The 88,015-nt window shown below is 63.3% G+C and carries 75 protein-coding genes, 7 tRNA genes, 1 pseudogene and 1 riboswitch (1 of these 84 only partly in view); of the genes and pseudogenes, 39 read left to right on the forward strand and 44 right to left on the reverse strand.

All coding sequences use genetic code 11. The features are described 5' to 3' along the window. The 11 genes from ribA to ACR30Z_RS08510 all read right to left on the reverse strand — a co-directional run. Positions 1-307: the 5' end (the start) of a GTP cyclohydrolase II gene (gene ribA / locus ACR30Z_RS08460; protein WP_144652398.1), read on the reverse strand. Its footprint begins 398 nt before the window's first position; only the first 307 of its 705 coding nucleotides appear in the window; it begins with the start codon at positions 305-307; its stop codon lies beyond the left edge, outside the window. Beyond that, on the reverse strand, positions 304-996 hold the full coding sequence (gene ribB, locus ACR30Z_RS08465; protein WP_434372094.1) for a 3,4-dihydroxy-2-butanone-4-phosphate synthase: 693 nt from the start codon (positions 994-996) through the stop codon (positions 304-306). Before ribB ends, ribA begins: the two co-directional genes overlap by 4 nt. Next, positions 993-1,622, reverse strand: a complete 630-nt coding sequence (locus ACR30Z_RS08470) for a riboflavin synthase (protein ID WP_434372095.1) — start codon at positions 1,620-1,622, stop codon at positions 993-995. Before ACR30Z_RS08470 ends, ribB begins: the two co-directional genes overlap by 4 nt. Continuing rightward, positions 1,622-2,698, reverse strand: coding sequence for a bifunctional diaminohydroxyphosphoribosylaminopyrimidine deaminase/5-amino-6-(5-phosphoribosylamino)uracil reductase RibD (ribD, locus tag ACR30Z_RS08475; RefSeq protein ID WP_434372165.1), 1,077 nt, complete (start codon positions 2,696-2,698; stop codon positions 1,622-1,624). Before ribD ends, ACR30Z_RS08470 begins: the two co-directional genes overlap by 1 nt. 41 nt (positions 2,699-2,739) lie before the next feature. Further along, a complete protein-coding gene (gene pnuC / locus ACR30Z_RS08480; protein WP_144652401.1) occupies positions 2,740-3,432 on the reverse strand; it encodes a nicotinamide riboside transporter PnuC in 693 nt (230 codons plus the stop codon). Positions 3,433-3,521: 89 nt separating this feature from the next. After that, positions 3,522-3,676, reverse strand: a riboswitch (FMN riboswitch). A 77-nt stretch (positions 3,677-3,753) separates the two neighbouring features. Next, entirely contained in the window at positions 3,754-4,431 is a 678-nt protein-coding gene (rpe, locus tag ACR30Z_RS08485) for a ribulose-phosphate 3-epimerase (RefSeq protein ID WP_144652402.1), read from the reverse strand. An 85-nt stretch (positions 4,432-4,516) separates the two neighbouring features. After that, on the reverse strand, positions 4,517-6,067 hold the full coding sequence (locus ACR30Z_RS08490) for an RsmB/NOP family class I SAM-dependent RNA methyltransferase (protein ID WP_434372097.1): 1,551 nt from the start codon (positions 6,065-6,067) through the stop codon (positions 4,517-4,519). After that, a complete protein-coding gene (fmt, locus tag ACR30Z_RS08495; protein WP_434372099.1) occupies positions 6,064-6,984 on the reverse strand; it encodes a methionyl-tRNA formyltransferase in 921 nt (306 codons plus the stop codon). Before fmt ends, ACR30Z_RS08490 begins: the two co-directional genes overlap by 4 nt. After that, positions 6,981-7,553: a peptide deformylase gene (gene def / locus ACR30Z_RS08500; RefSeq protein WP_144652405.1), complete on the reverse strand. Its 573-nt coding sequence runs from the start codon at positions 7,551-7,553 to the stop codon at positions 6,981-6,983. The genes fmt and def overlap by 4 nt, the downstream gene beginning before the upstream one ends. Before the next feature lie 48 nt (positions 7,554-7,601). Continuing rightward, complete coding sequence (locus ACR30Z_RS08505; RefSeq protein ID WP_434372100.1) at positions 7,602-8,504, reverse strand: cytochrome; 903 nt, start codon at positions 8,502-8,504, stop codon at positions 7,602-7,604. 844 nt (positions 8,505-9,348) lie between these two features. Further along, a tRNA-Val gene (locus tag ACR30Z_RS08510) sits at positions 9,349-9,423 on the reverse strand. Positions 9,424-9,672: 249 nt separating this feature from the next. Here ACR30Z_RS08510 and ACR30Z_RS08515 point away from each other — a divergent pair. The 9 genes from ACR30Z_RS08515 (at position 9,673) to ACR30Z_RS08555 (ending at position 13,638) form a co-directional block, all read left to right on the forward strand. Then, a tRNA-Gly gene (locus ACR30Z_RS08515) sits at positions 9,673-9,745 on the forward strand. A 46-nt stretch (positions 9,746-9,791) separates the two neighbouring features. Next, a tRNA-Cys gene (locus ACR30Z_RS08520) sits at positions 9,792-9,862 on the forward strand. A gap of 38 nt (positions 9,863-9,900) precedes the next feature. Continuing rightward, a tRNA-Val gene (locus tag ACR30Z_RS08525) sits at positions 9,901-9,975 on the forward strand. A gap of 57 nt (positions 9,976-10,032) precedes the next feature. Beyond that, a tRNA-Gly gene (locus ACR30Z_RS08530) sits at positions 10,033-10,105 on the forward strand. Between the two features lie 24 nt (positions 10,106-10,129). Beyond that, positions 10,130-10,204 (forward strand) — tRNA-Val (locus ACR30Z_RS08535). A 57-nt stretch (positions 10,205-10,261) separates the two neighbouring features. Beyond that, positions 10,262-10,337 (forward strand) — tRNA-Gly (locus ACR30Z_RS08540). Between the two features lie 179 nt (positions 10,338-10,516). Further along, entirely contained in the window at positions 10,517-11,971 is a 1,455-nt protein-coding gene (locus ACR30Z_RS08545) for an amino acid permease (RefSeq protein ID WP_144652407.1), read from the forward strand. An 84-nt stretch (positions 11,972-12,055) separates the two neighbouring features. Next, positions 12,056-12,289 carry an antitoxin gene (locus tag ACR30Z_RS08550; protein WP_018778655.1) on the forward strand — a complete coding sequence of 78 codons (234 nt, stop codon included), beginning with the start codon at positions 12,056-12,058 and terminating at the stop codon, positions 12,287-12,289. Positions 12,290-12,420: 131 nt separating this feature from the next. Further along, complete coding sequence (locus tag ACR30Z_RS08555) at positions 12,421-13,638, forward strand: benzoate/H(+) symporter BenE family transporter (RefSeq protein WP_434372101.1); 1,218 nt, start codon at positions 12,421-12,423, stop codon at positions 13,636-13,638. 1 nt (position 13,639) lies between these two features. On the opposite strand, the gene zapE is transcribed toward ACR30Z_RS08555, so the two are convergent. Next, positions 13,640-14,680, reverse strand: a complete 1,041-nt coding sequence (zapE, locus tag ACR30Z_RS08560; RefSeq protein WP_434372102.1) for a cell division protein ZapE — start codon at positions 14,678-14,680, stop codon at positions 13,640-13,642. Between the two features lie 207 nt (positions 14,681-14,887). Here zapE and ACR30Z_RS08565 point away from each other — a divergent pair, with 207 nt between their 5' ends. From ACR30Z_RS08565 to ybaK, 3 genes are all read left to right on the forward strand, one after another. Beyond that, positions 14,888-15,814 (forward strand): sulfurtransferase, encoded by a 927-nt coding sequence (locus tag ACR30Z_RS08565; RefSeq protein WP_434372103.1) that lies wholly within the window; start codon positions 14,888-14,890, stop codon positions 15,812-15,814. A 74-nt stretch (positions 15,815-15,888) separates the two neighbouring features. Next, positions 15,889-16,356, forward strand: coding sequence for a SufE family protein (locus ACR30Z_RS08570; protein ID WP_208760036.1), 468 nt, complete (start codon positions 15,889-15,891; stop codon positions 16,354-16,356). Positions 16,357-16,374: 18 nt separating this feature from the next. Then, complete coding sequence (gene ybaK / locus ACR30Z_RS08575; protein WP_434372104.1) at positions 16,375-16,872, forward strand: Cys-tRNA(Pro) deacylase; 498 nt, start codon at positions 16,375-16,377, stop codon at positions 16,870-16,872. Positions 16,873-16,874: 2 nt separating this feature from the next. Here the strand turns inward: ybaK and ACR30Z_RS08580 are convergent, their stop codons facing one another. Next, positions 16,875-18,161, reverse strand: coding sequence for an alpha/beta hydrolase family protein (locus tag ACR30Z_RS08580; protein ID WP_434372106.1), 1,287 nt, complete (start codon positions 18,159-18,161; stop codon positions 16,875-16,877). A gap of 122 nt (positions 18,162-18,283) precedes the next feature. On the opposite strand from ACR30Z_RS08580, the gene ACR30Z_RS08585 reads away from it, so the two are divergent. The 9 genes from ACR30Z_RS08585 to ACR30Z_RS08625 all read left to right on the forward strand — a co-directional run bounded on the left by ACR30Z_RS08585 (position 18,284) and on the right by ACR30Z_RS08625 (position 28,403). Beyond that, the gene (locus tag ACR30Z_RS08585) at positions 18,284-18,775 is read left to right on the forward strand and encodes a hypothetical protein (RefSeq protein WP_144652414.1); all 492 of its coding nucleotides are present in this window, start codon (positions 18,284-18,286) and stop codon (positions 18,773-18,775) included. Positions 18,776-18,789: 14 nt separating this feature from the next. Then, entirely contained in the window at positions 18,790-19,230 is a 441-nt protein-coding gene (gene msrB, locus ACR30Z_RS08590; protein WP_434372108.1) for a peptide-methionine (R)-S-oxide reductase MsrB, read from the forward strand. A gap of 207 nt (positions 19,231-19,437) precedes the next feature. Continuing rightward, on the forward strand, positions 19,438-20,805 hold the full coding sequence (locus tag ACR30Z_RS08595) for a DUF6421 family protein (RefSeq protein ID WP_144652416.1): 1,368 nt from the start codon (positions 19,438-19,440) through the stop codon (positions 20,803-20,805). Beyond that, positions 20,805-21,554 carry an SDR family NAD(P)-dependent oxidoreductase gene (locus tag ACR30Z_RS08600; protein WP_144652417.1) on the forward strand — a complete coding sequence of 250 codons (750 nt, stop codon included), beginning with the start codon at positions 20,805-20,807 and terminating at the stop codon, positions 21,552-21,554. Before ACR30Z_RS08595 ends, ACR30Z_RS08600 begins: the two co-directional genes overlap by 1 nt. A 10-nt stretch (positions 21,555-21,564) precedes the next feature. Then, positions 21,565-22,665, forward strand: a complete 1,101-nt coding sequence (locus tag ACR30Z_RS08605; RefSeq protein ID WP_434372110.1) for a threonine aldolase family protein — start codon at positions 21,565-21,567, stop codon at positions 22,663-22,665. Between the two features lie 71 nt (positions 22,666-22,736). Then, positions 22,737-23,393, forward strand: coding sequence for a DUF3000 domain-containing protein (locus tag ACR30Z_RS08610; protein ID WP_434372111.1), 657 nt, complete (start codon positions 22,737-22,739; stop codon positions 23,391-23,393). 56 nt (positions 23,394-23,449) lie between these two features. Continuing rightward, complete coding sequence (locus ACR30Z_RS08615; protein WP_144652420.1) at positions 23,450-24,793, forward strand: HRDC domain-containing protein; 1,344 nt, start codon at positions 23,450-23,452, stop codon at positions 24,791-24,793. Positions 24,794-24,981: 188 nt separating this feature from the next. Beyond that, on the forward strand, positions 24,982-26,262 hold the full coding sequence (locus tag ACR30Z_RS08620; protein ID WP_434372112.1) for a thiolase family protein: 1,281 nt from the start codon (positions 24,982-24,984) through the stop codon (positions 26,260-26,262). After that, the gene (locus tag ACR30Z_RS08625) at positions 26,259-28,403 is read left to right on the forward strand and encodes a 3-hydroxyacyl-CoA dehydrogenase NAD-binding domain-containing protein (protein ID WP_434372114.1); all 2,145 of its coding nucleotides are present in this window, start codon (positions 26,259-26,261) and stop codon (positions 28,401-28,403) included. The genes ACR30Z_RS08620 and ACR30Z_RS08625 overlap by 4 nt, the downstream gene beginning before the upstream one ends. Positions 28,404-28,534: 131 nt before the next feature. Here ACR30Z_RS08625 and ACR30Z_RS08630 read toward each other — a convergent pair whose 3' ends face one another. The 8 genes from ACR30Z_RS08630 to ACR30Z_RS08665 form a co-directional block, all read right to left on the reverse strand. After that, complete coding sequence (locus ACR30Z_RS08630) at positions 28,535-29,512, reverse strand: aldo/keto reductase (RefSeq protein ID WP_434372115.1); 978 nt, start codon at positions 29,510-29,512, stop codon at positions 28,535-28,537. Between the two features lie 65 nt (positions 29,513-29,577). Beyond that, the gene (locus tag ACR30Z_RS08635) at positions 29,578-29,796 is read right to left on the reverse strand and encodes a hypothetical protein (RefSeq protein ID WP_144652424.1); all 219 of its coding nucleotides are present in this window, start codon (positions 29,794-29,796) and stop codon (positions 29,578-29,580) included. Positions 29,797-29,825: 29 nt separating this feature from the next. Then, the gene (locus tag ACR30Z_RS08640) at positions 29,826-30,386 is read right to left on the reverse strand and encodes a hypothetical protein (RefSeq protein ID WP_144652425.1); all 561 of its coding nucleotides are present in this window, start codon (positions 30,384-30,386) and stop codon (positions 29,826-29,828) included. Next, positions 30,383-30,952 carry a DUF402 domain-containing protein gene (locus ACR30Z_RS08645; protein WP_434372117.1) on the reverse strand — a complete coding sequence of 190 codons (570 nt, stop codon included), beginning with the start codon at positions 30,950-30,952 and terminating at the stop codon, positions 30,383-30,385. The genes ACR30Z_RS08640 and ACR30Z_RS08645 overlap by 4 nt, the downstream gene beginning before the upstream one ends. Next, positions 30,949-32,922: a 1-deoxy-D-xylulose-5-phosphate synthase gene (gene dxs, locus ACR30Z_RS08650; protein ID WP_144652427.1), complete on the reverse strand. Its 1,974-nt coding sequence runs from the start codon at positions 32,920-32,922 to the stop codon at positions 30,949-30,951. The genes ACR30Z_RS08645 and dxs overlap by 4 nt, the downstream gene beginning before the upstream one ends. A gap of 175 nt (positions 32,923-33,097) precedes the next feature. Then, positions 33,098-35,905 carry an aconitate hydratase AcnA gene (gene acnA / locus ACR30Z_RS08655; protein ID WP_434372118.1) on the reverse strand — a complete coding sequence of 936 codons (2,808 nt, stop codon included), beginning with the start codon at positions 35,903-35,905 and terminating at the stop codon, positions 33,098-33,100. A gap of 245 nt (positions 35,906-36,150) precedes the next feature. Next, positions 36,151-37,518 carry a class I SAM-dependent RNA methyltransferase gene (locus ACR30Z_RS08660; RefSeq protein ID WP_434372120.1) on the reverse strand — a complete coding sequence of 456 codons (1,368 nt, stop codon included), beginning with the start codon at positions 37,516-37,518 and terminating at the stop codon, positions 36,151-36,153. Beyond that, positions 37,519-39,492, reverse strand: a complete 1,974-nt coding sequence (locus ACR30Z_RS08665; RefSeq protein WP_434372121.1) for an APC family permease — start codon at positions 39,490-39,492, stop codon at positions 37,519-37,521. A 114-nt stretch (positions 39,493-39,606) separates the two neighbouring features. On the opposite strand from ACR30Z_RS08665, the gene ACR30Z_RS08670 reads away from it, so the two are divergent. Together ACR30Z_RS08670 and ACR30Z_RS08675 are read left to right on the forward strand one after the other, a co-directional pair. Further along, positions 39,607-40,278 carry a potassium channel family protein gene (locus tag ACR30Z_RS08670; protein WP_144652466.1) on the forward strand — a complete coding sequence of 224 codons (672 nt, stop codon included), beginning with the start codon at positions 39,607-39,609 and terminating at the stop codon, positions 40,276-40,278. Next, positions 40,278-41,012: a potassium channel family protein gene (locus ACR30Z_RS08675; RefSeq protein WP_144652431.1), complete on the forward strand. Its 735-nt coding sequence runs from the start codon at positions 40,278-40,280 to the stop codon at positions 41,010-41,012. Before ACR30Z_RS08670 ends, ACR30Z_RS08675 begins: the two co-directional genes overlap by 1 nt. On the opposite strand, the gene ACR30Z_RS08680 is transcribed toward ACR30Z_RS08675, so the two are convergent. The 4 genes from ACR30Z_RS08680 to dut all read right to left on the reverse strand — a co-directional run bounded on the left by ACR30Z_RS08680 (position 40,982) and on the right by dut (position 43,570). Further along, positions 40,982-41,761, reverse strand: a complete 780-nt coding sequence (locus tag ACR30Z_RS08680) for a DUF3159 domain-containing protein (RefSeq protein ID WP_144652432.1) — start codon at positions 41,759-41,761, stop codon at positions 40,982-40,984. The two genes, ACR30Z_RS08675 and ACR30Z_RS08680, sit on opposite strands and share 31 nt — an antisense overlap. Continuing rightward, positions 41,758-42,135: a hypothetical protein gene (locus ACR30Z_RS08685; RefSeq protein WP_434372123.1), complete on the reverse strand. Its 378-nt coding sequence runs from the start codon at positions 42,133-42,135 to the stop codon at positions 41,758-41,760. The genes ACR30Z_RS08680 and ACR30Z_RS08685 overlap by 4 nt, the downstream gene beginning before the upstream one ends. Then, a complete protein-coding gene (locus ACR30Z_RS08690) occupies positions 42,128-42,871 on the reverse strand; it encodes a DUF3710 domain-containing protein (RefSeq protein WP_434372124.1) in 744 nt (247 codons plus the stop codon). Before ACR30Z_RS08690 ends, ACR30Z_RS08685 begins: the two co-directional genes overlap by 8 nt. 117 nt (positions 42,872-42,988) lie before the next feature. Beyond that, complete coding sequence (gene dut / locus ACR30Z_RS08695) at positions 42,989-43,570, reverse strand: dUTP diphosphatase (RefSeq protein WP_144652434.1); 582 nt, start codon at positions 43,568-43,570, stop codon at positions 42,989-42,991. A gap of 79 nt (positions 43,571-43,649) precedes the next feature. Between dut and ACR30Z_RS08700 the strand changes: the two genes are divergently transcribed. Continuing rightward, positions 43,650-44,147, forward strand: coding sequence for a DUF3093 domain-containing protein (locus tag ACR30Z_RS08700; protein ID WP_167510517.1), 498 nt, complete (start codon positions 43,650-43,652; stop codon positions 44,145-44,147). A gap of 31 nt (positions 44,148-44,178) precedes the next feature. Here the strand turns inward: ACR30Z_RS08700 and ACR30Z_RS08705 are convergent, their stop codons facing one another. After that, on the reverse strand, positions 44,179-44,478 hold the full coding sequence (locus ACR30Z_RS08705) for a DUF4193 domain-containing protein (protein WP_144652435.1): 300 nt from the start codon (positions 44,476-44,478) through the stop codon (positions 44,179-44,181). A 288-nt stretch (positions 44,479-44,766) separates the two neighbouring features. Between ACR30Z_RS08705 and sepH the strand changes: the two genes are divergently transcribed. Further along, positions 44,767-46,107, forward strand: a complete 1,341-nt coding sequence (sepH, locus tag ACR30Z_RS08710; protein WP_434372125.1) for a septation protein SepH — start codon at positions 44,767-44,769, stop codon at positions 46,105-46,107. 16 nt (positions 46,108-46,123) lie between these two features. Here the strand turns inward: sepH and ACR30Z_RS08715 are convergent, their stop codons facing one another. From ACR30Z_RS08715 to ACR30Z_RS08730, 4 genes are read right to left on the reverse strand one after another with little or no spacing between them, the layout of a single operon-like run. Continuing rightward, positions 46,124-46,834, reverse strand: coding sequence for a thymidine kinase (locus ACR30Z_RS08715; RefSeq protein WP_434372126.1), 711 nt, complete (start codon positions 46,832-46,834; stop codon positions 46,124-46,126). After that, a complete protein-coding gene (locus ACR30Z_RS08720; RefSeq protein ID WP_434372127.1) occupies positions 46,827-48,056 on the reverse strand; it encodes an alkaline phosphatase family protein in 1,230 nt (409 codons plus the stop codon). Before ACR30Z_RS08720 ends, ACR30Z_RS08715 begins: the two co-directional genes overlap by 8 nt. Beyond that, positions 48,053-48,778: a DUF5998 family protein gene (locus tag ACR30Z_RS08725; RefSeq protein ID WP_434372128.1), complete on the reverse strand. Its 726-nt coding sequence runs from the start codon at positions 48,776-48,778 to the stop codon at positions 48,053-48,055. The genes ACR30Z_RS08720 and ACR30Z_RS08725 overlap by 4 nt, the downstream gene beginning before the upstream one ends. Before the next feature lie 57 nt (positions 48,779-48,835). Continuing rightward, positions 48,836-51,523 (reverse strand): GNAT family N-acetyltransferase, encoded by a 2,688-nt coding sequence (locus ACR30Z_RS08730; protein WP_434372130.1) that lies wholly within the window; start codon positions 51,521-51,523, stop codon positions 48,836-48,838. Positions 51,524-51,578: 55 nt separating this feature from the next. Between ACR30Z_RS08730 and ACR30Z_RS08735 the strand changes: the two genes are divergently transcribed. Beyond that, the gene (locus ACR30Z_RS08735; RefSeq protein ID WP_434372131.1) at positions 51,579-54,095 is read left to right on the forward strand and encodes a DNA gyrase/topoisomerase IV subunit A; all 2,517 of its coding nucleotides are present in this window, start codon (positions 51,579-51,581) and stop codon (positions 54,093-54,095) included. A gap of 79 nt (positions 54,096-54,174) precedes the next feature. On the opposite strand, the gene ACR30Z_RS08740 is transcribed toward ACR30Z_RS08735, so the two are convergent. Continuing rightward, a complete protein-coding gene (locus ACR30Z_RS08740; protein ID WP_144652442.1) occupies positions 54,175-54,558 on the reverse strand; it encodes a VOC family protein in 384 nt (127 codons plus the stop codon). 128 nt (positions 54,559-54,686) lie between these two features. On the opposite strand from ACR30Z_RS08740, the gene ACR30Z_RS08745 reads away from it, so the two are divergent. After that, entirely contained in the window at positions 54,687-55,205 is a 519-nt protein-coding gene (locus ACR30Z_RS08745; protein ID WP_144652443.1) for a DinB family protein, read from the forward strand. Between the two features lie 10 nt (positions 55,206-55,215). Here ACR30Z_RS08745 and ACR30Z_RS08750 read toward each other — a convergent pair whose 3' ends face one another. Genes ACR30Z_RS08750 through ACR30Z_RS08765 form a run of 4 tightly spaced genes read right to left on the reverse strand, consistent with a single transcriptional unit; the run spans position 55,216 to position 62,380 of the window. After that, entirely contained in the window at positions 55,216-56,226 is a 1,011-nt protein-coding gene (locus tag ACR30Z_RS08750; RefSeq protein ID WP_434372132.1) for a GNAT family N-acetyltransferase, read from the reverse strand. A gap of 9 nt (positions 56,227-56,235) precedes the next feature. Then, complete coding sequence (gene cydD / locus ACR30Z_RS08755) at positions 56,236-59,634, reverse strand: thiol reductant ABC exporter subunit CydD (protein WP_434372133.1); 3,399 nt, start codon at positions 59,632-59,634, stop codon at positions 56,236-56,238. A gap of 7 nt (positions 59,635-59,641) precedes the next feature. Continuing rightward, positions 59,642-60,751 (reverse strand): cytochrome d ubiquinol oxidase subunit II, encoded by a 1,110-nt coding sequence (gene cydB / locus ACR30Z_RS08760; RefSeq protein WP_434372135.1) that lies wholly within the window; start codon positions 60,749-60,751, stop codon positions 59,642-59,644. 18 nt (positions 60,752-60,769) lie between these two features. After that, positions 60,770-62,380, reverse strand: a complete 1,611-nt coding sequence (locus ACR30Z_RS08765; RefSeq protein ID WP_434372167.1) for a cytochrome ubiquinol oxidase subunit I — start codon at positions 62,378-62,380, stop codon at positions 60,770-60,772. Positions 62,381-62,660: 280 nt separating this feature from the next. Here ACR30Z_RS08765 and ACR30Z_RS08770 point away from each other — a divergent pair, with 280 nt between their 5' ends. After that, a complete protein-coding gene (locus ACR30Z_RS08770) occupies positions 62,661-63,047 on the forward strand; it encodes a BlaI/MecI/CopY family transcriptional regulator (protein WP_011774471.1) in 387 nt (128 codons plus the stop codon). 5 nt (positions 63,048-63,052) lie between these two features. Further along, positions 63,053-64,039, forward strand: coding sequence for a M56 family metallopeptidase (locus tag ACR30Z_RS08775; RefSeq protein WP_144652447.1), 987 nt, complete (start codon positions 63,053-63,055; stop codon positions 64,037-64,039). Positions 64,040-64,048: 9 nt separating this feature from the next. On the opposite strand, the gene ACR30Z_RS08780 is transcribed toward ACR30Z_RS08775, so the two are convergent. Continuing rightward, the gene (locus ACR30Z_RS08780) at positions 64,049-64,591 is read right to left on the reverse strand and encodes a Chromate resistance protein ChrB (RefSeq protein WP_434372136.1); all 543 of its coding nucleotides are present in this window, start codon (positions 64,589-64,591) and stop codon (positions 64,049-64,051) included. A 52-nt stretch (positions 64,592-64,643) separates the two neighbouring features. Here ACR30Z_RS08780 and ACR30Z_RS08785 point away from each other — a divergent pair, with 52 nt between their 5' ends. Then, a complete protein-coding gene (locus ACR30Z_RS08785) occupies positions 64,644-65,840 on the forward strand; it encodes an MFS transporter (RefSeq protein WP_434372137.1) in 1,197 nt (398 codons plus the stop codon). Here ACR30Z_RS08785 and ACR30Z_RS08790 read toward each other — a convergent pair. Continuing rightward, positions 65,837-67,945 (reverse strand): DNA gyrase/topoisomerase IV subunit B, encoded by a 2,109-nt coding sequence (locus tag ACR30Z_RS08790; protein ID WP_144652449.1) that lies wholly within the window; start codon positions 67,943-67,945, stop codon positions 65,837-65,839. The two genes, ACR30Z_RS08785 and ACR30Z_RS08790, sit on opposite strands and share 4 nt — an antisense overlap. 268 nt (positions 67,946-68,213) lie before the next feature. On the opposite strand from ACR30Z_RS08790, the gene ACR30Z_RS08795 reads away from it, so the two are divergent. Then, entirely contained in the window at positions 68,214-68,435 is a 222-nt protein-coding gene (locus ACR30Z_RS08795; protein WP_018778705.1) for a DUF7455 domain-containing protein, read from the forward strand. Positions 68,436-68,670: 235 nt separating this feature from the next. On the opposite strand, the gene ACR30Z_RS08800 is transcribed toward ACR30Z_RS08795, so the two are convergent. The 4 genes from ACR30Z_RS08800 to ACR30Z_RS08815 form a co-directional block, all read right to left on the reverse strand. Beyond that, on the reverse strand, positions 68,671-69,984 hold the full coding sequence (locus ACR30Z_RS08800) for an RNA polymerase sigma factor (protein ID WP_144652450.1): 1,314 nt from the start codon (positions 69,982-69,984) through the stop codon (positions 68,671-68,673). Between the two features lie 244 nt (positions 69,985-70,228). Then, positions 70,229-71,488, reverse strand: a complete 1,260-nt coding sequence (locus ACR30Z_RS08805) for a DUF4192 domain-containing protein (RefSeq protein WP_434372139.1) — start codon at positions 71,486-71,488, stop codon at positions 70,229-70,231. 95 nt (positions 71,489-71,583) lie between these two features. Next, positions 71,584-72,951, reverse strand: a complete 1,368-nt coding sequence (locus tag ACR30Z_RS08810) for an MFS transporter (RefSeq protein ID WP_434372140.1) — start codon at positions 72,949-72,951, stop codon at positions 71,584-71,586. A gap of 35 nt (positions 72,952-72,986) precedes the next feature. Next, positions 72,987-73,925: a proteasome assembly chaperone family protein gene (locus tag ACR30Z_RS08815; protein ID WP_434372141.1), complete on the reverse strand. Its 939-nt coding sequence runs from the start codon at positions 73,923-73,925 to the stop codon at positions 72,987-72,989. Positions 73,926-74,248: 323 nt separating this feature from the next. Here ACR30Z_RS08815 and ACR30Z_RS08820 point away from each other — a divergent pair, with 323 nt between their 5' ends. From ACR30Z_RS08820 to ACR30Z_RS08835, 4 genes are all read left to right on the forward strand, one after another. After that, positions 74,249-75,772 carry a leucyl aminopeptidase gene (locus tag ACR30Z_RS08820; RefSeq protein ID WP_434372142.1) on the forward strand — a complete coding sequence of 508 codons (1,524 nt, stop codon included), beginning with the start codon at positions 74,249-74,251 and terminating at the stop codon, positions 75,770-75,772. A gap of 295 nt (positions 75,773-76,067) precedes the next feature. After that, complete coding sequence (gene lpdA / locus ACR30Z_RS08825; RefSeq protein ID WP_144652455.1) at positions 76,068-77,450, forward strand: dihydrolipoyl dehydrogenase; 1,383 nt, start codon at positions 76,068-76,070, stop codon at positions 77,448-77,450. A 113-nt stretch (positions 77,451-77,563) separates the two neighbouring features. Further along, on the forward strand, positions 77,564-79,300 hold the full coding sequence (gene sucB / locus ACR30Z_RS08830) for a 2-oxoglutarate dehydrogenase, E2 component, dihydrolipoamide succinyltransferase (protein WP_434372143.1): 1,737 nt from the start codon (positions 77,564-77,566) through the stop codon (positions 79,298-79,300). A 137-nt stretch (positions 79,301-79,437) separates the two neighbouring features. Continuing rightward, positions 79,438-79,791, forward strand: a complete 354-nt coding sequence (locus tag ACR30Z_RS08835; protein WP_144652457.1) for a hypothetical protein — start codon at positions 79,438-79,440, stop codon at positions 79,789-79,791. Between the two features lie 94 nt (positions 79,792-79,885). Here the strand turns inward: ACR30Z_RS08835 and ACR30Z_RS08840 are convergent, their stop codons facing one another. Further along, positions 79,886-80,269 carry a VOC family protein gene (locus ACR30Z_RS08840; RefSeq protein WP_144652458.1) on the reverse strand — a complete coding sequence of 128 codons (384 nt, stop codon included), beginning with the start codon at positions 80,267-80,269 and terminating at the stop codon, positions 79,886-79,888. Between the two features lie 133 nt (positions 80,270-80,402). Here ACR30Z_RS08840 and ACR30Z_RS08845 point away from each other — a divergent pair, with 133 nt between their 5' ends. Beyond that, entirely contained in the window at positions 80,403-80,834 is a 432-nt protein-coding gene (locus ACR30Z_RS08845; RefSeq protein WP_144652459.1) for an OsmC family protein, read from the forward strand. 85 nt (positions 80,835-80,919) lie between these two features. On the opposite strand, the gene ACR30Z_RS08850 is transcribed toward ACR30Z_RS08845, so the two are convergent. Beyond that, positions 80,920-84,408 (reverse strand): S41 family peptidase, encoded by a 3,489-nt coding sequence (locus ACR30Z_RS08850; protein ID WP_434372146.1) that lies wholly within the window; start codon positions 84,406-84,408, stop codon positions 80,920-80,922. An 85-nt stretch (positions 84,409-84,493) separates the two neighbouring features. Between ACR30Z_RS08850 and ACR30Z_RS08855 the strand changes: the two genes are divergently transcribed. Continuing rightward, entirely contained in the window at positions 84,494-85,393 is a 900-nt protein-coding gene (locus tag ACR30Z_RS08855; protein ID WP_434372148.1) for a TIGR01777 family oxidoreductase, read from the forward strand. A gap of 21 nt (positions 85,394-85,414) precedes the next feature. Here ACR30Z_RS08855 and ACR30Z_RS08860 read toward each other — a convergent pair whose 3' ends face one another. Next, a complete protein-coding gene (locus ACR30Z_RS08860) occupies positions 85,415-87,067 on the reverse strand; it encodes a serine/threonine protein kinase (protein ID WP_434372150.1) in 1,653 nt (550 codons plus the stop codon). 149 nt (positions 87,068-87,216) lie between these two features. Here ACR30Z_RS08860 and lipB point away from each other — a divergent pair, with 149 nt between their 5' ends. Together lipB and ACR30Z_RS08870 are read left to right on the forward strand one after the other, a co-directional pair. Further along, a complete protein-coding gene (lipB, locus tag ACR30Z_RS08865) occupies positions 87,217-87,885 on the forward strand; it encodes a lipoyl(octanoyl) transferase LipB (RefSeq protein WP_144652463.1) in 669 nt (222 codons plus the stop codon). Continuing rightward, positions 87,882-88,015, forward strand: a pseudogene (locus tag ACR30Z_RS08870) (lipoyl synthase); the annotation flags it as partial. The gene lipB and the pseudogene ACR30Z_RS08870, both read left to right, overlap by 4 nt.

Below are 88,015 nucleotides of genomic sequence, written 5' to 3' on the forward strand. Positions count from 1 at the left end.
GCAGCGTTCCACCCTCTTCGTGGATGAGTTCCAAGGCGAACGCGAGTTGTTCGCCGCAATCGCAACGATAGGAACCGAAAACATCGCCTGTCAGGCACTCCGAGTGAAGGCGGACCAGCGGCGCACGTCCACCTTTGGGAGGGTTCGGCGAGCTGACGGCAAGATGTTCAACGCCGGTGACGTGGTCCGTCCAGGCCTGCGCCACAAAGTCGCCAAAGGCAGTGGGCAGTTGGACGATCGGCCCACCGCTTACCGGGTGTGGCGAGGGGTCCGTGTGGTCGCCACTGCGTGTTGTCGATGCGGTCATCGCTTCTCCTCGTCTGCCCGTGAAATATGTCCCGCCTGGGACTCTACCGCTTCAACGTATGACACCAGGTCCTCGATGGAGATGAGGGGGCATCCGTGTTCTGCGGCAAACCCTCGCAGGCTGTCCAAGCGCATCATTTCACCGTCGTCATGTACCAACTCTGCGATCACACCCACCGGGGCAAGCCCGGCAAGACGACACAAGTCCACGGCAGCTTCCGTGTGTCCCGGACGTTCACGCACTCCACCCTTAACGGCCCGCAACGGAAAAATATGCCCGGGCCGCGTAATGGAGGCCGGAGTGCTGCTCGGATCAGCCAGGATGCGGGCCGTCAAAGCACGGTCCGTTGCCGAAATGCCGGTGCTGACCCCCATCGCGGCGTCGCAGGAAACAGTGTAGGCAGTTCCCTTGGCGTCCTCGTTGATCTCCACCATGGGCGGCAGGACGAGGGCGTCCGCCCGTTCCCCTTCCAACGGGACGCAGATGACGCCGGATGAATACCGGATGGTCCATCCCATGAGGGCGGGGGTGGCGTGCTGGGCGGCGAAGATGATGTCGCCCTCGTTTTCACGGTCCTCGTTGTCCACAACAATCACGGCCTGGCCCGCAGCCATCGCGGCGATGGCCGTTTCCACGGGATCGAGTCCGGTACGCCGCACGGGGGCAGACGTCTTGGCCGGGGCGCTCATCGCTTTGCCCCCTGCGTCGGCGCGAACGACAAAAGCCGCTCGGTGTATTTGGCCAGCACATCCACTTCCAGGTTGACGCGGCCTCCTACGGCCTTGGCTCCCAGCCCGGTTTCTTCCAGGGTGGTGGGAATCAGGCCCACTTCGAACCATGGCTCCGCTTCGGCAGCTGCACTGACGGCAGTCACCGTCAGCGAAACACCGTCGACGGCGATCGATCCTTTCTCGGCAATGTAACGTGCCAGCGGGGCCGGGACGCCAAACCGCAGGCGGTCCCAGTTGCCCAGCGGCTCGCGCTCCAGCAACTCGCCCACGCCGTCCACGTGCCCTTGGACCACATGGCCGTCAAGGCGTCCACCGGCAGGAACACAGCGTTCCAGGTTCACCGTGTCTCCTGGCGCCAGTTCCCCAATGGTGGTGCGGATGAGGGTTTCGCCCATGACATCGACGCTGAAATCCTGGCCTTTGATCTGCGTAGCTGTCAGGCAAACTCCGTTGACTGCGATGGATCCGCCCAGAGCCAGGTCGCCTGTGGTGGTTGGGGCTTTCAAGCGCAGGGTCGCGCTGGCACTGCCGTCATGTTCAATGCCCAGCACAGTGCCTTGTTCTGCAACGATTCCGGTAAACATCAGTGTCCTCCTGTGACATATTCCGCAGCTTCACTGCGCGGAATCGAATTTTTGGTGGTGCTGGCGGCGGTCCTTGTGGACCGCAAGTGCAGCCGAAGGTCGTTTCCGAGGGTCTGGACCGCGCCGCCGCCCGCCTCGTCCCAGGACCAGTGCTGGGCATCGGCCAAGGTGGTGATCCCCAGGTCATTGAGGGCGGGCGTTCCGGAGCCAAGGAGCGTGGGTGCCAGGTAAATAATCAGTTCATCCACCAGCTCGGCGGCCAGGAAGGTACTCAAGATGCTCGAGCCACCCTCCACCATCACGTGGCGGACTCCTTCATCGAAGAGCCTGCTGAGGGCTTCCACCGGGTCCCTTGTGGGAAGGTGCACGAAGCGCCCGTCAGCCGCACGCACGGCTGCGTCTTCGGGTACATCCCTCAGGCCCATGACTGCCCGAAGTGGCTGGCGTTCGGAGAGTTCACCGTCAGGTGTGCGGGCCGTAAGCCGGGGGTCGTCGATGAGGACCGTCCCCGTCCCCACCAGGATCGCGTCGATAAGTCGGCGCAACCCATGATTGTCCGCCAGCGATTCCGGGCTGGAAATCCACTGGCTGCTGCCGTCTGCAGCGGCTATCCGGCTGTCCAGCGTCTGTGCGATGTGCAAGGTGACGAAGGGGCGTTTGGAGGCAACGGCGTCGAACCACTCGCGGTTGAGGTCCAGCGACTCGGCAAGCGCCAGCCCGGACCGGACCTCAACGCCCGCCTCGCGGAGGGTACGGGCGCCGCCCGCGGCAGGATCGTGGGGATCGTCGACGGCGTAAATCACCTTTGCGATTCCGGCTTCAATGATGGCCTGCGCGCAGGGACCGGTGCGGCCCACGTGGTTGCACGGCTCAAGTGTGACCACCATGGTGGTCCCACTGGTGTCGATACCCTGCCGACGGGCCTCAAGGATCGCGTCGGCTTCGGCATGGGCGGTTCCCGCGCCGCGATGGTAGCCGGTGGCAAGTCGCTCGCCTTCCGGGCTGAGGATCACTGCACCAACCAATGGATTCGCACCGCGGGGACCAGCCAGCGCGGCCGCCAGCGCTGCGTCCATGGCGGTGCTTTCCGCGCTGGTGAAGACAACGTCTGAAATGCTCACTGGGCAGCTCCCACGGGAACGGCTGCTGGCTTGGGGCGGTCACGTTCACGCTTTTCCGCCCGCCACCACACGAAGAATCCAGTGAGGGTGAAGAAGCCGTAGAACAAGTACATGACGGCGCTGGCATAGTAGCCGGCACTGAAGAGGAGGGGGACACCCACGATGTCCACGGCAACCCAGATCAGCCAAAACTCGGTCCATCCACGAGCCATCCCGTAGGTAGCCAGGAGCGATCCCATGAAAGTCCAGGCGTCAGCCCAGACGGGTGGGTAGGAGCCAAGGGAGTCGAACACCGGTGTCAACGCCGCGGTGCCTGCCACCATCGCACCAATCAGGGCAATGCGGACCTTGTTGCTGGCCCAGCCCGGGACAATCGCTCGTCCTTGGGTGCTGGATTGCCTTCCTTGCTGCCAGCGGTACCAGCCATAGACTGCGACCGCTATGAACATGACCTGCCGTGCGGCCTGGCCCCACAGCGTAGCCGGAGCGGCCGCGCCAAAAACGTTGCCGAGGAAGACCGTCAGCAGCAGGATGTTGCCGAGGATACCGATCGGCCATGCCCAGACTTTTCGGCGCATGCCGCCGAGGGCGCTGAGGAGCCCAAAGATGTTTCCAAGCACTTCGCGTAAGACAAGAGCAGATCCTCCAACGGGGATCTGTGCTTCGAAGAGCCATCGCAGAAAGTCCATGCCGTTCCTTCCCAGTAAGCCGCGATGACTCCGGGGGTGTACGACAGCGCAATACCGGGCGTCGCTCAAGGAACGCCCACGGCATGACTGTACGTGCTTCTCCCATCCAGACTTTAACTGTCGGTACCGGAATTCCACCGGTTCAACCGTCTGCCACCGAATCCCAATCACTTGGAACCCACTGGCGCGCGGGTCGCGGACTATAACCGCCGGTTCGGACTTACACCGACCCCGGAGCACGTATGTGTGTTGTTATTCTGCCACAACCACCCTGATGGCCGGGCTATTCCCGGCCATCTTCGTAACATGTGGTGACGGTCGTCAGGCTTTCGTCGAAGCAGCAGCCGCCTGACCCGCAGCGCGGAGCAGGTCAATCGCCACTGCGGGATCCTCGTGCCCGTAAACTGCCGAACCTGCAACGAAAACGTTCGCACCGGCCTCTGCCGCCCGAACAATGGTTTCTTCGGTGATTCCGCCATCCACTTGGATGGCCACTCCAATACCCGAACCTTCGATTGCTGCCCGGGCCCGCCGGATCTTGGGCAACGTGATGTCCAGGAACGACTGTCCACCGAAGCCGGGCTCCACCGTCATGATCAACAGCATGTCCAACTCACTGAGCATGTCCAAGAAGGGCTCCACCGGGGTGGCAGGGCGCAACGCCATGCCGGCCTTTGAGCCACGGGCCCGCAGTTCGCGAGCCAGTTTGACCGGAGCCATGGCAGCTTCAGCATGGAACGTCACCGACGCGACTCCTGCGTCCGCGTAGGCAGGAGCCCATCGATCGGCGTCGGAAATCATCAAGTGGGCGTCCAAAGGGATGGGACTGACAGCCTGAATCCGCTGCACCACCGGTAAGCCGAGGGTCAGGTTGGGCACAAAATGGTTGTCCATGACGTCCACATGGACGGCGTCGGCGTTGCTGATCCGCTGTAGCTCCGCCTCAAGGTTGACGAAGTCCGCGGACAGGATGCTCGGGTTGATACAGCACTGAGACAAGGCAGCCCCTTCGGGTGAGTGGTTGTCGAGGGAGTGCTGCGGCGGCCGGGCGTAGGGCCCCACCTGCTGCAGCCGGTGTTTGCGGTTACGCCTTCTTACGGATGATTGCCATGAACATGGCGTCCGTTTGATGGACGTGGGGCCAAAGCTGGGCCGTGAGTTCGTGACCGGCGCCCAGGTTGCCGGTGAGGCTGACATGGTCCAGTGCCTGTCCGGCGTCGAGCAGTTCCAGGTCGTCACGCTTGCCGAGCACGTCACCCACAACAGCGGTGGTTTCAGCCGGATGCGGCGAGCACGTCACATAAGCCACTACACCGCCGGGTTTAACGGCGTCAATGGCGGACTTCAACAGCTCGCGCTGCAAGGGACCGAGGTCGCCGATGTCCTTGGGTGAGCGGCGCCAGCGAGACTCCGGCCGCCTGCGCAAGGCACCGAGACCACTGCACGGGACGTCCACCAGGACACGATCAAAAGTCTCAGGCTGTTCAGCGCCGACTTCGCGCCCATCACCGGTCCGCACAGTCCAGGAATCGTGAGGAACAGCAGAGAGCGCCTGCTGAACCAGCTTGGCCCGGTGAGGTGCGGGCTCGTTGGCCAGGAGGGTGGCCCCCTCGCGATGTGCCAGCGCGGCCAGGAGCGCAGCTTTGCCGCCGGGGCCAGCACACAGGTCCAGCCACTTTTCACGTTGGCCTGGAGACCCCGCCAACTCGACGCCGGCCAAAGCACGTGCCACCAACTGTGATCCGACATCCTGGACACGGGTAGTGCCGCGGCGGACCGACTCAAAACGGCCGAGGTCGCCGCCGGCAGAGAGGGCTGAATCTTCCACCAATTCACCAGCGGTGGCACCATTGTCAAAGGCTTCATCCAAGTTGCCCAAGCCCGGCAAGGCCACGAGGTTAACCACCGGCGCGGCGTTGTCGGCCTCCAGGAGATCGTTGATCTCGGTCTTGGGCCGACCATGGTTCACCAGCGATTGGCGCAAGGCCCGGACAATCCACTCCGGGTGGGCATGGCGCAGGGCAGCAATTCTAGTCTCGTCCGTTTCCTGGTCCAGCAGGATGTCCAACCACTCGTCCATGCTGTGGGCAGTGACTTTGCGGAGCACGGCGTTGATAAGGGCCGACGGTCCGGCCCCAATGACCGCCCGCGCCAGGCCGACCGTCTGGTCCAAGGCGGCGTGGGCGGGAACGCGCGTCGATAGGAGCTGGTGGGCACCGATCCTCAAGGCATCCAGGATCGCTGGATCCAACTGCTCGAGGGGACGGTCCACACAGCGGGCCAGGATGGCATCGTAGGTGCCCTGACCGCGCAGGGCGCCGTAGCTCAGCTCAGTGGCGAATCCGGCATCGCGCCGATCGAGGCGGTGTTCGCGGATGCGTGCTGGAAGGACAAGGTTAGCGTAGGCGTCCTCGGAAGCGACGGCGCGGAGCACTTCAAAAGCAACCAACCGCGCTGGGTCAGCACGGCGTGTGCGCTGCGACGGGGCGTTATTGGAGAAGCCCCTTTGGGGCCCCCTGTTCCGCTCCCGCCCTTGGGCGTTGCGTCTGCTCTGCCCCCCGGCACCACGGTTTCCTTGCCCTCCGCCGTCCCGGCTCCCGCTGTTGTTGGGGCCTCGACGGCCGGACTCACTCATTCGAATACCACTCTCTCAGGCGATGCCAAGCCGCGGGCCCAATCGGCCGACGACATCATTTTCTTGCCGGCCGGCTGAATTCGGCCAAGCTCCACGGCGTGGGAACCAGTGCCCACGAGTACGGATTTACCATCCACCCGGATGGCTCCTGGTGCGAGATCCTTGACCTCGGGCCTCAGCTTCACAGGTTCAAGCTTTACCCGTTGGCCCTCCAACATGGTCCATGCCCCGGGCTCCGGGGTGACTCCACGTGCACGGCGGTTCAAGGCGAGCGCTGGCAGCTGCCAGTCCAAGCGCCCGTCGTCCAGAGTCAGTTTGGGAGCCAATGACACCTCCCCTGCTTGCGGCTGCGGAGCAGCTTGTCCGGCGTCGATGGCGGAAAGGGTCTGGCTCAGCAGTACAGCCCCGCTGATGGACAGCCGCTCAAGCAGGTCACCGGCGGTGTCTTCCGGGCGGACAGTTTCGGTGAGCGTTCCAAACACGGGGCCGGTATCAAGGCCTTCCTCGAGCTGGAACGTGGCGGCGCCGGTGATGTCATCCCCGGCTATGATGGAGCGCTGAACAGGGGCCGCGCCCCTCCAGGCGGGCAAAAGTGAGAAATGCAGGTTGACCCAACCATGAGTGGGGACACCAAGGGCGGCGCGCGGAACAATGCCGCCGTAAGCAACGATGGCCGCTACATCCGGCGAGTACTCCGCGATGCGCGCCGTGGTGGCGGCGTCAACCTTGGCCGCTCGAATGACCTCGATGCCCAACTCTTCGGCGCGGGCCGCTACAGGAGAGGGAGTCATGACACGCTTGCGGCCCAATGGCGCGTCCGGTCGGGTGAGGACGGCGACGACGTCAAAGCCGGCCTTAACCACCGCGTCCAGAGAGGGTACGGCGACGGCGGGGGTTCCTGCGAAGAGTACCCTCACTCGGGAACCCCGAAACTGCCGCCACCGAAGCTGGAGCCCACAGTGTTGGCTCGCTTGGACGTGGTCTGTTCGGTGATGGCGTGGTAATTGGCGTTGCGGATGGCGCGAAGGGCGGCTTTACGGTCCTCGCCTTCCAACCTGTCCGTGTACAGCACACCGTCAAGGTGGTCCGTTTCATGCTGGAAGCAGCGGGCCAGCATGCCTTCGGCCTCCACCGAGACCGGGTTGCCGTTAAGGTCCACGCCGGTTGCGCGTGTAGACCTGTACCGGCGCACGGGAAAACCAAGACCTGGAATAGAGAGGCACCCCTCGACTTCGTCAGGCTGGAAGTCCTCGCTGTTTTCCAGGACGGGGTTGATGATGTGGCCTTCCACTCCCCCGATGCGGTACGTAAATACTCTTTGGCTGACGCCCACCTGCGGCGCGGCCAGGCCAGCGCCCTCCACGTCCTCCATGGTTTCAGTCATGTCGGCTACCAGCTTGGCGAGCTCCGGACCGAAGTCAGTGACGGGGTCGGCCACGGTGCGAAGCACCGGATCCCCGATGATTCGGATACTCAAAATTGCCATGTGCTGTCAGTCCTCACGATCGTCAAACTGGTCCGTGCGTTGCGGAGCCTAAGCCAGTTTAGTTGAGGTCATCGCACTGCCGGTGTTTGTGGGAGCAGCACCGGCCGTCGCGAACACGGGCGGGGCGATCGGCAGCAGCGCTTGCCCTGCCGCAGTGACGTCCGCCGACATTTCCCATACCCGCCGCAAGGCACAGAACTTCCACCAATGGTGTTTAAGGATCTCCGGGTTGGCCCGCTGCGGACGGACTTCCGTCTCACCGATGGCAACCGCAAGCAGCATGGGGTTGTCCCCGTACTTCCACGCTTCCCATTCGCCGGCCACGGGATCCACCAGGCTCTCCTCGGCTTTCATGCCTGCCACCAGCTGCATGACCACTTTGTCGTCCAGTGCCTTGACTGTGCCGTCCCGCGTGGTGCCTTTGGTCTTGTAGTCGATGAGGCAGATGCGCCCGTTGATTCGGGCCACGAGGTCAAGTGTTCCGGCATAACCAACGGTCTTGTTCCAGACGGTGATTTCCGGGGCCAGTGGCTCCACCTGGTAAAGCTCCCACCACTCGTCGAAGCGGGCGGCAAAGGCCTGCTCGCCGTTGGCTGCGAGCTCGTCCCGGCATTCCTGCATTCGGTGCGGACGTCCGAGCGCGCGCAAGGCTACCTGCTCGCAGTAGGTGTGGACGCGATCACCGCGGGCCGCAGCTTGGTCCCGGTAAACTTCAGCGGCCTTGGATGCTTTGTTGATGGCTTGGCGGGTCTTGGCTGGACTTCCAAGGATCGCTGGAAGCTCGGGATCAGCGGCCAAGCTGCTCGCGCCCATGTAACTGAACCAACCGTCCAAGGCGTGGGCCTGTTGTCCGATCACTGTGGTGATGGATGGCACGGAGAAGTGTTCTGTGGTGGAGCGGGCGTACATCCGGCCGTAATCAGTAGCGTGGGCAAGCAGTGGAGCAGTCATACAAAGACTTTGTCACAGAGGGCCGACAGAATTCTCCCGCGCGAAGATCATCGTCAGCTGCTCCGGGGATAGCCGGGCCAGCTTTCGCGCCAGGATAGGGGCAGTCGAGGAAAGATCCCCAAAGGACGGGACTGGTGCCTCGGCGGATGGGGGGCGCTCAGGTTCTGCTTGCTCACGCATATAGGGAATGTGCTTCGTGCGCCTCCTTCGTGACGCAGAAAGACCAAACGAAGCACGGAAGTGTTGGCTCGAATTTCACTCCTTTGGGACAGGGCGCCCGGGCCCGGTGCGATCGGAACGCTCGGCGAAGCGGGCTACGGATTCTGTTTGGCGCTCTGGGCGCCGCTGTTTATGTTGGCTGCGCCCGTCGGACTCTTGCTGCCTCCAACCGGCGACTCGCAATATTCCTTGCCATCATCACGATCATCAACTCGGTCCTGCTGGTTGCAGGCGGTTCAGCCTGAACCCAGGCCGGGGCGGTTGCCTGCAGCCCGATGCGCAGGTGTCCGTGCATGCTCGTTTTCGATGTCGATCACGCAGTCCAGCCCTGAAGCTCAGTGTCTCAGTGTCTCAGTGGAGAGGATTGCTTCACTTCGCCCGGAAGTAAGTCCGCCCGGTCCACAACGGGAGCGCGGAGGGGGCCATACATCAAGCCTCCCTTTGGGGGCCTCCTGCTCTTGACGAGCGAGGAAGCAGCAACCCAGGTGGAGCGCAGCCGGCCAGGTGGAGCGCAGCCGGCCAGGTGGAGCGCATCCGGCCAGGTGGAGCGCAGCCGGCTTGAGATGTCAGCGCCGGCGAGAATGCCGGAGAAACAAGAAACCCCCGGAGGTCCGGGGGTTTCTATTGGTGGGCGATACTGGGTTCGAACCAGTGACCTCTTCGGTGTGAACGAAGCGCGCTACCACTGCGCCAATCGCCCGGGTGCATAGAAAACACTAACGGACGGTGGCCGGAATGCAAAACCCATCGGAACCCCACAACCTCGAATGAACTACAACCATGGAATTACAGCCATGAAACTCCTCGGATTCCGCGCAAAATCAACGATCCAACGGCCTTCGAACCCCAAAGCAAGCTGCCGATTTGGAGTTTGCCGGAACCTCCTATAGAGTTTTTACTCGTCGGAAAGCGACGGAATGCCTGCAGGGCTGCCCGCCGATACGACACTGCGGACGTAGCTCAGCTGGTAGAGCACCACCTTGCCAAGGTGGATGTCGCGAGTTCGAATCTCGTCGTCCGCTCGCAAGGCACTGTCAAGGCATGAATTCCTCGGAATCCTGCTTACACGGTGGGTTGGCCGAGAGGCGAGGCAGCGGCCTGCAAAGCCGTATACACGGGTTCGAATCCCGTACCCACCTCGGTGAAAACCATGTCTTCCAGCTTCTGCTGGATGCATGGGCGATTGGCGCAGCGGTAGCGCGCTTCCCTGACACGGAAGAGGTCACTGGTTCGATCCCAGTATCGCCCACCAGAACAAGGCAACTTGTTTGTTGTTGACGGCCAGGCATCAGCCAGGCAGGCAGCATGTGCGGACGTAGCTCAGCTGGTAGAGCACCACCTTGCCAAGGTGGATGTCGCGAGTTCGAATCTCGTCGTCCGCTCTCCTTATTGAAGGACCCGGCAACGGGCGATTGGCGCAGCGGTAGCGCGCTTCCCTGACACGGAAGAGGTCACTGGTTCGATCCCAGTATCGCCCACCAGAACAAGGCAACTTGTTTGTAGTTGTTGGCCAGGCATCAGCCCGGCCGGCAAAGTATGCGGACGTAGCTCAGCTGGTAGAGCACCACCTTGCCAAGGTGGATGTCGCGAGTTCGAATCTCGTCGTCCGCTCCAGAATAAGAAAAGCAGCTCTTCGGAGCTGCTTTTTTTATGCCCGCAAACGCAGGCTATCCAATTCATCAATTGAAGTAACCGATACCCCTCAGAAGAATTCGCTTTATCTAATGTGATTCGGCTCGCATAATGTACTGCGAGCTCATCACCGTTCCACGCCAACTGGCAGGAGTACCCCCATGAATCAACAGACGGCTTCCAAGTCCGTCCTCAGGCGCAAGCCGATCGACGACATCGAGGAAGAAAACAAGCACAGCGGACTCTTCAAGAGTCTTGGCCTGTGGCAGCTGACCGCCATCGGCGTCGGAGGAATTATCGGCGTCGGCATCTTTTCGCTTGCCGGCCTTGTGGCCCACGGCAGCGAGGGCAATCCGGGCGTAGGCCCCGCGGTCCTCTTTTCCTTCCTGATCGCCGGCCTGGCTTCGGGTGCGGCGGCACTGTCCTATGCCGAATTCGCCGGCATGATCCCCCGCGCAGGTTCGGCCTACACCTACGGCTACGTGGCGTTGGGCGAGATCATCGGCTGGTTCATTGGTTGGGACCTGCTGCTTGAATACATCGCGATCGTCGCCGTGGTGGCCATCGGCATCTCCGGCTACTTCGATGCCTTCCTGTCCGGCATCGGAATCCACATGCCCACCTGGATGACATCCACGGCCGATGAGGGCAAGGGCGGCATCATCAACCTCCCAGCAATCCTCGTTTGCCTCCTGGTCACGTGGATCCTGAGCCGTGGAACCAAAGCATTTGGCCGCTTCGAACTCGTGGCCGTGGCCATCAAGGTCATCTTGATCCTGTTCATCATCGGCTTGGGCATCTTCTACGTGAACACCGAGAACTACAACCCGTTCATGCCCAGTGGCTTCGGGCCTGTTGTTGCCGGTGCTGCGACGGTCTTCTTCGCCGTGTTCGGCTATGACGCCATGAGCACCGCGGCGGAAGAGGCCAAGGACGGCAAGAAGCACATGCCCAAGGCCATCATTCTGTCCCTGATCGTTGCCATGCTGCTCTACGTTGCCGCCACACTGGTCCTCACGGGCATGCAGAACTACAAGGACATCGATCCCACCGCCGGCTTCGCATCTGCGTTCACCGGCGTCGGATTGCCGGTCATCGCCACCATCATTTCGGTCTTTGCCGTGCTGTCCATCCTGACCGTGATGCTGACGTTCCTGCTCGGTGTCACCCGCGTATGGTTCTCCATGAGCCGCGATGGCCTCCTGCCCGGCTGGTTCGCCAAGACGGACCGCCACGGAACCCCGCAACGTGTCACGTGGATCGCAGGCGTCGCTTCTGCGTTCCTCGCCGGCGTCTTCCCCATCAAGGAAGTTGCCGACCTCACCAACATCGGCATCCTGGCCGCGTTTGTGGTGGTCTGTGTCTCCGTAATCGTGTTCCGCTACACCAAGCCCAACGCACCGCGCACCTTCCGGCTGCCCTTCATGCCCGTCGTTCCCGCGTTCGGCGTGCTCGCCTCTGCGTTCCTCATGTTCCAGTTGCACTGGGAAACGTGGCTTCGATTCGGTGTGTGGCTGGTCATCGGCTTGATCATCTACTTCGCCTATGGCCGCAGGCACTCCCTCATGAACCCGGACAGCCCGCGCCACAAGGTGGACAGTCAGCCGTTGGCGTAGTCCGCGACAGAACCCTTGGCACCCCAGTGAACTGGTGTTAGGGTCGGACGCGGAGGAGCGAACTGGCTCCGCGATGGAAGGGAGGTGCCCGTGGGTTTAATTGACGACCTGAAGGGCAAGGCTCAGGGTCTCATTCAAGGCAACGAAGAAGCCATCAAGAATGGCATCGAAAAGGCCGGGGATTTTGTGGACGAGAAGACGGGCGGCAAGTATGCCGGTCACGTCGACAAGGTCCAGAATGCCGCTTCCGACTTCGTGGCCAAGAACGACGGTCAGCCTGAGCAGGCTCCCGTCACGGATGAGCCAAAGCAGCCGTAGCTGCCTGAGCCGCCGTACCAGATACGTCAAGGGGGCACCGGTCCCGCCGCGAGGCGCCATCGGTGCCCTTGGCGTTTAACTGGACTTCGCCCGTCACAGGATCCACCCATGGGTCGGGTATTTTGGACCCTATGCCTTCCGTCTCCCCGCCAGCCACCAACAGCCACGCCACGAGGGAAATGTTGGGACCGCCGATTACTGCAGGCGTCGTCACCGCCTTGGTGGGATTCACTTCGTCCTTTGCCGTAGTACTGGCCGGATTGCAGGCTGTGGGCGCCAATCAGGCACAGGCATCAAGCGGTCTGCTGGCATTGACCCTGACCTTCGGTGTGGGCATCCTCTGGCTGTCATGGCGATCCAGGATGCCAGTGACTCTCGCGTGGTCAACGCCCGGCGCGGCACTGCTCGCCTCAGCAGGAATGGTCGACGGCGGCTGGCCGGCTGCCATCGGTGCGTTCCTGATCGTCGGGGCGCTGATCCTCCTCACGGGCCTGCTCCCGTCCCTCGGCCGCGTCATGTCGAAGATCCCCACCGCCTTGGCACAGGCCATGCTCGCCGGGGTCCTGCTCCCCCTCTGCCTGGCACCGTTCAAATCGCTGGGATCGGCTCCCTTGTTCATTGCCCCTGTGGTTCTATGCTGGATAGTCCTCATGAAATTTGCGCCACGCTGGTCCGTGCCGGCGTCCCTGATGGTGGCCTTGGGGGTCATCGGCATCCATATCGCCTCCAACGGCGTTCATGTCCCGGCCAACAGTCTCCTCCCCCGGCTGGAGTGGACCACCCCGGCCTTTACGTTGGAGGCCGCGGTAGGCCTGGCCCTGCCCTTGTTCATCGTCACCATGGCGTCGCAGAACATTCCCGGCGTCGCAGTCCTCAAATCTTTCGGCTACACCACGCCGTGGCGTCCCTCCATGCTGGTGACCGGAGTGGGGACCATCGCAGGGGCTCCTTTCGGGGGACACGCCATCAACCTGGCCGCGCTGAGTGCGGCCCTGGCCGCAGGCGAGGAGGCGGGCAAGGACCACAGCCGACGCTGGATCGCTGCTTTCGTGTCCGGTTTTGCCTACCTGATGCTGGCTGCAGTCTCTGCCGCCCTGGTTACCTTGGTGGCTGCGGCTCCGCCGGGACTCCTTGAGGCCGTCGCGGGCCTCGCACTCCTCGGGACCTTGGCGTCGTCCATTTCATCTGCCCTGGCTGTGGCCGAGGAACGCATCCCGGCCTGTATTACTTTCCTGCTGGCAGCGTCCGGCCTGAGCTTCGCCGGTGTCGGCGCTGCTTTCTGGGCTTTGGCCGGCGGCATCCTGGTGCGCTGGATGCTGAAGAGCCGCGAGCCCCTTCAGAAGGCCTGAATCAGGCGGGCTCGTGGTTTTGTGCCTCGCGTGCCAAGGCAGTCAACCGTGACACTGCCCGGAAGTATTTCTTCGTGTAGCCACCGGTCATCATCTCTTCGGTGAAGAGCTTGTCGAAGGCTACGCCGCTGGCCAGGATGGGGACATCCTTGTCGTAAAGGCGATCTGCGAGGACAACAAAGCGCAACGCGACGGCCTGTTCGGTGATGGTTTCCACGTCGCTCCACACCACTGCCTCCACGCCGGAGATCAGCTGACGGTAGCGGCTGGGGTGGACTGCGGCCAAGTGGTTGACGAGGGTCCGGAAGTCATCCACGGCCACAGTCTTGCCATCGAATTCGGCCCGCATGCGGTGCTTGAGTTCTTCGGTCTTGAGCGGTGCAGGGGCGGCCGGCAGGCCACGGTGGCGGAAATCCTCGCCGTCGATCCTCACGACGTCAAATTGATCTGCGAGGACCTGGATCTCACGCTGGAAGTCGACGGCGGCAAAGCGGCCTTCGCCGAGCGAGCCGGGCAGAGTGTTGGACGTGGCGGCAAGCTTGACGCCGGCGTCGGCCAATTCGCGCATCAGGCGCGACATCAGCACCGTATCGCCTGGATCGTCGAGCTCGAACTCATCGATGCAAACCAGCTTGTAGCTGCTGAGCGCTTCCACGGTCTTGCGGAAGGAGAGCGCACCCACAAGGTTGGTGTATTCCACGAAGGTGCCGAATGCCTTGGGCCCAGGGGACCTGTGCCACAGGGACGCCAGGAGGTGGGTCTTACCAACACCGAAGCCACCATCGAGGTAAATCCCAGCCCTGGTGGCGGGCGCTTTCTTGGCGAACAGCTTCTTGAAGAGCCCACCGCCGTCGTCGTTGCCCACGCCATCGGCGAAGGCGGACAGCAGCTTCACTGCATTGGCCTGGCTCGGCTGCGAAGGGTCTGGCCGGTAGCTGTCGAACGATACCTCTCCGAATCGCGGAGACGGGTAGAAACCCTTGAGGAGTTCCTCCACGGAGACTGCCGGTGTGCGGGCAGCCAGTTGTTCGATCTGTACCACGGTGGTCCGTTCCTTCAGTATTAGGTCCCCAGCAAGAATACCGGCATCGGACGCCCTGGAACGGACACGTGACCAAGCCCATGTTTCACCGTATGACCCCGGGGAAGCATTCACGGGAGCCCGTGGTTAGTGTTGAAGCACGCCGGGCCGGCGTCTGCACCATTCCCGCGGCCTGGCTCCGTCCGTTGTCAGTGAAAGGCCATCACCATGTCCTACCCCGTTGAACAGAACGAAAAGTTCGCGTCGTACGCGAACCCTGAACGCCTTGTGTCCACCGAGTGGCTCGCGGCAGCACTTGCTGAGGGCGCCATTGCCGATGGCAAGCTGGTTGTCGTCGAGTCCGATGAAGACGTTCTCCTGTACGAAACCGGCCACATCCCGGGCGCCGTCAAGATCGACTGGCACACCGACCTTAACGACGAGGTCACCCGAGACTATGTGGATGGCGCAGCATTCGCCGCCCTCGCTGCGTCCAAGGGCATCTCCCGGGACAGCACCGTGGTGATTTATGGTGACAAGTCCAACTGGTGGGCAGCCTACGCCCTCTGGGTCTTCACGCTGTTCGGCCACGACGACGTCCGCCTCCTGGATGGCGGCCGCGACAAGTGGATCGCCGAAGGCCGCGAGTTGACCACCGATGTGCCGACGCCCGCTCCCGGCGAGTACCCCGAGGTAGAGCGCAATGACGCTCCCATCCGCGCGTTCAAGGACGACGTCCTGGCGCACCTGGGCAATCCCCTGATCGATGTCCGCTCCCCCGAGGAATACACAGGCCAGCGCACGCACATGCCGGCCTACCCGGAAGAGGGCGCACTGCGTGGCGGGCACATTCCCACCGCTGCCTCCATTCCGTGGGCCCGTGCAGCAGCGGAAGACGGCACCTACCGTAACCGCGAAGAACTCGAAGCCCTCTACCTGGGTGAGGCCGGCCTGAAGGCCGGCGACGACGTCGTGGCCTACTGCCGCATCGGCGAGCGTTCCAGCCACACGTGGTTCGCCCTGAAGTACTTGCTGGGCTTCGACACCGTCCGCAACTACGACGGCTCGTGGACCGAATGGGGCAACGCCGTGCGTGTTCCCATCGTCAAGGGTGCCGAGCGTGGTTCCGTTCCTGCGGCCTTCGCAAGCAACTAGTCCCGTTCTTCAAGGCCCCGTAGTGTTCCGGCACACAAGATGCAATCGCCGCCGTTGTGCGTAAGCTGGAAGAGATGAGTACCAACACTTTGCCCGCCGCGCTGGCGGAAATCGTCGATGACTTCCAGGCACTGACGGAGCCTGACCGTTTGCAACTGCTGCTCGAATTCTCAAGGGGCCTGCCGGAGCTTCCAGAGCGCCTCAAAGACCACCCCGAGTTGTTGGAGCAGGTCGTCGAGTGCCAGTCCCCGCTGTTCCTCACCATTGAGTCGGAGAAGAACACAGAGGTGCCCAATGGCCCCCGCGCCTACCGCCTCTACTTCAAGGCACCGCAGGAGGCGCCCACCACCCGTGGATTCGCCGGTGTCCTGCATGAGGGACTCGATGGGCTGACGGCCCAGGAAATCCTTGCGGTTCCGGATGACATGCCGGAACTGCTGGGGCTGACCCGGGCCATCACTCCCCTGCGCATGCGGGGCATGACGGCAATGCTCGGCCGTATCAAGCGGAAAGTCTCAGCCGCCAGTCGGCTGGAGCACTGAAAGGTTCCGCCGCGCGGCATGGCCAAAAAAATGGCTTCGCAGGGAACGCCGGCTACAGCAGCACTCGCTGCGGCCGGCGTTCCTTTCGTGCTGCACCCCTACGCCCACGATCCCGCGGTGGCCAGCTACGGGCTGGAAGCTGCAGAGGTCCTGGGTATCGAGCCTGCACGGGTTTTCAAGACCTTGATGGTGGAGGTAGAGGGCCGATTGGCTGTGGCCATCGTCCCGGTGTCCGGGAACCTGGATCTGAAATCCGCAGCAGCTGCCTTGGGATCCAAAAAGGCGGCCATGGCGGATCCCAAAGCGGCAGAACGCCGCACGGGATATGTGCTCGGTGGGATTTCTCCGTTGGGGCAACGCCAGTCCTCCCCCACCGTCCTGGACGAATCGGCCCTGGCCTACGACACCATTCTGGTTTCCGGGGGAAGGCGGGGTTTGGACATCGAACTCGCTCCGGTTGACCTCATCCGGCTCACACAAGCCGTTACCGCCGCGATAGGTTCCGGCAAAGGCTGACTTCAAGCGCCCTTATCTGCCCCGGGGGCCGGCGCCGTTGCACTCGACTGGCCGGGGTTGTTCCGCGGGGCGAGTTGTCGCTGGAGCCACGAACGCACCACTCGCTCCCACCGCTCGGGATCAACGTTCCACTCCTTGGTGTGCCGCGCGCCGTCGAAGGGTTCGAATGTAACCATCTCCGGGTTCTTTTCGGCCAGACTTGCCGACGGTTCGAATGGAACATAGTCGTCGTCCACGCTGTGGATGAGCAACGTCGGCGTGCGCAACTCAACAGCCCGCGCTTCCCAGTCCATTGCCTTCAGATCCACGGGAGCGGCAAGGCCTGTGAGCCGGCGTCCCAACGGATGGCTGAGCATCATCTGCCCATAACGCCCCACGTTGTAGGGAATCCTGTTCATTTCCGCGTGATGGGCCATGACGTTGACCCAATTGATGACCGGGGCGTCCAGGACCAGGGCCCGGATGACGAGGCGGTGCTTGGAGAGGTCGGCGGTCTGCAGGCTGATCGCCCCGCCCATCGACCACCCGAAGAGCACCACCTCCTGCGCCCCGTGGTCCATTGCGTACTCGATGGCAGCCTCGACGTCACGCCATTCCGTCGACCCCAGGCCGTACCGTCCATCCAGGGCGGACGGCGCCAGCCCATCGTTACGATACGAAATCAGGAGGCTGTCCAGTCCGAGGTCGCGTGCGGTGCGTACGGCCCGGAGGCCTTCGAGACGCGTAGCCCCGCGGCCATGCACCATGATCGCCCACACCGGTGCCGACGCTGACGCATCGGCGCGGATCAACCAGGCAGGTGCCTTCCCGCCGTCGACGTCTATTTCAACGTCTTCCGCCGCGAGGCCGATTGCGGCCGGATCCGGATAGGTTGCGCCGCTCCACCAGGCGCGGCGGGCCTCGGAAAGATTGCCGCTGTAGACCTCCTCCACCTCGCGCAGGACAGTTTGTTCGGCCGGTGAATAGGACACAATCCGACCAATGCGCGCGTGCCCCTGGCCGCCGGAGAAGAAGAGGCTGAAAACGCCATCAATGATGGTGTCCGGGGTGGCGGCCAGGATGACTTGCAGTCCTTTGTCCCCGCGGATCACCGCGAGGATTTCCTGGTCCTCGTGCCGCGCGGCAGGGGTAATGACACGACGGGCAAAGTACACGGCGAGCGCGGAGGACCCGGCCCCCACAAGCCCTGCAAGGGTTCCGCCGGCAAGGAAGCCTGCGATCGCCCATTTGGTGCGGGGGGACAGTTTGGTGTCTGCAGCGTCTCTCGCTGACCGGGAATTCGATGCCATGCTTCCATTGTTGCCGTTGATCAGCGCTGCCTGGTGCAGGTGCGGACCGCGCGGCGGACCGTTCCTCGGAATCGGCACCCGAAAGCCTGCGGACTCCCGTTCCCCGGGACTACGCTGTAGCCATGAGTGATCCCATAGTCATCCTGACTGAAGAGCCCCTGGGCCCCGACGACCGCATCAACATCGCCAAGCTGCTCGACGGCGGCGACGCGCCACTTGTGGTGCTGGTCCCCTCCAATACTGAGCGACACCTCCTGGTGGATTTCCTGGAGAACCTCTCGCTGCTTGATATTGCCAAGGCGTTCCGTGAACTCACTGCGCAATCACCGGACCCGGAGGCGGAGCGCGCCGAAGCCGCAGAGACGCTGGCTGCATCCTTGGCAGCCTTGGATGGCTTGGGTGGCGGCGTCACCGGTGAAATCGTCGACGGCGGTGCCGTGGCCGGCTTGGTGGCGAAAGTTCGGTCCTTGGACGCGGCGCAGGCCGTGGTGGTGACCCGTCCGCATGCCATCGCCGACACGTTCCATACGGACTGGGCCAACAAGGCTCAGGACCAGCTTGGGCTTCCGGTCCTTCACTTGTATGCAGGCTCGGGATTTATCGGCGACTCGTGAGCGTTGCACAAGACATGAACACTCCTGACAACACCAGCAAGACGTCTTCCGTGCCTGTGGAGAAGAGCGATTCCCAATGGCGTGAGGAGTTGACGCCGGAGGAATACCGCGTCCTGCGGCAGGCGGGAACGGAACGGCCGTATACGGGCGAGTACTGGGACACGCACACTGAAGGCGTCTACCAATGCAGGGCCTGCGGCAGCCAATTGTTCACCAGCCGGGAAAAGTTCGACTCCCACTGCGGCTGGCCGTCCTTCTGGGCGCCGCTGGCTGAGGGCACCGTCCGGTACCTCCATGATCGGACGATGGGGATGGACCGGGTTGAAGTCCGTTGCGCCAACTGCGATTCCCACCTAGGGCACGTCTTCGAAGGCGAGGGCTACGGTACGCCCACGGACCAGCGGTTCTGCATTAATTCGATTTCACTTCGTTTGGTGAACCCGGACGAGGGCTAGGGCCTTTCGGGCGGACCGTCGTCGGTGGCGGTCCGCCCGGAGTGGCCCCGCCACGCCGCATCCTCTTCCCGAACTGAATCTCAGGGCTCACTCAGGGGCCAAATGAGCAAGAATTACTTATGCTCAGCTCAATCTTGGATTAGCGATGCTATCCGCTTGCTACGCTCGGCCCAGAAGCAATAACCACTTCGGAAAGGGCCGAGCACCATGACCACTATCGCCACCCCCACCCTCCCGCGTGTCACCGCCGACAACGCAGAGTGGACCGCCCTCAAGGCCGCAGCAACAGCCCTCCAAGCGCACCAGGAGCAGGATGGTTCCATTGCCGATCCTGCAGTCCATGGTGAAGCAGCCGGCCTCGTCGCCACGATCACCAACGCCATCAAGGCCCTCGCTCCGCACTTCCGCCACGACGCGCAGTACCTGTCGCTCCTGGTTGAGGACTTTGACCGGTGGGTGAACAGCGGGTTCGGAGTCCCGGACTTCCTGGACTCCCTCCAGGCGTTCCAGCCCCAGGAGCAGCGGATCGATGGCCTCCAGCATTTGGTGGTCTTCCCCATGTACACGCAGAACGGCAGCACCAACAGGCTGGTCGAAGCGGTGTTGATCGAAGTCATCTGGCCCGAGTTCATCGGCGGCCTGGAAGCCGGCGACTACTCCAACAAGCTCTTCGTTCCTATCCGCTTTGTTGATTTCACGCCCGGCTACGACACCAATTCCGCGGTCCTCTTCCCCGAGACCGTCGCCGTCCGTGAGACACCTACCTTCACGTGGGGCGCCATCTTCGCCGACCGCGAGGCCGCCCGCTTCCGGCGCGTCCTCAAGGCAGCCGCGGAAACAACTTCCCTGGAGTTGCCGGAGGATGCAGCACAGCTGATCGAGGACCAGGAACTGACGCAGCGCACGTTCGTGATGTGGGACCTGATTCACGACCGTACCCACATGAGGGGCGACCTTCCGTTTGATCCGTTCATGATCAAGCAGCGCATGCCGTTCTTCCTCTACTCCCTCGAGGAATTGCGCTGCGACCTCACGGCGTTCCGCGAGTCCGTACGCATCGAGAAGGACGAAGAGGCCGATCCCGATGCCCGTAAGCACGCAAAACTCGTTCAGTATGCCGTCATCTTCGACCGGATTTTCCGTTTCGCCATCACCGGCAGCCGAGTCCGCAACTACGACGGCTTGGGTGGACAGCTCCTGTTCGCCTGGATGCACCAGCACCACGTACTCCACTGGACGGACAGCAAGCTCTCCATCGACTGGGATGACGCAGCAGCTGTCGTGGTTGAACTCGGCGCCAAAATTGAAGAACTATACTGGCGTTCCATTGATCGTCCCAAGGCTGCCCACTGGCTGGCGGCTTACGAGCTCATCTCCAGCACCGTGACTCCCCACCCCGCATCCATCTGGGCCAAGGGACCTGACGCGCTGCCCCTGGACGGCCCGCCCCGCGGACTCACCGATCAGGTCCTGGACGATGAGTTCCCGCTGTCCATGTTCTACGAAGCACTGGAGAAGAAGATGCGCCCCGTTATCGAATCCACCACCGGCATCACCGGCGCAACGGCGGCCTGATGACCGTTTTGACTGTTCTGGTGACGGGCGGCAGCAGCGCTTCCGGCGTCGCTGCCGCCCGGGCGCTGGCTGCGGCTGGCCACAGGGTGCTCACCGTGGGCTCGGACGAAGACAGAATCCAGGCTGCTGCCCTTGAGGCCGGCGACGGCGTTACGCCACTGGTCTGCGATCTCGCCAGTCTTGAATCCGTACGTCAACTGGCTTCAGCCATCGAGGGCCTCGGCATTGGGGGCGTCGACGGGGTCATCCACCTCGTCGGCGGTTGGCGCGGAGCGAAGGGCATCGAGGACCAAAGCGATGAGGACTGGGAAGCCTTGGAGCGGGGCGCGATCACCACGCTGCGGAACGTCTCCAGGGTTTTCTACAGCCAGCTCGAAGCTTCTGCGCGCGGACGATTCGCCATGGTTTCGTCCACCAGCGCCTCGGCTCCCACCGCCGCCGTCGCCAGCTACGCAGCGGCGAAGGCAGCGGCGGAAGCCTGGACCATGGCAGTGGCCGACGGTTTCCGTCGCACCCAGTCCGGTAATGGCGACGCAATCACCGAGCAGCCCCACCCGACCACCGAGCAGCACAGCGCAGCAGTCATCTTCGTGGTCAAGGCTCTCGTTGACGATGCCATGCGTCGTGAGCATCCTGAACGTCGATTCCCCGGTTACACGGACGTCGAAGACCTGGCCGCTGCCGCCGTCGGACTTTTTGAACAACCGGCAGCAACCCTGAACGGCCAGCGCATCCTGCTGGCCAAATAGACTTGAAAGCGTGAATGAACAAGTGACGAGCACAACAGAGGCAATCCAGAGCGGGACAGCAGCATCAGGACAGCTGCATGACCCTTCGGTCCGCGGCTTCGCGTCGGACAACTACTCCGGTGTCCATCCCGAAGTCCTGGCAGCGCTGGCCACAGCCAACGGGGGGCACCAGGTTTCCTACGGTGAGGACGTGTACACAGCCCGCCTCCAGGAGGTCATGGAGCAGCAGTTCGGCCAGGGCATCGAGTGCTTCCCGGTGTTCAACGGTACCGGCGCCAACGTCCTGTCCCTGCAGTCCCTGCTGCCCCGCTGGGGAGCGGTGATCTGTGCCTCCACTGCCCACATCAACATGGATGAGAACGGCGCACCGGAGCGCATCGGCGGGATCAAGCTCCTGCAGGTGCCCACCGATGATGGAAAGCTCACGCCCGAACTGATCGACCGGGAAGCATGGGGCTGGGGCGATGAACACCGTGCCCAACCACTGGTGGTCTCCATTACCCAAACCACCGAACTAGGCACGTGCTACACGCCGGAGGAAGTGCGCGCCATTGCCGACCATGCGCACGCCAAGGGCATGAAACTGCACATGGACGGTGCCCGGCTCGCCAACGCAGCGGCGTACTTGGGCGTCCCCCTTCGGGCATTCACCCGCGACGCAGGCGTGGACATACTTTCCTTCGGTGGCACCAAGAATGGCCTGATTTTCGGTGAGGTGGTGGTGGCCCTGAACCCTGAAGCCGCCTACGGCCTGAAGTTCCTGCGCAAGATGAACATGCAGCTGGCTTCCAAGATGCGCTTCATCTCCGCCCAGTTCATCGCCTTGCTTGAAGACGGACTGTGGCTGCGCTCGGCAGCCCACGCCAACGCTATGGCGGCGCGCCTGCGCTCCGCCGTGGAAGAAATCGACGGCGTGGAACCCACCCAGGCCACACAGTCCAACGGCGTCTTCGCCATTCTCCCCGCCGGGGTTGCCGATCGCTTGCGTCAGTCCTTCGCTTTCTACGACTGGGACGCTGCACGACGCGAGGTCCGGTGGATGTGTTCCTTCGACACTACAGAGGAAGACATTGACGCCTTTGTGGCGGCGATCAAGGGCGAGCTGGCCTGACGCGCAACCCTATGCAATCCGGGGCGGCGAGCCTGCACAGAATCGCCGTCCCGGGCGCATAACCTGCGAGGGTGAACGCCCTCGCACAGGTTCCCGCGGACTTTCTCTTCGCCCTGGGAACGCTACGAAAAGCACAATGCCGCAGCGAACTGCGGCTTGACGAGATCCCCGCACCCGCACGTCTGGCACCCTACGCAGTTGCCCTGGGCGCAGAAGTCTTCAGCCCCACCGCGGCCACCCGGCAGGTCCCCGTCCATGGGCCCGTGGCCAAAGCCTTCGCCGCGAGCCAGAGCAACGCTCCGGCCAGTGAAGAGGACGACGAGTTGGCCACGGGCCGCTTTATCCTTCTGCACGACCCCGATGGTTCCGCCGTTTGGGAAGGCGAGTTCCGCATCGTCACCTACATCCGGGCCCAAATGGACGCCGAGATGGGAAACGACTCCATGCTTGGGTCGGTTGCCTGGACGTGGCTCGTGGACGCCTTGGAAAACCACGCAGCCCCGTACCGCGCTGCTGGAGGCACTGCCACCCGGATTCTCTCCGAAAGCTTTGGCACCCTGGCTGACCGTCCGGACACCATTGACATCGAACTTCGCGCGTCCTGGACTCCCGCCAGTGCCGACGTCCAAGCACATTTGGAGGCGTGGTCAGACATGGTCTGCACGTTCGCCGGCCTTCCGCCCCTTCCGCCAGGGGTCACGGGGCTACCCAACAGGAGGCTCAATTGACTGGCCACAACCCTAAGGCACCCTGCTCCGGCGGGAATCGGTAAGCTTAAGCCACCATGACCCCTGAAAATCTGGATAAAACCACAGCCGGCGATCCGGTTGCTGATCCCACCACCCACATCAAGGTTGACGGCTTCGACAGCCACGTTCCTGAAGTTATCGATCTCGATACCCCACGCGAAGGCGTGCCGTTGGTCATCGACACAGCGGCCGGTTTGGAGCGGTGCGCAGCCGCCATCGCCGCCGGCACAGGACCTGCCGGCGTGGACGCCGAGCGCGCATCCGGATTCCGTTACGGCCAGCGCGCCTTCCTGGTGCAGATCCGGCGTGAGGGTGCGGGCACCTGGCTGATCGATCCCGAGCCCTTCGACAACCTGGACATCATCAATGACGCCCTCCGTGGCGTCGAATGGATCCTGCACGCAGCCACCCAGGACCTGCCTTGCCTGTCGGAGCTGGGGATGTGGCCGGACAAGCTTTTCGACACAGAACTGGCGGCCCGGCTCGCCGGACTCCCCCGCGTCGGGCTGGCAGCTGTTATCGAGCAGCTTCTCGGCTTCGGACTCGCGAAGGAACACTCTGCCGCAGACTGGTCCACCCGTCCCCTTCCGGAACCGTGGCTGCGGTACGCCGCCCTGGACGTCGAAGTCCTTGCTGAACTCCGCGAGGAACTCATTGAACTGCTGGAAGCGGACGGCAAGCTGGAGTACGCAGAGCAGGAGTTCGCGGGAATCCTCGCCGCCGGCATCTCCCCGCCGCGGGTCGATCCATGGCGCAAAACCTCCGGGCTCCACCAGATCCGTGACCGCCGCCAACTGGCAGCCGTCCGTGAACTGTGGCAGGAACGCGATCAACTCGCAAGGAAACGCGACGTAGCGCCCGGTCGACTCATCCCCGACTCTGCCCTCGTCGCTGCAGCAAAGGCCATGCCCACAACGGTCCCGCAACTTCTGGCGACCAAGGGGTTCCACGGCAGGTCCGCCCAACGTGAAGCGCCCCGTTGGTTGCGCTGCATCACGAACGCCCGCACCATCACGGACCTCCCGCCCCTGCATTTGCCCACCAACGCGCCACCCCCACCACGGGTGTGGGTTGACCGGGATCCGGAAGCGGCGGCACGGTTGGCCACCGCCCGGCCGGCCCTGCAAGCCAAGGCCGACGAACTCAACCTGCCCGTCGAAAACCTGCTGACTCCCGACTACTTGCGTCGGGTTGCCTGGCGACCCCCGGCTGATGCCTCGTTGGAATCCATCTCGGCGGAGCTGCGGGCGCTCGGTGCACGCGAATGGCAAATCTCCTTCGCCGCTCCGATCCTCACCGAAGCATGCCTGAACCCCCAACCGCTTCCGGCCAAGGAGTCCAAATCCAAGGAAGCGCAACAATCCAAGGACTCCGACTGATTGCGTTGGTCTGCAGGCCCGTCACCCGAATCTCCCTTCGCGGTGGCGGGCCTTTTGCGTGCCAGCACCTTCCTCCCGCCGCGGGCTTAACAGACCTTGCAAGCTAAGTTACTCATGAGTAACATTGCAGTAATGCCAACGGGACCCGCCTTGCGGATCCTGTGCCATGTCTCAACGAGGAGTAATACATGAGTCCAACACGCAGTGCTCAGAGGATCGTCCGTGACGTTGTCTTCGTGGACGGGGTCCGCACCCCTTTCGGCAAGGCCGGAGAGAAAGGCATCTACGCCGGTACCCGCGCCGATGACCTCGTGGTCAAGTGCATCCGCGAACTCATGAGGCGGAACCCCTCGTTGCCCGCGGACCGCGTCGACGAGGTGGCCATCGCAGCCACCACCCAGACCGGAGACCAGGGCCTCACCATCGGCCGCACGGCCGCTTTGCTGGCCGGACTCCCCCGCACCGTCCCCGGCTTCGCGATAGATCGCATGTGCGCCGGAGCCATGACGGCAGTGACGACGACGGCGAGCGGCATCGGCTTCGGCGCCTACGACGTCGTCATCGCCGGAGGCGTTGAACACATGGGCAACCACCCCATGGGCGCCGGCGCCGACCCCAATCCTCGCTTCATGTCCGAGCGACTGGTAGACCCCGCAGCGCTGAACATGGGCAACACGGCCGAGAACCTGCACGACCGCTTCCCCGCCATCACCAAGGACCGCACGGACACCTACGCGGCAGCTTCCCAGGCCAAGCTCGCCGCGGCCTACGCCAACGAGCAAATCCAGCACGACCTCGTGCCCGTGGCCACCATGAAGCCGGGCCAGGGCTGGACTCTCCACACGACAGACGAGCCTCCGCGCCCCGGAACCACTGTGGAAGACCTGGCCGAACTGCGTACTCCATTCCGCGCTCACGGCCGGGTCACCGCAGGCAACGCCGCGGGACTGAACGACGGCGCCACAGCAGCGGTCCTGGCATCGGCCGAAGCCGCCGAGGAACTCGGCCTGCCCGTCAAGATGCGCCTGGTCTCGTATGCCTTCGCCGGCGTCGAGCCTGAGGTCATGGGCATAGGCCCGGTTCCCGCCACGGAGAAGGCCCTCAAGAACGCCGGGTTGGGCATTGAAGACATCGGACTGTTCGAGATCAACGAGGCCTTCGCCGTCCAGGTCCTCAGCTTCCTGGACCACTTCGGCATCGCTGATGACGACCCCCGCGTCAACCGCTATGGCGGGGCCATCGCCGTCGGGCATCCGCTCGCATCATCCGGCGTTCGCCTCATGAACCAGCTTGCACGCCAGTTCCAGGAGGATCCCTCGGTTCGCTACGGCATCACCACCATGTGCATAGGCTTGGGCATGGGAGCCACGGTGATCTGGGAGAACCCCCACCACGCCGACTACGCATCTTCCACCTCTGACCAAGCCACCACAGCCGTCACAGCCGTCACAGAAGGAGCCGCAGCATGAGCGCCGCCGAATTCCAGAAGCTCGCCGCCCTGTTCCCCGATGAAATCGTGACGCATTCCTACGTCCAGGACATCCAGCTCCCTGGCGGCGCCGGGACGTTTGCCCTGATTACCCTGGACAACGGGCTGGACCACTCCAAGCCCACCACCCTGGGTCCCAACACCCTGGTGGAACTCGGCGGCGTCCTGGAGGACCTCAAGGACCGGGCCTCCCGCGGTGAAATCGTGGGCGTCGGAGTCACAGGCAAGCCGTATTTCCTGGTGGCAGGTGCCGATCTCTCCGCGGTCAAGACGCTCAAAGAACGCGAACACGGCCTCTGGATGGCCCAGCTCGGCCACGCCGTTTACGCTACGTTGGCCGATCTTGGCGTTCCCAGCTTTGCCTTCATCAACGGCCTTGCCCTGGGCGGCGGGCTTGAAATAGCACTGCAGTCCACCTACCGGACCGTCTCCACAGGTGCGGGCGCACTTGCCCTGCCTGAAGCGTTCATCGGCCTCGTGCCGGGGTGGGGCGGCGTTTACATCCTGCCGCGCCTCGTCGGTCCCGAGAACGCAGTCAAGGTGATGATCGAGAACCCCCTCAGCAACAACCGGACCCTCACCGGACCCCAGGCCTTTGAACTCGGCGTTGCGGACGCTATCTTTGAACCGGCCGACTTCGTGGAGCAGTCCCTCGCCTGGGCGGCCAGCGTCATCACCGGCGATGTGACGCCGGATCGTGACAACGCTGTTGATCCCGCTGACCAAGGTGTCGCCGCGCGCTGGGCGGCCGCGATTTCTGCAGGTCGCGCCTTCGTTGAGGCCAAGACGTCCAACGCCTCACCCGCGCCGGCCAAGGTTCTTGACGTCATGGAGGCAAACCGCACCATGACGCAGGCGGACTCTGCTGCGCTGGAATGCGAGACCCTCGCCGGCCTCATGCAGACGGACGAGTTCCGTTCCACGGTGTACGCGTTCCTGGACCTCGTCCAGAAGCGCTCCAAGCGCCCGGCAGGCGCCCCCGACCGTAAGTTGGCCCGCCCGGTAACCAAGATCGGCGTCGTTGGTGCCGGCCTCATGGCCAGCCAGCTGGCGTTGCTTTTCGCTAGGCAGCTGAAGGTCCCTGTGGTGATGACGGATATCGACCAGGCCAGGGTGGACAAGGGAGTGGCGTACGTGCACGCCGAAGTCGACAAGATGCTGGCCAAGAAACGGATCAAGCCCGACGCCGCCAACCGGACCAAGGCCCTTGTTACAGGTTCCGTGTCCAAGGCGGTGTTCGCTGATGCCGATTTCGTCATCGAAGCCGTCTTCGAAGAACTCCACATCAAGAAGCAGGTCTTCGCCGAGGTGGAGGAAATCGTCTCACCGGAGTGCATCCTCGCCACCAATACGTCCTCGTTGTCCGTCACGGCCATGGCCGAGGACCTAAAGCATCCGGAACGGCTGGTGGGCTTCCACTTCTTCAATCCGGTTGCAGTGATGCCCCTCCTGGAGATCGTGCGGGCCCCCAAGACCGACGACGCCGTCCTGGCCACCGCTTTCGAACTCGCCAAGGGTCTGAAGAAGACGGCTGTTCTCGTCAAGGACGCTGCCGCGTTCGTTGTGAACCGCATCCTGCTGCGCCTCATGGGCGAGGTCATCGCCGCATTCGATGAAGGAACACCTGCCGAAGTGGCGGACACCGCCCTGCGACCCATGGGCCTGCCCATGTCTCCGTTCACCCTCAGTGCAATGGTGGGCCTGCCGGTAGCCCAGCACGTCCAGGAGTCCCTGCACGCAGCCTTCGGCGAACGGTTCCCTGTATCGCAGAACTTGCAAAAACTCATCGACAACGGCGTCAAGTCCCTCTGGGTACCCGGCCCGGACGGAACGCCTGTCATCCCCGCTGAGACGCTGGCCATCATGTCCTTCGGCAACACGCCGTCCACTGGCGAGGAGGTCCTGCGGCGCACGCAGGATGCGCTGGCGGAAGAGATTGGGCTCATGCTGGAAGAAGGGGTCGTGGCTGGCCCCGAAGACATCGACCTCTGCGTCATCATGGGTGCCGGCTGGCCGATGTTCCTGGGCGGAATCACACCATACTTGGATCGGGTGGGCGCCTCAGAGCGTGTCAACGGCAAGCGATTCCTTGCTCCGGGCGTTGCTTCGGCACCTGCCTAAGCAACAGGACGCTTAACGCAGGAGGGCCGTGGCTGGAGCACCTGCTCCAGCCACNNCCCCCCCCCCCCCCCCCCCCCCCCCCCCCGGCCCTCTTGCGTCCTGCGTCCTGCGTCCTGCGTCCTGCGTCCTGCCTAGAAGAGTGCCACCTTCGGAGCGCGGGGGAAGATGTCGTCGAGTTCCTCGCGGTCCTCCTGTGTTGGCACCCAGCACACTGCTTCGGCGTTCTCACGGATTTGCTCGGGACGGGTTGCACCGGCGATGACGCTGCTGACACCTGGTTGCGCAGCCAACCAGGAGAAAGCCAACTGGAGTTCGCTGATGTCACGTTCCTTGGCGAACTGGCCAAAGCGGCCCAGCTGCTCCCAGTCGGCGTCGTGAACCAAGTTGGTGCGGGTGTGGCTCAGCCGCGAGCCTTCCGGGGCCTTTCCAGCGGAGTACTTTCCAGTGAGGAGTCCATTGGCCAAGGGGAAGTACGGGAGGACACCCAGGGAGAACGCCCCGGCGGCCGGAAGTACTTCCAGCTCAGCGCGACGGTCCAGGAGGTTGTAGTGGTTCTGGGTCGAAATGAACCGTGCACCACCGCCTTGTCGTCCCACATACTCAGCCTCGGCGATCTGCCAGCCCGCAAAGTTTGAATGTCCGATGTAGCGAACCTTCCCGCTGGACACCAGGTCATCCAGGGCGGAGAGCGTCTCCTCGATGGGAGTCCGCGGATCCGGGGTGTGGAACTGATAGAGATCGATCCATTCCGTATCCAAGCGGCGAAGCGACGCTTCAACCGCTTTCACGATGTACCGACGCGAGCCACGGGCGTCGAAATCGTTACCGTTGACGCCACGCATGTCCATGCCGAACTTGGTACCGATCACGACGTCGTCGCGGCGACCTTTGAGTGCCTTCCCCAGCATGACCTCGCTGAGGCCCGGCTCACGACCATAGACATCGGCGACGTCAAAGAAGGTCACACCAGCGTCAACGGCGGCATGGACAACAGCGTCTGTTCCTTCCTGGGACTCTGTAGGGGTGTTGGCACGGCCCAGATTGTTACAGCCCAGCCCAACAGCTGAGACGGTGAGTCCGGAATGGCCAAGGCGTCGGTATTCAGTCATGGATTCAGCCTATATCGCGCCTGCGGGCAGATTGTCACCTGAGGCAACAAAAAGATCACACGACGCTACCGAGGCCCATACGAGATTCCGGACTCTTCCATAGCGTCCTCCAGTTGGGCAATGGCCGCCGGACCCATTCCGTGGAGCTTTGACACTTCCACTTCACCGAACTCAGCCAACTGCTCCAATGTCTCAATCCCCTCGTGGGCCAGCGCCCTCTTTGCCGGCGCAGCAAGTCCCTTGGGGAGGGGCGTATGGCCGGGCCAGTTGCTCTTGGACGGCATGGAGATCCTCCTGGTGCGTTGGGTGCTACTTAGAGAGTAAAGCCCACGCCCTGCTTGGGCGAGTGCTTGACCTTGAACGCAGTGGGATCGCTGTGGGGTGCTGCCGCGATGGTGAGCTTGGTGAAATCCAGGTCCTCGCCACGAACGCAGATCTTGATGGCGTTTACTGCCTTGCTGACGTCCGGGCAAAGGCAGAAGATGTTCAGGCGGCTGTTGCCAATTTCGGAGCGATCCACGATGCCGAGGCCCCGCCACGCCAATTCACCAGTGAGGGCTGCCTTTGCCTTTCGTTCAAGGTGCCGATCCCGCTCGGTACCGTCCTTGGTCTTAAGGGCCAGCTGGGCAACAACCCAAAACTGCTCGGACTCGGGAATTTCGGCGTATCCATCTTCTTCGCATTGGGCGGCAAAGGCATCCATCAGCCCTTCCACCGTGGAGTCGTCGTCCACGCCTGTTTCATCAGTCTTGCTCTGGTGGCCAACCACGCCGTGGTTGACCACGAACTGCTGGTCTTCGTCGTCGTACCAGGCCTCCCGGAAGTGAAGGACTCCCTCTTCGTCCCGCTTGTACGTACGGATAATGCCGCTCATGCTCGTCCTTTCCTGAACCACTCAGCACTGGTGCTGTTATGGCCGGTGATGTCGAATGGTGCTTTCATGGTGTCCACTGCTTCGAAAAGGGCCGTGCATTCTGCCCGCATGGCGGCCACCATTGGTTGTGGATAGCCCATGGCCACCCTGTGATCATCGAACTCGTCTTCGTCATCCACGAACACCCCGTGCTTGGTGGAGCGGATGACGTCCAGGTCCATGTCGATCATGTGGAACTCAGTGACACCCGGTCTGATCGGGTTCCAGGCGTGGGCAGTGGCGAGGTCTACGTAAATCCGGAAGTCGCCAGGATATGAGTCGTCGTAGAACGTGGCCACGAACTCCCCCGCTCGCGGGACCAGCAGGACCGCGTCCGAGGCGGTGTAGAAGGCCGCCCCCGGACGGGAACAAAACTCACCTGCTCCCTGAAAGATCCACCAGCCGTGGATGTCTTCACCGAGGTAGGTGCCGGGCACAACCCAATGCGCGGTGCCGTTCCACTTCCTGTTTCTCGCCACAACCAGATCGCCGGGCTGCAGTGCGCCCGGACCGCGACCGTCGCTCACAACGTGGGCAGACTGCCGGTGGTCGGGTGCTCCTGGCCCGGGAGGGGCCTGGCAAAGGGGACCTTCGTGCCCAAAACCTGGGCTACGACGTCGTGGGTGATCTTCTGGGCGGTGAGCCCTACGCGCTCAAGTACTTGACTGCGGGAACCGTGGACCAGGAATTCCACCGGCAGACCTACTTCGTTGAGGGCAGTGTCTACCCCTGCGGCGCGCATTTCCTGGCGAATTCGCGATCCTACGCCGCCGGCCCTGACGCCGTCCTCAATGCAGATCACCAAGCGGTGGCGTGCAGCGAGGGCAATGATGGATTTGCGGACAGGAAGGACCCAACGGGGGTCCACCACCGTTGAACTGATGCCTTGGGCGCCCAAGCGAGCGGCAACATCGAGTGCGAGCTCCGACATGGCACCCACGCTGACGATCAGGACGTCGTTCTCTGTGGAACCCTCCGGGCGCCGGGCGAGGATGTCCACGCCGTCGTGGAGACGCTCGATGGCCTCCACCTCGGATCCCACGCTGCCTTTGGAGAACCTCACCACCGTGGGGGCGTCATTGATGGCGACAGCCTCCCGCAGTTCCTCGCGGAGCCGGCTGGCATCGCGAGGGGCGGCCAAGTGGAGTCCCGGCACGATCTGGACCATGGCCATGTCCCACATGCCGTGGTGGCTTGGACCATCCGGTCCGGTCACACCGGCACGATCCAAGACGATCGTAACGCCGGCCTTGTGCAACGCCACGTCCATGAGGAGCTGGTCAAAGGCGCGGTTCAGGAAGGTCGCATAAACCGCCACCACCGGGTGCAAGCCGCCGAAGGCCATGCCCGCAGCGGAAGTGAGGGCGTGCTGCTCGGCAATGCCAACATCAATGACACGCTCCGGGTGGCGCTCAGCGAACTTATGCAGCCCCACAGGAATGAGCATGGCGCCGGTGATGCCTACGATGTCGGGACGCTCGTCCGCTATGTCCGCGATCTCCTCGGCGAACACTGAGGTCCAGGACCTGGCACCCGGCATTTCGGTGGACTCGCCCGTTTCGGGGTCGATGATTCCCACCGCATGGAATTGGTCGGCCTCATTGGCAAGTGCCGGAGCGTAGCCATGGCCCTTCTCCGTCATCGCGTGCACGATCACGGGTCCGCCATAGGCTTTGGCTGTATTCAGCGCATGCTCCATGGCCTGAAGGTTGTGTCCGTCCACAGGCCCGATGTACTTCATGCCAAGGTCTTCGAACATCCCTTGAGGTGCCCACCAGTCCTTGATGCCCTTTTTCATGGCATGGAGGCTCTTGTACGTGAACTGTCCTGCAGGGCCGCCATTCTGCAGCTTCCGCTTCCACCAGTCCAACATTCCCTCGTACGCCGGGGCGGTACGCAGCGAGTCGATGGTGGGTCGCAGGGACGCAAGGTAATCGGCAAGGCCACCGACGGTAGGGGCATACGAGCGCCCGTTGTCGTTGACAACAATGACCACGCGTCGCCGCTTGTCAGCGGCAATGTTGTTGATTGCTTCCCACGTCATGCCGCCTGTAAGGGCGCCGTCCCCGACAACCGCGACGACGAACCGGTCGCCTTCGCCGGTCAGCTGGCGGGCACGTGAAATGCCATCGGCCCACGAAAGCGACGACGACGCGTGCGAGCTCTCCACAATGTCATGCTCGGACTCAGCCCGTTCCGGATAACCGGACAGTCCGCCCTGCTGGCGGAGCGTGCTGAAGTCCTGGCGGCCGGTCAGGAGCTTGTGCACATAGGACTGGTGCCCGGTATCGAAAACGATGCTGTCCCGCGGGGACTCAAAGATCCGGTGGACAGCCAGTGTGAGCTCAACGACACCCAGGTTCGGACCGAGGTGTCCACCCGTAGCGGCTACGTTGGTGATCAGGAATTCCCTGATTTCTCCGGCCAGTTGTTCCAGCTCCTGGCCGGACAGTTTGGCCAGGTCCTGTGGATCCTTGACGGTTTCCAAAAGTCCCAACGGCCCTCCTTAGGGTGAATGACGTGCTCGTTAACTTTAGCGCGTGCCGGGGCCCGCGCGTTTGCCCTTGGCACCGATCTCCGGGAGCCGGTGTTCCGGACGCCAACAGCCCCGGCTGGTCGGGCGACCAGCCGGGGCTGTCTGGCTTGGAATCAGCTGGTAACCAGCCGGTTCGCTACGCGGAGATCTGGCGCAGTACGTACTGCAGGATGCCACCGTTGCGGTAGTAGTCCGCTTCACCCGGAGTATCGATACGCAGGACAGCGTCGAACGACTTTGACGTTCCGTCTTCTGCCGTAGCTGTCACCTTGAGCGTCTTCGGCGTGGTGCCGTTGTTCAGCTCGGTGACGCCCTCAACTGCAAAGGTTTCCGTACCGGTCAGGCCCAGCGTTGCAGCCGACTCGCCGGCCGGGAACTGGAGCGGAAGGACACCCATGCCGATCAGGTTGGAGCGGTGAATGCGCTCGTAGCTCTCGGCGATGACTGCCTTGACACCCAGGAGCGCAGTGCCCTTGGCTGCCCAGTCACGGGACGAACCGGAACCGTATTCCTTGCCTGCCAGGACAACCAGCGGCGTTCCCGCAGCCTGGTAGTTCTGGGCGGCGTCGTAGACGTAGGCCTGCGGTGCGCCTTCCTGGCTGAAGTCGCGGGTGAAGCCACCTTCGACGCCGTCCAGGAGCTGGTTCTTGATGCGGATGTTGGCGAAGGTACCGCGGATCATGACTTCGTGGTTGCCACGGCGTGAGCCGTAGGAGTTGAAGTCCTTGCGCTCCACGCCGTTGGCCAGGAGGTACTGGCCGGCAGGAGTGTCCGACTTGAAGGAGCCGGCCGGGGAGATGTGGTCCGTGGTGACGGAATCGCCAAGCTTCAGGAGCACACGGGCGCCGGAGATGTCCTTGACGGGATCCGGCTGCGCCTTCATGCCCTCGAAGTATGGGGGCTTCCGTACATAGGTGGAGTCCTCTGCCCAGGCAAAGGTGTCACCGGCAGGGGTGTCGAGCGCCTTCCAGCGGTCGTCCCCGTCGAAGACGCCTTCGTAACCCTTGGCGAACATGGCCTCGTCGATGGAGGAGTCGATGACTTCCTGCACCTCGGTGGGGTTCGGCCAGATGTCCTTGAGGAAGACCTCGTTGCCTTCGGAGTCCGTGCCCAGGGCGTCAGTCTCGAAGTCGAAGTCCATGGAACCGGCCAGGGCGTAGGCGATGACCAGCGGCGGCGAAGCCAGGTAGTTCATCTTGACGTCCGGGTTGATGCGGCCTTCGAAGTTACGGTTACCCGACAGGACAGCCGTGACAGAGAGGTCGTTGGCTTGGATGGCCTCGGAGATTTCCGGCTCAAGCGGACCCGAGTTGCCAATGCAGGTGGCGCAACCGTAACCCACAATGTAGAAGCCGAGCTTCTCCAGGTAGGGGGTCAGGCCGGACTTCTCGTAGTAGTCGGTGACAACCTTGGAGCCAGGAGCCACGGAGGTCTTGACCCACGGCTTGGATGTCAGGCCCTTGTCCACGGCGTTGCGTGCCAGGAGGGCAGCAGCCAGCATGACCGACGGGTTGGACGTGTTGGTGCAAGAGGTGATCGAGGCGATCGACACAGCGCCGTGGTCCAGTTCGAATTCGCGGCCATCGGCAGTCTTGACGTGCACAGGCGCGGACGGGCGGCCGTGCGCACCGTTCGCAGCGGATGCAACGCGTGCCGTCTCCGTGGTGTGCGAATCGGCGTGCGTGAACGACGGCGAATCGGATGCCGGGAAGGATTCATCCAGGGCCTCGTCCACACTGCCGTCTTCAATGGAGACGTAGTTGTGGATGTCCTTGCGGAACTGCTCCTTGGCGTCCGTGAGCTCGATGCGGTCCTGCGGACGCTTCGGGCCCGAGATGGACGGAACGACCGTGGACAGGTCCAATTCCAGGAACTCGGAGAAGCGCAGTTCGCGGGAGGGATCGTGCCAGAGGCCCTGTTCCTTGGTGTATGCCTCCACGAGGGCGACATTTGCTTCGGAGCGGCCGGTGAGGCGCAGGTAGTCCAAGGTGACATCGTCGATCGGGAACATGGCAGCCGTGGAACCGAATTCCGGGCTCATGTTGCCAATGGTGGCGCGGTTGGCCAGCGGCACGGCTGCAACGCCTTCGCCGTAGAACTCAACGAACTTGCCAACGACACCGTGCTTGCGCAGCATTTCGGTGATGGTCAGAACGACGTCGGTAGCGGTGGCTCCGGCCGGGATGCTGCCGTTGAGCTTGAAGCCAACAACGCGGGGAATCAGCATGGAGACGGGCTGGCCGAGCATTGCTGCCTCAGCTTCGATACCGCCAACGCCCCAGCCCAGGATGCCGAGGCCGTTGACCATGGTGGTGTGGGAGTCGGTGCCAACGCAGGTGTCGGGGTAGGCACGCAGAACGCCGTCGATTTCGCGGGTCATGACGGTCCGTGCCAGGTACTCAATGTTGACCTGGTGGACGATGCCGGTTCCCGGGGGAACAACCTTGAAGTCGTCGAAGGCCGTCTGGCCCCAGCGAAGGAACTGGTAGCGCTCACCATTGCGCTGGTACTCGATCTCCATGTTGCGCTCCAGTGCGCCGGAGTTACCGAAGGCGTCAATCTGGACGGAGTGGTCAATGACCATTTCTGCAGGAGCCAACGGGTTGACGCGCTTGGGGTCACCGCCGAGTTCCTTAACGGCTTCGCGCATGGTGGCGAGGTCAACGACGCAGGGCACGCCAGTGAAGTCCTGCATGATGACTCGTGCCGGGGTGAACTGGATTTCCGTGTCGGGCTCCGCATTGGGATCCCAACCGGCCAGGGCGCGGACATGGTCCGCCGTAATATTGGCGCCATCCTCAGTCCGCAGGAGGTTTTCAAGCAATACCTTAAGGCTGAACGGAAGGCTGTCTGCGCCTTCTACGGAGTTCAACCGGAAAATTTCATAATCGGTGCCGGCTACATTCAGTACGCCTTTGGAACCGAAGCTGTCCACAGTGCTCATGGCAGGACTCCTCTCGCAACAGTTTCATCTTTGTCGCGTGGTTGGCCGCTAGCCAGTTAGGCGCACCTTACTTAGCCGGGCGGCACATCTCTCTTGGTCACCCCTGTCCGCGGCGCGGAACTGCGCGGGGCGGGACTACTACAGCCATCGTAGTGGCATACATCTCCATTGCGGCACTGCCGTGGCGTAAGCTCCGAAACCCGCGGTCCCGCCCGCTGCACCGCGGCGGGCGGGCGGGGTCGCGGTTATGCTGCCGGGACGATGAGGCCCACGGTTTCCAAGTGATGGGTATTGGGGTACAGATCAAAAGCCCGCAGCGACTCCAAGCGCCACCCGCCCTGATGGAAGTAACCCAGATCACGCGCGAACGAGGCGGGGTCGCAGGACACATACGCAATTGCGCGGGGCCCGGTTGCCATCAACTGCTTGACCACAGCCTTGCCTGCGCCGGCACGAGGTGGGTCCAAGACCACTGAATCGAAGCTGCGGGCTCGCTGATGCAGCACGCGTTCGACGCGTCCTTGGACGATTTCCACCTGTGGTTCGCCATGGAGGTTCTTTCGGGCGTCGCGGCTGGTTCCGGGTGCGCCTTCAACGGAAAGCACCGACCCTGTGACTCCCACTGCGTCGGCCAAGGGGGCCGTAAAGAGGCCTGCACCGGCGTACAGGTCGGCAACTGCGGCGCCCGGCTGCAAGTACCCACCTCCGGAAAGGTAGTCCGTTACGGCGCCTACCAGCGTGTTGGGCGCATCCTTATGGATTTGCCAGAAGCCTTCCCCCGTGACGCGGTATTCATGGCCTGCGGCCGTCTCCTGCACCCAGGTCCTCCCCCGCAACTGCAGGACCTCGCCCTTGCTGGGGTCGAAGCTCGCCACCGAAATGTCATGCGGCAGTTGCGCCAGGATGCTGTGCAGCCGCTTGGGGCTGGTGCCTTCCTCGGGCGCCAGCAGCACCAAGGGCCGGGAACCGTTGGAGGGAACAGCGACTTCCACGCGGGCGATGCCCGACAGGTCAAGGTCCCACAGCCGGAGCTCGTTGATCCCCTGGACCGCCAAGGGCATTTCCTTGACAGGAACCACTACGTCCGAGCGGTGGGCATGCATGCCCAACCGCCCTTTGGTGGTGACCGCGAAACTGGCGCGAGTACGCCAGCCCAGTCCGCCGTCGTGGTTGTTACCCACGGCTTCCACCTGGGTGGCGAGGTCCAATCCGGCCAGCCGCTTGAGCTGTTCGGCCAGGACGTCGGCCTTCAGGGCCCGCTGCCGCTGAAGTGATATGTGGCCCAGTTCGGCGCCGCCCACCGGCGGACCGCCCCACTTCCAGGAGCCCAGCGAGTCCGCCAGCTTCCAGAAGTGCGCCACGCGGTCCGGAGAAGCTTCCAGGACCTCGACGACGTCGGCGCGCCAGAAGCGCGATGAGTCGCCTGAGTCGGTCAGTCGGACACGAACCTTCTCGCCCGGGATGGCATGGCGGACGAAGATGACGCGGCCTTCGTGGCGGGCGACGAAGTGCCCACCGTGGGCGATGGGCCCCACGTCCACGACGATTTCAGTGCCATTGATGCCCTGACCTTCGCTGTGTTCGGTTGGGGAGGAATTGCTGTGGGAGGTCATTTAGGTATCCTGCAGTGCCTTTGCTTCTTCGGACGACTTCAGCTGCCACGGAACGCTGGCAACCATGACGCCGGGCTCGAAATGGAGCCGGGTCTTGATTCGGAGTGCGGTCTGGTTATGGACCAATTGTTCCCACCACTTGCCCACCACGTATTCGGGGATGTACACCACTATCAAGTCCCGCGGTGAGTCACGGCGCATGTTCTTGATGTAGTCCATGATGGGGGTCACGGTCTCACGGTAGGGGCTGGCCAACACGGTCAGTGGGACGGGAATCTCCAGTTTCTCCCAGTCCCTGACAGTGTGTTCAGTCTCTTCGGTGTTAATGTCCACGGTCACAGCATCCAGGCGCGATGGCCGCGAAGCCCGTGCATAGGCCAGGGCCCGAAGGACCGGCTTGCGGACGTGGGAGACGAGGAGCACAGCGTGGACCCGTGTGGGGAGGGCACGCGGTGACGAGTCTTCATCCACGGCAAGTTCCTTCGCCACGTTGTCATAGTGTGCGCGGATGCTCCACATGATCAGGAACAAGACGAACATGGCGAGGAGTGCAATCCAGGCACCTTGCTCAAACTTGGTGATCAGGACAATGACAAGCACCAAGGCCGTCATGCCGAACCCCAGCATGTTGATGGTGCGCGACTTGAAGATCCGGCGGCGGACAGCTTTGTCCTTGGCCAGCTTCAGTTCCCGGCCCCAATGCCGGATCATGCCGAGTTGGCTGGCCGTAAACGAAATGAAGACGCCCACAATGTACAGCTGGATCAGTTTGGTGACGTCGGCGTTGAACGCCAGGATCAAGACCAGCGCGCCTGCCGCAAGGGCGAGGACGCCGTTACTGAACGCCAGCCTGTCACCCCGCGTGCGGAGCTGGCGTGGAAGGTAGCCGTCCTGGGCGAGGATGGAACCCAGCACCGGGAAACCATTGAAGGCCGTGTTGGAGGCAAAAACCAGGATGACGCCCGTTGCTGCGACGACGACATAGAAGAGGATGGAGCCGGAACCGAAAATGGTGTCGGCTATCTGGCTGATCGCAGGGGTCTGGATGTAGCCCTCAGGAAGCGGTTTGCCATCCACCAGGAACTCCCTGGCGGGATCCAGGACAATGTGCACCTTGGTGGCGTTGGCCAGGTACAGGATTCCGGCAAGCATGGATGCCGCAATGACACCCAGGAGCAAAAGCGTGGTAGCGGCATTCTTGCTTTTCGGTTTCCGGAAATTCGGCACGCCGTTACTGATGGCTTCCACCCCTGTCAGGGCTGCGGCGCCAGAGGAGAACGCCCGCAACAGCAGGAATGCGCCAGCCAAGCCCACCAGTCCTTCATCGAAGCCGGGTTCGGGAACAATGGTGAAGTTCGCCGAGGGCGCTTCCCCCAGCTGGCCCGTGATGGCCTGGAAAATACCTACCGCGGTCATGCCGAGGATGGAAGCCATGAAGATGTAGGTGGGGACGGCGAAGAGTGTCCCGGCTTCCTTGACACCACGGAGGTTCACCAGCGCGAGGATGACGACACCAATCGTGGCGATCAGCGCCTGTTGTCCATGAAGCGACGGGATGGCGGTGGTCAGGTAGGTAGCCGCCGACGACATGGACACCGCCACAGTCAGCACATAATCCACCAGCAGGGCGGAAGCGACGGTGAGTCCGGCGTACTTGCCGAGGTTGACGTTCGCAATTTCATAGTCGCCTCCCCCGGACGGATACGCATGGACGTTTTGGCGGTAGGACGCCACGACTGTGAGCAAAACCACCATGACCGCCAGCCCAACCAGCGGTGAAAACGCCACGGCGCTGACGCCTGCCAGGGCCAGCGTCAGGAGGATTTCATCGGGGGCATATGCCACCGAGGACAAGGCATCCGAGGCGAAGATCGGCAAAGCGATGCGTTTGGGCAACAAGGTGTGGGACAGGCGGTCATTCCGGACAGGCCGGCCCACCAACACCCGCTTTGCGGCATTCAGAATTGTCAGCACTCCGCAAAGCTACTCTGAATCACCAGCGATGTCATGACGGCGGTCGCGGGCTTACGCACGACGCACCGGTAAAGTCATACCGAGCGGCAGGGACAACACACATTAGGAGACATGGTGGCTCACTTCGTGATCATGGGTTGCGGCCGCGTCGGCGCGACCCTTGCACACACTCTGGAGGATGCAGGCCATTCGGTGGCCATCATCGATCAGGATGAGCGGGCTTTCCGCCGGCTCCGCAACACGTTCACCGGGCGCAAGGTCACCGGCGTCGGCTTCGACCGGGACACCTTGAAGCAGGCCGGTGTCGAAGAGGCTTACGCTTTTGCCGCCGTTTCCAGTGGAGACAATTCGAATATCCTGGCTACCCGAGTGGCCCGCGAGACGTTCCACGTTGCCCACGTCGTTGCCCGCATCTACGATCCCGGCCGCGCCGAAATCTACCAGCGCCTCGGTATCCCTACGGTTGCGGCCGTGCGATGGAGCGCCGACCAGGTTCTACGCCGTATTCTTCCCGAGCAACACCTGGCCGGGGATTACCGCGAGCCCTCAGGACGCCTGGTCCTGGCTGAAGTGGATCTGCACCCGGACTGGATTGGACACAGCCTCAACTCCATCGAGGCCGCCTCGGGAATCCGCATCGCCTTCCTCACCCGGTTCGGCGAGGGCCTGCTGCCCCAGACAGGCACGGCCTACCAGGAAGGCGACACCGTCCACGCGATGGTGAGCCTGGACAGGGCATCCGAAACCAGCCGGATCCTCGCCAAAGCACCCGCCAAGGAGTCTTAGTGAAAGTTGTCATCGTTGGCGCAGGAAGCGTCGGCTCGTCCATTGCCCGTGAGCTCCTCGCCCACAACCACCAGATCCTGCTGATAGACCTCAAACCCGAGGTCATCGGTCGCAGTGGACTGCGTGGTGCCCGCTGGCTGGTGGGCGATGCCTGCGAACTGAGCACCCTGCAGGACGCCAAACTTGAGGATGCCGACGTCGTGGTTTCCGCCACGGGCGACGACAAAGTCAATCTTGTCGTGTCGCTGCTCGCCAAGACTGAATTCGGCGTGGGGCGAACCGTTGGCCGTGTCAATAACCCCAAGAATGACTGGATGTTCAACGATTCCTGGGGCGTCGACGTCGCGGTCAACACGCCGCAGCTCATGACAGCCCTGGTGGAAGAGGCCGTGGAGATCGGCGACATCGTCCGTTTGCTGACCCTTCAGACCGGTGTGGCCTCGATCGTCGAATTCACCGTCCCGCACGACTCGCACATCATTGGCAGCACGGTGGGAGGGATCGAATGGCCGGAGGATGCAACACTGGTGGCCATTCTTCGCGACCAAGCCCCCATCACACCCACCCGAGACGACGTCCTGGACGGCGGCGACGAGCTTTTCTTCGTCACCACCATAGCCGCAGAGGACGGTCTGCGAGCCCTGCTGTCACCGGGATCCGCTGACGGGCAGGAACCCCGGGAAGGCGGTCCCGAAGTAACCGATCAGACCGCGGACGACGGCTTCGACGGCTGAGGCGCGGGCTTGGTGACCAGCCAAGCCACCCACAGGCCAAGGATGTAGAGCGGGGCACCCATGAGAAGCCTGGTGGTGGCCAACGCTGTCAGGCCGCCCTCCCCCATGAAGTACAGCGGCACCTGCACCACCAACCGGAGCGCCAGGACAGCCACGACGATCCAGGTACCGAGTTTGTAGGCCTTCAGGCGTTCGGGATCCTTTCGCCACTCCAGTCCCTCGTTACGAACGAAACCAAAGAGCAGGCCTGCCACCGGCCATTTGAGCGCGATGGAGAGGACCATGGCTGCGATGTAGGCGATGTTGGTGAAGAAGCCCAGGACGTAGAAGTCCTCCGCCTTTCCGGTGGTATTGGCCAACCAGGCGGAAATTCCGACGCCGACCACACCGGCAAGCGCCTGCGTCAGGGGACGTCGCTGGATCAGGCGAACAACCGTGAACACGGCTGCGGCAGCCAAGGCCGCGATCAGCGACGGCGTCAGGTCACGGGTGATGGTGAACGCCACCAGGAAGACCAGGCCGGGGATGATGCTCTCGGCGATGCCCTGAACTCCACCCGCGGATTTCAGCATGTCGACGTGGCCCGCGCTGTTCCGGTGAAGCCCGGCCTTTTCGGCGTATCCGGCAGCGAGATCCGACATGCTGGGCCCTTCCACGCCGGCTTTGGCGGCATCCGACAACGGTGCCTCGTCATCGTGCGGCGTCGGCCGCACGGTGTCCTTCGGTTCCGAACCGTTGGCCGGGGTCATAGATGCTCCTGACGGGAAAGAATTTCGTAGCGTGGATTGAACATGGCCGGGAGACCGTCCACCCGTGTCACCATGCCCTTGAGTCGAAGCCGCACTCCGGCTTCAATTCCCGGAACACGGGTTCGGCCCAACCAGATCACCCGGAGGCGGTCGTTGGGCTTTCCAGTCCCTCCAGGGGACACAGCCGAGCGGGCTCCGGGCCTCAGGGCGTCCACCACCACAGCTGAAAAGAAAGGCTGTTCGCTGGGTGGTTGGTGCGTCACCGATTCAATGAATCCGGTGCACACGGCCCTGCCCCGGGCAGGAAGGTCGCGCACTCCCTGCCTGTGGGGCTGCTGGTCGGCGAATCCGCCAAGACCCGGGGAATCAGCCAATCTGGGTGATCTCCGGGCCCCGCTCCGGCTGCTGCAACTCGGGAGCATTCTGGGGAGCACCGGCCTGTCCTGGCACAGCTGCGTCCTTGGGCAGGCGGAGCTGCAGCAACTCGCGCGGCGGCATCGGGTTGTCACCGCGAACCACCACCACTCGGCGGAAGAGCTCTTCCAACCCGGCTGCGGCGTCGCGGTCCAACGCCGCTTCCCCGCCGAGGACGCCACGGAGGAACCAGCGGGGTCCGTCCACGCCCATGAAGCGGGCTGCCCGGAATCCGCGGCTGCCATCAGCGGCTTCTGCGGGGAGTTTGGCCACGAGCTCCGTGCCGAACGTTCCGGCAATTTCCTCGGTTTCACCGCCCTGGCTGGCCACAGACTGGTTGATCTGTTCCCGAATCTCCTCCCACAGCCCCTCGGAACGGGGAGCCGCGAAGGCTTGGAGCTGGAGGCTGGATCCGGCAAGGTCCAATGTCACAGCGACCACGCGCTGGGTGGCTTCTTCCACCTCGAGCCTTAGCTGAAGACCTTCTGCCGGCGCGATCAGCAGCGCACCAAGATCAACGTAGCCATCGTGGCTTTCAATCTCATCTACGTCCAGGGGGCCTTTACCCAGCCGGAAGTCGCCTCGCGTGCCCACCCCGTCCGGTTCAGGGCTCTGCGCCTCGGTACCGGATTCGTCGACGGTACCGGCGGTCTCCGACCGCTCGTCCTTGGACTTCTTGCCGCGCCCAAAAAGCATTGGGTTTTCTCCTTAGTAGTGGTCTATCCCCAAGTAAACCGCAACCACGTTCAACCACGTAAACCAAACCAATGAGCCAAGTCCCGGTCTGCAACGCACGCCGATTGAGTGGTCTGCTCAGGCCTTCGGTGCGTTGAAGCCGCCGGTGGAACCGAAGCCGCCGGTTCCTCGAACGGAATCAGTCAATTGGTCTACCGGCACGAACCGCGCGTATTCAACGCGCTGAATCACCATCTGTGCAATTCTATCGCCGCGCTTGAGGTCGATGGCATGGTTTTGGTCAGTGTTGAGCAGCGTGACCGCGATTTCGCCGCGGTAACCGGCATCCACCGTCCCGGGGGCGTTCACGACGGTCAGTCCGTGCTTGGTGGCCAGGCCCGAGCGCGGGTGGATGAGGGCCACGAATCCGTGGGGCAGCGCAATGGAAACACCAGTGGGAACAAGCTTCCGCTCGCCCGGGGCGAGGTAGACATCCTCACGGGCACGGAGGTCGGCGCCGGCATCGCCAGGGTGCGCATACGAGGGTGCTTCCAACCCGGCGTCGAGCATTTTCAACTGCACGTCCAATGTGGGGGCTCCGTATCCTGCGGGGGTGCTGCTGTCCGCGGGGGTGCTGCTGTCCGCTTTCGCGGGGGCTTCGTCTGTACTGAATACTGCGGTCTCGTTGCTCACAGTGGACCATTCTACGGTGAGTGGCATCTCCTGTGCCCTACCTCCCAGCCCACGTGATCACCGGACATGGACGCAGCGGCAGTCCATCGCCGGATAAGCTGGACCCATGCCTACGCCTGACCAGTCCGTCCCTGTGCCTGCCCGGAACTCCCCCTCGTCCTCGGAGGTCCTGTACACGGAGAAACTGTGGCCGTCCGTGTGGATATGGATTGTGGTTGTTGGCCTGTCGGGCGCCGGCGTCCTCATGTTTGGTCCCATCAGCGCCGCCACTGGCATCATCGCCGCCCTCGTCTTGCTGGCCATCATGACCATCATGTTGGTGCTTTCCACTCCCACCATCACCGTCACACCTGACACCGTTCGTGTGGGCCGGGCGAGTATCGACCGCAAGTTTGTGGGTTCGGTCCAGGCATTCAAGAAAGCGGAAGCCACGGCAGAACGAGGCCCCCGCCTCAATGGGCTGGCATATATGTGCTTCCGGGGTTGGATCGACCCTGTGGTCAAGATCGAGATCACGGACCCGGCGGACCGGACACCTTACTGGCTGGCGTCGTCCCGGAGGCCGGATGAGCTCGTTTCGGCGCTGACGGCACCGCGAAAATGACAGCTACCAGCCACACGGCTTGTCCTGTCTTTTAGCTCTCGCACTCGGTGCAGTACAGGTGCCCACCCCTCTCGGCGGCGATCTGGGACCTGTGTTTGACCAGGAAGCAGTTGAAACACGTGAATTCGTCCGCCTGGGGCGGCATGACCTGAATCAGGAGTTCCTCTCCTGAGAGGTCGGCTCCCGGCAATTCGAAGCCATCGGCGAGCTCGGTTTCATCGACGTCCACCGCGGAGGATTGCTTCCCCGACTGGCGCGTCTTGAGCTCCTCCAGGGAATCCTCGCTGACATCTTCCTCGGTCTTCCGAGGGGCATCGTAATCGGTGGCCATGGTCCTTCCTTGTCCTCCGTACCTGTTGCGGGTGGAATGCCGGCCGTGGCGGGACCTCCCGCCGCCGGTGTATGGGTGCAACGCCGGACGCACCGGTTTTCTGCCCGATATCGGGCAGATTGTCCTCCCCCCGTCCACGAAAGTCCATAGACACTGTCCTGGACCGGAAACCCCGATATTCGGAAGGTTTCACCGGAATATCACGGCACGCCCTCTGTCCTAGTAGGAAAAGGCCCCGGCGGGTGGCAGAGTTTCGAATGTCAGTTATGCCATGTGGTGGAGGGTGTTATGCAGGATCTACGACTGGTAGGCGTCCACGACGACGGCGGGCATCTGCTCCTCAGCGGTCCCGGTGGTGCGATGTTCCAGCTTCCGATCGACGAGGCCCTCCGGGCTGCAGCGAGCCGGACCCCCGCCCAAGTGGCTGCGCGTGCCTCCAATACTCCGATTGCCATGTCCCCGCGGGACATCCAGTCCAGAATTCGAAGCGGAGCCACTGCGGCTGAAGTTGCCGAGCTTTCCGGCCTTCCGTTGGCCAACGTCCAGCGCTACGAAGGCCCTGTGCTGGCAGAGCGTGAGTACGTGGTGCGGCAGGCCCGCAACATCGAGGTCGCTTCCCCTGCCCCCGGCCATGACATCTATCGCTCGGCTTTCGGTGACACCCCGGCCACTCTCGGCGACATGGTGGATCACCGTCTTGCTGCCCACGGTATTGATACCGCGACGGTCGAATGGGACTCCTGGCGCCGCCCCGATGGTTCCTGGACGGTGGTTGCACGGTTCGAGACAGTACCGGGCGCCCACGGGAGCATCGGCGAGGAACCTCCCGCGATGTGGACTTTCAGCCCCCAGCGCAAGTCGCTGCAGAATGCCAACCGGTGGGCCCAGCAACTCAGTGAACTCGAGCCTCTGGACGGTCCTGTACCCGCACGAAGGCTTGCTGCTGTCTCTGACAGGCCATTCGATTTCGAGAGCGACGCCGAGGCAGCTGCACGCACGTCCGCGAAGGAATCGGACAGCCTCCTGGAAATGCTCCGATCACGCCGCGGCCAACGCCTGGGGGTAGACGAGGACGGCGACGACGCCTTGGCCGTCCTGCTAAGTAACGTTCCGGCAGCCCACCCGCGCCCCGGTGACGACGCTGACGAGATCTCCGAAGAATCCGTCATTGCGGACGCGGAACCAGCTGCACCGGTGGCCGAGGAACCGGCGCGGAAGGACGCGCGGCCATCGATGCTTTCCCGGCTGAGCCTGGCTCCCCGGCACTTTGACACCCATGATGATGACGACGATTCCCTCAAACTTCACAATGGCGTCAGCACGGATACCCGCGAAATTACAGTGGTGGCCAGCCCGCTGCGACCCGTCACATCGCTAACGCCACGCAAGCCCGCCGGGCTCGACGAACTGCTCGGCGGCAGCGTGAATGCCCAGCCCCAGGTGGGAGGCGAGACTCCGCGCGCGGAGTCACCGCAGGAGAACCCCCGTGGCGAATCTGCCGCTGATGTTACAAAGGACCCCGAGGTCGCAAAAGACCCTGACGCCCCCGCAGAACGTCAGCCGTCCCGACCGAAGAGGTCCAGCATTCCCAGCTGGGATGAGATCGTTTTCGGGGCTCGCGGAGACTAGCCGCAGGCCCCGGCAGTCACCCCTGCCGAAGTGCTCCTGCTCCGGGCCAAAGACAAGCATCAACGTCGAATGGCAGTGGCTGGTCGGCCCCTGCCATCACGTTGGCGCCGTGTGCGGTGACACGCCTCATGTAATGGCGGCGGCAGAGCGTCTCATATCCCACGGCGCCCGCATCGGAGATGTCGTCGCCTGTAGCGGGGGCGACGTCGCCCACCATCACTTGCTCGCCTTCCACCACCATGATGCCGTTCACCGTCCGGGCATTCTGCGTTGCCCGGCGGCCGCACCAGCACAGGGCTTCCACCTGCAGCACCTGAACCTTGTCGGCGAGCTCAATGAGGCGCTGCGAGCCGGGGAACAACCTGGTGCGGAAGTCGGAGGTAATCCCGAAGGCAAAGACATCCACGTCCATTTCGTCCACCACCCGTGCCAACTGCTCCACCTGGGACGCCGAGTAGAACTGCGCTTCATCACAGATCAGGTAGTCAACGCGAAGGCCGCTGGTGCGTCGGGCAACAACCTCGTCCCAGAAATCAGTGTCGCCACCAACTTCCACGGCGTCGGTCTGCAGGCCCAGCCTGCTGGAGATCGTCGAATCCCCCGCGCGGTCGTTGCAGCTGAAGCGGACGCCTCCGCGGCCGCGTGCTCGGTGGTTGTAGTCCATTTGGAGGGCCAGTGTGGACTTGCCGCAGTCCATGGTCCCTGAGAAGAAGACCAGCTCAGCCACGCTTGCCCTTTCGGCCGGCAGCAGTAAAGCACAGCAGGGGTACTTCGCGTTCGGCCTTGGTCAGCGAACCGTGCTGACCCACCACCTCCAGTGATGCCGGCCTGGCCCGGCGGGTGTCATACAACGCCAGGGTATCGCGGGCTGCGATCATGACGTCGCCGATGCGGGGTGCCACCTCGGGGCGGACTGTGCCAAACAAGCCGGCCTCGGAAGCCTGGCCGCGGGTGAAAACCCAGATCCGTTCGCCGAAGCGCCGACGCCAGGCGGCAATCAGTGAGTCCCGGTGGGCCTCGGTGGCATCCGGTTCAAGGTAGAGGTGCACCATGCGAGGTTCTCCCGCTGTGTGCCGGACACCGGCAACCAACGATTCGTCAGCGGAGTAGTCCAGGCGTTGGGATTCGGGGACGTCCAGCATGCCGTGGTCTCCGGTGAGCAGGATGGTGGTCCCCGTCGGCAATGTGGCGGAAAGCCTCTTGACCGTGGAGTCGAGCTCTTCAAGCTGGTGCTCCCACCGATCCGATTGGCAGCCGTAACGGTGCCCGGCTTTGTCGAGCTCGTTGACGTAGAAGTACATCAGTGATTTTTCGCCGCCGGACATGGCTTCCGCAGCTGCGGCCGTCCGCGCGTGGAGCGTGGTGCCGCCAACGAATCGGCTTCCCCGGAGCGCCGCCTGGGTCATCGGGGAATTGCCAAATTGCGGCAGGCTGACCGTCACGACGTCCAGCTCCGAGGCCACGCGTTCAAAAACGGTAGCGTGAGGTTGCCACTTGGCCGGGTCCACCAGCGGATCCCAGTTGCCCAAGAGGTTCACTACCTTGTCCTGTGCGGGATCGAGGACGTCGTAGCCCACCATGCCATGCTGCCCTGCCGGCAGCCCGGTACCGAGGCTCGCGAGGGAAGCCGCCGTGGTGCTGGGGAAGGCGGAGTCGATCCACTGCGGGACGTTTCGCTGTCCGCCAGCAAGGACTGAACGGAGGAAGGGCGTGTGGGAGGACTTCTGCTTGAGCAGGTTCCGCCCCAGTCCATCGGCCAGAACAACGCAGACACGCTGAGCTGAAGGCAACTGCAGCTGGTTGGTGAAGCCGGGCACGCCGAGCGCGGCAGCGGAACTCGTGAAGACCTCAGCGATCGACTTGCTCCCGAAGAGCGGGGCCGAGGGGAGGTGGTCGTGAGAGGCTGCCCCGGGAGCTGGGTCCACGTGGTTCTGTGCAGTTTCCCTCAACGCTGATGTCCGCGGCTGAGGCGGTTGCTGAAGACGCCCGAACGCGGCCTGGGCGCAGGGATACTGGCATGCTGGACAGGGCTCGGGTTACCCGTGTTGACCGCGCGCAGTGCACGGGCAAAGAGCTTGGCGTCCTGGACGGCCTGGAGGCCATCGGCCTCGGCGCTGATGCGCAGTACGATGTCTTCCTGGGCGATGGTTCCGCTGTAGCCGTGATCGGCCTCGCACTGCGGATCCCCGCAGCTCGCCGGTCCCATGTCCAGCCGTTGCCCGCCGGACCATGCAATGGACACGGTCAGCTCGCGGACGGGATCGGACGGCTTGTAGTCCTGGGGCTGGGAGTACATGTAGCTCAGGACCACCGAACGGATTTGGGCCACCGGGACGGACTCGGTGGAAATCTGGGCAACGATTTGCTCACCGGCTTCGTCCAACTGCTGGTCGTCCACGTGGGTGATCACCAGCATGTCCTCCGTCAGGACCAGCACGGTAATGTGCCGGCGAACTTCGGCACGGTCGAAGTGCGTCTCCAGATGCACCAGGTGTGACAAGCACTCGCGGCCGTCCAAGGCGTCGTCCACGACGTCGGCAACCAACCGCGGGTAGAAACCTGCTTGCTGCAGTGCCTGGTCCAGACTCTGTCCCTGCGAGCTGTGATGATGCGCGGTGTGGTGCCCGGTGTTGGACGGGCGGGATTGAGGCGTCGGAGACTGGGTGCTCATCCCCCCATTTTCACAGATCGCTTGGTGACTTCCTAACCGTGCGGTTCGCCTCTGTGGCTAACCGCGCATCGCCCGGCGGGCGCTGTCCGTCCGCTGTGCTGCGTTGCCGATCCACACATCCGCACCCAGGATGGTGGCGCCCGAGGGACCGGCAAGGACAGGGTTGAATTCCACCAGCGCAATTCCGGGGTGGTCGTCTTTGAGCTTGGCGAGCCTGGCCGCGACGTCCTCCAGCGCTGCCACGTTCACTGCCGGAAGCCCTTGATAGCCAAAGAGCTTCCTGGACGCTCTGGGCGAACGGATCACATCATGCAGGTCAGCAGCTGAGAGCGGCGGGACCCGGTGGGCCCAATCGTCAAGGAGGTTTACGGCGTCGCCTGCCAAACCGAACGACAACACCGGCCCCAACAGGGGGTCCTCCATCGCGCGGAAGGTGCAGGCCTGCCCGACAGGAGCCATCGCCTGCACCTCAAGGGACGGCGACCCGTACGGTTCAAGGGCACGGCGCATCTGCGCGATGTTCTGGCGCAGCGATTCGGCATCCTGGATGTCGAGCCGGACGCCGCCGAGGTCCAGGCGGTGCCGCAGTGCAGGATCAGTGGTCTTCAGGACCACTGGCCATCCCACAGTGTCCGCGGCCCGGACTGCTTCCTCCGGCGTACCAAATCCGAACGTTGGCACCACCTCTATGCCGTAACCGGCCAGCAGCGCGGCGGCAGCACCGGCGTCGAGCTTCCTCAGCTTCTCCCCCGTTACCCCGGCGAGCATGGCAGCCAAGGTCTCGCGGGTGCCATCCACGTCGCAGCCGTCAGGCTCGATGAACAAACCCTGGTCGCGATCACGCCACTGGGCGTATCGAACGATTGCGGCAAGGGCGGCCACGGCGGCACCGGCGTTGGAGTAGCACGGCAGCACGGGCTTGCCCGGGGAACCCACCATGCCCTCCACGTGGATGGAAGGATCCAAAATTCCCGTGAAGGCCGCAACAACCGGCTTACCGGCTTCCGCAGCACATTCTGCGAGGACGCCGGCCAACGACTCCTGGGTGAGACCACGGGCAGGCAGCAGTGCCGCCACCACCGCGTGGACGGAGTCATCCGCGAGGCTTTCCTGGAGGCTGGCCCGCAAGGCCGGAAGCGCGAGCGACTGACCGGCGTCGAGGTCCACCTCCGTCACGAGGCGGTTCACATCCAGTCCGAGTGGGACAGCGCTGTCAGCCACCACTTTCCCCAAGGCGACGGAATTGGAATAGACAGCCAAACCTGGCCCTTTGGGCAAAGCCTGGGAGGACACGATTTGGGCGATGTCCATTAATTGTTCGATGGTCTCCACACGGATGACGCCGGATTGGCGCATCATGGCATCCACGGCCGCGGGCGGCGCCTGCGTGGTGCGGACCTCATGCCCAGGCGGCAGGGTGAGACCCGTGACATCGGACTTGGCCACGATGACTGGCTTGCTCCGCGACAACCGCCGGGCCAGGCGGGAGAACTTTCGCGGATTGCCGATGGACTCCAGGTACAGGCCGACGGCGGAGGTATCGGCGTCGTCCTCCCAATACTGCATGGCGTCGTTGCCCGAAACGTCGGCGCGGTTGCCGGCGGAAAGGAAGGACGACAGGCCGAGTTGGCGCCGGCTGGCTGCCGCGTAGACCGCCACCCCGACGGCGGCCGACTGGCTGAACAGGCCCAGGCTGCCCCTCGGCGGCATGCTGGGAGCCATCGACGCGTTCAAGGAAACGGCCGGGTGGGTGTTCAGAATTCCCAAGGATTCGGGCCCGATCACCCGCATGCCGTTCGCCCTGGCGCGCCGCACCAGTTCGTGCTGGCGGGCCAGTCCCCGCTCTCCGTCGTCGGCAAATCCGGCGGTGGCCACCACAATGCCCTTGACGCCCGCTGCAGCACAGTCGTCCACCACCTTGGGCACTTCGCCGTAGGGAACAGCGATGATGGCCAACTGCACTGGCCCAGGGATTTCGGACAACTTGGCGAAGGAGATCATGCCGGCCAGTTCGAAGGCCTCGGGGTTGACGGCGTAGACCGGCCCCTTGAAGCCTCCCTCGATGATGTGCTCCAGCAGCTGGTATCCCACGGTGCCCCACTTGCGGCTGGCGCCGATGACAGCCACCGACGACGGCGACAACAGGTCACGCACGCTGCGCGCCTCTGCGCGGTGCTCACGGGACTCCATGACGGCTCGGGATTTCTCCGTGGGGTCGATGTTGAATTCGACGCTCACCACGCCGTCGTCGAACTGGCGTTTGAGGTCGTATCCGGCGTCGGCAAAGACCATCAGCATCTTCCGGTTGTCGGGCAGAACCTCGGCCGTGAATCGCCGAATGCCGTTCTCGCGGGCAGCCACGGCCAGATGTTCCAGGAGGATCGAGCCAATTCCGCGGCCCTGGTGGGCGTCGGAGATGTTGAAGGCCACCTCTGCCTCGGTGGGGTCGTCCAGCCTGTCATAGCGTCCGATGCCCATGATTTCGCCGCCAATGGTGATAACGAAAGCCACCCGGTTGATGTGGTCAACTTCCGTGAAGCGCCGCACTTCCTTGCCGGAGAGCTTGGGCTTGAAGGAAAAGAACCTCATATAGATGGAGGCCTGCGACTGGCCCGCGTGGAACGCCTGCAAAGCCTCCGCGTCCTGTGGCCGGATAGGACGAAGGTGGGCTGTTCCGCCGTCGCGCAGGACGACATCGGCCTCCCAATATTCCGGATAAATGCCGACGCCGGGCTGATCCACCATAGGCTTAGCCTAGCTAAAACATCCGCAGTACAACTTTCAAGGATTCACCGACCCCATGGCCCGCAGCCAAACTCCCGCACGCAAAGGCGAGCCCCTCGGCGATTTCACCGAGAACATCGTCGATATCGACGTCACTTCCGAGATGGAAGGCTCCTTTCTGGAGTATGCGTACTCCGTGATCTATTCGCGCGCCCTCCCGGACGCGCGAGACGGCCTGAAGCCTGTCCAACGGCGCATTCTCTACATGATGTCCGACATGGGCCTGCGCCCGGACCGCGGACACGTCAAGAGCGCCCGCGTGGTGGGCGAAGTCATGGGTAAGCTCCACCCGCACGGAGACGCGGCGATCTACGATGCCATGGTGCGCATGGCACAGGACTTCTCCCTGCGCCTGCCGCTGATTGACGGCCACGGCAACTTTGGTTCGCTCGACGACGGCCCGGCAGCACCGCGTTACACCGAAGCGCGCCTCGCTGCCGCTGCTTTGACCATGACGGACCACCTCGACGAAGACGTGGTGGACTTCGTCCCCAACTACGACAACCAGCTGACGCAGCCGGACGTCCTCCCCGCCGCCTTCCCCAACCTGCTGGTCAACGGCACCACGGGCATCGCTGTGGGCATGGCCACCAACATGGCTCCGCACAACCTGGTGGAAGTCATCGCCGCAGCACGGCACCTGATCGCCAACCCCGATGCCACCCTGGAAGAGATCATGCGGTTCATCCCGGGGCCGGACCTCCCCACCGGTGGACGGATCGTGGGCCTGGACGGCATCCGCGACGCGTACGCTACTGGCCGCGGTTCGTTCAAGACCCGGGCCAAGGTTGAGGTGGAACAGCTTTCTGCCCGCCGCACCGGACTGGTGGTCACTGAGCTCCCCTACATGGTGGGTCCGGAAAAGGTCATAGAAAAGATCAAGGACGCCGTCAACGCCAAGAAGTTGACAGGCATCAGCGACGTCGTGGACCTGACCGACCGCAACCATGGACTTCGCCTGGTCATTGAGCTGAAGAACGGCTTCAACCCCAACGCCGTGCTCCAGCAGTTGTACCGATACTCCCCCATGGAAGACTCCTTCGGCATCAACAACGTCACGCTGGTGGATGGCCAGCCGCAAACCCTTGGCTTGTTGCAGCTGCTTCAGGTCTATGTTGCGCACCGGCTGAACGTGGTGCGCCGACGCACGTCGTTCCGCTTGGGCAAAAAGAAGGACCGCCTCCACTTGGTGGAAGGTTTGTTGATCGCGATCGTTGACATCGACGAGGTCATCCAGATCATCCGCTCGTCCGATGAAGCCTCGGCTGCGCGCGAGCGGTTGATGTCCATCTACGACCTCACCGAGATCCAGGCCAATTACATCCTGGAACTGCGCCTGCGGCAGTTGACCAAGTATTCCCGCCTTGAACTGGAGAAGGAGCAGGACGAACTCCGCCGCGAAATCGAGGCACTTGAGGCCATCCTGGCGTCCGACGAACTTCTTCGCGACCTCGTGTCGGGTGAACTTGCCGAGATCTCCGAAAAATACGGCACACCCCGCCGCACGGTCTTGCTGGAGTCCGAAGCCGTCTCACCGACCGTCGCTGCCGCCCTCGCGGCTGCCGTCCCCGGTCCCAAAGGCAAGGCCGCCGCGCTGCCGCTGGAGATTCCGGACGACCCCTGTTGGGCGTTGCTCAGCGTTTCCGGCCAGATCGCCAGGACATCAAACCAGGAGCCGCTGGCCGAGTCCGGGCCACGCACCAAGCACGATGTCTTCCGCTCGGTAGTGAAGACCACGGCTCGTGGAGAAATCGGCGCAGTGACCTCACAAGGCCGCATGTTGCGGCTGCAGGTCATGGACATGCCTGTCCTGCCTCCCGTCTCGGGCCTTCCGAACCTGGCCGGCGGTGTGCCGGCGAAGGACTTCATCACTTTGGTCAAGGGCGAAACCTTGGTGGCGTTCGTTCCGCTGGATGCCATTCTGGCCATTGGCACTGTCCAGGGCGTCGTCAAGCGGGTGCAGCCGGACTACCCGCTGAACCGCGAAGATTGGGAGATTATTGCCCTGAAGGACAAGGATTCGGTCCTCGCCGTGGAACCGGCGCAGGATGACGACGTCGATCTTGTCTTCGTGACGAGGCAAGCCCAATTGCTGCGTTTCAGTGCGTCCAACGTCCGTCCGCAAGGACGCACGGCGGGCGGCATGGCCGGCATCAAACTGGCCGCCGGTGACGACGTGATCCACTTCGGCACCGTTCGTGCCAACGATCCTGCCGCCGTCGTGGTGACCATTGCCGGCACCAACGGCGCCCTGCCTGGGACCGCCCCTGGAACTGCGAAGGTCACGGCCTTCGAGGAGTATCCGGCCAAGGGCCGTGCCACCGGTGGCGTGCGAGTCCACCGCTTCCTGAAGGGTGAAGACACCTTGCTGATGGCGTGGGCCGGACATGGCCCCGCCAAGGCGTCATCCGCTGCCGGGGTGGCCAGGGCGCTCCCACACGAGCATGGCCGCAGAGATGGCTCGGGCGTGCCGTTGTCCCAGCCCGTGGAAGCCATCGGCCCGAGCATGGCATGGGCTGAGCCCGCAGAGTAATGACGTGCCACAGCAGGGGCCGGCGATCACAACCGCCGGCCCTTGCTGTTGTGGTGGTGTGGGAGCCACACCACCTGGGCTAGCCGGTTTGGGTGAGGCTCAGAATGTTTCCTTCAGTATCAAGGAACCACGCCGCGGCGCTTCCGTCGGGCATCGTGGCGATGCCGTTCTCTGTCTTCAGCCCGGGGAAATCGTAGTCTTCGAACGTGACTCCTTTATCCCGCAGCTCCGCTACCGTGGCAGCGACATCGCTCACCATCCAACCCATCTGCGTGTTCCTGGCAGTGCCCGCATTGGGTGTTTGATACAGGAAGAATCCGGTTCCATCGCCACACTTGTATTGGAGGTTGTCGTCGTCGTCCGGATTTTCGGGTTCCAGTCCGAGCTTTTCGCTGTAGTACGCACGGGCCCGGGCTATGTCCTGTGCCGGTAGGACGGCACCAACCTGCTGATCCTTGAGCATGATTTTCTCTTTCCGGCTCTCCCCCCGGAACGAACTTTACTCTTGGGCGGGCAGCTAAGTCATTGGAAAACGACACCATATTTCATCGCCTGCAATGGACGCGGGGCAGATCGGCTTAGACTGGCCGCATGCCGATCATCCCCGATGAAAAAGACTGGACGTGGGTCCTCTCAGAGCCCTGCCCCGAGTGCGGTTTCGACGCCGCCACGGTGACACCTTCAACGGTGCCGGGCACCGTCCTGAACATGCTTCCCCGGTGGCGGGCCGTCCTGCGCCGGGAGGACGTTTCCAAACGGCCCAATGACCACACGTGGTCCAACCTGGAGTACGCGTGCCACGTCCGCGATGTCTTCAGCCTCTTCGACCAGCGCCTGAATTTGATGCTGGCTGAGGATAACGCCACGTTCGCCAACTGGGACCAGGACCAAGCCGCCATCGATGGCGACTACGCATCGGCGGATCCACGAACCGTGGCTGATGAAGTGGAAGCCGAAGGCAAGGAAATTGCTGAGTCGTTTGCCCGGGTGGTGGAGGACGACTGGCAGCGCACCGGAACGCGCAGCAACGGTTCCTCGTTCACGGTGCTGACGTTCTCGCAGTACTTCCTGCACGACGTTGTGCACCACCTGCACGACGTGGACGGCTAGGAAACATGCCTTAGAGCATCTTCTCCCACGTCATGCTGCGGTTCACCGGCGTGTAGCCCATGCCAAGGTAGAGTTCCAGCGCACCTGAGGGGTTGGCGGAATCCACGTCAAGGGAAGCCACGTCCATTCCGGCGTCGGTGTACCGGCGCATGGCGTCCGCCAGCAGCGCTTGGGCGATGCCCCGGCCCCGGTAGGCTCGCCGAACTCCCAGGAGCCCGGTATAGCCCTCCTTGAAACCGCGGTCTGCGGCCGAGTCGGGATCAAAACTGGTCAGTTGGTACCCGGCGATTTCACCTGTGGCGGTGTCAATGACCACTGCGCTGAGATCGTGCCGCCCTGTAGGTTCCTCCATGGTGAAGCGCCACGCCTCCTCGTCCCTCGGTTCGCTCCCCCAGTGGTCCCTGAAAGCATCGTTGTGCGCCAAGCGCATCGGCTCGAACAGTGAAGGCTCCAAGGTCCTGAGTTCAAACCCGGCACCGAGCGGAGCGTGGGGCAGCTCCGTGGACAGGGGCCGATGCATCTCGTTGAACCAGCGCACCGCCTTGTAGCCGTGGCCCATCAGCAGAGCAGCCCGGTGCTCATGCTGTTCTTCGGTTTGGATTCGGAGCCGGGGCGGAGCCTTGGTGTGTCCGGCGTCTTGATCCGACTGGAAACGGTGCCGAACCTGGGCTTCCTGCCAGACCAGGACAGCGGAACCTATGCCGCGGAGCTGCCACTCCGGGTCGACGCAAGCCAGGCCAGTGGCTTTATCGCCTTCAGGGTTCTTGGTGATTCGCCCATAGGCACGCGCCACGCCTTTGGCATCCAGGCCCAGAAGCGTGCTGGTCGCCGCAGGGTTCTTGGTGGATTCCAGGATATGGATCAGGTCACCGCGTTTCTCATACCAGACGGGATGTTCAACGGCGGCAGTACGGGCAATCAGGCCGGCCCAGTTATCGAGGTCGCCCATGGTGGCACACCGCCACTGAAGGCCGGTCACGGTGTTGTCGGGCATCGCTTGGCTTGCGGCTTCGAAGGGCATGCCAACAGGCTACTGAGGAGTAGGCCTCCCCACCAGCTCCGCCGCGCCCGCGCTTTGCTTCACGGCTCTGGGGGTGCTGGCAAGCTCAAGCCGCGCGTCTGAAGGATCGATGTCCTCGGAATTGTGGGTAACCAAAACAACAGTGACATCTTTGAGCCCCTTGCGCAGGATGGCCATCATTTCCTGTGCCGAACCCGCATCCAGGTGGGCGGTTGGCTCATCCAGCAACAACACTGAAGCGCCCGTCAGGAGCGTCCGGGCCATCGCGAGCCGCTGCCGCTCTCCACCGCTGAGGAAGGAGCCTCCGGCTCCGATCCGCGCGTCGAGACCACCAGGCAAAGACTCCACCAAGGCATCAAGGCCGACGTCGGCCAGGGCCTTGTGCATGTCGCCCTCGCTGGGTTTCTCCCCCGCGGGCCGGCTCAGCAGGAGGTTACCCCGGATGGTTGAGTCGAACAGGTGTGCCTCTTGGGGGCACCAAGCTGCCGTGCCGGTCAGCTTGGCCGTTCCTTCCGTGAGCGGCAGAAAACCAAGGAGGACGGAAAGAAGCGTGGACTTTCCGGCTCCCGATGGTCCGGTCACGGCAAGCCAGCGGCCAGGTTCGGCTACTGCGGTCAGCCCCGCGAAGACGTTGGAGCCGCCGGGCCACGCTGCTGCGGCACCGCGCAACTCCAGCCCCGCTTTTCCGGGGCGGTCAGGCAGCGGCCGCGTGCCGCCGTCGAGGTTCCCCTGGTGATTGCCCGGCGCCGGGGCGTCCAAAGCACCGGACGCTGCCACCCGTCCCAGGACGGCGGCGAGCGCCGGAGCCTGGCGCACCGCGGACACGATGCCTCCGAACGGTTCCACCAGTGCGAGTTGCATCAGGACGATGACAGCAACGAGTTCCGGTGCGGCGGTCCCGTTGAATACGGAGGGTGCACTGAGGGCACCGGCCCACAGTGCCGCCAATGAGCAGCCCAAGACGGTCACTGCCTGGCCGAGGCCTTCAGCCCACGCCGAGCGCTGGGCAGAGTCAGTGGCCGCGCGGTCTTTGGCGCGCAGCGATTCAAGGACTGGTTCCCCTACTCCGTTGGCGCTCAGCTCCGCACGGGCGTCCAGTGCCGCAGCTACTGCTCTCAGCACCACAGAGCGCATCAGTTGTTCGGCCTTTGCGGCGTTGCGGTCGGCAAGGACGGCGAGAAGCGGAGCAACGCCCAGCCCCACCACGGCTGCGATCACCACGGCAGGCAGCGCGGCCGGCAGCACGATGGCCGTGGCGACGATTGCCGCACCGCCCACTCCCACTGCGGTGACGGGCGGCAGGGCCACCCTGGGCAGGAGGTCTCGGAGGGTGTCGACATCGTCCACGATCGACCCGAGGACATTGCCGCCTTGGAGCAGGCGACGGAGGGACAGTGCGCGGCGGCTGAGAGTTGCCCAGAGCGAGCCGCGGAGTCGTGTCATGGCGGCAAAGACGGCGTCGTGGGTCAGCAACCGCTCGCAGTAGCGCAACACGGCCCGGCCAATGCCGAAGAACCTGACGCCGACTATTGCGCCCAGCAGATAGAGGATGGGCGGCTGTTCACTGGCCCTGATGATGAGCCAGCCGGACAACCCGGACAGTGCCACCGCAAAGAGTGCCGCCAGGACGGCAACCACCCCGGCGGCGGCGAACTTGCCTCGAACGGGTTTCAGTATTCCCAGTAAGCGCGTCAGGCTGCCGTGACCGTCACCTGCGTTGGGGGCACTGTCCGCGGGGACCACCGCCGCCGGTTCTGTGGGCGCCATGGCCGGCACGCGTAGGGCGCTCGCTCCCGGGACTGTGGAGGCGTCACGGTGACGTTTTTCTCCGACCTGCACCACGTGGTCGGCGAGCGCACGGGTGTGGGCGTCATGGGCCACCAGGATCACCGTGACGGTACCGCGGAGCGACTCGATCGCCCGGCGCACCACGCTCGCGGTGTGCTGGTCCAAGTGCGCAGTGGGTTCGTCAAGCAGCAACAGTGTCGCCCCCGCTTCCAACCGGGCGAGGCCACGGGCAAGGGCAACGCGGCGCAACTCGCCAGGGCTCAGTTCGGCGGGATGCTTTGAAACCAGGTGCTCTGCGGAAGCCCCGCGGAGGACTCGGGTCACGGCCTCGGCGGTGTCGCCTTTGAAGCCGTCCAAGTAGAGCTCGATCTCCTGCTGCACCGTGTCGGCTGCCATCACAGGGTGTTGCGGCACCCATGCCATGGTTCCCGGCGCAACTCCAGACACTGTTCCCGTCACTTCGGCGCCCGGCCCTTGCCCGACAAGTCCGGCAAGGACTCCCAGGACAGTGCTCTTGCCGGCGCCGCTGTCGCCGTCCAGGGCTGTGATGCTGCCGCCTGGGGCGGTGAAGTCAAGAGGTCCGACGGCGGCCGCGGACCTGCCGTGGTACGTCACCGACAATTGGGTGACCACGACGTCGCTGGGACCTGCGCCTGCCGCGCTGCCACGCAGGGGCTGGTGCTTGGGGGCTTCCAGCACGGCAGTGGTTGTTTCGAGGGCCGCCCTGCCGTCGTCGCTGGCGTGGTGCGCGGTACCGAGCTCCCGGAGGGGCAGGTAGCAGTCCGGGGCAAGGATGAGGGCCAGGAGTCCGGCTTCCAAGGCCATATCTCCCGCTACCAGCCGGACCCCGATGAAGACCGCCACAACGGCAACTGAGATGGTGGCAATGAGTTCAAGGGCCAGCGCGGAGAGGAAAGCGGTACGAAGGGTGCCCATGGTCCGGCTCCGGTACTGCTCGGAAATGTCCTCCAGGGCTGCACGCTGCTCAGTGGCACGGCCCAAGCCCACCAGGACAGGCAAACCCTTGGCGAGTTCCAGGATGTGGCCGGACAGTTTCCGGAGCGTGGTTTGCGCGTCCCGAACGCTGTCCTCGGTGTGCCGGCCTATCAGGACCATGAACAGTGGCACCAACGGAACGGTCAGGACAATCACCACAGCACTGACCCAATCAGCAAAGAGGATCCTGGCACCGATCAACAGCGGGACGGCTGCGCAGTTCACCAAGGCGGGCAGATACTGGGTGTAGTAGTCGTCCAGCGCGTCCAGGCCTCGAGTCGCCAGGATGGCCAGGCCGCCGTCGTTCATTCCGTCGACTGGAGCGGAGCCACCGTCGGCCAGTGAGCGCCTCAACAGCCGCGCCCGCAGCTCTTCCTTCACGCCCAGGGCCGCACGACGCGAGGCGATGCCCTGCCCCCATACAGTCAAAGACCGAAGGACCGCGCCCACCGCACCCCAGACGAGGCTGTCCCTCCAGTCCCCCGACCCGGAGGCCAGACCGGCCAGCATTCCCGCTACTGCTTGTGCCATGAGCACCAGCGACAAGGCCTTCAGGGCTGACATCAGGCCAAGTGCATAAAGGGCTGAACGGGTTGCCGGGCCGGACGGGAACACTGGCTTCATGGGGTGCTTACGCTCCTGGCCGGGAAGGGTCGCCGGACCCGTCGTTTGACTGATTGCTGGACGGGCCGGTTTCCTTGGAGACCAGCACCTTGGCGGCAATCGCGGGCAGGAAGCCGTGGGCCTCCGGGATGTGGGCTGCGCTCACGCGTCGCCGGAACACCCAGTAGGTCCAGGACTGGTAGGCAATCACCAAGGGCAGTCCCACGGCGGCCACGATGCTCATCAGCCCCAGGGTGTAGTCCGAGGAAGAGGCATTGGAGACTGTCAGGTTGAACGCCGGGTCAAGGGTGGATGGGATGACCACGGGGAAGGCCGCCCCGAAGATCGAGGCAGTGGCGCAGACGATGAATGCACCGAGGGCACTGAACGCGCGCCCCTCGGAGCCTGCCCGGGCAAGCATCCACGCCACGACCACGGCCCCGACAGCGGCGGCCACCAGTGCCCAGGTCCAGGGTTTACCACTGAGGAACTGGACCGCGACCATCCAGCCGAACATGGGCAGTACGGCCACCGGAACCAACCGCACAAACCAGCGACGGGCCCGGTGCCGCACGTCGCCGTCGGTCTTCAAAGCCAGGAACGCGAGGGCGTGGACCAGCGCGAACGCCACCACACCGAAACCGCCCAGGAGCGCGTAGCCACTGAACCAGGACATCGGGCCGCCGCTGCGGTCGCCGTTGGCGTTCAAGGGCAGCCCGGTGGTGGTGAGGGCGAGGGCGGCGCCGATACCGAAGGCAGCCACGAACGAGCCGATGGCGATCGCCCAGTCCCAGCGGTTGCGCCACCGCGCGGAGTCCACCTTCCCGCGGTATTCGAAGGCGACAGCACGGAAGATCAGTGCTGCCAGGACGCAGAGGAGAGGGAGGTAGAGCGCCGAGAACAAGGAGGCGTACCAGAGGGGAAAGGCCGCAAAGGTGGCCCCGGCCGCGGTGAGCAACCAGACCTCGTTGCCGTCCCACACGGGTCCAATGGTGTTCAGCAGGACGCGCCGGTCAGTGTTGTTGCGGGCGAACAGTTTCATCAGCATGCCCACGCCGAGGTCAAAGCCCTCAAGGAAGAGGTAGCCGGTCCATAGGACGGCGATGGCCACAAACCAGATAGTTGGCAACAGTTCCATTGTCAGTTTCCCTTGGTTCTAGTAGGCGAATGCCAGGACGTCGTCGCCGGACTTGCCCGGACCGGCGTCGCCGTCGTTTTTGTCGCTCTGGTCCTTGGAGTCCGTTCCGTGCTTCACGCTGGCCAGTTCAGGCATCGCCGAGGCCACGCCACCGCGGATGTATTTGACCAGAAGCTTCACTTCCACCACCAGCAGCACGGCATAGATGGCTGTCAGGACCACCAGCGACGTCATAAGTTCACCGGCACTCACGCCGGGAGACACCGCTGCGGCAGTAAACATGAACACCTGGTCAATACCGTTCATATCCGGGTTGGGCGCCACCACGAACGGTTGCCGGCCCATTTCGGTGAAGATCCAGCCGGCTGCATTGGCACCAAACGGTGCAAGGATTCCGAAGACAGCCAGGCGCATGAGCCACTTGGACTGGGGCACCGCTCCCTTGCGGGTCACCCAGAGGGCCAACAACGCGGCGAATGCCGCAATTCCGCCGAAACCGATCATCATCCGGAAGCCCCAGTAGGTCACTTCCATCACGGGCACGTACTGGATTTCCTGTCCTGCGCGCTCACCGTAGAGGGGGTTGTCCGGCAAGTGGGTGCCGTACTTTTCCTTGTACTCACCCAACAGGCTGTTCACGCCCTTCACTTCCGTGGTGAAGTCGCCTTTCGCCAGGAAGGAGAGGATGCCGGGCACTTCAATTACGGCCACGACATCTTCACAGTTGGAAGAGCCCACGTTTCCGACGCTGAGTATCGAGAATCCTGTTCCGTCATGGCAGGCCGCTTCGGCTGCAGCCATCTTCATGGGCTGCTGTTCGAACATGAGTTTGCCTTGGAGGTCACCGGTGAAGGCCGTTCCTGCGAAGGAGATCATGGCCACGACGGCGCCGATGCGCAGGGATTTCATCCAAACTGTGTAGTCGGCCTTGTCCCGTCCGGGGATGTGCGGAGCGTCACCGGGAATGATGCGGCCGTCCTTGCCTACGGTGTCGATCCCGTCGTGCCGGCGGCGCCACAAGTGGTACCAGGCGATGCCGAGAAGGAAGGCACCGGCAACCGCCAACGCGCCGAACAAGGTGTGGGGCACCGCTACGAGGGCAGTGTTGTTGGTGAACACGGCCCAAGCGTCGGTCATGACGGGGCGTCCGTCCACCATTTCAACGCCCACAGGGTGCTGCATCCAGGAGTTCGCCACGATGATGAAGTAGGCGGAGAAGACGGAACCGATCACGGCGATCCATAAGCAGGCCAGGTGCACACCGCGTTTGAGCTGCTTCCAGCCGAAAATCCACAGGCCGAGGAACGTCGACTCTACGAAGAACGCCAGAAGCGCTTCGAGGGCAAGTGGGGCACCGAAGACGTCTCCGACGAACCGGCTGTATTCACTCCACGCCATGCCGAACTGGAATTCCTGCACGATGCCCGTCGCTACACCCATGATGAAGTTGATAAGGAAGAGCTTTCCCCAGAACTTGGTCATGCGCAGGTACTCGGGTTTGCCCGTTCGGTACCAAATGGTCTGGATGATTGCTACCACCAGGCCGAGGCCAATAGTGAGCGGCACCATCATGAAGTGGTAGACGGTAGTGATACCGAATTGCCAGCGTGCGATTTCCAAGGCGTCCATGGCTGTCCTTTGTGCGGTGGACCGAAGTGCGATGACCATACTTCTACGTCACGTAGAAAACTTCTCTTCTACACAGTGTAGAACAAATGCCGGCCGACGAAATCCATTCTTCAAGTGGCCTTACACACGCGCAAGGGCCCCCGCAGCGCCGCGGCGCGCCGATAGTTCTACCTCACGTAGAAAGCCGGCCGGAAAAGCGGTAGATTTATGGTGGAATATTGGATCGTCGCTCCCAACAGCAGTTGCTCTGCATCGGGAAGCGGAAGGTAGGGACGAATTGATGGCAAGTCTTGGGGAACTGGAACGGGCAGTGATGGATCTGCTCTGGGCAGGCCAGGAGGCTGCAACTGCCAACACGCTGCGCGATCTCCTCGCGCAGGATTCCGAGGCCGGCGACGGCACTGCGGGCCACCAAGGCAAGGACCTGGCTGTGACCACGGTTCTTACCGTGCTCTCGCGCCTGGAGAAGAAAGGCTTGGTGGAGCGTGAACGTGGAACGCGTCCGCACCGCTACCAGGCTGTTTCGAGCCGCGCGGACCACACCGCTGAGCTGATGCACGAAGTACTGGGCTCTGCCCCGGATCGCGAGGCCGTCCTGGCCCGCTTCATTGGTTCCGTCACCGAAAGCGAAGCCGCTACCCTGCGCAAACTGCTCGGCTACAATTAGCCACTATGTTCTGGACCTCATACCTGCTTGCGGTCCTGGCATTGATTCTGGCGTGGCCGGTGCCCGTTCTCCTCTCGCGTGCACAGTGGCCGGCGCGTTCACCCTTCACGGCCATGGTCCTGTGGCAGGCGATAGCCCTCGCCGGAGGCCTGTCCATGATCGGGGCAATGCTTGTCTACGGCCTGGAGCCCATTGGGGACAACCTCATTGCGGGACTCAAGGGCCTGGCCGGAATGGTCTTCAACAACGAGCCCACCACGGCACTGGGCTTCTGGCACTTGTTTGCGTTGTCCGCGGCTGCGCTCCTCACTGCGCACCTGGTGTTCACCCTCCTGCTGACGTACTACAAAATTGAACGCCAGCGGCGACGCCACCGCGAACTGCTGGCCCTGCTGGCGTCACCGTCCGACGACGGCCCGGGAACTGTGGTCATCAACCACGACTCCCCCGTGGCCTACTGCCTGCCCGGCGGCGCCCGCTCCGTAACAGTGCTGTCCGACGGCCTCATGGCAGCTCTTGAACCTGCCGAGCTCAGGGCCGTTCTCATTCACGAAAACGCTCACCTGTCCCAGCGCCACGATCTGCTGCTCTGGGCCTTCGCGGCCTGGCGGCAGGCCCTGCCCTGGTTCCCCACCACACGACTGGCCCAGACGGCCGTGAATTCCCTGATTGAGATGTTGGCCGACGACGTCGCCCTCCGGACCGAGAGCAAGGGGACACTCATCAAGGCCATAGCGATCGTCGCCAGCGGAAACTCCCAGCCGGCCATCGGCGCGCCGGCACTCAACGCAGGCGGGGCCGTCGTCGAAGGTAACGGCGTCAGCGCCACCGGCGGTGCCGATTCACCACGTACGACGGCGTCTCGCGTCAGCCGCCTTCTCTCGCCTCAGCCGCCGCTCACCAAGGGTCTGCGAGTACTGGTCCTGGCGGCTTCGGCGCTGCTGCTCGCTGTGCCAACGGCACTTTTGATCGTGCCGGGGTTGTTGGGGTAGCTGCGGCCCCTATTGCGGCAGCGTGGCGTCGTACACCATGGACGCATACTCCTCCAACGCTTCCGCGCAACACGCAAGTTGCTCAGCGGCGTCCACGGCCTGGGGAAGGAGAAGGACATCGCGCGATTTCAGGTCCCTGTACCAGCGTCGCAGGCGTTCCAGGCTCTGCTCCTCTTCCTCAAGCTCGGCAAACGTGAACTTCCGCTGTGAAATCTCTTTGGCGATCTCCCGTTCGAACTTGCCGCAGTCCGAAGTGAACTCGGCCCATTCCTCCAAGCGGGCAGCCTGGAAGGCATTCCTGAAAGCCTTTGCCCCTTGATCGCGCGGTGAGGCGTCCACCAAAGTCCAGGAGCCCCCGCCTTTGGCCACGAGTCCCTCTGCCCGGCCCAAACCATCATTGAAGACGGGATGCGCAGGCAGCACCCACGTTCCGGGCGACAATGGCACGGCGCCGATACGGCGCAATTCCCTCCAGACAGCAACACGATGCCTGGATGGTTGCGACGGCATGTGGACGAGGATCAGCAACCACCGCGCATCAATCACAGTCATGAATGTAGCAGCTGTTACATTGTGAGGCGTGAAAGCAACCGACGCCCCGCCAATGCCAGCTCAAGCTAGCCAGCGTTGGCCGCTCTACGCCGCCGGGTTCACCACCGCTTTCGGCGCCCACGCTGTCGCTGCCGGGCTGGGAGCCGAAAGCGCAGACATTGGTTTGAACCTGCTGGCCTTGGGCTTCTTATTGGCCCTGTACGACATTGCCGAGGTTTTCCTGAAACCGGTCTTCGGTTCCCTGAGCGACCGCATCGGGCCGAAGCCAGTCATCGTGGGTGGGCTGTTGGCATTCTCGGCCGCATCCTTGATCGGTTTATGGGCTGACCAGCCCACCATGCTCGCCGCCGCGCGGCTCGGGCAGGGAATGGCGGCGTCGGCCTTCTCGCCCGCTTCGTCCGCCACAGTTGCCCGCCTCGCAGGAAAAAGGAACGCTGGGCGCTATTTTGGACGGTATGGCTCCTGGAAAGGTCTCGGCTACGCCATAGGACCGCTGCTGGGCGCCGTGGCCATCATCAGCGGCGGATTCACGCTCCTGTTCGGGATCCTGGCCGCGCTGGGCCTCATCGTTGCAGTGTGGGCCATGGTCTCAGTGCCTCGCCTGCACCCTCTTCCCCGGCCGCGTTACACCATCGTGGACGTGTGGCGCCAAAGCACCGAGAGCTCATTCCTTGGCCCCACGTTGGTCCTTGCCGCTGCAACAGGGGCGCTGGGCGCCGCAGTCGGATTCCTTCCTGCTTTGGCGGCACGCGAAGGACTGGACACTGCCGGGAGCGTTGCCGTGGTGACCGCGTTGGCCATCACGTCGTCGTTGATACAACCACTCATCGGCAGGTTGCGCGACCGGGGCGTACTCGCCGACAAGCCAGGCATGGTGGCCGGCCTGCTCGCCGTCGCGGCGGGCACACTGACAGCCGGGCTGTTGCCGGGAGCGGCGTGGATCTATCTTGCAGCCGTCCTGATCGGGGCTGGAATCGGAGTTGCCACACCGCTGGCATTCGCGCATCTGGCCGATTCAACCCCCGCTGAGAGGCTGGGTAGAACCATGGGCTCAGCCGAGCTCGGCCGGGAACTTGGTGACGCCGGCGGTCCCTTGCTGGTGGGCGGTATAGCCGTCGCGAGCGGGCTCCCCTGGGGCTTGGGCGCCTTGGCGTTGGTGGTGGGCCTCACGACATTCGCCGCTCCCGGTATCAGACCCCCCGGCTCCACTGCCCGAAAGGACTCACCAATTCCGCCAACATCAGGCTAGGCGTCGATGCGCTCCCGATCCAGGGTGGCGGCACCGGCGATGATGAACTCCTTGCGCGGCGCCACATCCGAACCCATCAAAAGGTCGAAGACTTCTTCAGCACGCTGTGCGCTTTCAATGCCCACTTTTCGAAGTGTCCGGTGGCGCGGATCCATGGTGGTTTCAGCGAGTTGCTGTGCGTCCATTTCGCCCAGGCCCTTGTAACGCTGAATGGGCTCCTTGTAGCGCTTCCCCTCCTTGGCAAGGTTGGCCAGAAGGACGTGGAGTTCAGCCTCCGAGTAGGTGTAGATCATCTCGTTGGCTTTCTGGCCCGGGTTGATGACCTCCACGCGGTGCAGAGGAGGGACGGCGGCAAAAACTCGTCCCGCCTCGACCATGGGCCGCATATAACGGAAGAAGAGCGTCAGCAGAAGTGTGCGGATGTGGGCGCCATCAACGTCGGCGTCTGTCATGAGGATGACTTTGCCATACCGGGCTGCGTCGATGTCGAAGCTGCGGCCGGAGCCTGCACCAACCACTTGGATCAGTGCCGCACACTCTGCGTTGGAGAGCATGTCCCCCACAGAAGCCTTCTGGACGTTGAGGATCTTGCCGCGGATGGGCAGCAGAGCCTGGAAATCCGAGGAGCGCGCAAGCTTGGCGGTACCCAGCGCGGAGTCGCCTTCCACAATGAACAACTCCGAACGAGCGACGTCGTCGGTGCGGCAGTCAGCTAGCTTGGTGGGCATCGAGGAGGTTTCCAGAGCGTTCTTGCGACGCTGCGTTTCCTTGTGCACGCGGGCCGAGATGCGCGACTTCATTTCGCTGACCATCTTCTCCAAGAGAAGCGCAGACTGGGCTTTGTCGTTGCGGTTGGCCGAGTTCAAGCGTGTGGTGATTTCCTTTTCAACCACCTTGGCCACGATGGCACGAACCGCAGACGTACCCAGGATCTCCTTGGTCTGACCCTCGAATTGCGGCTCTGCCAAGCGGACAGTCAGCACGGCCGTCAGTCCTGCGAGGATGTCGTCCTTCTCAATTTTGTCGTTGCCGGCTTTGAGTTTGCGGGCGTTCGTTTCCACAGCTTTGCGGAAGGTCTTCAGCAGGGCAGCTTCAAAGCCGGATTGGTGCGTTCCGCCCTTCGGCGTGGCGATGATATTGACGAAGCTGCGCATGGTGGTTTCGTAGCCAATTCCCCAACGAAGGGCGATGTCAACCTCGCAATCACGTTCGACTTCAGCGATCTTGCTGTGGCCATTCTCGTCGAGGACTGGGACGGTTTCCTTGAACTTTCCGGAACCATGCAGACGCCAGACATCCGTCACCCCCGAGTCGGCCGCGAGGAACTCAACGAACTCACTGATACCGCCGTCGTGGTGGAAAACTTCCTCGTGGACACCATTCTCGCCGGGGGTTCCCGCCAGCTTGCGCTCATCACGGACGGTGATCTTCAAGCCCGGCACAAGGAAGGATGTCTGGCGCGCGCGCGACGCAAGATCGTCGTACGAGAATTTGGCATCAGGCGTAAAGATCTGCCGGTCCGCCCAGTAGCGCACCCGGGTTCCCGTCACACCACGCTTCGCTTTGCCTACGACGTCCAGCACCGAGTCCTCAACGAAGGGTTCAAACGGCGCATTCGGGCCTGGCTTGGACCCCGAATCGACGAACCTTCCGGGTTCGCCGCGACGGAAGGACATTTGGTAGGTCTTGCTTCCGCGATCCACTTGGACATCCAGACGACTGGACAAAGCGTTTACCACAGATGCGCCCACACCGTGGAGGCCGCCGGAGGCTGTATACGAACCGCCGCCGAACTTACCGCCGGCATGCAGCTTCGTGAACACGACTTCGACGCCGGACAGGCCGGTCTTGGGCTCTACGTCAACCGGAATACCGCGGCCGTCGTCATGGATTTCCACCGAGTTGTCGGCGTGCAGGATCACCTTGATGTCATGGCCGAAACCAGCCAGGGCTTCGTCGACGGCGTTGTCGATAATTTCCCACAAGCAATGCATGAGTCCGCGGGAGTCCGTGGAGCCGATGTACATGCCCGGGCGTTTGCGGACGGCTTCCAAGCCCTCAAGGACAGACAGGTGCCGGGCGTTGTATTCAGAACTCGGTGCCACTCGGGGTGTGCTCCTTCGGGGAATATCTTGGGGTACATCTTCAGGGTATTTCCCAGCCTTGTTATTGCTGGTAATTCAGGGCAAACACTGCTCATACTAGGCTAGCCGCGGGCACCGACAGGCGCCGGTTGCCACTCCCGGCCCAGCCCAAGCTGCATAGTTACGTTACGCACATGTGATACGCGGACAGCGAAAGTGACCCATCCTTGCCATGGTTCTGCGTCGAATGCTGGTTATATGGATGTACAGAACTACTAAGGAGGCCGACATGACAACAGCAGTTGCAGACCGCACGCTGAACGCAGCTGACCGCTGTGACCGTTGCGGAGCCCAGGCGTACGTCCGCGTTGTACTCGAGTCCTCCGGCGGTGAGCTGCTGTTCTGCGGCCACCACGCACGTGCAGTTGAAGCTACGCTTCGGCCCATGACTTCCGACTGGCACGATGAGACCGAGCGCCTCAACGAGAAGGCTCCCGTCCCCGTCGACTAGACAGGGCAGTCCGGCACGTCCGGAACCACTTTGAGCGTACAGGGCTCCTCCCGATCGGGAGGGGCCCTGTTGCTTTGTCGTCGCGTGCGTGCTGCTTCGTCGTCGCGTGCGTGCTTCATCAATGGGCGCGTGCAGTCTTTGCTGCTGCCAGCCGCGGCCTGCATCATGACCAGCGATACAACGAAGCGGCCCAGCCGGGAGTCCGACTGGGCCGCTGCGCCGATGCTGGGACTGTTTAGTCCAGGTAGTCCCGGAGGACCTGCGAGCGGGACGGGTGCCGCAGCTTGGACATGGTCTTGGATTCGATCTGGCGGATGCGCTCACGCGTGACTCCGTAGACCTTTCCGATTTCGTCTAAAGTCTTCGGCTGGCCATCGGTCAGGCCGAAGCGCATGGCAACCACTCCCGCCTCGCGCTCGGACAGGGTGTCCAGGACGGAATGCAGCTGCTCCTGCAGGAGTGTGAAGCTGACCGCGTCAGCGGGAACCACTGCTTCCGAGTCTTCGATGAGGTCACCGAACTCGGAGTCACCATCCTCGCCCAAGGGGGTGTGCAGCGAGATCGGCTCGCGTCCGTACTTCTGGACCTCGACGACCTTTTCGGGCGTCATGTCCAGTTCGAGCGCCAATTCTTCCGGCGTAGGTTCGCGACCCAGGTCCTGAAGCATCTGGCGCTGTACACGGGCCAGCTTGTTGATGACTTCCACCATGTGCACCGGGATACGGATGGTGCGGGCCTGGTCTGCCATGGCCCGGGTGATGGCCTGGCGGATCCACCACGTGGCGTAGGTGGAGAACTTGAAGCCCTTGGTGTAGTCGAACTTTTCCACTGCGCGGATAAGGCCCAAGTTGCCTTCCTGGATCAGGTCCAGGAAGAGCATGCCACGGCCCGTGTAGCGCTTGGCCAATGAAACGACCAGGCGAAGGTTCGCTTCGAGGAGGTGGTTCTTGGCACGTTTGCCGTCATGGATGACGAATTCAAGCTCGCGCTTGAGCTTGGGATCCATGGATCCGTCGTCAGCGTTGATCTTTTCCTCGGCGAAGAGTCCTGCCTCGATGCGAAGCGCAAGATCGACTTCCTGCTCGGCATTCAGCAGGGCAACCTTGCCAATCTGCTTCAGGTAGTCCTTGACGGGGTCGGCGGTAGCACCGGCCGACATGACCTGCTGGACAGGCGCGTCATCGTCATCGGCATCCGAGTAGACGAAGCCCGAACCGGATGGAGCAGCTTTGTCCTTGGTGGTCGCTGCGCTGTCCTCGGCGTCGTCGTCTCCGACTTCGACTTCCTCCGCAGCTGCGGGGTCAAAGTCCTCGTCCTCGGCGTTGGCATCCTCGGCGTCGGAGCCTGAGGACTTGTTCGCGGCTTCAGCGGCGGCCTTCGCGCCGGGCTTGGGTCCACGCTTCTTGGGTGCCGGCTTGTCAGAGTCACCCTCTGAGGCCTTGTTGGCGGCACGTGTGGCCGCGCGCTTTGCCGACGTGGCCGCCTTCTTTTCCTCAGCGGTCAATTCGGCCTGGGCGGCGGGTTCCTTCTCGACGGAAGACGGAGTCACAGAAAACCTTTCTAGCGGCGGTCTGTGGAATCACCATACGGGCAACACCACTATGACCCTGTCAAGTCCGCGATCAATTTCAAATGCGATCGCCGTCTGCAGAGTCTTTAGGTAGAACTCCCGACGACGCTGAATTGTTCCCGAAATTCGGGCCAACTCAGGCATTCGAACGCGGACCCAACCGGGTCTCGGCATCCATTGTCTCACGGTTTTGCGAAACGTACGCCGGATAAAGCAGCATCCCCTATAGGACCGCGTCCTTCGGCCCTCGCCAAGCGGACGAAGGACGGCGTGCCCATTCGCAGACATTTCCCTGCCCCAGAATGTCCATCATCAATTCGGCCAATCGGTAGCCTGGGTGGGCAGCCTCCGCACGACTCAGGAAGGCGTGGGCGATGGAGCCGCTTCCCTTGCCCCAGGAGATCCATCCTTGGAGCGTCAGTGCCGCGGCGGCGACGACACCCGACTCGCCCTCAATGCTCAAGCCAGCGAGAACTTGCTGCAAAGCATCAAGATGGACCCAACTGGGCACCGGGGGCTGCATTCCCAACAGGACATCGCCGTAGGTATGAATGTCAGTCATCCAGTCCGACCCGCTGGGCTGTGTGGACTCAGGCTGAGCAAGAGGTGCAGCAATGCCTAGCTCTGTTGGATCGAAAGGCAGGATATCCACACCGTCCTCGACAAACAGCCCGAAGGCTTCAGCACCCGACTTCGCCGACTGAATGCCGGCCGCCGCCATCACCAGTACCGCATCACGCCACGCCGGGACCTTCAGCGTGGTTCTGAGGAATCCCATGAGCCCGGCGTCATTCCCCTGTTGCAACAGATCACCGTTCACGGCCCTCGTCAGCACGTGCTGCCACACTGCGAGAACGGCATCCAAACAAAGCTCGCTGCGCCACCTTCCCAGAATGCGCTCCCCGAAGCGGGCCTCAGACTCAAGCACCTTGGGATTGAGTGCGCCGGACATGGCTGGCAGTGGTTTTCCGAGCCCGTTCTTGGGGGACGGCCCGATGGTACTCCCCCGGAACACCAGTTCCGCACTCAGTCGGCTGTCCTTAATACGTTGAACGGGGAGCCCGGGAAAGGGACAGCACGTCGTATCCGAGCAGTATGCGCTTCGCCAGTACACCGAACCGACCAGCCACGCATCCCGAACCGAAAGGTCAACCTGGTCAAGGCACTCCCGGAGGGCCTCAAGCAGGGGCATGTTCTTCTCAAGCACGGCGCCTTCAGTCCAGCCATCATCGGTATAAAGCGCAAGAACGACGCCGTTGGCGTCTTCGTCGGCGATGAGGTAACTCCGGACCTGTTCGGCGAAGGCGGCGACGGCCCGCCGTGATGTGCCGGACGGCAGGTCTACCCGCAGCGTGGCACCAAGGACCTTCCCCTGCATTGTGATGGCCACAAGGCTGTCTTCCGGCCAGTAGCCCAACATATGGGGTATGTAGCCAAGGATGTCTTCGGGCTGGTGGATGCTGAGCGTTCTCTTCGTGGTCATGGCTCAAGCCTGCGCAACTCGCACCAGTAGTGACAGGGAGCATTCCGCCTATGTGGAAAAGCTACGGAGGTTGGAAGCAGCCGCCGCGTTTCGAGCTACCGGCTGTCCTGCTGACCGCCCGCAGGACTGGAACGGCCTGCGCGTCGCCGCTCGATCCGTTCGCGGCGCTGCTTGGCGAGAGTGGTCACCAGAGGAGGAACGTGGATCCCTTGGGTCGCCATTTGCCGGCGAACCTTGCGCCTGGTCACCAGGATGAGCACTGTGCCAATCCCCAGCAGCACAAACTGGACGCTGAGGGCAATCCGGAACGGGGCAAGGCCGTATAGATCACCGCCCGAGAAACCGCTGGCGTACAGGAGGTCAAGTACCAGTCCAATGAGGTAGATCGCAACGAGCGCGGCAATGAAGCCTCCCACGTTGACGATGCCCGTTGCCGTGCCGATCCGGTGCGAGGGGTTGAAGGTCCGGGCAAAATCGAAGCCAATCATGGAGCCCGGCCCGCCGACGGCCAGCACTACCACCAGGATCACCAGGAGCCACAACGGGGCACGTTCCGGAAGAACGAGCACTGCGGCCCAAGCCAGGGCAGTGGCCATGGTGATCAGAAGGACCATCGCAGATCTGCGCATGGGATGCTTCGACACAAAGCGGCCAAAGCCAGGACCAGCCACAATGGCCGTTCCCACGAACAATGCCATCAAGGCCGACACGGTCCCGGCGTCGAGGCCCTGTGCTGATAAGAGAAACGGGTAACCCCAGGTCATGGCGAACAGGTTTCCGCTGAACTGCACGGTGAAGTGGCTCCATAGCCCAAGGCGGGTTCCAGGCTGTTTCCATGCCCGGGACAGTGAGACGCCGGTGGCACGCAGCCCCTGGCCCGCTTCCCTGGGTGGGTGCCCTGGAGGAGCGTCCCGAAGCACCGCAAGGACCAGGATGACGGCAAGCACGGACATGGCCGCGAGTGTCAGGAACGCTGGTGTCCAGCCAGCCGTGTGAAGAAGAAGCGCAAACGGAACCACGCTGAAAAGCTGGCCCAGCTGGCCGCACATACCTGTGAGCTGGGTGATCAGCGGAACTCTGGCCGGAGCGAACCAAAGCGGAACCAGCCGAATCACGGAGATAAAGGTCATCGCATCGCCGGCACCCACCAGGACACGGCCCAGGACACCCGCGGGGATGCTGTCCGCAAACGCCAGCTGCAACTGCCCCAGCCCCATCAATACGGCGCCCCCGGCCACCATGGCCCGCGAACCGAACCTGTCCACCAGGACACCGACGGGTATCTGCAGCCCGGCGTAGACCAGGAGTTGAAGGACGGTGAAGAAGGATATGGCTGCAGCGCTGGCATGGAAACGTTCGGTAGCTTCCAGTCCTGCGACACCGAATGAGGTCCGTTGCGCCACGGCCACCAAGTAGGCGAACACGCCGATCGTCCAGATAAGCCAGGCGCGGGGAGCATTCACTCCTCAATTATGCCTGTCGGCGCCTCAAAGATGATTTATTGGGGCGAGTCTTTACGTGCCAGGTAAGCCTCGACCGCCGCACCAATGTCCTCGGCATTGGGCAGTTCATCATTCTCGTCCGCCAGTAGCGAGCGGCGGACGACGCCTTCGGATTTCTCGTCGTACCGCGTCTCAAGATTGGAAACCACCGCTTGTACTTCTTCGGAAGACTCGATCTGCTCTGCGATCTGACGCCCCACCTCACGGCCCGCTTCGCGGAGCCGGTCGGTGGGCAACATCAGTGACGTTGCTGCCCCCAGATACTCCAAACCCGCCACGGCGGCCGGAGGGTACTCGGCCTCGGACAGGTAGTGCGGGACATGGATAACATAGCCGGCAACATTGCGTTCGGCTTCCGTCAGCCTGAGTTCGAGGACATGACCAATGGCCGCCGGTACATCCACCGTGGGCTTCCAGCTGGAGATGCCTTCGATCAGATCCGGGCGGTTGCCGTGGACGGTCACACCTACTGGCCGGGTGTGGGGCACCGGCATGGGGATGGAGTGGATCCACGTCACCAGGTTGACGTCGAGCTTTTCGACGATTCCGACAACCGCGCGGGAGAACCGCTCCCACTGCAGGTCCGGCTCAAAACCGGCAAGCAGCAGAAATGGCTGCCCGAGGCCATCGTGCAACTTGTACAGGCCGAGCTTGGGAGCGTGGTAATCCTGCAAGTGGTCCTCCACGAAGCTGATGTGGGGACGTCGCGAACGGTAGTCGATGAGCTGGTCGGCGTCGAACATGGCGATCACTTCGGCGTCGAGTTCCTCCAACAGTTCCGCGTTGATCTGCCGGACCACATGACCGGCATCAGCAAAGCCCGTGAACCCCATGACCATGTTCAGCCCACAGAGTTCAGGGCTATGGAAGGTCTCGATGTTGCTTGCGTAGAGGGACTCGGGGTCCAGGAGGTAGCCGGATATCCGTTCAAACACGGCGTGTTCCTTTCACAGTGGCAAAGTTCGGGGTGGTTTCCGCACGCCGTCATCATGGCGTCAAAAGGACACCAAGGGGTGGCGGCGGATCCTACGTATCTGTACAACGCTGCACGTCCGACGGGCATTCCTGCCCATGGTGTGCCGCAGCTCTCATTTAATTGCTGTCCGCAGTGCTCTAGAGACTACGATCGAAACGGGCCGCCCCGGCGGCCCCTAAGACCAAGGCCGCCGTCGCAAGAGGACGTCGGGCGCGTACCGGGGCAGGCCGCCAAACATGCGGCCCCGCCATGCAATGCAGAGAGAAGTGAGGAAACATCCTCGTGGTCAAGACTACTGACATCATCCTGGGCATCATCGCCAAGGACCTGAAAAAGTCCCCCAGCGACGCACTTGTGATTGGAGTTGCGCAAGGAACTGACGGGCCGGTGCTGCTCCCTAACCCATTGAGCGCCAAGGCCGCCGAGTCCATCGCGGCTTCCCTCAAGCTCCTGGGGATCACCGGCGCCGCCGATCAGGCCCACCGCCTCCCGGGCCTGCCGGAAACGGGCTCGGGAATCCTGGCCCTGGCGGGCGTCGGCAAGTTGTCCGACGACGGCAGCCTCACCGCAGAGGCGCTTCGCCGGGCATCCGGATCCGCCGTGCGGCAGCTCGCCGGTGTCCCTTCGGTGACTCTCGCCTTCCCGACGCCTACCTTGGCTGACGTCGCGGCGGTCGCCGAAGGCGCGGCACTTGGCGCCTATTCCTACACGGAACACCGCTCCAGCACCGATGGCTTGAAGGCCCCGGTGGCGAAGGCCTTGGTTTTCACGGATGTCGACCCCAAGTCCGCGCAGCCCGCGCTGGACCGGGCCATCGTGCTTGCGCGGGCAGTGAACGCTACCCGAACCCTCGTCAACCAGCCGCCCAGCCACCTGTACCCCGAGTCCTTTGCCGAATCCGCCAAGGAACTTTCCAAGGGCCTCCCGGTCAAGGTGACGGTCTGGGATGAAAAGCGCCTGGAAAAGGAAGGCTTTGGCGGCATCCTCGGCGTTGGCAAGGGCTCCACCCGCCAGCCTCGCCTGGTCAAGGTCGAATATTCGCCCGCAAAGGCCACCAAGAAGATCGCGCTCGTCGGCAAGGGCATCACCTTTGACACCGGCGGCATTTCCATCAAGCCGGCCCTCGGCATGGGTGACATGAAGAGCGACATGGCGGGCGCCGCCGTCGTACTTAACACCGTCTTGGCCCTCGCTTCGCTGGGCCTGCCCATCAAGGCGACCGCGTGGCTCTGCATCGCAGAGAACATGCCGTCGGGCGCCGCGGCGCGTCCCGCCGACGTCTTCACCATCTACGGCGGCAAGACCGTGGAGGTCCTCAACACCGACGCCGAGGGGCGCCTGGTGATGGCCGACGGGCTGGTCGCAGCCAGCCTGGAGAACCCGGACGCCATCATTGACGTGGCCACACTGACCGGCGCGCAACTGATCGCACTGGGATTGCGAACAGCCGGCGTCATGGGCTCGGATTCCGTCACGGCGGCACTGAAGTCGGCAGCCGACAGGGCAGGCGAGCTGGTGTGGCCCATGCCGTTGCCGGAGGAACTGCGCCCTAGCCTTGACTCGCAGGTCGCAGACCTCGCCAACATCGGTGAGCGCAATGGTGGAATGATGACCGCCGCCGTCTTCCTCCGCGAATTCGTCGGCAAGAACGGCGACGGCCAGCAGATCCCGTGGGCCCACGTGGACATCGCCGGACCGTCCTTCAACAACGGCAGCCCGTACGGCTACACCCCCAAGCAGGGAACCGGCTGCACCGTCCGAACCCTGGTCGCCTACGCCGAGGACCTCCTCGCCGCATCCGCCTAAGCGCCACCCCCACGCCCCCGCGGTGTGCGCGGGCCCCTGAGATCACTCTTCAGGGGCCCGCGCAGCCCCGGAATTATGCGGCGTGTAGCGCTGTGTCACAAGTGAACGTGAGTCTCGACACAAGCGCTCCACAAACGCCCGCAGAGGGTGGAGCATGGGTAGGTGGTTCGCTAAGGTGAACTCGATAGTCACAAATGCAAGAGAACTTAGGTGCTGGCATAATCACGGCAGAACAAGTTCCAAAGACCAGATGGCACGCAGTCCCGTGTCATCATTCACGCGAGGGAGCGTTTTAGTGGCCGATCAGGCAACTGCGCAAGAATTCGACATCCTGGTACTCGGTGGCGGCAGCGGCGGCTACGCCACTGCCCTGCGGGCCGTACAGCTTGGGTTCACCGTTGGCCTTGTGGAAAAGGCAAAGCTCGGCGGAACCTGCCTGCACAACGGCTGTATCCCCACCAAGGCACTCCTGCACTCGGCTGAACTGGCCGACCATGCACGCGATTCCGCCAAGTATGGCGTGAACGTCACGCTCGACAGCATCGACATGTCGGCCGTGAACGCCTACAAGGACGGCATCATCGCCGGCAAGTTCAAGGGCCTCCAAGGACTCATCAAGTCCAAGGGCATCACCGTCATCGAAGGTGAAGGCAAGCTCCAGGGCAACAACACCGTCGTCGTGAACGGTACCGCCTACACGGGCAAGAACATCGTCCTGGCTACGGGTTCCTACTCCCGTTCACTCCCCGGGCTGGAAATCGGCGGCAAGGTCATCACCTCGGACCAGGCCCTCACCATGGACTACATCCCCAAGAGCGCGATCGTCCTGGGCGGCGGCGTCATCGGCGTTGAATTCGCTTCCGTGTGGAAGTCCTTCGGCGTGGACGTCACCATCATCGAAGGCCTCCCCTCCCTGGTCCCCAACGAGGACGCCTCGATCGTCAAGAACCTTGAGCGCGCCTTCAAGAAGCGCGGCATCAAGTTCACCACCGGCATCTTCTTCCAGGGCGTGGAACAGAACGACGACGGCGTCAAGGTCACCTTGGTTGACGGCCAGACGTTCGAAGCCGACCTCCTGCTCGTAGCCGTCGGTCGCGGTCCCGTGACCGCCAACCTGGGCTACGAAGAAGCCGGCATCACCATCGACCGTGGCTTCGTCATCACCAACGAGCGCCTCCACACCGGTGTCGGCAACATCTACGCAGTGGGCGACATCGTCCCCGGCGTCCAGTTGGCACACCGTGGCTACCAGCAGGGCATTTTTGTCGCCGAGGAAATCGCCGGCCTGAACCCGGCCATCGTCGAAGACATCAACATCCCCAAGGTCACTTACTGCGAGCCCGAAATCGCCACGGTTGGCTACACCGAAAAGGCCGCCAAGGAGAAGTTCGGCGACGATCAGGTCCAGACCCAGGAATACAACCTTGCCGGCAACGGCAAGAGTTCCATCCTTGGTACCGGTGGCATCGTCAAGCTCGTACGCCAGAAGGATGGCCCCGTGGTGGGCATCCACATGATCGGCTCCCGTATCGGCGAGCAGGTGGGCGAAGCCCAGCTGATCGTGAACTGGGAAGCCTACCCGGAGGACGTGGCCCAGCTGGTCCACGCCCACCCCACCCAGAACGAAGCTTTGGGCGAAGCCCACCTCGCCCTCGCGGGCAAGCCGCTCCACGGCTAAGTCTTTACCCAAGACAAACGGGTCGGGTGCATGCGGCGGAATCTGCCGGATGCACCCGGCCCGGACCAGCAGAATTCATCCGCACAAAGATCAATAAGGAGAACGGGGACGACATGTCTGAATCCGTTAACTTGCCCGCCCTCGGTGAGAGTGTCACCGAAGGAACCGTCACCCGCTGGCTCAAGCAGGTTGGTGACCGGGTGGAGATCGACGAGCCGTTGCTCGAGGTTTCAACCGACAAAGTAGACACCGAAATCCCTTCTCCGATCTCAGGCGTCATCGAAGAAATCCTCGTCGCTGAAGACGAGACGGCTGAAGTCGGCGCCCCCTTGGTCCGGATCGGCGATGGCTCCGGCTCCGCCGCTCCGGCTGCTGAGGCTGCACCGGCAGAAGAGGCACCCGCGGCACCCGCGGCACCCGCAGAGCAGGTTGCTCCCACCGAAGAAGCTCCCGCGGCCCCGGCAGCTGAAGAAGCACCGGCTGCCGAGGCTCCGGCTGCATCCGGTGGCGAAGGCCACGAAGTAACCCTCCCCGCCTTGGGCGAGAGTGTCACCGAAGGAACCGTCACCCGCTGGCTCAAGGCTGTTGGCGACACCGTCGAGATCGACGAGCCGCTCCTCGAAGTTTCCACTGACAAGGTGGACACCGAGATCCCGTCCCCCGTTGCCGGTACCCTCCAGGAAATCCGTGTCAACGAAGACGAAACGGCTGAGGTAGGTTCCGTCCTGGCCGTCATCGGTTCCGGAGCAGCTGCACCGGCCGCCGCACCGGCACCGGCCGCTCCCGCACCTGCCGCCGAGGCTCCCGCAGCCCCCGCCGCTGCGCCTGCCCCGGCTGCTGCTCCTGCCCCGGCTGCACCGGCACCGGCGGCTCCCGCGCCTTCCGCTCCTCCTGCTGCCGAGGCACCTGCTTCGGAATCCGGCTATGTCACTCCCCTGGTCCGCAAGCTTGCAAACCAGCACGGCGTGGACATCGCCGCTGTTTCCGGCACGGGCGTTGGTGGACGCATCCGCAAGCAGGATGTCCTCGCAGCCGCCGAAGCCAAGCAGGCCGCAGCAGCTCCCGCAGCATCGGCTCCGGCGGCAGCTCCCGCCGCCAAGGCTGCCGCTCCGGTAGTCGCCTCTTCACTGCGTGGCACCACTGAGAAGGCCCCGCGCATCCGCCAGGTCATCGCCCGCCGCATGCGCGAGTCCCTCGAGGTCTCAACCCAGCTGACCCAGGTGCACGAGGTCGACATGACCAAGATCGCCAAGCTCCGCCTGAAGGCCAAGAACTCGTTCCAGGCCCAGAACGGCGTCAAGCTCACCTTCCTGCCGTTCATCGCCAAGGCTGTGGCCGAGGCCCTGAAGCAGCACCCCAAGCTGAACGCTGCCTACGACGAGTCCAAGCAGGAAATCACCTACCACAACGCCGAGCACCTCGCGATCGCTGTCGACACCGACAAGGGCCTCCTGGTACCCGTCATCTCTGATGCCGGGAACCTGAACCTTGCTGGCCTGGCCGGCAAGATCGCAGACGTCGCAGGCCGTACCCGTGATGGCAAGATCGGCCCGGACGAATTGTCCGGTGGCACCTTCAGCATCACGAACATCGGCTCTGTCGGCGCACTGTTCGACACTCCGATCATCAACCAGCCGCAGGTAGGCATCCTCGGCACCGGTGCGATCGTCAAGCGCGCCGTAGTGGTTGCGGACGAAAACGGCGATGACTCCATCGCCATCCGCTCCATGATGTACTTGTCGCTGACGTACGACCACCGCTTGGTGGACGGCGCGGACGCCGGCCGGTTCCTGCAGACGCTCAAGGCCCGCCTTGAAGAAGGTGCTTTCGAAGCAGACCTCGGTCTCTAAGTCATTGCACCTGTAGGCATTGCCTGCAGGATCAGAAGGGGCAGGTTGCCGGGGAAACCCGGGAACCTGCCCCTTCGTTTTGCCCACTCCGCGTGGCTTTGCTACGTGACGTAGAAGCAACTGGATAAGCTTGGGCCATGAGTATTCTCTTCAACATTTTGGTGTTCTTGCACATCGTCGGCGCAGCCATGATTGTGGGCTACTGGATCGCCACCCTCAAGGAGCCAACGGTCCACCCGCGCCAGCGCGATGGTGCGTTCCTTCAGCTCCTGACCGGCATCGCCATGATGGGTGTGATCCCCTTCCTGCCGGACGCCGATCCCAACTACTTCAAGCTCGGCGTGAAGTTCGCCATTGCCGTGGCCGTGGCCGTGCTGGCGGTCATCGGCTCGCGCAAGGTCAAGAACGGTGAAGCCGTGTCCACCGGATTGGCTCACGGTGTGGGCGGGCTTGCCTTGGTGAACATCGCAATCGCCACTCTCTGGAACTAGCTCCCACGCCTGCATCCCGGCGGCAACATGATGCAAGAGGCCGTCCCATCGTGCGCACAGCTCGGTGGGACGGCCTCCGCCGTTAAATACGCTGCTACTCCTGGGCTATGCAGAACTCGTTTCCCTCAGGATCATGCATGACGTCCCAGTGGAAATCCTCGATGTCGTGCCCCTCAACAAAGGTAGCCCCGAGCGACTCGGCCTTACGCCTCAGCGCCGCGGCATCGGCGTCGTGAAGGTCCAAGTGGAGACGGCGCCGCCCTTCCGTAGGTAGGTTGACCTGCTGAAACGCCAGTTGAGGAAGACCCGGTTCGGCCGAACGCAGCCAGATAAAGCCTTCGTGCTCCGCTGCAACGGGCATGTCCAGCAGTTCCGACCAGAAGGCGGAGAGACGGGCTGCATCCACGGCATTTACCATGATCGACGCGATTCGTGGGCCTCGGCGTTGCACGCCGTCAGCGTGTTCTTCGGTATCCATGTGGCCAGTTTAGGGGTCACAATCCACTGACAGCGGAATGGCCGTGCAGTCCGTAAGCCAAGTCCCTAGGATGGGTTCCGGTGGCACCTGCCTACGGCTGGGTGCCGACTCACAACGACCCTAAGGAGTGGACATGGCAGCAACACGCACCGCACACACGGTTTGGAACGGCAACCTCATTGAAGGCGCCGGCAACACCACGCTGGACAGCTCCGGCCTGGGCACGTTCGACGTTACGTGGAAGGCCCGTACCGAGCAGTCCGGTGGTAAGACCAGCCCCGAAGAGCTGATCGCTGCTGCACACTCTGCCTGCTTCTCCATGGCCTTCAGCCACGCCCTGGCCGGCGAAGGCTTCACTGCCGAGGAAGTCAATACCAAGGCTGACGTCACGTTCGTCCCGGGCACCGGCATCACCGGCAGCCACCTCACCATGACCGCCAAGGTTCCCGGCCTGTCCGAAGAAGACTTCCGCCGCATCTCGGAGGACGCAAAGACTGGCTGCCCCGTTTCGGGCGCGCTGGCCAGCATCGAGATCACCCTGGACGCAACGCTGGCGGCGTCGTAACCCTCAGGTTCAGCTGCTGTACGCAAGAGAGCCCCGTTGCCTCCCCTCCACGGGAAGCAACGGGGCTCTTCGGCGTCCTGGCCCTTTACTGGGTCTTCTGTGGCCGCGAGGGCAACGGCGCCGGCCGCACTTTCCGGTAGCCCTCGCGGAGGGGAGGCCGGTCAGTAGGCAGTTCCTGGATCATTTCCTTGAGTGCGCCGATGCCGTACTCAAGCTGGGGATCCGTTCCGGCAGCGTAGGCATGTGGCGGGAAGAGGACTTCGATGTCGGGCTCGACACCCCGGTTCTCCACGTCCCACCCGATCCCGCCGCTGAACCAGGTGGCGTATCGGGGCTGCGTGACGCCCGTACCGTCGGCCAGGGCGAAGCGGTTGTCGATTCCCACGACGCCACCCCAGGTCCGGGTTCCGATCACAGGCCCAATGCCCCTCAGCTTCGACACCTGGGTGATGATGTCTCCATCGGAACCGGCAAACTCGTCGGTCAGGATAATCACGGGTCCACGGGGCGCGTGGTCAGGGTACGTCCGCGGCTTTTCACCACGTGGCATGCTCCAGCCGGTGACTTTGCGCCCGATCAGCTCGGCAACAAGTTGGGAGGTGTGTCCTCCGCGGTTGCGGCGCACGTCCACAATCAAACCGTCCAGCGCTGTCTCGGTGTCCAGATCGCGGTGGAGCTGCGCCCAGCCGTTGGCCATCATGTCCGGAACGTGCAAATAACCGAACTTGCCGTTGGAAGCCTCGCGAACAGTACGCCGGTTACCGCGGACCCAATCCTGGTACCGCAGCCTTTCCTCGTCACGGACGGGAACCACAGCTACACGCCGCTGGGCACCGGCCGCGTCGCCATGGCCTTCGCCGTTGAGCAGCGTAAGCTCCACTGTTCGGCCCGCCGCACCCACCAGTTGCATCGCTGGCGTCAGGGCTGCGGAAAGCTCGACGCCGTCAATCGCCAAAAGGACGTCGCCCACCTTTGCGTCCGCACCAGGACGCGTCAGCGGAGAGGTAGCGAGCGGGTCTGAGGACTCCCCGGCCAGGATCCGGGTGATTTCCCAGCCCTTGCCGCCGAGCTGCAGTTCAGCGCCAAGCCGGCCCTGGCCGTTGCGGCCAGGCTCGGTGACGGCGGCAGGCTTCACATAGGCATGCGATGTTCCCAGCTCGCCGTGGATTTCCCATAGCAGGTCAACGAGGTCATCGTGGGAACCAAGGCGCTCCACGATCGGACGGTAGCGCTTATGCACCGACTCCCAATCCTGACCAGCCATGTCGGCGGTCCAGAAGAAGTCGCGCTGCAGCCGCCAGGCCTCGTCAAAGGCCTGGCCCCACGCAGAGACCGGGTTCAGGATCACGCGGACACGGTTGAGGTCCACCTTCACCAGATCGCCGGAGTCCTCGTCCACCTTGCTGTCAGCCGGCACGGACGTGATCTGCTTGTCGAGGACATAGACAATGCGGCTGAGGTCGCCGGACAAACGGTAACTGTCCGCTGCGGCCACCAGTGTGGTTTGCTTGCGCTTCGCCAGGTCATAACGCACCAGTGACGGGGCGGTCTTCTTATCCTGGAGCGTGCCTTTTCCTTCACCGGTAACGCCTGCCAGTTCGGTATCGAGCCACAGCAGGGCGCCATCCCCGACAGCAAGATCCGAGTAGTTTCCTTGGGGCACCGGTACCGCGATGACGCGGTGGGCAAGTCCTTCCGGATCCACGCGCACGGCGGGGGCGTCGCCGTCGTCGGACTTCGCCGGGGTGAGCGGCGCATCCTCGAGGGTGTCAACGGAAGGACCAAAAGGCGACGGGGTGTCCGCCGCCAGGGCCACCATGTATGGCTTGATGGGGCTCGGGAAGGACAGGTCGAACGAATGACCGTCGTAGACGGGATCGAAGCTCCTGTTGGACAGGAAGGCGAGGAACTTGCCGTCGGGGGTGAACCGTGGAGATTCATCGCAGAAACGCCCGTCGGTGACATCGATGATGGCGATTTCTCGCTCAGCCGGGCGGCTGATCCGCAGTTTGCTGCGCGAGCCGAAGGCCGTGACGGGTTCGGACCAAGCCAGCCACTGGGAGTCGCTGGACCAGGCCAGTTGGTCAATGCTGCCGTCACCGACGTTGACCAGCCGGGTCAGTGTTCCCGTTGACGTATCTGCCACAAAGACATCACCGAAGGACGTGCCCACTGCCAGCCAGCGACCATCCGGGCTGGCTTCCAAGGCACATGCGCGGGTGGGTGCAGGGAACTCCACGCGAAGGTCGGCATCATCGGCCGGCGCGGGGGCTTCGGTTGCTTCCGTCCCGCCCACGGTGTCAGCGGACGGTTCGGCATAGGCTGCCTCGTCGTTTCCCGGGGACTGGCCAGCCGCAGCAGGGGCCGTCCCCTGTCCCACCACGTTCGACACTGAGACCGGCTTGGGGAGCGGAAGTGATTCGGCTTCGGGAACCGGCACATCGACCACAACCTTGGCCACCTCAACCGATGCCGAAACCCGCGAGGCAATGCGCTTGATGTACAGCGCTTCCACTCCCCCATGGTCTGCGACGTAGGCGAGTCGGCCGTCCGTGAGCGGGCGGGGCAGGCGGGCGCGAACGCCCGGCGTCGCCTCCACCACACGGGACGGACCGTCCTTGTGCCGTAGCCAGTGGAGGGTGCCGTGGGATTCCACGGCGCTGGCCGTTCCGGCGACATTCGGATACACGTCCCCCAGATGCGCGGACACCTTCAGCGGCGCCGGGCGGCGGGCTGGTGATGCCGATCCCAGCGTGATCCCGAGCTTTGTTGCCTCGGCGTCAGCGTCGAGGGAGGGAAGCATCCACAATTCCCCGGCAGACTCGAAGATGACCCGTTTGCCGTCCGTGCTGGCATGCCGGACATAGAAGTCCTCATGGTCGGTGTGGCGGCGCAGACCCGAACCATCCGGGAGCACAGAGTAGAGGTTTCCATAGCCTTCGTGATCCGAAAGGAAAGCGATTCGTCCCTGGACCCAGAGGGGATCGGTCAGGTTGCCCTCGATCTTCGGGAGGAGGCGCTCGAACTCTCCGTTGCCGTCGGCATCAATCCAGAGCTTGCCGGCCGTGCCTCCACGGTAGCGCTTCCACCAAGCGGGCTCGCGGGAAAGGACGCTCGCCAACACCACGGGCTTTTCGTCGCCGATTTCCGGCCCAAAAGCAACTGACTCCACAGGCCCGAACGGAAGCTCGACGGCGGCACCGCCGTCGAGCGGCAGGCTGTACGCGTACGTGTGGCGACCTTCGGCCTGTTGGAAGGCGCTGGTGACCACCACGTTTCCAGCGGCCGTGAATCCCTTTACTTTCGTGGTGCTGTGGCCAAAGTACGTCAACTGCCTGTACCCACCGCCGTCGACATCTGCGGTCACCACTTCAGGAGACGTACCGACTACGGCGGTCCACACCAGCCCCTTTCCGTCCGGAGTGAACCGAGGATTCCTTGCCGGCAGTTGCTGCGAGGAGACCCGCCAGGCGCGGCCGCCGGAGAGGGGCGCGATCCAGACGTCGTCTTCGGCCACGAAAGTGACCAGATCGCCGTGCACATGCGGGAAACGGAGGTAGCTGGAGGAGGTCATTGTTCGATCATAGTCAAGAGGCGCCCAGCGTTTGCCGCACCGACAGGCGTTTCCGCCACATGCCCTTGGCATGGTGAGATGGGTCATGCGAATCGTGATGTCCGGTGCGTCGGGAATGATCGGGATGGCCTTGTCGAATCAACTGGCCACCCAAGGCCATGACGTCATCCGACTGGTGCGCCGCCCTCCGAGGAACACGGGGGAACGAAGCTGGGACCCAGCCAGGGGCGAACTCGATGCCGGCGTGCTGGACGGCAGTGACGCTGTCGTCAACCTCTCAGGCGCCGGAATAGGAGAGCGCCCATGGACACGACGGAGGATCAGGGTCCTTCGGGAATCCCGCTTGCAGGCAACGCAAACTCTCACCGCTGCCATGCGACGGCTCGGCACACCGCCCGCATCATTCATCAGCCAATCCGCTTCCGGCTACTATGGCGCCTCACGCGAAGGTGTCCTGCGTGAGGACTCCGGCCACGGCGGGGGTGTCCTTGGCCCCCTGTGCGTGGATTGGGAACGCGCCGCTCGGACGGCGCCGGCGAGTGTGCGGGTTGTCAATCCCAGGACGGGCGTCGTACTCAGCACCTCCGGCGGTGCGCTCGGGCCACTGCTCCCCCTGCTGAAGCTTGGTTTGGGTGGCCCGTTCGGGAACGGCCGACAGTACTGGCCGTGGATCACCCTTGCCGACGAAGCGGCAGCCCTTGCCTACCTCCTGACATCGGACCTCGAGGGGCCGGTGAATGTGTGTGCTCCAGAAAGCGCAGACGTGAACGCAATTGTGGCGGGTATCGCGAAGGCCTTCCACCGGCCCGCTTTTTGCCGCGTGCCACGACCAGCCCTGCGCTTGGTCCTGGGCCAGCTCGCAGACGAACTCGTTTTGGCGAATCAAAGGATGGAACCCGCCCGATTGTCGGAAGCAGGGTTCCAGTGGCAGCACCCCTTGCTGTCTGATGCCATGGCTTGGCTGACTGAGGACAAGGCCCGCTGAACAACCCTGCGGCACGATCGTTCAGTCTGCGGTGACGGGCCCGAGAATCTCCAGGACCCACCAACGCCCCTCCGAGCGGACCAGGTGCAAACGGAGTTGCTGTGGAGCTACCGGCTCCTGCGCCCGAACCTTGGCCCCCGTTGTAAGGCGTTCCTCATATCCGGATGTGGCAGCACTGAGACTGACCAGCACATGGTCTGTTTGCGGGGAGTCGTCCACCGTCACGCCGGACAGCGTGGTGACGAGTCCTGCGAACACGGTGCCGGACTCGCGGACGTAGTCTCCCACCTCCTTATCAGCAGCCTCGGCCGGCGACCCTGGCGCATTAACCAACGCCAACACCTCAAGGCGTCCCTCACCAAAGGCAAGGTCACGCACGGCCGCCAACGCCGAGACCGCAACTTCAGGGTCCTCGGAATGAAGCCCTTGGGCGAGCCTCGCCGGAAGTTCGACGGAGGGCGGTCCACCCGGCGCCTTCCGGGTCGTGGCCAAGGGATCCTCCAGTGGTGCCAGGTTCAACGCCGGCGCCGGAGGTTGGTTCTGCTGCCAAACTGCCCACGACCCAGCACCGACCAGCACGGCCGCCGCGACCGAGAGACCCAGACGGAGACTGAGACCAACAGCTTTAGGCCGGCCCTTTAAAGGTCGGCCACGGCCGTCACGTGAGGGTGCGGACCTGGGCATGTGCTTGGGCTTGGGCTGAAACCCGCGAGTCAGGGCGATCCGCCACGCCACCACCCAACGCGGCGTCCGGCGCCGTGCTCGACGCACGGCTTGACGCCGTGTCAAGAGTTCAGGAATGACGGAGTGGTGCACAGACCCTGACAAGTCCAACGCCTCAGGGCCGGCACTTCTGAAGACCGCCGTACTGAATTCACGGGCGGACGGCCGCCGCTGGGGATCGGGGTCCAGTGCCGCTTCCAGGGCTGCGGTGAGGGCTTTGGGCACGTCGGGCGCTACCAGGGACAGCGGTGGGCGGTGCCGCTCCACCCCAGGGACGGCCCCAGTCAGGCAATACCATCCCACCGCCGCGAGGGAATACACGTCGCGCTGCGGCAGGAGTTCGCGCCCTGCTGCGCTCCCCTCGCCCAAGGCAATGCTTGCAGGGTCCAGAAAACCTTGCGTCCCGACGTCCGCATTCCCGTGCGGGTCGCCCACCCGGGCGGCAAAGCCGAGGTCCGCCAAGAGGGGCTTTCCTTCGGCGGTGAACAAGATGTTTGCCGGTGATACGTCCCCGTGCACCGTTCCGCTGCCATGCAGGTAGTCCAACACTTGGGCAATAGGCGTCAATATGGTGATGGTTTCACCAACAGGGAGTCTCCCCCGCCCGGACATGAGGTTGGCCAGACTGCCGCCCGCCGCGTAGTCCATGACCAGGCCATAGGATGCCCCCGGCGTTCCACCCACCTGGAGCAGTTCGTGAACACGGACAAGATGCTCATGCCTGAGCCCGGAGAGGAGTCGAAGTTCGCGCGTTACCTCATCAAGCACTGTCCGTTGCAACGCCGGACCATCCGGTTCCCGGGCCCCGAAGCACTTGACTGCGAACCGTGCCCCATCCTTGTCCCGGGTCACGAGCCACACTGTAGAACTGCTGCCCCGACCCAGTTGGCGGGACGTGGCATAGCCCGGAATGAGGGGCAGCACGGCAGCGGTAGTATCCAGAGTTTCCATAGACAAGGTTTACCGGAAGCCGGGATTTCCCGCAGAAGTTATCCACAGGCAGTCCGTCGGCGGGGGCTGAGGCCCGACAGTTCCGGATGCGACTGAGAGCTTCACCACAAAACGATGGCCAGTCTCCTGCTGGGTCTAAGCTTGAACCCATGACTCTTGAGTTTTCACAACTGGGTCTCGCCCCTGATTTCGTTGACTACGTGCAGGGCTGGGATCTGCAGCGCGAGATCCACAACAAAGTTGTTGCGGGCGAGAACAACAGCACCGTCCTCCTTCTTGAGCACGCCGCCGTCTACACGGCCGGTAAGCTCACTGAAGACCACGAGCGCCCCTTTGACGGCACGCCCGTTGTTCCCGTGGACCGCGGTGGCAAGTTAACGTGGCACGGGCCTGGACAGCTGATTGCCTATCCCATTCTCAAGCTCAAGAACCGCGCAGGCATCCGCGACTACGTGGAGCGTCTTGAAGCAACCATGATCGCCGTCATCAAGGACTACGGCATCAACGCAGTGACGGTCAAGGGACGCGCTGGAGTCTGGATCCTGGCTGATGACAAAGGTCCGGACCGCAAGATTGCCGCCATAGGCATTCGAGTCCTGGACGGCGTCACCATGCATGGTGTTGCCATCAACTGCAGCAATGACCTCGCTCCCTACGCGCAGATCATCGCCTGTGGAATCACCGACGCCAGCGTCACCACCATGTCGCTGGAAACCGGCCGAACCATCAACCCGGCCGACATCGTTGACCGCTTCGTGGAAGAATTCCGCAAGCACGAAGAAGCACTCGTTTCCACCCCCGAAGGAGCACTACAGTGACCTTGGCACCTGAAGGCCGTAAGTTGCTGCGCGTTGAGCAGCGTAATTCTGCGGTACCGGTTGAACGTAAGCCTGAGTGGATCAAGGCCAAGGTCCAGATGGGTCCTGAGTTTGTCCAGCTCAAGAACCT

This window comes from Paenarthrobacter sp. FR1 (assembly GCF_051106045.1).
Lineage (GTDB): Bacteria > Actinomycetota > Actinomycetes > Actinomycetales > Micrococcaceae > Arthrobacter > Arthrobacter nitroguajacolicus_A.

What these genes read in the sequence shown, in the direction of transcription:
- ribB (WP_434372094.1), bottom strand. Translation starts at nt 996, where the DNA reads ATGAGCGCCCCGGCCAAGACGTCTGCCCCCGTGCGGCGTACCGGACTC.
- ACR30Z_RS08625 (WP_434372114.1), top strand. Translation starts at nt 26,259, where the DNA reads ATGAGCGCCGCCGAATTCCAGAAGCTCGCCGCCCTGTTCCCCGATGAA.
- ACR30Z_RS08705 (WP_144652435.1), bottom strand. Translation starts at nt 44,478, where the DNA reads ATGGCCACCGATTACGATGCCCCTCGGAAGACCGAGGAAGATGTCAGC.
- pnuC (WP_144652401.1), bottom strand. Translation starts at nt 3,432, where the DNA reads ATGGACTTTCTGCGATGGCTCTTCGAAGCACAGATCCCCGTTGGAGGA.
- ACR30Z_RS08730 (WP_434372130.1), bottom strand. Translation starts at nt 51,523, where the DNA reads ATGGTGGATCAGCCCGGCGTCGGCATTTATCCGGAATATTGGGAGGCC.
- ACR30Z_RS08555 (WP_434372101.1), top strand. Translation starts at nt 12,421, where the DNA reads ATGCCTTCCGTCTCCCCGCCAGCCACCAACAGCCACGCCACGAGGGAA.
- ACR30Z_RS08505 (WP_434372100.1), bottom strand. Translation starts at nt 8,504, where the DNA reads ATGACTGCTCCACTGCTTGCCCACGCTACTGATTACGGCCGGATGTAC.
- acnA (WP_434372118.1), bottom strand. Translation starts at nt 35,905, where the DNA reads ATGAGCACTGTGGACAGCTTCGGTTCCAAAGGCGTACTGAATGTAGCC.
- ACR30Z_RS08805 (WP_434372139.1), bottom strand. Translation starts at nt 71,488, where the DNA reads ATGACCACGAAGAGAACGCTCAGCATCCACCAGCCCGAAGACATCCTT.
- ACR30Z_RS08795 (WP_018778705.1), top strand. Translation starts at nt 68,214, where the DNA reads ATGACAACAGCAGTTGCAGACCGCACGCTGAACGCAGCTGACCGCTGT.
- ACR30Z_RS08700 (WP_167510517.1), top strand. Translation starts at nt 43,650, where the DNA reads ATGCCTACGCCTGACCAGTCCGTCCCTGTGCCTGCCCGGAACTCCCCC.
- sucB (WP_434372143.1), top strand. Translation starts at nt 77,564, where the DNA reads ATGTCTGAATCCGTTAACTTGCCCGCCCTCGGTGAGAGTGTCACCGAA.
- ACR30Z_RS08860 (WP_434372150.1), bottom strand. Translation starts at nt 87,067, where the DNA reads ATGGAAACTCTGGATACTACCGCTGCCGTGCTGCCCCTCATTCCGGGC.
- ACR30Z_RS08845 (WP_144652459.1), top strand. Translation starts at nt 80,403, where the DNA reads ATGGCAGCAACACGCACCGCACACACGGTTTGGAACGGCAACCTCATT.
- ACR30Z_RS08545 (WP_144652407.1), top strand. Translation starts at nt 10,517, where the DNA reads ATGAATCAACAGACGGCTTCCAAGTCCGTCCTCAGGCGCAAGCCGATC.
- ACR30Z_RS08855 (WP_434372148.1), top strand. Translation starts at nt 84,494, where the DNA reads ATGCGAATCGTGATGTCCGGTGCGTCGGGAATGATCGGGATGGCCTTG.
- sepH (WP_434372125.1), top strand. Translation starts at nt 44,767, where the DNA reads ATGCAGGATCTACGACTGGTAGGCGTCCACGACGACGGCGGGCATCTG.
- lipB (WP_144652463.1), top strand. Translation starts at nt 87,217, where the DNA reads ATGACTCTTGAGTTTTCACAACTGGGTCTCGCCCCTGATTTCGTTGAC.
- ACR30Z_RS08850 (WP_434372146.1), bottom strand. Translation starts at nt 84,408, where the DNA reads ATGACCTCCTCCAGCTACCTCCGTTTCCCGCATGTGCACGGCGATCTG.
- ACR30Z_RS08565 (WP_434372103.1), top strand. Translation starts at nt 14,888, where the DNA reads ATGTCCTACCCCGTTGAACAGAACGAAAAGTTCGCGTCGTACGCGAAC.
- ACR30Z_RS08840 (WP_144652458.1), bottom strand. Translation starts at nt 80,269, where the DNA reads ATGGATACCGAAGAACACGCTGACGGCGTGCAACGCCGAGGCCCACGA.
- ACR30Z_RS08595 (WP_144652416.1), top strand. Translation starts at nt 19,438, where the DNA reads ATGACCACTATCGCCACCCCCACCCTCCCGCGTGTCACCGCCGACAAC.
- dut (WP_144652434.1), bottom strand. Translation starts at nt 43,570, where the DNA reads ATGCCACTCACCGTAGAATGGTCCACTGTGAGCAACGAGACCGCAGTA.
- ACR30Z_RS08785 (WP_434372137.1), top strand. Translation starts at nt 64,644, where the DNA reads ATGCCAGCTCAAGCTAGCCAGCGTTGGCCGCTCTACGCCGCCGGGTTC.
- ACR30Z_RS08750 (WP_434372132.1), bottom strand. Translation starts at nt 56,226, where the DNA reads ATGCCCTTCGAAGCCGCAAGCCAAGCGATGCCCGACAACACCGTGACC.
- ribD (WP_434372165.1), bottom strand. Translation starts at nt 2,698, where the DNA reads ATGGACGCAGCGCTGGCGGCCGCGCTGGCTGGTCCCCGCGGTGCGAAT.
- def (WP_144652405.1), bottom strand. Translation starts at nt 7,553, where the DNA reads ATGGCAATTTTGAGTATCCGAATCATCGGGGATCCGGTGCTTCGCACC.
- ACR30Z_RS08740 (WP_144652442.1), bottom strand. Translation starts at nt 54,558, where the DNA reads ATGCTCAAGGATCAGCAGGTTGGTGCCGTCCTACCGGCACAGGACATA.
- msrB (WP_434372108.1), top strand. Translation starts at nt 18,790, where the DNA reads ATGAACACTCCTGACAACACCAGCAAGACGTCTTCCGTGCCTGTGGAG.
- ACR30Z_RS08615 (WP_144652420.1), top strand. Translation starts at nt 23,450, where the DNA reads ATGACCCCTGAAAATCTGGATAAAACCACAGCCGGCGATCCGGTTGCT.
- ACR30Z_RS08635 (WP_144652424.1), bottom strand. Translation starts at nt 29,796, where the DNA reads ATGCCGTCCAAGAGCAACTGGCCCGGCCATACGCCCCTCCCCAAGGGA.
- cydD (WP_434372133.1), bottom strand. Translation starts at nt 59,634, where the DNA reads ATGAAGCCAGTGTTCCCGTCCGGCCCGGCAACCCGTTCAGCCCTTTAT.
- ACR30Z_RS08580 (WP_434372106.1), bottom strand. Translation starts at nt 18,161, where the DNA reads ATGGCATCGAATTCCCGGTCAGCGAGAGACGCTGCAGACACCAAACTG.
- ybaK (WP_434372104.1), top strand. Translation starts at nt 16,375, where the DNA reads ATGGCCAAAAAAATGGCTTCGCAGGGAACGCCGGCTACAGCAGCACTC.
- ACR30Z_RS08620 (WP_434372112.1), top strand. Translation starts at nt 24,982, where the DNA reads ATGAGTCCAACACGCAGTGCTCAGAGGATCGTCCGTGACGTTGTCTTC.
- ACR30Z_RS08835 (WP_144652457.1), top strand. Translation starts at nt 79,438, where the DNA reads ATGAGTATTCTCTTCAACATTTTGGTGTTCTTGCACATCGTCGGCGCA.
- cydB (WP_434372135.1), bottom strand. Translation starts at nt 60,751, where the DNA reads ATGGAACTGTTGCCAACTATCTGGTTTGTGGCCATCGCCGTCCTATGG.
- ACR30Z_RS08600 (WP_144652417.1), top strand. Translation starts at nt 20,805, where the DNA reads ATGACCGTTTTGACTGTTCTGGTGACGGGCGGCAGCAGCGCTTCCGGC.
- ACR30Z_RS08745 (WP_144652443.1), top strand. Translation starts at nt 54,687, where the DNA reads ATGCCGATCATCCCCGATGAAAAAGACTGGACGTGGGTCCTCTCAGAG.
- ACR30Z_RS08680 (WP_144652432.1), bottom strand. Translation starts at nt 41,761, where the DNA reads ATGACCCCGGCCAACGGTTCGGAACCGAAGGACACCGTGCGGCCGACG.
- ACR30Z_RS08725 (WP_434372128.1), bottom strand. Translation starts at nt 48,778, where the DNA reads ATGAGCACCCAGTCTCCGACGCCTCAATCCCGCCCGTCCAACACCGGG.
- ACR30Z_RS08585 (WP_144652414.1), top strand. Translation starts at nt 18,284, where the DNA reads ATGAGTGATCCCATAGTCATCCTGACTGAAGAGCCCCTGGGCCCCGAC.
- ACR30Z_RS08640 (WP_144652425.1), bottom strand. Translation starts at nt 30,386, where the DNA reads ATGAGCGGCATTATCCGTACGTACAAGCGGGACGAAGAGGGAGTCCTT.
- ACR30Z_RS08690 (WP_434372124.1), bottom strand. Translation starts at nt 42,871, where the DNA reads ATGCTTTTTGGGCGCGGCAAGAAGTCCAAGGACGAGCGGTCGGAGACC.
- ACR30Z_RS08570 (WP_208760036.1), top strand. Translation starts at nt 15,889, where the DNA reads ATGAGTACCAACACTTTGCCCGCCGCGCTGGCGGAAATCGTCGATGAC.
- ACR30Z_RS08735 (WP_434372131.1), top strand. Translation starts at nt 51,579, where the DNA reads ATGGCCCGCAGCCAAACTCCCGCACGCAAAGGCGAGCCCCTCGGCGAT.
- ACR30Z_RS08775 (WP_144652447.1), top strand. Translation starts at nt 63,053, where the DNA reads ATGTTCTGGACCTCATACCTGCTTGCGGTCCTGGCATTGATTCTGGCG.
- ACR30Z_RS08765 (WP_434372167.1), bottom strand. Translation starts at nt 62,380, where the DNA reads ATGGACGCCTTGGAAATCGCACGCTGGCAATTCGGTATCACTACCGTC.
- ACR30Z_RS08780 (WP_434372136.1), bottom strand. Translation starts at nt 64,591, where the DNA reads ATGACTGTGATTGATGCGCGGTGGTTGCTGATCCTCGTCCACATGCCG.
- ACR30Z_RS08660 (WP_434372120.1), bottom strand. Translation starts at nt 37,518, where the DNA reads ATGACCTCCCACAGCAATTCCTCCCCAACCGAACACAGCGAAGGTCAG.
- ACR30Z_RS08490 (WP_434372097.1), bottom strand. Translation starts at nt 6,067, where the DNA reads ATGAGTGAGTCCGGCCGTCGAGGCCCCAACAACAGCGGGAGCCGGGAC.
- ACR30Z_RS08470 (WP_434372095.1), bottom strand. Translation starts at nt 1,622, where the DNA reads ATGTTTACCGGAATCGTTGCAGAACAAGGCACTGTGCTGGGCATTGAA.
- ACR30Z_RS08630 (WP_434372115.1), bottom strand. Translation starts at nt 29,512, where the DNA reads ATGACTGAATACCGACGCCTTGGCCATTCCGGACTCACCGTCTCAGCT.
- ACR30Z_RS08770 (WP_011774471.1), top strand. Translation starts at nt 62,661, where the DNA reads ATGGCAAGTCTTGGGGAACTGGAACGGGCAGTGATGGATCTGCTCTGG.